The organism is Microbacterium sp. BE35, from assembly GCF_031457705.1.
Classification (GTDB): Bacteria; Actinomycetota; Actinomycetes; order Actinomycetales; family Microbacteriaceae; genus Microbacterium; species Microbacterium trichothecenolyticum.
Genome location: NZ_JAVDXD010000004.1, coordinates 1 through 114,760, shown reverse-complemented (window position 1 = coordinate 114,760; position 114,760 = coordinate 1). Strand labels below are relative to the sequence as shown.

Genomic DNA, 114,760 nt, shown 5'->3' with positions numbered 1-114,760 from the left:
GCACCCGTCGAGAAGCGCTTGACGATCGACGCCACCGACTCGACCTCGTCGATCGGCACGGGCGTGCGACCCTCGGTCTTGAGCGCGAACAGGCCGCGCAGGGTCTTCAGCTCGTTCGCCTGGTCGTCGACGAGCTTCGTGTACTCGCGGAAGATGTCGTACCGGCGCGTGCGTGTCGAGTGCTGCAGGCGGAACACCGTGTCGGGGTTGAACAGGTGGGGCGACCCGTCGCGGCGCCACTGGTACTCGCCACCCGTCCAGAGCCGCTCGTGCGCCCGGACCGCAGCATCCTGCGGGTAGGCATACGCGTGCCGGGCGGCGTTCTCGGCGGCGATGACGTCGAGCCCGACGCCGCCGAGCTTGGACTCGGTGCCGGTGAAGTACGTGTCGACGAAGTCCTGCGACAGGCCGACGGCCTCGAACACCTGGGCGCCGGCGTAAGACGACACGGTCGAGATGCCCATCTTCGACATGATCTTGAGCACGCCCTTGCCGAGGGCGTAGATCAGGTTCTTGACGGCCTTCTCGGGCGCGATGCCGGTGATGAAGCCGGCCCGCACCAGGTACTCGACGGTCTCCATCGCGAGGTACGGGTTGACAGCGGATGCCCCGTACCCGATGAGCGTCGCGATGTGGTGCACCTCGCGCACGTCGCCCGCCTCCACCACGAGACCGCACTTCATGCGGGTCTGCTTGCGGATGAGGTGGTGGTGCACGGCCGCCAGCATGAGCAGCGACGGGATGGGCGCCAGGTCCTTGTTGGAGTCGCGGTCCGACAGCACGATGAACTCGGCGCCGTCCTCGATGGCCTGGTCGACCTCCTGGCACATCTGCTCGAGGCGCTTCTTCATGCCCTTGTGGCCGGCCTCGACGCGGTACAGGCCGCGGATCGTGACCGACGTGCGGCCGGGAAGGGCCGTGTCGATGTGCTGGATCTTGGCGAGCTCGTCGTTGTCGATCACCGGGAAGTCGAGCGTCACGACGCGCGTGTGCTCGGGCCCCCACTCGAGGAGGTTGCGCTCGGGGCCGAGGCCCAGGCCCAGCGACGTGACGACCTCTTCGCGGATGGAGTCCAGCGGCGGGTTGGTGACCTGCGCGAACTGCTGCGTGAAGTAGTCGAACAGCAGGCGCGGGCGCTCGCTCAGGACCGCGACCGGCGTGTCGGAGCCCATGGCACCGAGCGGCTCGGCGCCGTTCTGACCCATCGGCGTGAGGAGGATCTTGACCTCTTCCTCGGTGTAGCCGAAGGTGCGCTGGCGCCGCGTGATCGAGGCGATGGGGTGCACGATGTGCTCGCGCTCGGGGAGATCGGCGAGGCGGACGCGGCCGGCGTCGAGCCACTCCTGCCACGGCTCCTGGTCGGCGAGCTGCGCCTTGATCTCGTCGTCCTCGATGATGCGGCGCTGGGCGGTGTCGACGAGGAACATGCGTCCGGGGCGCAGGCGGCCGCGACGCTTGATCCGCTCGGGCTCGAAGTCGAGCACACCGGTCTCGCTGCCGATCACGATGAGGCCGTCGGTCGTCTCGGTCCAGCGGCCGGGGCGCAGGCCGTTGCGGTCCAGCGTTGCGCCGACGAGCGTGCCGTCGGTGAAGATCAGTGCGGCCGGGCCGTCCCACGGCTCCATCTGCATGGAGTGGAACTCGTAGAACGCCCGCAGCTTCGGGTCGATGTCGGCCTGCTTCTCGTAGGCCTCGGGCACCATCATCATGATGGCGTGCGGGAGGCTCCGGCCCGTCAGCGTGAGGAGTTCGAGCACCTCGTCGAACGACGCCGAGTCGCTCGCGCCGGTGGTGCAGATGGGCAGCAGCGGCTGGATGTCGCCGAGCAGCTCGGACTCGAGCTGCGACTGGCGGGCGCGCATCCAGTTGCGGTTGCCGTTGACGGTGTTGATCTCGCCGTTGTGCGCGAGCATGCGCAGCGGCTGCGCGAGCGGCCACGACGGGAAGGTGTTGGTCGAGTAGCGCGAGTGCACCACCGCGAGCTCTGAGGCGAAGCGCTCGTCCTGGAGGTCGGGATAGAACGGCTCGAGCTGGAGCGTCGTGACCATGCCCTTGTAGCCGAGCGTGCGCGAGGACAGCGACACGAAGTACGCGTCGAGCTCGGTGCGTGCACGGGCGCGCAGGCGGTACGCGCGACGGTCGAGCGCGATGCCCGAAAGAGCCGCGGCGTCACCGGTCGCGGGACGTGAGATGAAGAGCTGCTCGAAGACCGGGCGCGCCTCGAAGGCCAGCTTGCCCAGGTTCTCGTCGGCGGTCGGGACGTCGCGCCAGCCGAGCACGGTCAGACCCTCGGATGCGGCGATCCGCTCGATCCCGCTCTTCTGCGTCGCGCGCGCCTCGGCGTCGCGCGGCAGGAACACCAGGCCTGCGGCGTACTCGCCGACCGGCGGCAGGTCGAACCCGGCCACCGCTCGCAGGAACGCGTCCGGCATCTGCGTCAGGATGCCCGCGCCGTCGCCGGTGCCGGCATCGGAGCCGATCGCGCCTCGGTGCTCGAGGTTGCGCAAGGCGGTCAGGGCCAGATCGATGATGTCGTGGCCGGCCTCACCGCGGAGCGTGGCCACCATGGCCAGGCCGCAGGCGTCCTTCTCGAAGGCAGGGTTGTACATCCCCTGCTTCTGCGGGAACCCGGCACGGCCGGACGCAGCGGGGAAGTTCGCCTCCGCAGAGGCGACGGAACGGGGGCTCGAAGCCATACCTACCGTCCTCACGTTGATAGTCAAGATGGGACGACGTCGGCCCTGGGCGCGCTCTTCGGGGAGAGAGCTGCGTTACTTGTTGGCAGGAGTGCTTGTGGCGCTGACCCCTTCGGCTTCGGACGTCGGGGGTTCGCTGACGTCGACGAAGTCGTCGGTCTCCGAAGATTGTACAGCCTGTCCGGCCTTCCACTCGCGGCCGGACACATAGGGCGACGGCTCCAGGCCGGGGTGGCGGCGCTTCTGCAGGAAGAAGATCACGAGCCCGATCACTACGCCGAGGATGGCTGCCCAGACGTTGGTGCGAAGGCCCAGGAAGATGTCGCTCGGGTCGATCCGGATCGACTCCCACACGATGCGGCCGGCGCTGTACCACACGAGGTACAGGCCGAAGAGGCGTCCCCACTGGAGCGTGAAGCGGCGACCCACCCATACGAGGAAGAGCACGCCGAGCGTGTTCCAGAGGACCTCGTAGAGGAAGGTCGGGTGGAAGAGCGTGCCCTCGGGCAGGCCGATCGGCCACGCCGGGTTCGGGTAGTCGATCTCGAGGCCCCACGGCAGGTCCGTGGGCAGGCCGAAGAGCTCCTGGTTGAACCAGTTGCCGAAACGGCCGATGGCCTGGGCGAGGAGGAGTCCGGGGGCGAGCGCGTCCGCGAAGGTCCAGAAGCGGATGCCGGTCCAGCGGCAGCCGAGCCAGGCACCGACGGCGCCGCCGATGAGCGCGCCGTAGATGGCGATGCCGCCCTCCCAGATGAAGAGGGCCGACCAGGGGTTCGCGCCCTCGCCGAAGTAGAAGTTCCAGTGCGTGAGCACGTGGTAGATGCGAGCCGTGATGATCGCGAGCGGGACGGCGAGCAGGGCGATGTCGATGACGACCCACGGCTCCGCGCCGCGCTTCGTGAGGCGGGCGTTGGTCCACAGCACCGCGACGATGATGCCCGCGATGATGCACAGCGCGTAGATGTGGATCCGCAGGGGGCCGATGTCGAAGTAGCTGATCGACGGGCTCGGGATGCTGGCGACGACGCTCGCGGCGGCGTTGATCATGGGAGAACCGTGTCCTTGCTGGATCCGTGCTGGGGGCGTCGGCGGTGGCCGCCGACGTCAGAAGTCTAGTTCGCGCCGCGGGCGGTGCCTGCGGCGAGGCTCTGCGCGGTCTCGGCGAGGCCCTCCAGGCCCCGCTCGCGCAGTGCGCGCACGAGCGCCGTGCCGACGATCGCGCCGTCGGCGTACTCGAGCACGCCGGCGACCTGCTCGGCGTTCGAGATGCCGATGCCGACGCACGCGTGCTCGACCCCGTGCTCGCGCAGGCGCGCGACGAGGGTGCGGGCCGCAGCATCCAACTGCGCGCGCTCCCCCGTGATGCCCATGGTCGAGACGGTGTAGACGAAGCCGGTGGAGTTCTGCGCGATGAGCTCGAGGCGCTCGTCCGTCGAGGTCGGCGCGGCGAGGAACACCCGGTCGAGGCCGGTGCGCTCGCTGGCGGCGATCCACTCCGGCGCCGCCTCTGGCGTGATGTCGGGCGTGATGAGGCCCGCTCCGCCGGCGGCGAGCAGGTCGTCGGCGTAGCGGTCGACGCCGTACTGCAGCACCGGGTTCCAGTAGGTCATGACGAGCACCGGCACGTCGACGCGGCGCGTGATCTCGCGCACCGCCGTGAACGTGTCGCGCAGGCGGAACCCGCCCGCGAGGGCGGTCTGGGTCGCCTCCTGGATGACCGTGCCGTCCATCACGGGGTCGGAGTAGGGCGGCCCGAGCTCGAGGATGTCGGCGCCGTTCTCGGCCAGTGCGACCGCGGCGTCGATGCTCGTCTGGAGGTCGGGGAAGCCGAGCGGCAGGTAGCCGACGAACGCGCCGCGCCCCTCGGCACGGGCGGCGTCGATCGCCGCGGCGACGCGTGAGGTCACAGCTTCTCCCCCTCGCCGTGTGCGGCGTCGTCGTGCGGCGCGGATGCGGCGGTCGAGGCATCCGCTGCCTCGTCGTACAGCTGGAAGTACCGCGCCGCGGTGTCCATGTCCTTGTCGCCGCGCCCGGAGAGGCACACGGCGAGGATCGCGTCGGGGCCGAGCTCGCGGCCGATGCGGAGCGCCCCCGCGAGGGCGTGGGCGGATTCGATCGCGGGGATGATGCCCTCCGTCTCGGAGAGCAGACGCAGTGCCTGCATCGCCTCGTCGTCGGTCGCCGGGATGTACTCGGCGCGGCCGATCGAGGCGAGCCACGCGTGCTCCGGGCCGACGCCCGGGTAGTCGAGACCCGCAGAGATCGAGTGCGACTCGATCGTCTGGCCGTCTTCGTCCTGCAGCACGAAGGTCTTCGCGCCGTGCAGCACACCCGGGCGGCCGCGCTCGATCGACGCGGCGTGCCGCGGCGTGTCGACGCCGTCACCGGCGGCCTCGACGCCGTAGAGCTTGACGCCCGCGTCGTCGAGGAACGCGTCGAACATGCCGATCGCGTTCGAGCCGCCGCCGACGCACGCGAGGACGGCATCGGGCAGCCGCCCCGCCTCCTCGAGGAGCTGAGCGCGCGCCTCCTCCGAGATGACCTTCTGGAAGTCGCGGACCATCGCGGGGAACGGGTGCGGCCCGGCGGCCGTGCCGAAGATGTAGTTGGTCGTCTCGACGCTCGCGACCCAGTCGCGGTAGGCGTCGTTGATCGCGTCCTTGAGGGTGCGCGAGCCGGTCTTGACGGGGATCACCTCGGCGCCGAGCAGGCGCATGCGGGCGACGTTGAGCGCCTGCCGCTCGGTGTCGACCTCGCCCATGTAGATCGTGCACTCGAAGCCGAAGAGCGCTGCGGCCGTCGCGGTCGCGACGCCGTGCTGGCCCGCGCCGGTCTCGGCGATGACGCGCGTCTTGCCGAGGCGCTTCGTGAGCAGCGCCTGGCCGAGCACGTTGTTGATCTTGTGCGAGCCGGTGTGGTTGAGGTCCTCGCGCTTGAGGAACACGCGGGCGCCGCCGGCGTGCTCGGCGAACCGGGCGACCTCGGTGATCGGCGACGGGCGGCCGGCGTACGAGTGCAGCAGCCGCACGAACTCGGCCTGGAACGCGGGATCGGCCTTCGCCGCCTCGTACTCGGCTGTCAGCTCGTCGATGGCGGCGATGAGGGACTCGGGCATGTACCGCCCGCCGAACTCGCCGAACAGCGGCCCGGGAGCCTCACGAAGACTCATGCGCCTGCCTCCAGGAATGCACGCAGGGTGGATACGGGATCGTTCGTGACGAGCGCCTCGCCCACGAGCACCACGTCTGCGCCGTCGCGGCGGTAGTGGGCGACGTCGGCAGGCGCCAGCACGGCGGACTCGGCGATCTTGATCGCCCCCGCCGGGATGCGCTCGGCGAGGCGACCGAAGAGGTCGCGGTCGAGCTGGAAGGTGGACAGGTCGCGCGCGTTGACGCCGATGAGCTGCGCCCCGAGGTCCACGGCGCGGTCGACCTCGTCGGCCGAGTGCGTCTCGACGAGCGCCGTCATTCCCAGCTCACGCGTGAATGCGTAGAGGCGAGCGAGCACGTCCTGGTCGAGCGCGGCGACGATGAGCAGGACCAGGTCGGCGCCGGATGCGCGGGCCTCCAGCACCTGGTACTCGGTCGCGATGAAGTCCTTGCGCAGGACCGGCAGCGTGACCGCGGCCTTCACCGCCTCGAGGTCGGCGAGGCTGCCCTTGAACTTCCGCCCCTCGGTGAGGACGGAGATCGCCGACGCGCCGCCCTCTTCGTAGCGACGGGCCTGGAGCGCCGGGTCCGGGATGGCGGCGAGGTCGCCGCGCGACGGGCTCGCACGCTTGACCTCGGCGATGATCTTGACGCGGTCGGAAGGGGCGAGCGCGGCGAGGACGTCGAGAGCGGGACGCTGCGCGAGGGCTGCGGACTCGACCTCTGCCAGGGGACGCACCGAGGCGCGTCCCTCCGCATCCTCCACCGCGCCGGCCGTGAGGTCGGCGAGCATGCTCAGTGCTCTTTCGCCGCGACCTTGGAGCCGCCCACGCCGTAGCCGGCGCGCTTCATGATCCAGCCCACGAGGAGTCCGATGACCAGGAGGCCGGCCGACGCCCAGACGAAGATCGGCATGTCGAGGAAGAAGAAGAAGGTGCCGATCGAGACCGCGATGAGCATGATCACGACGGCAGTCCAGGCTGCGGGCGAGTGTCCGTGGCCGGGGTCGCCGATGTTGTTGCTCATGCGTGTCTCCTCGTGGAACCTGGGCGGGATGCCGCCAGTCTAGCGGTCAGGCGGTCGGATCCTCGCCACGCGACAGGTCGTCCCAGTTGTCGATGGCGCGCGATCCGGCAGCGTCGTGGGGGCGCGGGCCGTCGCCGGCGCGCGCGGGGGAACCGGCGGCCGGGGCGGCCTTCGCGGCCTCGTCCGTGCGGTAGCGGCGACCGGTGCGCGACCAGGCGTGCGCTGTCGCGAGCACGAAGACACCGGCCGCGATCAGCACCACCCAGACGACCAGGGTCACCACCGGCCACGCGGTCGCATCGATGGACGCGACGAGCTTCGCGACGGAGGCCTCCCCCGCGATGCCGGTGGATTCGGTGACGACCGAGGCGACGGCGGAGACCGGGTGCTCGAACACGACGCGGGCAGTGAGCCAGGCGAGGACGGCGCCGATGAAGAACGCCAGTGCGCCGAAGACGTAGCGCAGCACCAGCCCGACGATCGACAGTGCGGCACCGAGGGCGAGCACAGCGAGGCTGAGAGGCGCCAGCACCGGCACCGCGGAGGCGCCGGGCACCTCGAGCGTGTGGTGGGCGGCGTCCTGGAGCTCGACCGTCAGCCATGTCTGGGTCGACGAGATCACGCCCAGCGCCCCGCACAGCACCGCCACGACGACGGAGAGCAGTCGCGCCCTGCGGTTCACGCGTCCGGCTCCGGGCCACGCACGGCGCCGAGGTCGCGGCCGTCGAAGCACGTGCGGGTGCCGGTGTGGCATGCGGCGCCGATCTGCTCGACCTCGACGAGGATCGTGTCGCCGTCGCAGTCGAGGCTCGCTCCGCGGACCAGCTGGATGTGGCCGGACGTATCGCCCTTGCGCCAGTACTCCTGGCGCGAGCGCGACCAGAAGGTGACGCGGCCCTCGGTGAGCGTGCGACGCAGGGCCTCGGCATCCATCCATCCGAGCATGAGCACCTCGCGGGTGTCCCACTGCTGGATGACCGCGGCGACCAGGCCGTCGGCGTTGAAGGTCACGCGCGCGATGCGTTCGTCGAGCGTCCCGGTCATGCGGCCACCTCCCGGACGGCGATCCCTTCGGCGCGCATGGCGGCCTTCACGTCGCCGACGGTGAGCTGGCCGGAGTGGAAGACGGATGCTGCGAGCACGGCGTCCGCGCCGGCCTCGATGGCAGGGCCGAAGTCCTCTGCGCGGCCGGCGCCACCCGACGCGATGACGGGGACGCTCGCCACCTCGCGCATCAGGGAGACGAGTTCGAGATCGAAACCCTGCTTGGTGCCGTCGGCGTCGATCGAGTTCACCAGGAGCTCCCCCGCACCGCGTTCGATCGCCTCGCGCGCCCACTCGAGCGCGTCGAGGGTCGTCTCGGTGCGGCCGCCGTGCGTGGTGACGACGAAGCCGGACGGGATGCGCTCGCTGAGCTGCGACGAAGCCCGCTTGACGTCGAGCGAGAGCACGAGCACCTGAGCGCCGAAGCGGTCGGCGATCTCGTCCAGGAGCGCCGGGCGGGCGATCGCCGCCGAGTTGACGCCGATCTTGTCGGCGCCGACCGACAGCAGGCGGGCGACGTCGTCGGCCGAGCGGACTCCCCCGCCCACGGTGAGCGGGATGAAGACCTCTTCGGCGGTGCGCCGGACGACGTCGTAGGTCGTCGAGCGCTCATCGACCGTCGCCGTGACGTCGAGGAAGGTGATCTCGTCGGCGCCCTGGCGGAAGTACTCGCGTGCCAGTTCGACCGGGTCTCCCATGTCGCGCAGGTTCTGGAAGTTCACGCCCTTGACGACGCGCCCTGCGGCGACGTCGAGGCACGGGATGACGCGGCAGACCAGGCTCATCAGAGTCTCGCGTTGTGGATCGCGGTGACCAGGATCGCGCGGGCGCCGATCGCATACAGCGCGTCCATGACCTGGTTCACGCCCTTGCGGGCCACCATCACGCGCACGGCCACCCACGCAGGGTCGCGCAGCGGCGCGATCGTCGGCGACTCGATGCCCGGGGCGATCTTGACCGCGTCGTCGACGAGGTCGGCCGGCAGGTCGTAGTCGACCATGACGTAGCGGCGGGCGACCATGACGCCCCGCAGGCGCCGCAGCAACGTGTCGGTTCCCTCCGCCTGTGTCGGCGAGGTGATCAGCACCGCCTCGGACTGCAGCAGCACCGGGCCGAAGATCTCGAGGCCGGCCTGGCGCAGCGTGGTGCCGGTCGACACGACGTCGGCGACGGCGTCCGCCACCCCGAGGCGCACGGCGGACTCGACCGCTCCGTCCAGCGGCACCAGGTCGACGGCCACGCCGTGCTCGTCGAGGAAGGCGTCGACGAGGCCGGGGTAGGCGGTCGCGACCCGCGCGCCCTGGAGGTCCTGGACGGACGTGAAGCGTCCGGGAGGACCCGCGAAGCGGAACGTCGAGTCGCCGAAGCCGAGAGCCTCGATCTCGCGGGCGCCCGGCATGCGGGCGTCGAGCAGCAGGTCGCGTCCGGTGATGCCGACGTCCAGTGCGCCGGATCCGACGTACGTGGCGATGTCTTTCGGACGGAGGTAGAAGAACTCGACCTCGTTCTGAGGGTCGATGACGTGGAGGTCCTTGGGGTCGCGGCGACCGATGTAGCCCGCCTCGTGAAGCATCTCAGAGGCGGTCTCGGCGAGCGAGCCCTTGTTCGGCACGGCGATTCGCAGCATGGCAGCGGGGCTTTCGGGTTCGAGGACGGGTGGGGACTCGCGCTCAGAGATGTCGGTAGACGTCCTCGAGGCTCAGCCCCTTCGCGAGCATCAGCACCTGCAGGTGGTACAGCAGCTGCGAGATCTCCTCGGCTGCGGCATCCGTCGATTCGTACTCGGCCGCCATCCAGACCTCGGCCGCCTCCTCCACGATCTTCTTGCCGATCGCGTGGACGCCCGCGTCCAGCTGTGCCACGGTTCCCGATCCCTCGGGGCGCTCAGCCGCTTTCGCGGCGAGCTCGGCGTACAGCGTGTCGAACGTCTTCACCATGCCAGGGTATCGAACCGAGCGGATGCCTCGGCGCCGCGTGACGCGACGGTCAGTGGATGTGGTGCTCGGCGGCGGACGCGCGAAGGCCCGCGATGGCGTTCGACGGGTCGCCCGCACCGAACACGGCCGAGCCCGCGACGAACGTGTCGGCGCCCGCCTCGGCGGCCTGCGCGATCGTCGACTCGCCGATGCCGCCGTCGACCTGGAGCCACACCGACGACCCGCGCCTGCGGGCCTCGTCGGTCAGGCGACGCAGCTTCGGCATGGTCTCGGGCATGAACGACTGGCCGCCGAAGCCCGGCTCGACCGTCATCACGAGGATCTGGTCGAAGTCGTCGAGGAGGTCGAACAGGCCCTCCACAGGGGTCGCGGGCTTGACCGCGACGCCGGCGCGTGCGCCGATGTCGCGCAGCCGTCGGGCGAGCGCGACCGGCTCGGTCGCCGCCTCGAGGTGGAATGTGACGGATGCCGCCCCGAGCTCGGCGTAGCCGGGTGCCCAGCGGTCGGGGTCGGAGATCATGAGGTGCACGTCGAGGGGCACGGGGCTCGTCGCCTGGATCCGCTCGACCATCTGCGGGCCGAACGTGAGGTTGGGCACGAAGTGGTTGTCCATGACGTCCACATGGACGAAGTCGGCCGTCGCGATGCGGGCGAGTTCGGCCTGCATGTTCACGAAGTCGGCGGCCAGGATGCTGGGATTGATGCGGATGCCCCTCTGGCGGGCGGCGTCGTCGATCGGTGGCACGCGTCCATTATGGTCGAGCCGTGGATCCGATCACGGCGCTGCTGCACGACGTCCTCGAAGACATCCGACCCCATGACGACGGCGCCCCGGCGGGCTACATCCCCGAGCTCGCCGCCGCCGATCCCGACCGGCTCGCGCTCGCGGTCGTCGGCCCGCGCGGCCGGGTCCGCGCCGTCGGCGATGTCACGCACGAGTTCACGATCCAGTCGATCTCGAAGCCGTTCGTGCTCGCGCTCGCCCTCGCCGATCGCGGCCGCGACGCGGTGCTGCGCAAGGTCGGCGCGGAGCCGAGCGGCGAGCCGTTCAACGCGATCAGCCTCGAGCCCGGCACCGGGCGGCCGGCGAATCCCATGGTCAACGCCGGGGCGATCGCGACGTCCGCCCTCATCCCCGGCGACGGCGTCGACGACCGGATGACCCGCATCGTCGAAGGACTCTCCGCGTTCGCCGGGCGGTCGCTGTGGGTCGACGAGCAGGTCTACGCCTCGGAGTCGGCGACCGGCGACCGCAACCGCGCCCTGGCGCACCTGCTGCGCTCGCACGGGATCATCGAGGGCTCGGTCGAGATCGCCGTCGAGACCTATTTCCGGCAGTGCTCGCTGCTGGTGACCGTGCGGGACCTCGCAGTGATGTCCGCGACGCTCGCGTTCGGCGGCCTCAACCCCGTCACCGGCGAGCGGGTCGTCTCCGAGGCCGTGGCCCGCGACGTGCTGTCGATCATGGCGAGCTGCGGCATGTACGACTACTCCGGCGAGTGGCTGCTGCGCGTCGGCCTGCCGGCGAAGAGCGGCGTCAGCGGAGGCCTGCTGGCCGTCGCCCCGTCGCAGTTCGGCGTCGCGGCGTTCAGCCCCCGGCTGGACGAGCACGGCAACTCGGTGCGCGCCATCGCGCTCCTCGAGACGCTCGGCGAGCGGTTCGGCATGCACCTGCTCGAGCCGCACGAGAGCGTCGCCGTCCCCGCGTTCACCGTCGAGGACACCGACCAGGGACGCGTGCTGCGCCTGTCGGGCGAGCTCGGCCTGGCCGGCACCGAGCGGGTCGTCGCCGTGCTCCGCGAGATCGCCGAAGCGCTCCCCGAGGCCGCCGAGGTGATCGTCGACGCGCGGGACCTCGCCCGCGCCCACAGCGCCGCGCTGGTCGCCCTGCGGGTCGAGTTCGAGCAGATGCCCCGCGGCATCCGCCTGCGGGAATGAACTCGCGAGCGGGGACGGATGCCGCGGCTCAGACCCGGCCCGACGGCTCAGACCCGCCGCAGCAGCGAGATCGACATCGCGTCGGTGTTGTGACGGTGCGGCCACAGCTGTGCGCGCCCGCTGCCGTCGGACTGCGGTGGCAGGCCCGGGTCGGCGTCGGACAGTGACGTGATCACGTCACGGGCGGAGATCTCCTCGAGCGCGGCGCCCCACTCGCGGCGGATGTCGGCGACGACGCCGGACGTCTCGGCGAGGTGCGGCGAGCACGTCACGTAGGCGACGACGCCGCCAGGCTTGAGCGCACCGACCGCGGTGCTGAGCAGCTCCCGCTGCAGCTCGGTCAGCGCCGGGACGTCGCTCGGCGCCTTGCGCCAGCGCGCCTCGGGACGTCGGCGCAGCGCACCCAGCCCCGTGCACGGCGCGTCGACGAGGATGCGGTCGTAGGTGTCGGGCGCGTTCGCCGCGCGGCTGCGGCCATCCTCCTCTGACACGGGCACCTCCACCGGGACGCCCGCGAGAGCCTGCCGGACGAGGCCGGCGCGCGCCGGTGAGATCTCGTTGGCCTCGAGCACGGCGCCGCCGACACGGGCCTCGGCGGCGAGGACGGCGGTCTTGCCACCGGGACCCGCGCACAGATCGAGCCAGCGCTCCCCCTCCGTGATGGGCAGGGCGCGCGTCAGCGCCAGCGCGGCGAGCTGGGAGCCCTCGTCCTGCACGCGGATGCGACCGCGCGAGGAGCGCACGAGCGAGTCGGGATCGCCGCCGCCGAGGCGGAACCCGATCGGCGAGAACGGCGTGCGCCGGGCATCGTCGGGAACACCGGCGAGGTCGGGCAGCGCCGCCATCGTGACGCGCGGCGAGGCGTTGTCGGCGGTGAGGAGCGCCTCGAGCTCTTCGGCGCGGCCCTCCGCGGCCAGCGCGCGCCGGAAGGCGCGCACGACCCACACCGGGTGCGAGAACAGCAGGCCGAGCTGCTCGTCGTCGGAGCGGGCGCTCGCGGCGACATGCGTCATCCAGTCGCCCGGCGTGTCGCGCGAGATCCGGCGCAGCACGGCGTTCGCGAACCCGGCGGCACCGCGGCCGCCCGCACCCCGGGCGAGCTCCACGGATTCGTTCACCGCGGCGTGGGAGGCGACACGGGTGGAAAGGAGCTGGTGCACGCCGAGACGCAGCGCGTCGAGCACGGCCGGGTCGATGTCGGAGACCGGGCGATCGGCGGCGATCGCGATCACCGCGTCGTACGTGCCCTGGCGCCGCAGCGTGCCGTAGGTGAGTTCGGTCGCGAGCGCGGCGTCGGCCGTCGAGAGGCCGGCGCGCGAGATCGCCGTCGGCAGCAGAAGGTTGGCGTACGCGTCCGACTCGTGGACGGCTCGCAGCGTCTCGTAGGCGACGCGGCGGGCCGCGACCGTGCGGCTCACGATCCCGCCACCGGGGTCGCTCCGTGCAGCCCTCGCCACCAGTCGGCGGCGCGCATCGCGCCCTTGCCGGCAGGCTGCACCGTCTCGAGCACGATCGGCGCGGATGCGGTCCCGGCGATCACCTGCTTGCCGTGCAGGGCGAGCGCGCCCGGTTCGAGTGGCGCAGCGTCGCCGGGAGCCGGCGCGACAGCGAGAACCTTGAACCGGGCGCCGTCGATCGTGGTGTGCGCACCGGGTTCGGGCGTCACCCCGCGGATGCGGCCGAGCACTGCGCTCGCGGGCTCGTCCCAGCGGATGCGGCCGTCGTCGTCGCCGAGCTTCGACGCGTACGTGGTGTCGCCCTCCTGCGGGCGGGCGACGGCGGCGCCGGAGGCGATCGCGTCGACCACGTCCGAGAGCAGCCCGGCTCCGTCGTCGGCCAGCGAGGCGAGGAGGTCGCCGGCGGTCGCGTTCGGCGGGACGTCGAAGGCGAGCTCGCCGAACACGTCTCCGGCGTCGAGCTCGGGCACGAGCTGGAACACGCTGGCCCCCGTGCGTGCGTCACCGGCGATGAGGGCGTGCTGCACCGGTGCGGCGCCGCGCCAGCGCGGCAGCAGCGAGAAGTGCAGGTTGATCCACCCGTGCGCCGGGGTCGACAGCAGCGGCTCGCGCACGAGCCCGCCGTAGGCCACGATCACACCGAGGTCGGGTTCGAGAGCCGCGATCTCGGCGGTGGCGGCCGCATCGAGGCGGTCGGCCCGGATCACGGGCAGCCCGAGTTCCTCGGCGGCCGTGGCGACGGGTGACGGCGTCAGGACCCGCTTGCGCCCCAGCGGGGCGTCCTGGCGGGTGATGACCGCGGCGATGTCGTGAGCGGATGCCGCGAGCCGGCGCAGCGACGGCACAGCCGGCGCCGGTGTGCCGGCGAAGACGAGACGCATGACGTTCCTGGAAGTCGAGGGTCAGAGATCGAGATCGGGTACGTCGACCCGAACCTTCAGTGTATGGGCGGCCCCGGGCGTGCGACCCTTCGCGGCGCGGCGCCCCTTCATCGCGTGGCTCACCACGGACGCGCGCAGACTCTCGGTCACGCGGGCGCCGAGGCCGTAGTCGAACCGCACCAGAGCGCGCACCGACTCATCGTGCGCGATCGGACCGAGCACGGCCTCTCCGTCGAGCTCCGGGACGGCGGCGCGCAACGCGGCGATGGCGGTGTCCACCGCGCGATGCGGTCCGTCGACGGAGGCCACCCGGACGGTCGGGGGCATTCGCAGCGGGGCACGGTCGGCGAGCTCGGAGCGGGCGTACGCGGCCTGCGTCCAGGTCGCCAGCGCGCGAGCGACCTCGCCGCCCACGCCGACCAGATGAACCGGCGACCCGGGGGCGGCCAGGGCCGCCGCGTTCGACCACCACCGCAGACACGACTCGCCGATGCGCAGATCGTCGGCCATCAGCATCCGATCCCCATCCAGCAGGATCACGGCACGATACCCGCCGGCCGCGCGCGGCTCGGCGCCGCGGGTCGCCACCACCAGAGCGGGACGGGCGTCGACCTCGGTCACGGGGTGGTCGCCGTCGGCGACGATCACACGCGTGCCCGGAAAGGCGCGACCGAGTTCGTCGGCGGTGCGCTCGCTGCCGGACGAGGCCATGCGAAGGAGCGTCGACCGGCACTCGGGGCAGGCCCACGCGTGGGCGGCGCGTCCGCACCACGTGCATGTCGGGACGGCGCCCTGCCGCGCGGCGTGGAGCGGACCGCCGCAGTGCGCGCAGCGCGCAGGATGGCGGCATTTCGCGCACACGAGAACGGGTGCATAGCCCGGACGCGCCACTTGAACGAGCACCGGGCCCTCGGTGAGCGCTTCACGCGCGGCGGCGAACGCCGACGACGGCACGCGCGCCGCGCGGGACTCCCCCTCGCGGTTCGCGCTCAGCACGACACGAGGGCTCACCCGCCGTGCCGCGGGGAGGTCGCGCACCCAGCCGACGGCGACCAGGCGCTCGACGTCGGTGGTGCGGGTGTGGCCCGCGAAGACGAGAGCTCCGCCGTGCAGCTCCTGACGCAGCAGCGCCGCGTCGCGGGCGTGGACGCCGGGGCTGAGCGGCTCCCCCAGCAGCGGGTCCCCGTCGTCCCAGAGCGCGACCAGCCCGAGCGCGGACACCGGCGCGTACACGGTGGAGCGGTTGCCGATCACGACGCACGGCGCGTCGGCGAGGGTCCGCAGGAACGCGGCGTACCGGGTGGGACCGCTCTGCTTCGCATCGTCGCGGACCAGGGCGTCGGCGGGGATGCGGGCCGCCAGCGCGGCTTCGAGCTGGGCGCGGTCACGGTGATCCGGCACGGCGATCACGGTGCTGCGCCCGGAGGCGAGGGTGTGCGTCGCTGCCGCGGCGAGCAGGATCGCCCAGGATCCGACGACCGTGCCGTCGCCGAGCGTCGACGGCACGGGCGGCGCATCCACCGCGAGGCGCTCGTCGTCGTCGAGCGCTTCGGCGAGCCCCGGGTACGCGCCCAGCACCCCGTCGGCCCACGCGCGATCCGCCTCGTCGATCACCGGTCGCGACGGCGGGTCGGCGGCGAGCCATGCCTTCTCGGCGCGCACCATGCGCTTGGGGATCGCGAGGCGGAGGATGTCGCCGGCTGATCCTGCCGCCCTGTCGGCGGCGCGTCGGGCGAGCGCGTAGAGCGCCGGCGTCAGCACCGGCACCGGCGACACGACGGCCTCGAGCTGCGACAGGGGGCGGTCCGAGGCGTCCGGCTCCCCCACCTCGACGAGGAGCGCGTCGACCACTCGCCCGGCGCTGCGCAAGGGCACGCGCACCCGGACGCCAGGCACGGCGTCCGCGACGAGCTCGGCGGGGATCTCGTAGTCGAAGAGGCGGTCGAGCTGCGGCAGCGGCGAGTCGATCAGCACACGCGCGACGCGGCGCGGGCGCCGCGGCCGATCGGCGGAGTCGGGCTCGTCGTCGTGCACCGCGGTCACGCGGCCGGCGTCAGAGCCCGGCTGCGGCGCGCAGCGCGTCCGCGCGGTCGGTGCGCTCCCACGTGAAGTCGGGCAGCTCGCGGCCGAAGTGGCCGTACGCCGCGGTCTGCGCGTAGATCGGCCGCAGCAGATCGAGCTGGTCGATGATCGCCTTCGGGCGCAGATCGAACACGTCGAGGATGGCCTGGGTGATCACGTCGTCCGCCACCCGCCCGGTGCCGAACGTCTCGACATAGAGCCCGACGGGCTTCGCCTTGCCGATGGCGTACGCGACCTGCACCTCGAGGCGGTCTGCGAGTCCGGCGGCGACGGCGTTCTTCGCGACCCAGCGCATCGCGTAGGCGGCTGAGCGGTCGACCTTCGACGGGTCCTTGCCGCTGAACGCGCCACCGCCGTGGCGGGACGCCCCGCCGTACGTGTCGATGATGATCTTGCGGCCGGTGAGGCCGGCGTCGCCCTTCGGACCGCCGATGACGAACGGCCCCGCCGGGTTGATGTAGTACTTCACGTCGGGCAGCTCGAGCCCGGTCGCCTCGAGCACCGGGTCGATGACCTCGGCCCGGACGGCGGCGCGCAGCGCCTTCTGCGAGATGTCGGGGTGGTGCTGCGTCGACAGCACGACGGACTCGACCGTCTTCGGCGTGTGGCCGTCGTAGCCGAGAGTGACCTGGGTCTTGCCGTCGGGGCGCAGGAACGGCAGCTCGCCCGACCGGCGCACCTCGGCGAGGCGCTCGGCCATGCGGTGCGCCGTCCATGCGGCCATCGGCATGAGCTGCGGCGTCTCGGTCGTCGCGTAGCCGAACATGATGCCCTGGTCGCCCGCGCCCTGCAGGTCATGGGGGTCTTGCGAGCCGTCCTCGCGGCGCTCGAACGCCTTGTCGACGCCGGCGGCGATGTCGGAGGACTGCGCCCCGATCGAGACGCTCACGCCGCACGAGTCGCCGTCGAAGCCGGTGTCGCTCGAGGTGTAGCCGATGCGGTTGACGACGCCGCGCACGATGGCCGGGATCTCGACGTATGCGGAGGTCGACACCTCACCGGCGACGTGGACGAGTCCGGTGGTGACGAGGGTCTCGACGGCGACACGCCCGTTCGGGTCGGCGTCCAGGATCGCGTCGAGGATGGAGTCCGAGATCTGGTCGCAGATCTTGTCGGGGTGGCCCTCGGTGACGGATTCGGACGTGAACAGACGCAGGTCGGTCATCGGTACTCCAGTTGTCGTGGCTCCGGTCGTCGTGGCGTCCGGGCGCGAGGGGGCGGACACCAGTATGCCCCCGGCGACGGACAGGGGCCGTCGTCGGGGGCATCGAGGATATGACGGATTACTCCGCGCGGCGCAGGCGCAGCTTGTCCTCGTGGATCTCGTGCATCGCGATGGTGAGCGGCTTGTCCTCGACGGTCGAGTCGACGAGCGGGCCCACGTTGTCGAACAGGTTGCCCTCGTGGAGGTCGGAGTAGTAGTCGTTGATCTGGCGCGCGCGCTTGGACGCGAAGATCACGAGCTGGTACTTCGAGTCCACCTTCTCGAGCAGGCTGTCGATGGGGGGCTCGATGATGCCCTGGTTCGTTCCGGCCATGGCGAAACCTCCTGGATCGGATGTCGGAATGGGAGTCGATGGAGCCTCGGGGTGCCGAGGCATCCCACCATTCTACGTGACGGGATGCTCTCAGCGCGCGAGGCGGGCGACCTCGTCGGCTGCATGGGCGACGTCGTCGTTCACGACGCGGTAGTCGAACTCGCCCTGAGAGGCCAGTTCGGTCTTGGCAGTGCGCAGGCGCCGGGCGCGTTCGGCGGCGTCCTCGGTGCCGCGGCCGACGAGGCGCTGTACGAGCTCGTCCCAGCTCGGCGGCAGCAGGAACACGAGTGTGGCCGACGGATCGGCCTCGCGCACCTGGCGGGCCCCCTGCAGGTCGATCTCGAGGAGCACGGTGCGTCCCTCGGCGAGGGCTTTCTCGATGGGGGCGCGCGGCGTGCCGTAGCGGTAGGCGTTGTGCACGGTGGCGTGCTCGAGCAGCTCGCCGTCGGCGATCATGCGGTCGAACTCCGCGTCATCGACGAAGAAGTAGTGCTCGCCGTCGACCTCGCCCGGGCGCGGTGCCCGCGTCGTCGCCGACACCGACAGCAGGATCTCGGGGTGGTGGTCCTTGATGTGCGCAGCCACGGTGCCCTTTCCCACGGCAGTGGGACCGGCGAGCACGACGAGGCGGCTGCGGCCGGCGCGGGGCTCGGCCTCGGGCCACCGGCTGTCGAGGAAGTGGCGCAGGTCCTCGCGCTGGCGCGAGCCGAGGCCGCCCAGACGCTTGACCGGCGAGATCTCCAGGTCCTGAAGGATACGGTCGCGCTTGCCTTCGCCGATCGCCGGGATCGCGGTCAGGAACTCGGGCACGCGCATCGCGCCGGCGGGAGACGTGGGCTCGGCGAGGGCTCGCCGCAGGAGCTCCTGCGGCGTGATCACCCGCATCGCGACGTCCTTCTTGAGGGCGGCGCGTTCGCGGCGGGCGGCGACGGCACGGCGCGACGCGGCGACGCGGTCGACCTCGGGAGGCCGCCCCTGCGCGCCAGGGATGCGGGGCGGGGCCTCATCAGGGGTTTCCTGATAAAGGATGCGGGAATCGGACATATCAATCACCACGGTAGAGAAGGGCGCGCTCGGATATGCGCGCGGCGAGCCGGTCGGGTCCGGCAGCCAGGATGCTGCGGCTCTCAGACGCTACCACCGCTTCCTGCAGGAAGCCGAAGCGCTCACCGAGATGACGTGGTTCGGCGCCCTGATGACCGAAGCCCGGGCCGAGGATCGGCGCGACCGGCGCGAACGGCCGGAGGCCGGCATCCGTCCAGTCCACGGTGCCGCCGATGACGAATCCCAGACTCCCCCACTCGCCGTCGGGCGCGGTGCGGGCGTTGCGTTCGGAGACCTCGCGGACGATGCCGGCCGAGACCGTGTCGCCGTCCTCATGACGCGCGCGCTGCAGTCCGAGCGCCTCGGGGTTGCTCGTCGCGGCGAGCACGAACACGCCCTTGCCGTGGTGCAGGGCGAGGTCGAACGTGCCGTCCAGTGCGCCCACGCCGAGGAACGGGCTCACGGTGAGCGCGTCGGCCTCGAGCGGCGAGCCGGGCGTGAGCCATGCCTGGGCGTACGCGTCCATCGTGGTGCCGATGTCGCCGCGCTTGGCGTCCGCGATCACGAGAAGTCCGGCGTCACGAGCCGCCGCGAGCACGTCCTCGAGCGCAGCGAAGCCCGCCGAGCCGTGGACCTCGAAGAACGAGACCTGCGGCTTGACGACCGCGACCCGGCCCGCAGCGGCCTCGACCACCCGCAGGCCGAACTCGCGCACACCGGCGGCGGAGGCATCCAATCCCCACTCCGCGAGGAGGTGGGCGTGCGGATCGATGCCGACGCACAGCTGCCCCTGCGTCGCCATCCCCGCGCGGATGCGCTCACCGAATGAGGTCATGCGCCCGCCCGATCGGCCGCGTACTCCTGCAGGCTCTTGACCTTGAAGCCCTCGCGCAGCACCGGCAGCGCGCTGACGGCGGCGCCGAGCACGGCCATCGTGGTGAACAGCGCCTTGTCGCCCGCGACGGCGGCCGCGCGGATCTCGTAGCCGTCGGCGCGGGCGGCGCCGCCGGACGGGGTGTTCACGACGATGTCGATCTCGCCGGCGTTGATCAGGTCGACGATGTTGGTCTCGCCCGAGTCCTGCGTCTCGGAGTACTTGCCCACCACGCGCACGTCGATGCCGTTGCGCGAGAGGATCTCGGCCGTGCCCTCGGTCGCGACGAGATCGAAGCCGAGCTCCTGCAGGCGATGGGCGGGAAGGATCACGGCGCGCTTGTCGGCATCGGCGACCGAGATGAACACGGTGCCCGACTGCGGCATGCCGCCGTACGCGGCCTCCTGCGACTTCGCGAACGCCGTCGGGAAGTCGCGGTCGATGCCCATGACCTCACCCGTCGAGCGCATCTCGGGGCCGAGCACCGAGTCGACGGTCTGGCCGTCGCGCGTGCGGAACCGCTTGAAGGGCAGCACGGCCTCCTTGACCGCGACGGGGGCGTCCAGCGGCACCCGCGAGCCGTCCTGCTCGGGAAGCAGCCCCTCTGCCTTCAGCTCGGCGATGGTGGCGCCGGCCATGATGCGAGACGCCGCCTTCGCGAGCGGGATGCCGAGGGCCTTGGAGACGAAGGGCACCGTGCGGCTCGCGCGGGGGTTGGCCTCGATCACGTACAGGACTCCGGCCGAGATCGCGAACTGCACGTTCAGGAGTCCGCGCACCCCGACGCCCTCGGCGATCGCGTGCGTGGCGATGCGGACGCGGTCGATGTCGGTGCGACCGAGGCTCACCGGCGGCAGCGTGCACGACGAGTCGCCGGAGTGGATGCCGGCCTCCTCGAGGTGCTCCATGACGCCGCCGATGTACAGCTCGTCGCCGTCGTACAGCGCGTCCACGTCGAGCTCGATCGCGTCGTCGAGGAAGCGGTCCACCAGCAGCGGCAGACCGGGGCCGATGATCGCCTCGCCTGCGACGCGGACGAAGTAGTCGCGCAGCGCCTCGGTCGAGTACACGATCTCCATGCCGCGGCCGCCGAGCACGAAGCTCGGGCGCACCAGCACCGGGTAGCCGATCTCCTCGGCCACCGCGACGGCGGCGTCGACGTCGATCGCCGTGCCGTTGCGCGGTGCGACGAGTCCGGCGTCATCGAGCAGGCGCGAGAAGAGCTCGCGCTCCTCGGCGAGGTCGATCGCAGCGGGCTTGGTGCCGAGGATCGTGTAGCCGGCCTCCTCGATGCCCTTGGCGAGTCCGAGCGGAGTCTGGCCGCCGAGCTGGCAGATGACGCCGAGGATCTTCCCCGACTGCGCCTCGGCGTGCAGCACCTCGAGGACGTCCTCGAGCGTGAGCGGCTCGAAGTACAGGCGGTCGGAGGTGTCGTAGTCCGTCGACACGGTCTCGGGGTTGCAGTTGACCATGACCGTCTCGTAGCCCGCGTCCGACAGGGCGAACGATGCGTGCACGCACGAGTAGTCGAATTCGACGCCCTGGCCGATGCGGTTCGGGCCCGAGCCGATGATGACGACCTTGGTCCGCTCGGACGGGGTGACCTCGGTCTCGAAGTCGTAGCTCGAGTAGTGGTAGGGCGTCAGCGCCGGGAACTCCCCCGCGCACGTGTCGACGGTCTTGTACACGGGACGGATGCCGAGGCCGTGACGGATGCCGCGCACCTGGGTCTCGCTGTCGCCGCGGAGCTGTGCGACCTGGGCGTCGCTGAAGCCGTGCTCCTTCGCGACCCGCAGGGTGGCGGCATCCAGTTCCCCCGCCTTCGCCACGAACTCGGCGACCTCGTTGATGAGGACGATCTGGTCGAGGAACCACGGGTCGATCTTGGTGGCCTCGAACGCCTGCTCGACCGTGGCTCCCTTGCGGAGGGCCTGCTGAAGGACGACGATGCGGCCGTCGGTGGGGGTCTTCGCGATCTCGAGCAGCTCGTCCGCCGAGCGCGGCTCGTCGCCCCAGTGGAAGCTGGAGCCGCGCTTCTCGAGCGAGCGCAGCGCCTTCTGCAGCGCGGTCGCGTAGTTGCGGCCGATCGCCATCGCCTCGCCCACCGACTTCATGGTCGTGGTGAGGGTCGTGTCGGCGGCCGGGAACTTCTCGAAGTTGAAGCGCGGCACCTTCACGACGATGTAGTCGAGCGTCGGCTCGAAGCTCGCCGGCGTCACCTTCGTGATGTCGTTCGGGATCTCGTCGAGGCGGTAGCCGATGGCGAGCTTCGCGGCGATCTTCGCGATGGGGAAGCCGGTGGCCTTGGACGCCAGCGCGGACGAGCGCGACACGCGCGGGTTCATCTCGATGACGATGATGCGGCCCGACTTCGGGTCGACCGCGAACTGGATGTTGCAGCCGCCGGTGTCGACGCCCACCGCGCGGATGATGTCGATGCCGATGTCGCGGAGCTTCTGGTACTCGCGGTCGGTGAGCGTCAGCGCCGGGGCGACCGTGATCGAGTCGCCGGTGTGCACGCCGACAGGGTCGACGTTCTCGATCGAGCAGACGACCACCGTGTTGTCCGCGGTGTCGCGCATCAGCTCGAGCTCGTACTCCTTCCACCCGAGGATCGACTCCTCGAGCAGCACCTCGTTCGTCGGCGAGTCGTGCAGGCCCGCACCGCCGATGCGGCGGAGATCCTCCTCGTCGTACGCGAAGCCCGAGCCGAGGCCGCCCATCGTGAAGGACGGGCGCACGACGAGCGGGTAGCCGAGCTTCTCGGCGCCGGCGAGCAGCTCGTCCATCGTGTGGCAGATCACCGAGTCTGCGACGTCGGCGCCGGCGTCGAGCACCAGCTGCTTGAAGATCTGGCGGTCCTCGCCCTTGTTGATCGCCTCGAAGTCGGCCCCGATGAGCTCGACGTCGTACTTGTCGAGGATGCCGTGCTTGTGCAGGTCGATCGCGGCGTTGAGCGCCGTCTGACCGCCGAGGGTCGGCAGGATCGCGTCAGGCTTCTCCTTCGCGATGATCGTCTCGATCACACGCCAGTTGATCGGCTCGATGTAGGTCGCGTCGGCGAAGTCCGGGTCGGTCATGATCGTCGCCGGGTTGGAGTTCACGAGGATGACGCGGACGCCTTCGTCGCGCAGCACGCGGCAGGCCTGCGTGCCGGAGTAGTCGAACTCGCACGCCTGACCGATGACGATCGGGCCGGAGCCGATGACGAGGACGGAGTTGATGTCGTCGCGCTTGGGCATTACTTCGCGGCCTTCTTCTCGAGGTTCGCGACGACGAGGTCGCGGAAGCGGTCGAACAGGTAGTTGGCGTCGTGCGGGCCGGCGGCCGCCTCGGGGTGGTACTGCACCGAGAAGGCCGGGATGTCGAGCGCCCGCAGGCCCTCGACCACCCGGTCGTTGAGGCCGACGTGGCTGACCTCGACCTTCCCGTAGCCGTTCGGGCTGTCGAAAGATCCTTCGATGGGCGCGTCGACCGCGAAGCCGTGGTTGTGCGCCGTGATCTCGACGCGGCCCGTGGCCTTGTCGAGCACAGGCTGGTTGATGCCGCGGTGGCCGAAGGGCAGCTTGTACGTGCCGAGGCCCAGCGCGCGACCGAGCAGCTGGTTGCCGAAGCAGATGCCGAAGAACGGCAGGCCGTCGTCGAGCACGCCGCGCAGCAGGTCGACATGGTCGCCCGATGCCGCAGGGTCGCCGGGGCCGTTCGAGTAGAACACCGCGACCGGGTCTATCGCGCGGATGCCGTCGATCGTGACGTCCTGCGGGAGCACGTGCACCTCGAAGCCGCGGGCGGCGAGGTTGTCGATCGTCGCCTGCTTCACGCCCAGGTCGAGCACGGCGAGGTTGCCGATGCGCTCGCCCTTCGCCGGCGTGATCTCGGCCGCGGCCACCGAGACCTGCGCCGAGAGGTTCCGGCCGGCCATCTCGGGGGCCTCGCGCACCAGGCGCAGTTGCTCGTCAGGGTCGATCGTCGAGGCCTCCCCCGAGAAGATCGCGCCGCGCATGCTGCCGGCAGAGCGGATGTGACGCGTGATCGCGCGCGTGTCGATGCCGCTGATGCCGATCACGCCGTCGTTCACGAGCGCGTCGTCGAGGGACTCGTCGGCACGCCAGTTCGACACGACGCGGGAGGGGTCGCGGACGATGTAGCCCGATACCCAGATGCGGCGCGACTCGGGGTCCTCGTCGTTCATGCCGGTGTTGCCGATGTGGGGTGCGGTCTGGAGCACGATCTGGCCCGCGTACGAGGGATCGGTGAGGGTCTCCTGGTAGCCGGTCATGCCGGTGGCGAAGACCACTTCGCCGATGGTCGTGCCGAGGGCGCCGTAGGCGCGTCCGACGTGGCGGGTCCCGTCCTCGAGCACGAGGACGGCCGGATCGGTCTGGAACAGGGAGGTCATGCGTCGGTTCCCGTCTGGGTCGTGGGAAGGATGCCGGCCACCGCGTCCGCGAGGGCGCGGGCCGAGGCATCCTGGGGTCGGAGATAGGAGTCGACGACGGTGCCGTCGTCGAGGCGCCACGCGAGGCGCACGAGGCCTTCGGGCTCGACCACGCGGTCGATCGCGACCGTCGCCTGCGCGACGAGCTCGATGCGGTCGGCCGCGACGAACACGCGGGGCTTGCCGGTGAGATCGAGGGCGACGCCGGCATCGGTGACCGTCACGTCGGAGCGGGACCGGAAGGCGAGGCCTCCGATGGCGAGGCGCTCGAGCGGCTCGTCGTGACGCGTCGTCGCGACGTAGAGGGTGGGGAACGCCGAGAGCGTCGCGGCCCCCGCGGGGATCTCGCCCACGGGCGCGACCAGCGCGGCGTCGCGCCGCGTTCGTCGGCACCAGGCCCACACCAGCACGCCGAGCAGCGCGATGGTGACCGCGACCATGACGCCGAGAGCGGCCTCGCGGGTCATGCGCGGACCCCCGGCGTGTCGAGGAGAACGCCGTCGGCGACCGTGACGGTGCCCTGGTGCACGGTCCAGCGGACGTCACCCGGGAGCTCACGGCCGAGGTACGGCGAGTTCACACTCCGGCCGCGCAGGTCTTCGGTCGTGAAGGTGCGCCGCGGCGACGGGTCGTAGAACGCCAGTGAGGCGGGCTGGCCCTCGGTGAGCGGGGTGCCGTGGCCGGTGAGCCGACCGATGCGGGCGGGCTCGCGCGACATGACGCGCGCGACGTCTCCCCACGTGATGAGGCCGGTGTCGACCATCGACTGCTGCACGACGCGCAGCGCGCTCTCGAGGCCGACCATGCCGTTCGCCGCCGCGTGCCACTCGCATGCCTTGGCCTCGGTGGGATGAGGCGCGTGGTCGGTCGCCACGATGTCGATCGTGCCGTCGGCGAGGCCCTCGCGCACGGCGAGCACGTCCTCCTCGCGGCGCAGCGGCGGGTTGACCTTGAAACGGGCGTCGTAGTCGCGCACCAGCTCGTCGGTGAGGAGCAGGTGGTGGGGGGTGACCTCGGCCGTGACGTTCACGCCGCGGCGCTTCGCCCACCGGATGATCTCGACGGAGCCCGCGGTGGAGAGGTGGCACACGTGCAGGCGTGAGCCGACGTGCTCGGCGAGGAGCACGTCGCGCGCGATGATCGACTCCTCGGCGACCGCCGGCCAGCCGGCGAGGCCGAGTTCGGCCGACACGGCGCCCTCGTTCATCTGCGCGCCCTCGGTGAGGCGGGGGTCCTGGGCGTGCTGCGCGATGACGCCGTCGAACGCCTTCACGTACTCCAGCGCTCGCCGCATGATCAGCGGGTCCCACACGCAGAAGCCGTCGTCGCTGAAGACGCGGACGCGGGCGCGCGAGTCGGCCATGGCGCCGAGCTCGGCGAGCCGCTCGCCCTTCTGGCCCACGGTGACCGCGCCGATCGGCTGCACGGTGACGAACCCGGCGGCCTCGCCCAGGGCGAGCTCCTGCTCGACGACGCCCGCCGTGTCGGCCACCGGGGAGGTGTTGGGCATGGCGAACACTGCCGTGTACCCGCCGGCCGCGGCGGCGCGCGAACCGGTGAGGATGGTCTCGGATGCCTCGTAGCCGGGTTCGCGCAGGTGCGTGTGGAGGTCGACCAGGCCGGGCAGCAGGACCAGGCCGTCGACGTCGATCTCGGTGGCGCCGGCGTGGCCGACCGCGCTGCCGATGGCGGTGATGACGCCGTCCTCGACGAGGACGTCGGCCGCGGTCGATCCTTCGACCAGCGCTCCGCGGAAGAGAAGGGTCTCGCTCATCGGGTGGTCTCCTTCTCTGTGCCGTCCGGGGCTGCGGCATCCGCCGTGGACGTGGTCTCGGCCGGGGTGCGCTCCGCGCCCGCCAGCAGCAGGTACAGCGCGGCCATGCGCACCGAGACGCCGTTGGCGACCTGCTCGAGCACGGTCGAGCGCGGCGAGTCAGCGGCTTCTGCGGAGATCTCCAGGCCCCGGTTCATGGGTCCGGGGTGCATGACAATGCTATCCGCTCCCAGTTCCTGCAGTCGGCGCGCGTCGAGGCCCCAGCGGCGTGAATACTCCCGTTCAGTGGGGAAATACGCAGCGTTCATGCGCTCCAGCTGGATGCGCAGCATCATGAGCGCGTCGGGGCCGGCCGCGATCGCCTCGTCGAGGTCGTACAGCACCTGAACCGGCCAGTTCGACATGTCCTGGGGCACGAGCGTCGGCGGCGACACCAGGGTGACGCTCGCGCCGAGCGTGTCCAGCAGCCAGACGTTCGAGCGCGCGACCCGCGAGTGCAGCACGTCGCCGACGATCGTGACCTTGACACCGGCGAGGTCTCGCCCGCGGCTGTCGTCGCCGAAGCGGCGCTTGCGGATGGTGAAAGCGTCGAGCAGGGCCTGCGTCGGGTGCTCGTGCGTCCCGTCACCGGCGTTGACGACCCCCGCGCTGATCCAGCCGCTGGTGGCGAGGGTGCGCGGCGCCCCGGACGCGCCGTGGCGGATGACGACGGCATCCGCGCCCATCGCCTGCAGCGTCTGCGCGGTGTCCTGGAGGGACTCGCCCTTCGAGACGCTCGAGCCCTTCGCGGAGAAGTTGATGACGTCGGCCGACAGCCGCTTCGCGGCCGCCTCGAACGAGATGCGCGTACGCGTGGAGTCCTCGAAGAACAGGTTGACCACGGTCTTGCCGCGCAGCGTCGGGAGCTTCTTGACCTCGCGCTGCTGCGTGTCGGCCATGTCTTCGGCGACGTCGAGGATGCGCAGTGCGTCCTGTCGGGAGAGGGTCTGGGTGTCGAGCAGGTGCCTCATGACTCGATCGTCACCTCCTCGACGCCGTCCGTCTCGGCGAGGCGCACGTTCACGCGCTCGTCGCGCGAGCTCGGCAGGTTCTTGCCGACGAAGTCCGGCCGGATGGGCAGCTCGCGGTGCCCGCGGTCGACCAGCGTCGCCAGCCGCACGGCGGCGGGGCGGCCGATGTCCTGCAGGGCGTCGAGAGCGGCACGGATGCTGCGACCCGAGAAGAGCACGTCGTCCACGAGGACGACGACCTTGCCGTCGATGCCGCCGGCAGGGATCTGCGTCGGCTGCGGCGCGCGGGTCGGATTGCGGTGCAGGTCGTCGCGGTACATCGTGACGTCGAGCGATCCGACCGGGACAGGGGCGCCGCCGAACTCGGCGACGAGCGCGCCGACGCGGTGGGCGAGGGTGACGCCCCGAGTGGGGATGCCGAGGAGCACCAGTCCCTCGGGGCCTTTGTTGGACTCGAGGATCTCGTGCGAGATCCGAGTCAGGGCCCGGGCGATGTCGGCCTCGTGCAGCACGGTGCGCGTGCTCATCCGCCGCTCCCTTCTCCGCCTCACGGGACGGTGTTAAAGGTTGCTGTGATCGCCGTCCAGTCTACGACACAGCGAAGGCCGGACCCGAACCGGGGCCGGCCTTCGCCGAGTCGCGCGCCCGGGTCAGCGGGGCGCGGGTCCGCGCAGCACGCGGGAGGCCACGACGAGCGCGGCAGCGATCAGCACGACGTTCTTGAAGATGTACTGGCCGGTGAGGGTCGGGCCGACCGGACCGAAGACCTCCGCGGGCAGCAGCACGATCGGCGACAGGATGCCCACGAACGCGAGCGCGAGCACCACGAGGCCGACGCGGGCGAAGACGCCGCCGGCGATGAGGAGCGCACCCGCGGCGACCTCGATGACCGCCGTGGCGACGAGAGCGGCCTGCCCGCTCACCAGGCCGAACGTGAGCTTCTCCCACGTGCGGCTGACGAGGGCCTCTACCGGGCTCACTCCGGGGAAGAACTTCAGGGCCCCGAAGACCAGGAACACCGCGCCGAGGGCGACGCGCAGGGCCGGGATGCTCCAGCGCTGCAGCGAGGCCTTCACTGCGGCTTCGGCGCGGGCCTCCCACGCGAGGAGGGCGCTGAGCGGGTTCGGGCGGGCGGTGGATGCGGGGACGACGCCGCCGGCGCCGTGGATGGGAACGGTGGTCATGGCGTGATTCCTTCGGGTTCTGATCGCCCGCGATCGCGGGCACGGTGATCAGGACCCGCTGGAGCCACCGGGTGATACTCGCCGGCGCAGATCAGCGCCGACCCCACACAAGACCCGTCAGCAGAACGCCGGTTCGTTGTGGAGGATCCACAACGAACCGGCGTTGCGGATTCGTCAGGCCGCGGGGGTCGTGGCCGCGCGATACAGGTCGTCCTCGACCTGGGACGCCCGGATCGGGTGCCCCTGGCTCGTCAGGCACTTCCCGCTGGTGAGGTCCCACTTCCAGTCGTGCAGTGAGCACGTGAGCACGCCGTCTTCGATCTTCCCCGTCTTCGTGAGGTCGGCGCGCAGGTGCGGGCAGCGGCGCTGCACGATCCAGTCGCCGAGCTGGGCGTCCTCGGTCTGGTCCGTCTGCTCCGCGTACCAGTTCTCGACGTACTCGATGCGGTCACGCGAGAGGCATTTGAGGAAGGTGGTGAGGAACTCGTTGAACTTGCCGCTGCGGCCCACGGAGAACTGCATCGACAGGAAGATCGAGTTGGACCAGTCGATCTCGTGGTCGGCGATGTTGGTCGAGACCAGGTCTGCGGGGATCGTGTACCAGTAGATGCACTCGTCGCCGTCGGCGTACTCGCGCACCTTGGCCTTCGGGAAGTCCACCACCATGTCGAGCTCCCCGATGCGGAAGCGCACCACACCGCCCACGCCGTTGCGGATCGTGCGGGCGCGGCGCAGCAGCGGCTCCCACCACTCCTTGATCGCGGCGAGCATCTCGTCCGGCGGGAGCACGGCGGCGCGGGTCGCCTCCTCCGCGCGAACCTCGTCCTGGCGCGCGTCGCGCTGCTCGGCGAGGTATGCCCACTTGTCATCGAAGATGCGGTCGATCTCGGCCTGCGTGTAGAGCGTCTGCGTGACCGAGATCTCGCCGTCGTTCAGCTCCACGACCGTGCCGGGCACGAACTCGTAGCCCTTCTGCTCGGGACGCAGCTGCGCCATGTGCGCGAGGAACTGGCGCTGGTCGGTGAAGATCGAGTCGTCCTCGATGCCGTAGCCGTTGTATTTGAACAGCTCCTCGCGGAGGAACATCGGCGGCCCCGCCATCGGGAAGACATGCTCGGCGTCGACCTTCTCGATGTAGTACATCGCGCGCTTGTTCTGGGCGTCGCGCTTGAGTTTGGCGAAGTTCTGCTTGGCGTCCTGAGGGAGGTCGTAGACCATCGGCCACCAGATCGCGCCCGACACCTGCGTGAAGTAGGCCTCCGGCTTCGAGAACGACATCAGCTTCTCGAGGTCGAGCGGGTGCGAGTCGTTCTGGTTCAGGATACTGGCGGTGCCGTCGTCGACCGATAGCGACGAGTCGCCGATCGGGCCGTCGCTGGGTGCCCGCAGCGGCGTCACCATGACCTTGAGGTCGCCGAACTCGAGGGGAACGCCCGCCTGCGTGTAAACGATGTTGTCGTACCCGAGCCGGCGAAGATCCTGCTCGAGGTCGTCCGTCGGATAGTCCGGCAGGAGGACCTTGATGCTCTTCGGCACGTGCTTGTGCATCAGCGCCGGGTCGAAGTGGTCGCGGTGGCGGTGCGAGATGTACAGGAAATCGGCCTTGCCGTATGTCTCCCAGTCGAGTGCCCGGTTGTCGGGGAACGGGAACCACGACCCGAAGAAGGTCGGCCCGATCACCGGGTCGCAGAGGATGCTTCCTCCCGCCGTCTCGATGAACATTCCGGCGTGGCCGAGGCCCGTGATGCGCATGGGGTTGCCCTCCTGTCGAACCAGACGATTCTAGGTGAGGCTCGCGGGGCGCACCGGATCGCCCGCCGTGCAAAACCGGATCCGGCCGTCGAGGATGCTGGGGATCAGTCTTCGAAGAGACCGCGGATGTCATCGGCGGTGAGCGCCTGCCCGAACAGCGCGTCGTCGTCCATCACCGACCGGAACAGCCGCGCCTTGCGCCGCTGCAGCGCCATCACCTTCTCCTCGATCGTGCCGTTCGCGATCAGCCGGTAGACCATCACGCTGCGGTGCTGGCCGATGCGGTGCGCTCGGTCGACGGCCTGCGCCTCGGCGGCGGGGTTCCACCACGGGTCGAGCAGGAACACGTAGTCCGCCTCGGTGAGCGTCAGGCCGAACCCGCCGGCCTTGAGGCTGATGAGGAACACGGGCGCCTCTCCCCCACGGAAGGCGGCGACGGCGGCATCGCGGTCGCGCGTCGATCCGTCGAGATACGCGTACGGGATGCCGCGTGCCTCGAGCTCCTTCGCCACCAGCCCGAGGAACGACGTGAACTGGCTGAACACGAGTGCCCGGTGCCCCTCGGCGAGGGCCTCGTCGAGCTGTTCGAAGAGCGCGGCGAGCTTGCTCGGCGCGATGCCCGCGTGCGCGGGGTCGACGAGCTCGGGAGCCAGGCTCAGCATGCGCAGGAGCGTGAGGGACCGGAAGACGATGAACCGGTTGCGGTCGAGATCGTCGAGGAGTCCGAGCACCTTCTGACGCTCGCGCTGCAGCACCGTGTCGTACAGGGCGCGATGGGCGGCGCCCAGTTCGATGCGCACCTCCTGCTCCTGCTTGGCGGGGAGGTCCGCGGCGACGAGATCCTTGGTCCGGCGCAGCACGAGCGGACGGATGCGGCGCCGCAGCCGCGCGAGGCGGCCGGCGCGATACGCTCCGCCCTCCTGATTCTCGGGAACCGTGCCCTTCTCGATGGGCCCGACGTACTCCTCGCGGAACCGCCGGCTCGAGGCGAACAGCCCCGGTGCCGTCAGCGAGAGCAGCGCCCAGAGCTCGGTGAGGCTGTTCTCGAGGGGTGTGCCCGTGACGGCGAAGACGACGTCGGCCGACAGATCTCGCGCGGCGCGATAGGCCTTGGTCCGGCTGTTCTTCACGAACTGCGCCTCGTCGAGGATGAGGCCCGCCCATGGAACCGCGGCGAACTCGCGCTCGTCGAGCCGGAGCAGGGTATACGAGGTGATGATGATGTCGGCCGAGGTCGCGGCATCCATCACCGTCGTTCCGCGCTTCGCGCGCGTCGCGTCGACGACGGCGACCCGCAGATCGGGCGTGAAGCGGGCCGCTTCGCTCTGCCACGTCGAGAGCACCGACGTCGGCGCCACGACGAGGAACGGCCGCGTCTCGCCATCCTCCCGGGCGCGGGAGATGAGCGCGAGCAGCTGGAGCGTCTTGCCGAGGCCCATGTCGTCGGCGAGGATGCCGCCGAGGCGGTGCTCCCAGAGGAAGGCGAGCCAGTCGTACCCCACGCGCTGGTAGGGTCGCAGCTCGGCGTGGAGCGCCGACGGCAGAGGGCTTGCGGGCACGCCGTCGGCGTCGCGCAGTGCTTCGACGGTCTCCCGCCACGACACCGCAGGCTGCGCCTCGTCGGCGAGGTCTTCGAAGTCCGCCCAGAGAGCGGTCTGGTAGCGGCTGATGCGAGGCCCCGTCTCCCACTCCTCGAGCTCTCCGGCTTCGTCGATCAGGTCGCGCAGGCGCTGCAGCGACGGATGCGACAGGGAGAAGTACGCGCCGTCGCTGAGCAGGATCTTCTTGCGCCCGCGCGACAGCGCCGTGAACAGCGTGCCGAACGGGATGCGGCGGCCGTCGATCGTCACCACGACACCGAGGTCGAACCAGTCCGGATCGTTCGTCTCCACGGTCGTGATGTCGATCCGTGGATCGCCGGCGAGCTCCCGGTACTGCGGCCGCTCCCCCGAGATCTCGACGGTGACGTCGGGGTCGGCTTCGAGCAGCGGCAACAGGCGCGACGCGAACTCCGCCGCGTCGAGGCCCGTCAGGGTGTCGGCCGAGGCGAAGTCGACGGGCGGGTGGCTCTCCCACAGCGACTCGATGCGGCTGCGGATCGCCGTCTCGGCAGCGGCGTCACGATCCTCTCCCGTCGAGTCGAGTCCGAGGAGGTCGCCGTCGCCGTAGCGCCACGAGAGCGTGTAGACGAGCCGGTGGTTCGGCTCGAAATGCACGCGCGCGGCGAGCTGCGGCCGCGGCGGCGGCGCGATGTCGAGGCCGGGTGCCTCGATATCGACGCGGCGCGCGATCCGCGGCAGATGGTCGCGGACGAACTCCTCGGCCTCCGGCCCCGGTACGACGACGGCCTGGCGCGCCGTGAGGAGCGCGGGTACCGGGTCGGGCAGCTCCACGGCGGCGAGGACGAGGGCGATGCGCTCGCGCTCGACAGCGAACCGGTACACCCCGGTACGCCCGACCGGGCGCAGGGCGGAGGCATCCGTGCGCTCGCCGTCGATCGTCACCGAGGGCACGATCTCGAGCCCCCGGCCGGTGCGCTGGGCCTGCACGGCCACCGTCGCCGCCGTGGCGAGGGCGACCGCCGCGGTCCGCTTGGTGGGAACGAGCGGGATGCCGCGATCCGCCGCGGCAGACAGGTGCGGCCAGAGCAGGCTCGACTCGATGTCGTCGAGGGTGAGCCACTCCGAGACGTCGGAGAACGCTCCGAACGAGCGGACGTCGCGGCCGATGCTGTGCAGCTCCGCGAACCAGCGCGCCTGCGCGGGGTCGTAGGCGGTGGTGGGCCGGCGCAGAGCGTCCCACGAGACGCCGCCCTTGATCCACGAGTCGGAACGGGCCGAGCGCTCGAGCGGGCGCAGGCCCACCAGCACGTCGGCGCCATGCTGGTGCAGGCTCCTCGGCGTCGCCGACTCGACACGTGCCGGCGCCCAGGTGGACGCTCCGCGCCGGATGCGCTGCCGGAGCTCGACCCCCAGGGCGAGCGCGGTGCGGGCGCGCTCCGCCGGTGCGGCGGGTGTGAGGACGTCGCGCCACGACCCGCCTCCGGCGGCCGCGGCCGCGGGCGCGGCGGCCGCGAGCCGGTTGCTCGCGAGAAGCGCAGCGACGGTGTGCTTGCAGTCGAACTGCACCGGGCACGTGCAGGACGTCGCCGCGATGGGGTGGTCGACCCGGTGCGGGTCGAGCCGCACCCGGCAGCGGTACGTCCGGCCGCCGCTGCCGGCCACCACCGCTTCGATGACCGACGTGAGCGGATCCCACTCGACGCGCTCGACGGCGCCGTCGGCGAAGTAGCCGACGCCGCGCTCGTACGTGCCGCTGTCGACGAACCGGCGGACGTGTCCGGGATCGACGAACGGAGGGGGGCCGACAGGCGGCGGGGTCACGGCATCCATCCTGCCCGCTCCCGCCGACACCCGGACGGGTGTGCGCTCGTCGTCAGCTCGCGCGTGCGATGCGGGCGAGGACGCCGTGCACGAAGGGGCCCGACTCGTCGGAGGAGAACTCCTTCACCAGCTCGACCGCCTCGTCGATCGCGACGGCGGTGGGAACCTCGTCGTTGTAGAGGATCTCCCAGGCGCCGATGCGCAGCACGGCACGGTCGACCGCGGGCATGCGGGCGAGCGTCCAGTCCTTCGCGAACGTCGTGATCTGCTCGTCGATGGCGTCCTGGTTGTCGATCACGCCGTCGACGATCTCGCGCGCGTAGAGCCACGAAGCCTGACGGGCCGGCTCGCCCGCCGCACGCTTCGCCTCGGCTGCGAGCACCGTCGCGGGCTCGTCGCCGCGCACGTCCGCCTGGAACAGGATGTCGAGCGCGCGCTTGCGCGCCTTCGTACGGGCACTCATCTGTCAGCGACCGCCGACGTCAGTTGACGCGGCCGAGGTAGTCGCCCGTGCGGGTGTCGACCTTGACCTTGGTGCCGGTCTCGACGAACAGCGGAACCTGGATCTCGTAGCCGGTCTCGACGGTGGCGGCCTTGGTGCCGGCCGACGAGCGGTCGCCCTGCAGACCAGGCTCGGTATACGTGATCTCCAGGACGACGGATGCCGGGAGCTCGACGTACAGCGGGTTGCCGTTGTTGAGGGCGATCTGCACCTGCTGGTTCTCGAGCAGGAAGTGGGCCGCGTCGCCGACCGTCGCCGCGCCGACGTTGATCTGGTCGTAGTCCTCCACGTCCATGAACACGAAGTTGTCGCCGTCGTTGTAGAGGTAGGTGAAGTCGCGGCGGTCGACGTTCTCGATGTCGATCTTCGCGCCCGCGTTGTAGGTGCGGTCGACGACCTTGCCCGAGACGACGTTCTTGAGCTTCGTCCGGACGAAGGCACCGCCCTTGCCCGGCTTGACGTGCTGGAACTCGATGACGTTCCAGAGCTGTCCGTCGATCGAGAGGACGACGCCGTTCTTGATGTCTGCGGTGGAAGCCATGAGGGTACGAATCCGTTTCGTTGAAGTGCGTGGAGGCGATCGCTGCCCCGTGAACGTGCTCAGGGGTCGGAAATGCCGACGTTCGATTCTACGGGATGCCTGGTCCTCGGCCGATTCGTCAGCCCTCGGCCTGCCCGGTGACGATGTCGATGAGGCGTGCGACCGCCGTCGCGTAGCCGGGCACGCCCTCTCCGATCACGTGGACCACGGCGACGTCGGCGACGTACGAGTGGTGGCGGAACTCCTCGCGCGCCATCACGTCCGAGATGTGCACCTCGGCCACCGGCAGGGCGACGCCCGAGAGGGCGTCGCGCAGCACGACGGAGGTATGGGTCAGGCCGCCCGGGTTGATGACGATGCCGGCGCAGTCCTGTCGCGCGTCGTGGATCGCGTCGAGGAGAACCCCCTCGTGGTTGCTCTGCACCGCCCGCACCTCGAAGCCGCGCCGGGCCGCGGCATCCGTCGCCAGACGCACGACGTCGGCCAGCGTCTCGGTGCCGTAGATCTGGGGCTCCCTGGTGCCCAGCAGGTTCAGGTTGGGGCCGTTGACGAGCAGGAGGCGACGAGGGGCGGTCATGCTCGCACGATATCAGCGCGCGCGGAGCCGGCCCCCTGTGCGGAGAGCCGGACGGGCGCGTTGCCGGCGCCGTATCCGTCGTAGCGGCCGCGGCGCTCGACGAACTCGCAGAACAGGTCGCCGACCGTCGCAGTGTAGAAGTGCAGGTACTCGCCCTGCGCGTCGCGATCGAAGACGAGGTCGAGCTCGCGGAGCATCGCGAGGAAGCCGTCGTCGAGGTCGAACCGCGCCGCGAGATCCTCGTAGTAGTTGCGTGGGATCGGCAGCGGCCGCAGCCCCCTGGCCCTCGCCGCGCGCGCGAGCGCCACGATGTCGTCGCAGGCGAAGGCGACGTGCTGCGGCATGGCGGCCGGGCGGCCCGACAGGATCGGCGGCGACACGTTGAGCGGGATGCGGATGGAGCCGTCCGGGGACTGGATGACGCGGCTCTGCACGAGGCCCTGCGGGCTCGCCACCTCCGTCGAGCTCGCCGTGGGGAGTTCGAGCACCGAGGAGAAGAACAGGATCGCCTCGTCGACGACCTGCCAGGGCTGACCGAGGCTCACGTGGTCGACGGCGATGATGGGGCTGTCGCGCAGGGGTTCGCCGTGTTCGAACTCTGCGGCCCACGTCGGTTCGCTCTCGGTGCCGCGCGACGACCAGAAGATCTCGGTGCCGTCCGGCGCCGTGCCGCCGTCGAGCAGCTGCTCCCCCGCATACGTGCGCCGGTAGGCGAACGGCGTGCCCAGTTCGGCGGCCCGCGCGGTGAGAGCGGCGGCATCCGGGACGTCGAACCCGACTGCCGCGATGTGCGGGTCGAGGTCGCGGGCATGCTGCTCGTTGAGGACGACGCGCGCGTCGCCTGACGTCCACAGCGTGACGGGCTTCGTCCGGTGCTTGCCGCGCGGGGTGAACCCGACCGTTTCCAGCAGCTCCTCGATGCTCGAGGTGTCCTCGGCCTTGATCTCGACGAAATCGAAGCCCACGGGCGTTCCGCCGTCGGCGAGCGTCGCGAAATCGGCGGGCGCGGCGCTCCCGAGCTCCCGCGCGACGGCGTCCTCGAGCCAGCGCAGCGACCGGCGCGCGTGCACAGCGGTCCCTCGCACGTCGACCTGCCGGAACGTGTCGTTGAAGACCTCGAGGGACACCGGGCCGTCGTAGCCGGCGCGCAGGACGTGGGTGAGGAAGCGCGTCAGATCGAAGCTCCCCTCGCCCGGGAAGAGGCGATGGTGACGGCTCCACGACAAGACGTCCATGGAGAGCGCGGGCGCATCGGCGAGCTGAAGGAAGAAGATGCGCTCGCCCGGGATGTCTTCAATCGCCTGCGGGTCGTGGCCGCGCGACAGGATGTGGAACGAGTCCAGGCAGATGCCGACCGCCGGGTGGTCCGCGAGCTGCACGATCCGCCACGCACGGCGGTAGTCGTCGACGTATCTGCCCCAGGCCAGCGCTTCGAAGGCGATGCGGACGCCGTACTCCTGCGCGAGATCGCCGAGCCGGCGAAGCTGGGATGCCGACACAGCGTCGTCGTCGACCGTCGCGGTCGACACGTTGCTGCAGCACAGCACCACCTCGATCCCCATCCGCCGCATGAGGGAGAACTTCGCCCGCGCGCGCCGCAGCACGTCCTGGAACGCCGGTTCGTCGACTCCTTCGACGTCGCGCATCGGCTGGTACAGGTCCAGCGTCAGCCCGAGGCGCTCCGCGAGAGCGCGGACCTCCTCGGGGCTCTCCGGCGCCGAGATGAGGTCGGGCTCGAAGATCTCGACGCCGCCGAAGCCCGCTGCGGCCGCGGCGTGCAGCTTCTCGACGAGCGTCCCGCTCATGCACACCGTCGCGATGGAGGTCCTCATGGCGTCACAATGTACCAGTCGGTACATTGTGACGCACCCCCTCCCTCGCGGGCGCCGCGTGCGGCGCCCACTATCCTGGCGGTCGTGCCCCCCGTTACGCGTGATGCCGAGCGGACGCGAGCAGAGCTCCTCGCGGTCGCGACCGAGGTGTTCGCCGAGGAGGGGTACTCCGGAGCCCGCGTAGACGACATCGCCGAGCGCACGCGCACGACGAAGCGGATGATCTACTACTACTTCGGCGGCAAGGAGCAGCTCTATCTGGCGGTGCTCGAGAACGCCTACCAGGGCATCCGCAAGGCCGAGCAGGCGATCGACGTGGACCACACGGATCCCGTCGCCGCGATCCGCCAGCTCGCCGAGCTCACGTTCGACCACCATGTGACGCACGACGCCTTCATCCGGCTGGTGGCCATCGAGAACATCCATCGCGGCGAGTTCATCCGGCGGATCGAGTCGCTTCGCACACTCGCCCAGCCGGCGAAGACGCTCCTCGACGAGATCCTCGAACTCGGCCGCGCGGCAGGTGTCTTCCGGGAGGATGTCGACGCGATCGACGTCCATCTCGTCATCAGCGCCTACTGCGTGTTCCAGATCGCCAACCAGTACACCTTCGGCTACCTCTTCGACGTGTCGTTCACCGACCCGGAGCGCCGGAGCCACCTGCGCTCGCTCATCGGCGACGTCGTCGTCGGCTGGCTCACGAACGCCCCGCGATAGTCCGGCGCACCCGCCGTCGCACCACTCGGCGCAGCGGCGCCTCACGTTCCCCGCCGAACTCGTGACTCCATTCGCTCTTGACATCGACGATCCGTCGTGGTTTTCTCTGAACGTACCAGTTAGTACATAGACGTGCCGGTCCGACGAAGGAGTGCCATGAGCCAGACACCGCCGTATCTCGTGGGGCTGGTCGGAACGGGCGTGACCCCCTCCCTCACGCCGGCGATGCACATGGCCGAGGCTCGCGCCCTCGGCCTCGACTACGTGTACCGCACCATCGACCTCACGACACTGGGCCTCGCCCCCGACCAGCTGCCCGACATCCTCGCGTGGGCGCGTCGCCTCGGTTTCGACGCCCTCAATGTCACCCATCCCTGCAAGCGCCTCGTGCTCGAGTACCTCGACCGCATCGACCCGCTCGCCCAGGCGCTCGGCTCGGTCAACACCGTGCTCTTCACCGACCAGGGGCTCGTCGGTCACAACACCGACACGACCGGGTTCGAGACGGCGTTCCGCACCGGCCTTCCGCGCGCGGCGGTCGTCGACGTGACGCTGCTCGGGGCGGGCGGTGCGGGCTCCGCCGTCGCGGATGCCCTGCTCCGCGTCGGGACCCGCCGGCTCACCGTCGTCGACATCGACGCCGAACGGGCCGAGGAGCTCGCGACCGACCTGGCGCGTCGTCATGTCGTCGAGGTGGCCCACGCCACGACGGACGCTCTCCCGAACCTCCTCGCGTCGGCGTCGGGGCTGGTGCACTGCACGCCGACCGGCATGAAGGAGCACCCGGGAATGCCGTTCTCCCCCGACCTGCTGCGGCCCGAGCTGTGGGTCGCCGACATCGTCTACCGGCCGCTCGACACCGCGCTCCTGCGCGCGGCCCGCGACGCCGGCTGCGCCACGCTCGACGGCGGAAGGATGGCGGTCCACCAGGCCGTCGACGCGTTCCGCCTCATCACGGGCCACCAGCCCGACTCCGATCGCATGATCCGCCACTTCCACGACCTCGTTGCGCCGCACCCCGTGCCGGCGTGACACTCACCAGAGAAGGACGACCGATGACCACCACCGCAACGACGCGGAAGACCCCCGTGAAGGCGGCTGTCGCCAGCTTCATGGGCAGCGCCGTGGAGTACTACGACTTCTTCCTGTTCGGCTCCGCCGCAGCGCTCATCTTCCCCACCGTCTTCTTCCCCTCCGACAACCAGGCCGCGCTCGTCATGTCGTTCGCGACATTCGGCTTCGCCTACATCGCGCGTCCCGTCGGCGCCGTCATCCTCGGCCACTTCGGCGACCGCATCGGCCGGCAGAAAGTGCTCATGTTCACCCTGCTGCTCATGGGCATCTCGACCTTCACGATCGGCTGTCTACCGGGCTACGAGCAGATCGGCTGGGCCGCCCCCGCGCTGCTGGTGCTGTGCCGGCTCATGCAGGGCCTGTCCGCGGCCGGCGAGCAGGCGGGCGCGTCGTCGCTCACGCTGGAGCACGCGCCCGACGACCGCCGGTCGTTCTTCACGTCGTGGACCCTCACCGGCACCCAGGGCGGCCAGATCCTCGCCGCGCTGATCTTCATCCCGGTCGTCGCGCTCCCCGACGAGATCAAGTACACGTGGGGCTGGCGCGTGCCGTTCTGGCTGAGCGCGGTCGTGGTGCTCGTCGCCTTCTTCATCCGGCGGACGCTGCACGAGACGCCCGAGTTCGAGCAGGCGAAGGCGGAGGGACGGATCGCACGGATGCCGCTCATCCCGCTCCTGCGCGACCACTGGCGCGACGTGCTCCGCGTCATCTGCTGCGCGTTCATCGCCGCCGTCTCGACGGTGTTCGGCAACCTCGCCATCGCGTACGGCGTGGAGGTCGGGCTCAACGCCGCCATCACGCTCTGGCTCGTCGTCGTCGCCAACCTCGTCGCGATCGGGACCCAGCCCCTGTTCGGCGCACTGGCCGACCGCATCGGTCGCAAGCCGGTGTTCATCTACGGCGCGCTCTCGTCCGCGGTCTTCATGCCCTTCTACATGCTGTCGATGGGGGCGGGGAACGAGTTCGTGACGTTCCTGCTCGCGGTGCTCACCTTCTCGTTCGGGTACGCCGCCGCAAACGCCGTGTGGCCCTCGTTCTACGGCGAGATGTTCAGCACGCGCGTGCGGTTCTCGGGCATGGCGATCGGCACGCAGCTCGGGTTCCTCATGGCGGGCTTCGCCCCGTCGATCGTCACGGCGCTGGGCGGCGTTCAGGAGGGCGGCTGGCTCGTCATCAGCGTCTTCACCGCGGTGATCTCCCTCATCGCGACCGTCAGCGCCCTCACGGCACGCGAGTCGAAGAGCATCCCCACGGCTGAACTCGGTCTCCGCTCCGAGCAGCGCGAGGAACTCGTGCCTGCCGTCTGAGCACCGCAGCCGTCACAGGCCCCGTCCCGCGATGCGGGGCGGGGCCTTCGAGGTCATGGCAGCGGGCGCGCCATCACGATCTCCGGACCGATGACGCTCGTGAACGTCTCGCCCGTGGGGACGAACCCCGCCCGACGATACGCGCCCTGGGCGCGGGGATTGTCCCGGTGCACGTCGAGGCTGAGCCGGGTGAGCCCGAGGGAGCTCACCCACTCCGCGGCGGCGGCGAGCAGGAGGTCGATCGCTCCCGTACCGCGATGAGCCGGGTTGACGTAGACCCCGACGACATCCGCCCGACGGTCGTCGACGAAGCGGCCCAGGTGATCGGTCTGCCCCGTCGCGCGGATGAGCACGGAAAGGCTGCCCACCCACACGTCGTCGATCACCGCCACGAACTGCGCGGCGGTCTCGCTCAGGGCGGCGAGCTCGGCGCGCTCGCGCCAGAACTGCTCCGAGCGGGCGGCGACCTGTTCCGGCGTCTCGAGGAAGGCGATGTCCGCGTCGGGATCGCTGGTCGACTCGAGCCGCAGCTCGCGCACCGCCTGCCACTCGTCGGAGCGGACGCGACGCACGGCCACGCTGCTCACCCCGCGACCTCCTGGTACGCGGCGAAGAGCAGCGACTCGTCGGGCGCCTGCAGCACGGTGGGCTTGGCGATGTCGTCGAGCACGATGAAGCGCAGCATCCCGCCGCGGCTCTTCTTGTCGCGCTGCATGGTCGACAGCAGCTGCGGCCACGCGCCGGGGCGATAGCCCGTCGGCAGGCCGAGGGACTCGAGGATGTCGCGGTGGCGCTGGGCGGCGGCATCCGGAAGCCGGCCCGCGAGGCGCGACAGCTCGGCGGCGAAGACCATGCCCACCGAGATCGCGGCGCCGTGGCGCCAGCGGTACCGCTCGGCGTGCTCGATGGCGTGGCCGAGGGTGTGCCCGTAGTTGAGGATCTCGCGAAGGCCCGCCTCGCGGAGGTCCTCCCCCACGACGCGCGCCTTCATCCCGATGGCGAGCTCGATGGTGCGGCGGAACGCCGCGCTCTGCGGGTCCACGGCGTTCTCGGGGTCCGCCTCGATGAGATCGAGGATCTCGGGCGCCCAGATGAAGCCGGCTTTGACGACCTCGGCATACCCCGCGACCCGCTCGTTGCGTGACAGCGTGCCGAGCAGGTCGAGGTCGCAGATCACGGCGCGCGGCGCCCAGAACGCACCGACGAGGTTCTTGCCCTCGGCGGTGTTGACACCCGTCTTGCCGCCGACGGCGGCGTCGACCATCCCCAGCACCGTGGTCGGCACCTGCACGACCTCGACGCCGCGCAGCCACGTCGCCGCAACGAACCCGGCCAGGTCGGTCACCGCTCCCCCGCCGAAGCCGACGACGGCGTCGGTGCGGGTGAAGTCCGCCTTGCCCATGACCTGCCAGCAGAATGCGGCCACTTCGATGCGCTTGCCCGCCTCGGCGTCGGGGATCTCCGCGAGGAGAACCTCGCGGTCAGCCATGAGCTGTGCGCGCAGGCGCTCCGCCTCGGCGGCGAGGGTCGGCGGGTGGATCACGAGCACCTTGCGCGCGGCGGGTGGCAGCGCCTCGCCGACGGATGACAGGATGCCGTGTCCCACGGTGATGTCGTAGCTCGCGTCTCCGCTCACGGTGATGGTCGTGGCATCCGTCATGCGGTCTGCTCCTTGTGCTGGTCGCCGGTGGGGGCCGACGGGTCGGTGGTGCCGCGCACCCACGCGACCAGGGCGTCGACGACGTCCTGCAGCGGACCGGTGGAGGTGTCGAGGATGATGTCGGCGAGTTCCTCGTAGACGGGGCGACGCTCTTCGAATATCGCCGTCCAGCGCTCGATCGCATCGTCGCCGCCCTGCAGCAGCGGGCGGTTCGAGTCGCGGACTCGGCCCGCCACGACGCGGGGAGAGACCGTGAGCAGGACGACGCGGTGCCCGGCGAGGTCGGCGCGCGTCTCGGGGTCCAGCACGGCTCCGCCGCCCAGCGAGACCACCCCGCCCGTCGCGAGCCCCTCGACCACGGCGGCGCGCTCGGCGGCGCGGAACTGCGCCTCACCGCGCTCGACGAACAGCTGGTCGATCGGTCCGTGGTCGCGGACGACCGCGGCGTCGGTGTCGAAGAACGGAAGGCTCAGCGCCCGCGCGACCTTCTTGCCGATGCTCGTCTTGCCGGCCCCCATGGGACCGATGAGCACGACGGTGTCAGAGTGCGAGGTCATGGTCGGCGAGGCCGGCGTCGCTCGCTGCCGCGCTGCGCAGCGCGTCGGGGATCGCCGCGAGGTAGCCCTCGATGTTGCGGCGCGTCTCGGCGACGCTGTCGCCCCCGAACTTCTCGAGCACGACGTCCGCCAGCACGACCGCGACCATCGCCTCGGCGACGACGCCCGCGGCGGGCACGGCACACACGTCCGAGCGCTGGTGGTGGGCCGAGGCGGTGTCGCCGGTGGCGACGTCGACCGTGCGCAGCGCCTTCGGGACCGTGGCGATCGGCTTCATGCCTGCGCGCACGCGCAGCACGGTGCCGGTCGACATGCCGCCCTCGGTGCCGCCTGCCTTGTCGCTCGAGCGGGTGATGCCGTCGCCGGCGGCGAACAGTTCGTCGTGCGCGGCGGAGCCGCGGCGGCGAGTGGTCTCGAAGCCGTCGCCGACCTCGACGCCCTTGATGGCCTGGATGCTCATGAGCGCCTGAGCGAGCTTCGCGTCGAGGCGGCGGTCCCAGTGCACGTGCGAGCCGAGCCCCGGAGGCAGGCCGTAGGCGAGCACCTCGACGATGCCGCCCAGTGTGTCGCCGTCCTTGCGGGCGTCGTCGACCTCGGCGACCATGGCCGCGCTCGTCGCGGCGTCGAAGCAGCGCAGCGGGTCTGCGTCGAGCGTGTCGACGTCGTCGGGAGTCGGCAGCGCCGAGCCTTCGGGGACCTGCACCGGACCGATCGAGAGGGTGTGGCTGACGAGACGGATGCCGAGCTCGGCCAGGAACGCGCGTGCGAGGGCGCCGAGGGCGACCCGGGCGGCGGTCTCGCGGGCGCTCGCGCGCTCGAGGATCGGGCGGGCCTCGTCGAAGCCGTACTTCTGCATGCCGACGAGGTCGGCGTGGCCCGGGCGGGGACGCGTGAGCGCCGCCCCTCGTCCGCGCGACTTCTCGGTGAGCTCCACGGGCTCGGCGCTCATGACCTCGACCCACTTCGGCCATTCGGTGTTGCCGATGCGCACGGCGATGGGACTGCCGAGGGTCGTGCCGTGCACGACGCCGGAGGAGATCGTGAGCTCGTCCTCCTCGAACTTCATGCGCGAGCCACGGCCGTAGCCGAGCTTGCGGCGCGCGAGATCCGCCTGGATCGCGGCGCGGGAGATGGGGACGCCCGCAGGCAGGCCCTCCATGACGGCGACGAGTTCGGGGCCGTGCGATTCGCCGGCCGTGAGCACGCGGAGCATTGGTCCAGTCTCCCACGCCCCGGGAGGCCGTTACGCCGCGGTGGGCTCCCCGAGCGCCTGGCGCATCGCCTGCAGCGCCTCCGCCTCGCGGTCGAGGGGCGTGCCGGGGTCGCCGTCCCGGAAGATCCGGATCTGCAGCAGAGCCTGATGCAGCAGCATCCCGAGTCCTGATCGGGCGGTGCCGCCCGCGCGATCCCACGCGGCCGACAGCGCCGTCGGCCAGTGCCCGTACACGACATCGAGCAGGTGGCCGCCCGAGCGGGCGAGGGCGTCGGCCGCGGCATCCGGAAGCGTTGCGTCGCCCGGCAGCGTCGCGATCGTGAGCGGCACGGCGGCGTGATCGGATGCTGCGAACGGCGTGGTCGTCACGGCGATTCCGATGCGGCGGCCGAGGTCGGCGAGCGGCGCGACCGCTTCCGGGCGGCGTGCGATCACATCCACCTCGCGCGCGCCGACCTCTCCGAGAGCGACCAGGGCGGAAGTCGCGGTCGCGCCGGCGCCGACGATGCGCGCCCGCGCCACCGTCGTGATGCCGTCGTCGGCGAGGGTGCGGACGATGCCCCCGACGTCGGTGTTGAAGCCGCGGGCACCGTCGGCGTCGAGCAGCAGCGTGTTGACCGCGCCGGTCAGTTCGGCGCGTCGGTCGAGCACCGCCGCGGCCGCGAACGCGACACCCTTGAGCGGCATCGTGAGCGAGAGGCCCCGCCACGCGTCGTCGAGCCCGGCGAGCTCGCCGGCGAAGGATGTCTCGTCGACTCTTCGGCGTCCGTAGGTCCAGTCGAGGCCGAGAACGTCGTACGCTGCGGCGTGCAGCTGCGGCGAGCGGCTGTGCGCGATCGGGTCGCCCCAGACCTCCAGACGCGACGCCTGGGGGCTCAGCACCCCTGGTCCGGGTTGTCGCGGCACCACTGCTGCCACTGCTCGACGTACTTCAGATGCTCGCTGTAGGTCGAGCTGAACTGCGTCTCGCCGGTGAGAAGGTTCACCGTCACGAAGTAGAGCCAGGGGCCGTCGGCCGGGTGCATCGCCGCGTCGATCGCAACGTCTCCCGGGTTGGCGATCGGGCCGACGGGCAATCCCGTGTGGACGTAGGTGTTCCACGGGTTGGGATCGTTGAGGGCCTCCTCAGACGAACTGACCGTTCCGTCGTGCATCTCTCCGTAGCCGTACTGCGCCGTGGAGTCCATCTGGAGCTTGCCGAATGTCTCCTGGTTGTTCGCGTCCAGCCGGTTGAGGATGACGCGCGCCACCTTCTGCATATCAGCCCCGGAGCTGGCCTCACGCTGAACGACTGAGGCGGTCGTGAGGATCTCCTGGCGCCGCTCGACAGGCACACCGGCGGCGTCGAGCGACTGGATCGTACGGTTGACGAGCGTCTGGATTGCCGACTGCGCGGTGACAGTCGGGTCGAAGGTGTAGGTCGCCGGGAAGAGCCAGCCTTCCAGCGGCTGCCCGCCTGCCGCGACGACGTCCGGGTCTGCGGGCACGCCGTACGCCGACGAGTCGGCAGCCGCCGCGGTGAGCTCTTCGAGCGGGATGCCGGTGCCCTCCGAGATCCGTGCGAGTGTCTGCTCGAGGGTGTAGCCCTCGGGGATCTGGGCGGTGAACTCCTGCTTGTTGGCGGGATCCATGATCGCGGCGAGGGCTGCTTCGCTCGTCATCTGCTTCTGGAGCTTGTAGACCCCCGGCTGAAAAGTGGGATTCTGCCCGCTCTTGATGAGGTAGTCGTAGAAGGCGTCGGGCGTCTTGGTCACGCCCGCGTCGTACAGCGACTGCGAGATCGGCGACCCGGTGTCGCCCTGGGCGATCGTGACGAACGTCTCGCCGTTGGCCAGTCCGGCCTCGTATTCCTTGGGCTCTTCCCAGCCCATGACCTCGCGGATCTTGTCCTCGTAGGTGTTCCACACGTACAGGCCGCCGGCGGCGATGCCGCCGAGGATCAGCAGCACGACGCCGAGGGCGATCCAGCCGCCGATGCGCCGGCGCTTCCTGTCCGGCGGCGGGGCGTGCCCGATGTCGTGGGTCGACGCCGATCCGCTGAAGAGGTCCTCGAGGGAGCCGGAGGGTGCGGACGGCGCGTCGGTCTCATCGCGAGCGGGCGGGGTGGCGCGAGCGGCCGACGGGGAAGCCACCCCGGCCGCGGGAGCAGCAGCAGGCGCGGCGCCCCCACGACTGTAGGGCATCGCAGGGCTCCCGCCGGCCGTGGCGAAGAGCCAGGGGTCGTCATCGACGGTCGCCTCGACGTCGATCGGCTGCGTCGTGGGACGAGGGGTGCGCAGCGGCACCGGCTGGAAGCCGCTGCCCGGCACGGGCTCGTCCACCGGGACGGCGGGGGTCGACGGCGGCGTGGGAGCGGTCCCGACGACAGGCGTGGAGCCGGTGATGAGCGATTCCCACGTGGCCGCGTGGGCGGCGGGAGCAGCCTCCGGCGCCGAGGGCGCAGGTGCGGCCGGCATCGTCGGCGTCTGCCCCGTCGTCGCCCGGCGCGCGGCGGCCTCGCGGGCGGCGCGGCGCGACGGGGGAACGGCTTCGCCGGCGGGCGATGAGTCGGGCATCAGGCGGGCTCCTGGGGGACGGGGGTTCCGGGAGGTCGTCCGGTGCTCTTCTCGACGTCGAGCGCTTGCTGGAGCAGGACGACCGCGGCGACCTGGTCCACGATGTTACGCGACGAACGCTGGGTTCTGCCCGAACTGCGCAGTGCCGCGTGTGCCGAGACGGTGGAAAGCCGTTCGTCGACGAGGCGCACGGGGAGCCCGGATGCCACCGCCAGCGCGGCGGCGAAGTCCCGGGCGTCCTGGGTCGAGGCCGTGTCCTCGCCGCGCATGTTCAGAGGCAGGCCGACGTAGAGCTCGACCGCCGAGAACTCGTCGGAGAGCGCCACGATGCGGGTCACCGATGCGTCGTCGCGCGGCACCGTCTCGACCGGAGTCGCGAGCAGGCCGTCGGGGTCGCACTTCGCTACCCCGACCCGGGCCTTGCCCACATCGATGCCGAGCCGCGTGCCGCGCCGGAAGCCGCTCACGCGCCGAGGGCGTCCTTCACCGAGACCAGTGCCGCAGGCAGGGCCGCAGCATCCGTTCCACCGCCCTGGGCGACGTCGTCGCGTCCGCCGCCGCCGCCGCCGAGCACGCCGGCGGCGCCCTTCGCGAGGACGCCCGCCTTGGCGCCCGATGCGCGGGCCGCGTCGTTGGTGGCGACGATCACGACCGGACGGTCGTTCACGACCGCGCCGAGCGCGACGACCGCGGCCTCGGAGCCGAGACGCTCGCGCACCTGCAGCGCCAGCGAGCGGACGTCGTCGGCGGATGCGGCGTTGCCGAGCGACTCCGCAACCACGACGGTGTCCCCGACCCGCGTCGCGGCGGCCGCGAGGGCCGGGAGCCGGTCGCCGAGGGCCTTGGCTTCGAATGCCGCGATCTTCTTCTCGGCGGCCTTGAGGCTCGCCTGCAGCTCGGCGATGCGAGCGGGCAGCTGCTCGCGCGGTGCCTTGAGCGAGGTCGTGAGCTGCGACACGAGGGCGCGCTCGGCCGCGAGTGAGCGGAAGGCGTCGAGACCGACGAGCGCCTCGACACGGCGGTTCGACGCGCCCACCGACGACTCGCCGACGAGGTTGATGAGCCCGATCTCGGCACTCGTCGACACGTGCGTGCCGGCGCAGAGCTCGCGCGACCACGGGCCGCCGATGTCGACCATGCGCACCGTGTCGCCGTACTTCTCGCCGAACAGCGCCATCGCGCCGAGCGAGCGCGCCTCGTCCAGCGGGAGGACGCGCGTGGTCACCTCGAGGTTGTCGCGCACCGCGTTGTTGGCGATCTCCTCGATCTCTGTCTTCGTCTCGTCCGACAGCGACTGGCCCCACGAGAAGTCGAAGCGCATGTAGCCGGCGCGGTTGAGCGATCCGGCCTGCGTCGCCGTCTTGCCGAGCGTGTCGCGGAGCGCGGCGTGCACCAGGTGCGTCGCGGAGTGCGCCTGACGGGCGGCGCGGCGGTTCGCAGCATCCACCACCGTCGTCGCCGCCTGACCGACGCCGAGCTCTCCCGTCGACACCTCGACCGTGTGGCTGATGAGTCCCGGCACCGGCTTCTGCACGTCGAGCACCTCGAGCTCGTAGCCCGGGCCGACGATGACGCCCTTGTCGGCGACCTGGCCGCCCGACTCCGCGTACAGCGCGGTCTCGGCGAGGATCACCTCGGCGATCTGGCCGGCACTCGCGCGGTCGACCGAGACGCCGTCGACGAGGATGCCGAGCACCTGCGACTCGGCCTCGAGGTCGGTGTAGCCGGTGAAGACGGTCTCACCCTGCGCCCGCAGGTCGCGGTAGACGCTGGTGTCGGCGAGCTGACGCTTGCGCGCCCGAGCGTCGGCTTTGGCTCGTGCGCGCTGCTCCTGCATCAGGCCGTCGAACGCGGCGCGGTCGACGCTGAGACCCGCCTCCTCGGCGATCTCGAGCGTCAGGTCGATCGGGAAGCCATATGTGTCGTGCAGCAGGAACGCCTCGGCGCCGGTGAGGGTCGTGCCCCCCGCAGCCTTCGTATCGGAGAGCGACTCGTCGAGGATCGACTCCCCCGCCGCCAGCGTGCGCAGGAACGTCGCCTCCTCGGCGAGGGCGTACTGGGAGATGCGCGCCCAGTCGGTCTCGACGACCGGGTAGGCGTCCTTCATGGCGTCGCGCGATGCCGAGAACAGCACCTCGAACGTCGGCCCGTCGACGCCCAGCAGGCGCATCGAGCGGATCACGCGGCGCATGAGACGGCGCAGGATGTAGCCGCGGCCGTCGTTGGACGGCGTGACGCCGTCCGACATGAGCATGAGCGACGAGCGGACGTGGTCGGCGACCACACGGAAGCGCACGTCGTCGTCGTGGTTCGCGCCGTATGTGCGGCCCGCGAGCTCGACCGCCTTGTCGAGCACCGGACGCACCTGGTCGGTCTCGTACATGTTGTCGACACCCTGCTTGATGAACGCGATGCGCTCCAGGCCCATGCCGGTGTCGATGTTCTTGTTCGGCAGCTCGCCGACGATGTCGAAGTCGTACTTCGAGCGAACGTTCGTGATCTCGTACTGCATGAACACGAGGTTCCAGATCTCGACGTAGCGGTCGTCGTCGGTCGCGGGGCCGCCGTCGATGCCGTACTCCGGGCCGCGGTCGAAGAAGATCTCCGAGCAGGGCCCGGCAGGGCCCGGAAGACCGGTGCTCCAGTAGTTCGTGTCCTTGCCGAGCCGCTGGATGCGCTCCTCCGGCAGGTCCGTGAGCTTCAGCCAGAGGTCGTGCGCCTCGTCGTCCTCTTCGTAGACGGTGACCCACAGGTCCTTCTGGTCGAAGCCGAGCCCGCCGTCGGCCTCGGGCGAGGTCAGCAGATCCCACGCGTAGCGGATCGCGCCCTCCTTGAAGTAGTCGCCGAACGACCAGTTGCCGAGCATCTGGAAGAACGTGCCGTGGCGCGGCGTCTTGCCGACCTCTTCGATGTCGTTGGTGCGGATGCACTTCTGGTTGTCGGCCGCGCGCGGGTACGGCGCGGGCACGTCACCCGAGAGATACGGGATGAAGGGCACCATTCCGGCCACCGTGAACAGCAGCGCCGGGTCGTCCGTCACCAGCGATGCCGAGGGGACGATGGTGTGGCCGTTCTTCTCGAAGTAATCGAGGAAGCGCTGTGCGATCTCGGCGGTCTTCATGCGGGTCCTTGCGTGTGCGTGCGAATGCGTGCGTGTTCGGGGAGTCTGACGAGGTTCATGCGGGGCGGCGCCGAGGCGGCGCCGGTGCGACTCAGTCGGCGATCTTGCGGGCGGCGTCGTCGACGGCGTCGGCGACATTCCCGACGGCGTCGGATGCGGCGGCCCGCGCGCTCGACGCGGCGTCGGCGGCGGCATCCCTCACGTCGTCGACGAGGCCGGCGAAGCGGGCCTCCTGTTCGCGGTACGCGTCGCCCATGCGGTCGGTGAACTCCGTGATGCGGGCGTCGACGTCGGCGAGGATCTCGTGGCCGCGCGGGTCCTTGTTGACCAGGTGGGCGAGAACGAAACCGCCGGCGATGCCGAGCAGGAACCACAGGAGGCTCTTCATGTCACCACTTCCTCGCGAGCCGCCGGGGCGCGGCATCCCCCCATCGTATGCGGAAACGATGAAGGGCGTCGGGTCTCCCCGACGCCCTTCGCGTGTTCGCAGAATTATCGAGCTGCGTAGTACTCGACGACGAGCTGGACGTCGCAGACCACGGGGACCTCGGCGCGCTTGGGGCGACGCACGAGACGGGCCTGGAGCTTGTCGAGCTCGACCTCGAGGTAGCCCGGAACGGGCGGCAGGACCTCGGCGTGACCGCCGAGCGCTGCGACCTGGAAGGGCTCGATGCCCTCGCTCTTGGCCTTGACGTGGATGAGCTGACCCGGCTTCACGCGGAAGGACGGGCGGTCGACGAGCTGGCCGTCCACGAGGATGTGGCGGTGCACGACGAGCTGGCGAGCCTGCGCGGTGGTGCGGGCGAAGCCGGCGCGCAGCACGAGGGCGTCGAGACGCATCTCGAGCTGCTCGACGAGGTTCTCACCCGTCAGGCCCTGGGTGCGGCGGGCCTCGTTGAACTGGATGCGCAGCTGCTTCTCGCGGATGCCGTACTGCTCGCGCAGACGCTGCTTCTCGCGGAGACGGACGGCGTAGTCGCTGTCCTGCTTGCGCTTGGTGCGGCCGTGCTCGCCCGGCGCGTAAGGGCGCTTCTCGAGGTACTTGGCTGCCTTGGGGGTCAGCGCGACGCCGAGGGCGCGGGAGAGACGGACCTTGCGGCGGTCCTGGGACTTCGTTGCCACGAAGTGTTCCTTTCGATGACGCGGCCGTGTCTTTCACGGCCCGCGGACGTATCGCCCCGTCTTCGCCCTGTCCGGACTGCACGCCGGGGCATGCCGGAAGGTAGGTCAGGAAGAGAGGGGATGCCCGAAAACTGCGTTTCGAGCCGCTCAAGTCTACCAGACGCGCCGTCGGGCCTTTATGAGAGGGCGACGACCAGCGTCGACGCGGCGAGCACCGCGCACACAGGCGTCATCGTGAGGCGCTCGGCGCGACTGCGGGAGCGGGCGTTCATGACGATGCCGACGGCGAAGTAGGCGAAGAGCACCCAGGTCAGGGTGCGCACGGCGATGCTGTCGCCGCCCGGCAGGATGCCGGCGCGACTGAGCAGCACCGCGGCGATTCCGCCGTAGAGGAGGACGGATGCCGCGCTGGCGATGCGCAGCCGCCGCGGCAGCACGCGATGCGCTCCGCCCCACACGAACCGTCCCCACGGTGCCCCCGCCGCGACGCAGATCTGCAGGGCGGCGAGGCTGCTCAGCAGGAGGCACGCGACGGCCACGGCGACCGTCTCCGGGATCACGGGAGTCGTCCGTTCATGCCTGCTCCCCCACGTCGTCGATCCACTCGCGCATCACGGCATGCGAGCGCAGTCCGTACTCGAGCGTCGCGCGCTGGAACGCGAAGATCCTGCGCGACGCGTCATCGAGTCCGGCAGCCTTCGCGTCCACCTCGGTCGCCAGGGCTTCCAGTGCCTCGCGGGACCCGTCGACGTGCTCACGGATGCCGCGGAGGACGTCCGCCCGATCCTCCGGGGCCTCGAGCAGGCCGAGCAGGTAGACCCTCGCGAGGACGACGGTCTCGGCATCCGTTCCTCCGGAGATCGGCGCCCGCATCCACGCGCGCCACCGCTCGCGCCCCTCGTCGGTGATCCGGTGGACCTTGCGGCCGCGCCGGCTGCCGTCAGCCTCGGCGACCACCACGGCGCCGTCGTCCACGAGGTGCTGCAGAGCGCGCTGGATGCTGCCGGAGCTGGCGCTGTAGAAGAGCGAGATGCCGGCGGCGAACCGTTTCTGGAGGTCGTAGAGCGACAGAGGCCCGCTCAGGAGCAGGCCGAGGATGACGAACTGCACGCGACACCTCCCGGCACGGGGGACGAATATCCCTCTGAGGGATATCAATCTACCTCTGAGGGATATCGCAGGTCAACGAGGCGGCGGTCAGCCGCCGTCGAGGATGCGACGGATCTTCTCGAGACGAGCCTGGACATCGCGCTCGGCGCCGAGCGCCTTCGGCTCGTAGTAGCGCCGACCGCGCAGTTCGTCGGGCAGGTACTGCTGCGCCGCGATGCCGATCTCGGCGTCGTGCGGATACACGTAGCCCTTGCCATGGCCGAGGCGCTTCGCGCCCGGGTAGTGGGCGTCGCGCAAGTGGATCGGCACACGGCCGAAGCCGCCCGAGCGCACGTCGGCGATCGCCGCGTCGATCGCGAGGTAGGCGGCGTTCGACTTCGCAGTGGTCGCGAGATACGCCGTCGCTTCGGCGAGCGGGATGCGGCCCTCGGGCATGCCGATGAACTGCACCGCGTCGGCGGCGGCCACGGCGATCGGCAGCGCCTGGGGGTCGGCGAGCCCGATGTCCTCCGCCGCCGAGATGATGAGGCGCCGGGCGATGAACCGCGGATCCTCCCCCGCCTCGATCATGCGGGCGAGGTAGTGGATCGCGGCGTCCACGTCCGATCCGCGGATCGACTTGATGAATGCGCTGATGACGTCGTAGTGCTCGTCGCCCTGGCGGTCGTAGCGCAGGAGCGCGCGATCCACCGCCTGCGCGACGTTGTCGGCCGAGATCTCGGGTGCGGCGGCCTCGTCCTGGTCGTCCTCATCGGGGACGGCGAGGGAAGCTGCGGCCTCGAGTGCTGTGAGAGCCCGCCGTGCGTCGCCGGAGGCGAGCCGCACGAGCGCGGCGCGCGCTTCGTCGCCGAGCACGACCGCACCGGACAGCCCGCGGGCATCGGCCACCGCGCGGTCGAGGAGCATGCCGAGGTCCTCGTCGGTGAGCGGCTTGAGCGTCAGCAGCAGTGACCGTGACAGGAGAGGCGAGATCACTGAGAACGACGGGTTCTCGGTCGTCGCCGCGATGAGCACCACCCAGCCGTTCTCGACGCCGGGCAGAAGGGCGTCCTGCTGCGCCTTGGTGAAGCGGTGGATCTCGTCGAGGAAGAGGATCGTGGACTGGCCGTACAGATCGCGCTGGGTCAATGCCTCCTGCATCACCTCGCGCACGTCGCGCACGCCGGCCGTCACCGCCGAGAGCTCGACGAACCGGCGTCCCGAGGAACGGGCGATCGCCTGTGCCAGCGTCGTCTTCCCCGTGCCTGGCGGGCCCCACAGGATGACCGACGTCGCCGCGCGGGCCGCGGCATCCGGGTTCGCGAGGGTCACCAGCGGGGACCCCGCCCGCAGGAGATGCGCCTGGCCCGCGACCTCTTCCAGCGAGGTCGGGCGCATACGCACCGCGAGAGGCGTCAGTCCCTGGAAGAGCGCAGTCGGTGAGCCCACGCCCACGGAGGCTCCGCGTGACCCGCCGGCGGCGCGCGGAGAAGAGGTGGGGACGGTCACCTCACCAGGCTATCCCGCGCTCACGACACGGGATCTGCCAGGTTTGGCCGCCGCGGTGCGGGCCCGTAGGATCAACCCGCCCGGGCGCTGCCTGGCACGAGGCGCATGCGCCCGACACGAACGGAACGAGGAGGTCACGTGGCGACCGGTGGCAAGGACCGTGACGCACGGGCTGCGCGGGAGCGCACGCGGCTGTACGAGGCGCGACGTCGGTTCCACGACGATCAGGCGCGCCGTCGCACGCGCGACAACCTGATCGCGGGCATCGTCGGCGGCGTGCTCGTGCTCGGCCTGATCGGCGCCCAGACGCTGTACTTCGTCGCCGGACCCGGCGCCCCCGAACCATCGCCCTCGTCGACGCCGACGCCGACCGCGACGACGCCGGAACCGACCCCGTCGGTGACGGCGACGCCGGAACCGACCGCGACGCCGACGCCCACGCCCTGACATCTCGGGTCGCGCGCCGCAACCGCACCTCAGGCCGGGCATCCGCCGTACTAGGCTGTGAGCCGTCCTACTCCCTACAGACGGCGCGAGCCGCGATGAGGTGCAACCCGTGACTGCCGCAGCAGACTTCCAGCCCGAGACCGACGCCCCCGAGACCACCGGGGCCGACGAAGACCAGACCCCGGCCGTCGATGACGATGCCGCCACCGCGACGGATGTCACGGCTGACGCGGATGCCGCGGTCACCCAGGAATCCGATTCCGTCGACGAAGCTCCGGCCGGCGACGCTCCGGACGGCGACGCTCCGGACGGCGACGCCGCCGAGACCGAGCAGCCGTCGGACGACACCCCGGCGGAAGAGTCCGCTTCTGCGGACGTCGAGATCGTCGAGGTCGACGTGGTGGAGGTCGTCGAAGACGGCGAGGTCGTCGCGGTCGAGGTGATCGAGGTGGCTGAGGTCGTCGAGGACGGCGAGGTCGTCGCCGTCGAGGTCGCGGACGTCGCCGTCGAGGCCGCGCCCTCCGCCGACGAGCCGTGGGGCCGCGTCGACGAGGACGGCACCGTCTCGGTCCGCGAGGCCGACGGCTGGCGGGTCGTCGGGCAGTACCCCGACGGGTCGGCCGAAGAGGCGCTGGCCTACTTCGAGCGCAAGTACACAGACCTCGCGAGCGAGGTGACGCTCCTGGAGGTGCGCCACCGCCGCGGCGGCGCCTCCGCCTCCGACCTGCGCTCGACCGCGCGCACGATCAACGGCAAGCTCGACGGGGCCGCCGCCGTCGGCGATCTCGCGAGCCTCGTCGCCCGCGTCGCCGCCCTGACCGAGACGCTCGCGGCCGAGTCCGCGACGGAGGCCGTCGCGGCACGCGAAGCCGTCGACGACGCCGTCAAGGCGCGCACCGAGCTGGTCGAGAAGGCCGAGGCCCTTGCCGCCCGCGACCCGCGCACTGTGCAGTGGAAGCAGGCCACGGGCGAGCTCAACTCCCTCTTCGACCAGTGGCAGTCGCAGCAGCAGAACGGCCCGCGTCTGCCGAAGTCGACGGCGCAGCAGCTCTGGAAGCGTTTCCGGGATGCGCGCGCCACGGTCGACAAGCACCGCCGTGCGTTCTACGCCGAGCTGGATGAGGCGCACAAGGGCGTCCGCGACCGAAAGACGCGCCTCGTCGAGAAGGCGGAGTCCCTCGCGCCCAAGGGCGAGGACGGGATCCCCGCCTACCGTGAGCTCCTCGACCAGTGGAAGACCGCGGGTCGCGCCGGCAAGAAGGTCGACGACGCCCTGTGGGCCCGTTTCAAGGCCGCGGGCGACGCGCTGTACGGCGCTCGCATCGAGCGCGAGGCGGCGGACGCCGAAGCCTCCCGCGAGAAGATCGACCTCAAGCGTGCCCTGCTCGACGAGGCGAAGGCGGTCGGCGACGAACGCGACATCGCGAAGGCCCGCTCGATGCTCACCGGGATCCAGCGACGGTGGGACGAGATCGGCCGCATCTTCCCGCGCGACACCGAGCGTTCGCTCGATGATGAGCTGCGTCGCGTCGAGAACGCGCTCCGCACCCGCGAGGACGCCGACTGGAAGCGCAACGACCCGGAGCAGAAGGCCCGCGCCAACGACATGACGCGCCAGCTCACCGACGCGATCCAGAAGCTCGAGGACGAGCTCGAGGCCGCCAAGAAGTCGGGCGACAAGAAGGCGATCGCCAACGCGACCGACGCGCTCGAGGCCCGTCGCACGTGGCTCAAGGCGCTCGGCGGCTGATCAGCCCCGCCTGAGCCGAATCGAACCCGGTCGTCGCGTGAGCGGCGGCCGGGTTCTCCACAATCGGCCGGCCGCGGCATCCGTGGATCATCCGCGGTGCGGCAGACTGCCTCCGTGCGATCGCCCTTCCTCTACTTCGCCGACGAGCGGCTCTCGCGCGCCGAGCTGACGGCTGCGTGCCTCGACGGCGACCTCGTCGCGCTCGGCGACGCGTACATCCCCGCCGACGCCGTCGAGACGGCGGCGCTGCGTGCGGGCTCGCTCGCCGAGACCCTGGGCGACACGCTCGCGGCCACCCACCTGTCGGCGGCCTGGGTGCACGGCGGCCTGCCGCTGCCGCCGTCGCGCCACACCCTCCAGCGTGCGGTGCCGCGCCGCCTGCACGTGCGCCCGGACCGCCGAGTGGTCTACCGCGATCTGCAGGTCCCCGGAGAGGACCTCCAACTGATCGGCGGCGTGCGCGTCACGACGCCGGAGCGCACTCTCGCCGACCTCGCGCGCGTGGGCGACGACGAGCACACCGAAGCCGCCCGACTTCTCGCGGAGATCGATACGGATGCCGCATACCAGGCGATCGCACGCCTGGAGGCGGGCGCGCTCCCCCACAAGCGCGCGGCGCTCGCGTGCCTCCGGGCGATCGTCGCCGAAGGTCAGGACGACGTGACGCGGTACACGTCGTAGACCGCGTCGATCCGGCGCACGGCGTTGAGCACGCGGTCGAGGTGGACGATGTCGCCCATCTCGAAGACGAAGCGGCTCAGAGCCAGCCGGTCGTTGGACGTCGAGACCGTCGCGGACAGGATGTTGACGTGGTGTTCGCTGAGCACGCGCGTGACGTCGCTCAGAAGCCCCGAGCGGTCGAGCGCCTCGACCTGGATCTGCACCAGGAAGACGCTCTTCGTCGTGGGGGCCCACTCGACCTCGATGAGGCGCTCCGGGTCCTCCATGAGCGACTTGACATTGGTGCAGTCGGCGCGGTGCACCGAGACGCCGCTGCCGCGCGTGACGAACCCGACGATCTGATCACCCGGCACCGGGGTGCAGCACTTCGCGAGCTTGACGAGGATGTCGGGTGCGCCGCGCACCAGGATGCCGGAATCGCCGTTGCGGGGAGCGCGGGCTCTGCCGACGACGGGCAGGTCGATCGGACCGGTGGTGGTGTCGTTCGCCGCGACGAGCGCCGTGACCTTCTCGAGGACCGACTGCGTCGAGACGTGTCCTTCGCCGACCGCGGCGTACAGCGCGGAGACGTCCTCGTAGCGCAGCTGATGGGCGACCTCGGTGAACGAGTCCTGGCTCATCAGCCGCTGCAGAGGCAGGTTCTGCCGCCGCATCGCGCGGGCGATCGACTCCTTGCCCTGCTCGATCGCCTCCTCGCGGCGTTCCTTCGTGAACCAGCCGCGGATCTTGTTGCGGGCGCGAGTGCTGCGCACGAATCCGAGCCAGTCCTGGCTGGGGCCGGCGTCGGGGTTCTTCGACGTGAACACCTCGACGACGTCGCCGCTCTTGAGCTCGGATTCGAGCGGCACGAGGCGGCCGTTGACCTTCGCCCCCATCGTGCGGTGGCCGACCTCGGTGTGCACCGCGTACGCGAAGTCGACGGGCGTCGCGCCGGAGGGCAGGCCGATGACGCGCCCCTTCGGCGTGAAGACGTAGACCTCTTTGGCGCCGATCTCGAAGCGGAGCGAATCGAGGAACTCACCGGGATCCGCGGTCTCGGCCTGCCAGTCGGAGATGTGGGCCAGCCAGGCCATATCGGTGTCGACCGACTTGGAGTCCGGCTTGCCGCCGTTCATCTGCTCTTTGTACTTCCAGTGCGCGGCCACGCCGTACTCCGCCTGCTGGTGCATCTCGTGCGTGCGGATCTGGATCTCGACGGTGCGGCCGCCGGGGCCGATCACGGTCGTATGCAGCGACTGGTAGAGGTTGAATTTCGGGGTCGCGATGTAATCCTTGAAGCGCCCGGGCAGCGGGGTCCATCTTGCGTGGATCGCACCGAGGACGGCGTAGCAGTCGCGGACGCTCCCGACCAGCACGCGGATGCCGATGAGGTCGTAGATGTCATCGAACTCGCGGCCGCGGACGACCATCTTCTGGTAGACGGAGTACAGCTGCTTGGGGCGGCCCATGACACGGCCGCGGATGCGGAGCTCCCGCAGGTCGCTGTCGACGGCGTCGATGACGTTCTGCACGTACTGCTCGCGCTGGGGAGTGCGCTGTTTCACGAGGCTTTCGATCTCGGCGTACAGCTTCGGGTGCAGAACCGCGAACGACAGGTCCTCGAGTTCGGACTTGATCGCCTGGATGCCGAGCCGGTGCGCGAGCGGCGCGTAGATCTCGAGCGTCTCGGTGGCCTTCTTGCGCGACTTCTCGGGCGGGACGAAACCCCATGTGCGTGCGTTGTGCAGTCGGTCTGCGAGCTTGATCAGCAGTACCCGGATGTCGCGGGACATCGCGACGATCATCTTGCGGACCGTCTCGGCCTGCGCGCTCTCGCCGTACTTGACCTTGTCGAGCTTCGTCACGCCGTCCACGAGCATGGCGACTTCGTCGCCGAACTCGCTCGTGAGCATCTCCAGCGAGTACTCGGTGTCCTCGACGGTGTCGTGCAGGAGCGCCGCCGCGATCGCACGCGGCCCGAGACCCAGATCCGCCAGGATCTGTGCCACTGCGAGCGGGTGCGTGATGTACGGCTCGCCGCTCTGGCGGAGCTGACCCGTGTGTGCGGTCTCGGCCACCGAGTAGGCGCGCTCGACGATCGACAGGTCGCCCTTGGGGTGGTGCGTGCGCACCGTCCGCAGGAGCTGCTCGACGTCGTCGCGGCGGGCTGACCTCGAGAAGATCCGGGGGACGAGTCGCCGCAGCGAGGAGGATTGGGCGGGGGGGACGGTCTCGGTCACTCGATCCCCTCCCCTCCGCCGGACCTCACAATCCTACGCCCGCGCGGCGGACCCTCAGGCCGGGGTGCCCGCCAGCTCGCGGGCCGCCACGACACGCGCGTCGCGGGCCTTGATGGCCGGCTCGTTCTCGCGCAGGAGCGAGTACAGCGGCGCCGCGACGAAGATCGTCGAATAGGCGGCCACGATCGTTCCCACGAAGATCGACAGCGACAGGTCGGTGAGCGTCTGCGCGCCTGCCCAGATGACGCCGATGAACAGGATGGCGCCGGTCGGGAGGATCGCCACGACGGTCGTGTTGATCGAGCGCACGAGAGTCTGATTCACCGCGAGGTTGACCGACTCGCCGAACGTGCGCCCGGACACCTCGCCGTCCTCGCTCGTGTTCTCCCTGATCTTGTCGAAGACGACGGTGGTGTCGTACAGCGCGTAGGAGAGGATCGTCAGGAATCCGATCACGGCGGCGGGCGAGATCTCGAAGCCGAACAGCGCGTAGACGCCGATCGTGATGATGAGGACGTCCACGAGGCCGATGATCGCGGAGAGCGACATCTTCCACGTCCGGAAGTACAGCGCCAGGATGATCGCTGTCAGTGCGAGGAAGATCGCGAGACCCCACAGCGACTGGCGCGTGACGTCGGCTCCCCAGCTGGGGCCGATGAAGGCGTAGCTGACTTCGCTCTCGGGCACGTTGTACGTCTCGGCGAGGGCCGCAGAGATCTCGCGGCTCTGGGCATCCGTCACCTGGTCGGTCTGCACGCGCACCGCGTCGTCGCCGATCGTGACGACCTTCGTGGTCGCGTCCGGGACGACCGAGTGGACGGCGTCGGTGGCGAGCGACTGGTCGATGGGTGCCGCGACGCCGCTCACCGTGAACTGCGATCCGCCCGTGAACTCGATCGAGAACTGGATGGGGCGCAGCAGCGGCACCAGGGCCGAGCCGAGGACCAGGATCGCCGCGATGAGGAACCACAGGCGGCGGCGGCCGACGAAGGGGAACGACGTCTTGCCGGTGTAGAGGTCGTTGCCGAACTGGCTCATGGAGCGCATCAGTCGTCTCCCTCCTTGACGTTCGAGCCGGGTTTCGCGCTGTCGGCGGCGGCCAGCTCGGCCTGTTTGCGCTCGGCGATGGTCTGGCGACGTGCGGCTTCACCGCGGGACTTGGCGTTGCGACGGCCGGCGGCGCCGGTGGCCAGCACCGGCTCGCGGAACTGCGCGCGGCCGCGATAGACGGCGCCGAGCGCGGTCGGGTCGAGTCCGGACAGCGGATGCCCCGACCCGAAGAAACGGGTGCGGGCCAGCAGCTGCAGCACCGGGTGGGTGAACAGGATGAAGATCAGGACGTCGATCGCGGTCGTGAGACCGAGGGTGAAGGCGAAGCCCTTCACCGTGGAGTCCGCGAGGATGTACAGCACCACGGCGGCGAGGATGTTGATCGACTTCGAGATGTAGATCGTGCGCTTCGCGCGGCCCCAGCCGTCCTCGACGGCACCCGTGATCGACTTGCCGTCGCGCAGCTCGTCGCGGATGCGTTCGAAGTAGACGATGAACGAGTCCGCTGTGAAGCCGATCGTCACGATCAGACCCGCGACACCGGCGAGCGAGAGGCGGAAGCCCATCCGCCACGCGAGGATGCACAGCGTGACGTAGGTGAGCACCGCCATCACCGCGAGCGAGGCGATGATGATGAAGCCCAGCGCGCGATAGACGATGAGCGAGTAGATCGCCACGAGCAGCAGACCGATCAGACCCGCGATGAGGCCGATCTGCAGCTGCTGCGAGCCGAGCGTCGCGGAGATCGAGTTCGAGCTCTCGACCGTGAAGCTGAGCGGCAGGGCGCCGTACTTCAGCTGGTCGGCCAGCACCTTCGCGGTCTCCTGCGTGAAGCTGCCCGTGATGCTCGGCTTGCCGTCGAGGATCACGCCGTTCATCGACGGAGCCGACAGGACATAGCCGTCGAGCACGAACGCGAACTGGTTCAGCGGAGCCTTTGCGCCGTAGAGGCGCTGGCTGATCTCGCCGAAGGTCTGGGTGCCCTCGGCGTCGAACGAGAGGTTGACCGCCCACAGGCCGTTGTTCTGCTGCAGGCCGAAGGTGGCGTCGTCGATCGACGAGCCGTCGAGCTCGACCGGGCCGAGGATGTACTTGACCGTGCCGTCGGCGTCACAGGTGATGAGCGGCTCGTCGGCCGGCGCATTCGCGGGATCGTTCGCGGGATCGGCGCAGTCGTATGCCTGGAACTCCGCCTGGAGGGCGGGCGTGATCCATGCCAGGTCGCTGCCGTTCGTCGGCGAGGTGGTCGGCGTCGCCTGCAGCGACGGGTCGGGCGTCGGGTAGGGCGTCTCCTTCCCGTCATCACCCACGAACGTGTTCGCCGGCGCGCCCGTGTACAGCACCGCGCGCAGCTGCAGCTGCGCCGATGCCTCGATGCGGTTGCGGGTCTCCTCGTCGGCCTGCCCGGGGATCTGCACGACGATCTGGTTGCCACCCTGGGTGGTGACATCGGCCTCGCCGACACCCGAGGCGTCGACGCGCTGGCGGATGATCGTGACCGCCTGCTGCATCTGCTCTTCGGACGGAGCAGCGCCGTCCTCGGTCTGCGCCTCGAGGACGATCTGCGTGCCGCCCTGGAGGTCGAGCGCGAGCGCGGGCGTCCAGGAGCTCTGTCCGAACACGTACACGCCGAGCGCGTTGATGCCGAACAGGAGCGCCGTGATCGCGAGGAGTCCGGTCAGTGCGCGCCATGCATGCCGGACGGGGGTGGATGTCGCCACGTCTTTGCTTTCTTGAGAGCCCGAACGGGCGAACGGAGGGGCGTCAGCCCTGCGACTTGGTGCCGGTCTCGGCGTCGGGGTCGGTCTTCTCCTTGCCCGCCGCCGAGCTCTGGTCGTCGCTGATCGAGGTGATGTCGCCGTTGGCGACGCCCTCGGCGTACTCGGCGTGGCTCTCCTCGGCGGCGAGGTACTCGTCCTCGGTGACCGCGTGCTCGCCCGGGTTGACGACCCGGAGGATCGCCTGGCTGTGCACCTTGATCTCGACACCGGGGGCGAGTTCGACGATCGCCGGCTGGTCGAGGTTGTCGGCGTCGTACGAGACGATCGTGCCGTAGAGGCCGCCCTGCAGCAGGACCTCGGAGCCGGGGACCGTCTGACGGGCCTTCTCCTCCTGCTCGGCCTTCTGCTTCTGCATGCGGCGACGGGAGCTCCAGAACATGAAGACGAGGAGCACGACCAGCAGGATGATGAGGCCGTAGTTGCTCAGGAAGGAAGCGAAGTCCATGGAGCTGGAAGCACCTTTCGGGTCAGGCAGGCGCCAGGGCGGCGCTGCCTTGCAGGGAGGAGTTGGGTGTAAACCTCCAGCGATTATAGGTCATCGAATCCGAGCACCGAGTCGGCCGCCGGCACACCCAGGTGTGCGTAGGCCTCGGGCATCGCGATGCGTCCGCGCGGGGTGCGCCCCATGAAGCCGATGCGCACGAGGTAGGGCTCGACAACCGACTCGATGGTGTCGGGCTCCTCGCCGACCGCTACGGCGAGCGTGCTGAGGCCCACCGGGCCCCCGCGGAACCGGCGCACCAGGGCATCGAGCACGGCGCGGTCGAGCCGGTCGAGTCCGATCCGGTCGACATCGTAGAGGTCGAGCGCCGCATCGACGGCCGCGATGTCGGCGCCCGTGCGCCCGTGGACGACGAGGTAGTCGCGCACGCGCCGCAGGAGGCGGTTCGCGATGCGGGGCGTGCCGCGTGAGCGTCGTGCGATCTCGGCGCGGGCGGCGGGGGGCACGGAGACCCCGAGCATGACCGCGGAGCGCTCGATGACCCGCTCGAGCTCTTCGGGCTCGTAGTACTCGAGGTGCGCGGTGAACCCGAAGCGGTCGCGCAGCGGGTTGGGCAGCAGGCCCGACCGCGTCGTCGCGCCGACGAGGGTGAACGGCGACAGGTCGAGCGGAATGCTCGTGGCGCCCGCACCCTTGCCCACCATGATGTCGATGCGGAAGTCCTCCATCGCGAGGTACAGCATCTCTTCGGCGGAGCGCGCCATGCGGTGCACCTCGTCGATGAAGAGAACCTCGCCGGGCGTGAGGCTGGACAGCAGTGCAGCGAGGTCGCCGGCGTGCTGGATCGCGGGGCCGCTGGACAGCCGCAGCGGGCGCCCGCTCTCGTACGCGACGATCATCGCGAGCGTGGTCTTGCCGAGCCCGGGGGGCCCGGAGAGCAGGATGTGATCGGCAGGTCGCTGCTGGATGCGGGCCGCATCGAGCAGCAGCTGCATCTGGCCGCGCACCTTCTGCTGGCCGACGAACTCGGCCAGCGACATCGGGCGCAGCGCGCCCTCGATCGCGAGCTCGGACTCGTCGACCGGCTCTTCGGCTTCGCGCACGTCAGCCACTCACCGTCTCCTTCCGGGCGGGACCCAGCGTCGTGAGCGTGCGGCGCAGCAGTGCCGGCACCGACGATCGATCCGACTCGGGCGCGTCGGCGGCGACGTTCTCGACGGCTTCGATGGCCACGCGCTCGGACCAGCCCAGACCGATGAGGGCCTGCACGACCTGCGCCGGGATGGCGGCGGAGCCCGCGGCATCCGTCCCTGCGGACCCCGCGGGGCGGGTCACCGCGATCTTGCCGGCCAGCTGCAGCACGATGAGCTTCGCCGTCTTCGGGCCGATGCCCGAGACGCGGCGGAACGGGGCATCGTCGTCGGCGGACACCGCGTCGGCGATCTGCGGGACCGTGAGCGTCGCCAGCACGCCCAGTGCCGACTTCGGGCCCACGCCCGTGACGCCGAGCAGCTGGCCGAAGACGACGAGCTCTTCGCGGGACTCGAAGCCGAACAGCGACAGCGCGTCTTCGCGGACGATGAGCGAGGTGTGGAGTGTGACGGTGTCACCCAGGTGCGTGGTGCGCGCGACTTGCGGGGTCACGGCGACGTGGAGGCCGACTCCTCCGACCTCGACGACGACCGCATCCGCATCGACGTGCACGGCGGTGCCGCGGAGTGAGGAGATCATGCGTCGAGCCTACGGGGCGGTTCGGACGTTTGTTCGAGCGACACGCACGGCGACGCGCAGGATCACCGTCGGGCGAGGCGCTCCGCGTCCGCCCAGGCGCGCTGTGCGGGGGTGAGCGGACCGGATGCCGCCGCCTGCGCCGGCGCGCCGCGCCAGGCGTGGCAGAGGGCGAGCGCGAGGGCATCCGCGGCGTCGGCGGGCTTGGGCAGCTCCTCCAGCCGCAGGACGCGCGCCACCATGGTCTGGACCTGGCGTTTGTCGGCGTTGCCGTAACCCGTGATGGCGGCCTTCACCTCGGACGGGGTGTGCGTGGCCGCGGCGAGGCCCCGCTCTCCTGCGACGAGCAGCGCGATGCCGCTGGCCTGGGCGGTCCCCATCACCGTCGCGCGGTTGTGCTGGGCGAACACCCGCTCCACCGCGACGACATCCGGCTCGTGCGCGTCCACGACGGCCCGCAGGCCCCGCGCGATGATCGCGAGCCGCTCCTCGATCGGAGCGTCGGGATCGGACCTCACGACGCCGACGTGGACCAGGACGGCGGAACGGTCGGGGGCGACGTCGACGACGCCGACACCGCAGCGCGTCAGGCCCGGATCGATTCCGAGCACGCGCAGTCGACCGCGGGAGGATGCCACTCCCCCACGCTAGGCGAGGAAGACGGATGTTGCGGCCAGGCGCGCCCGGCCGCAGCATCCGCTCGTTCTGCGAGGAATCAGTCCTCGTCGTTCTCGAGCTCGGCCTGCACCTCGGCGGTGAGGTCGAAGTTGCTGTAGACGTTCTGGACGTCGTCGCTGTCCTCGAGGGCGTCGATCAGGCGGAAGACCTTGCGCGCGGTGTCGGCGTCGACCTCGACCTTGAGGTTCGGCACGAACTCGACGTCGGCCGACTCGTACTCGATGCCCGCGTCCTGCAGGGCGGAACGTACGGTCACGAGGTCGGTGGCCTCGGTGATGACCTCGAAGCCCTGCGCGTGCGGCTCGACCTCTTCGGCACCGGCCTCGAGCACGGCGAGCATGACGTCGTCCTCGCTGGTGCCCTCGCCGCCCACGACGATGACCCCCTTGCGGGTGAAGTTGTACGCGACGCTGCCGGGGTCGGCCAGCGTGCCGCCGTTGCGGGTGAGTGCGGTGCGCACCTCGGCCGCGGCGCGGTTCTTGTTGTCGGTCAGACACTCGATCATGAGGGCGACGCCGTTGGGGCCGTACCCCTCATACATGATCGACGAGTACTCGACAGACTCGCCGCCGATCCCGGCGCCGCGCTTGATCGCGCGGTCGATGTTGTCCTTCGGGACCGACGTCTTCTTCGCCTTGAGCACGGCGTCGAACAGGGTCGGGTTGCCCTGAAGGTCGGGTCCGCCGAGCTTGGCCGCAACCTCGATGTTCTTGATGAGCTTCGCCCACGACTTGGCACGGCGACTGTCGATGACCGCCTTCTTGTGCTTGGTCGTGGCCCACTTGGAATGCCCGGACATGGTCCTCCTGAATTCACGCTCGTCGGGTGCGGGCGTGTGAACGCCTCGCCCGACGGACTAGTTTATCCCCGCTCTAAAGGGCGAACTCGAAGCCGAACCGCGACGACAGGAGCGCGACGAGGTCGCGCGGGACCTTCGTGAGGTACGCCGGGGCGGGGGCGAGCGTCCCGGCCGAGCCGATGAAGGGGAAGTAGACGGGGCCTTCGGTGAGCCCCTCCACCCGGTTGCGCACCGTGACGATCTCGTTGCCGACGCGGCGGAGGCTCGGCAGGGTGATCGGCGAGGCGAGACGCAGGGTGTCGCTGATGGGCATGCGCCAGTGCGGCAGGTCGTCGCCGTGGCGATCGCGGGTCTCCTCCCCCAGCGGGCCGAGCACGCGACCCATGCGGCGATGCCGGGCACCGGCAGCGTGCGGTCCCAGACGAACAGGGTGTCGCCGGGCTCGGTGAAGCCGACGAGCTCGTGCGACCACTCGAACCGGCGATCATCCGCGGCCTTCGGCGCCGAAAGGGCATCGCCGACGAGGCCGCGGGAGGGGGCGATCATCCAGTAGCGCTCCTCGGGGTGCTCGCGCCACCAGTCGTTGATCGTCATGATTGCGAATCTACTCCGACGCGTAGCGTGCGCCCCGTGATCAGGCCCGCTCGCGGACCATGTCGAGGAAGAGCGCGTGGAAGCGGTGCTCCCCCATCACCTCGGGGTGGAACGAGGTTCCGAGGAGCGAGCCCTGCCGCACCGCGACGACGCGCCCGTCGTCGAGGGCGGCGAGGCGCTCCACACGCTCGCCCGCCTGCTCGACGAGCGGCGCGCGGATGAACACGGCGTGGACGGGCGGCTCACCCAGAGCCGGAATGTCGAGGTCCACCTCGAAGGAGTCGACCTGGCTGCCGAAAGCATTGCGGCGCACCGTGACGTCGAGACCGCCGAACGTCTGCTGGCCCTCGATGCCGTCGGTGATGCGGTCGGCGAGGAGGATGAGGCCGGCGCACGTCCCGTACACCGGCATCCCCGCGGCGATCGCCTCGCGCACGGGCTCGCGCATGCCGAACGCGCGGGAGAGCTTGTCGATGACACTCGACTCGCCGCCCGGGAGCACGAGCCCGTCCACTCCGGCGAGCTCCTCGGGGCGGCGGACCTTCCTCACCTGGGCGCCGAGGTCCGTGAGCACGCGCACGTGCTCACGGACGTCGCCTTGCAGTGCGAGGACGCCGACGCGGGGCGTCGTCACCAGCCGCGCTCGGCGAGCCGGTGCGGCGCGGGAAGGTCGGCGACGTTGATGCCGACCATGGCCTCGCCGAGCCCGCGCGACACGTCCGCGATCACCTTGGGGTCGTCGTAGAACGTGGTGGCCTTCACGATGGCCGCGGCGCGCTCGGCAGGGTTGCCCGACTTGAAGATGCCCGAGCCGACGAACACGCCGTCGGCGCCCATCTGCATCATCATCGCGGCGTCGGCGGGAGTGGCGACACCCCCGGCGACGAAGAGCACGACCGGGAGCTTGCCGGTCTCCGCGATCTCGGCGACGAGGTCGTACGGGGCCTGCAGCTCCTTCGCTGCGACGTACAGCTCGTCCTTGGTCATCGAGCGCAGCACGTTGATCTCGCTCGTGATCTTGCGGATGTGCTTGGTGGCCTCCGACACGTCGCCGGTGCCCGCCTCGCCCTTGGAGCGGATCATCGCGGCGCCCTCGTTGATGCGGCGGAGCGCCTCGCCCAGGTTGGTGGCGCCGCAGACGAACGGCACGGTGAAGTTCCACTTGTCGATGTGGTTCACGTAGTCGGCGGGCGAGAGCACCTCGGACTCGTCGATGTAGTCGACGCCGAGCTCCTGCAGCACCTGCGCCTCGACGAAGTGACCGATGCGGGCCTTGGCCATCACCGGGATCGAGACGGCCTCGATGATGCCGTCGATCATGTCGGGGTCGCTCATGCGCGAGACGCCGCCCTGCGCACGGATGTCGGCGGGCACGCGCTCGAGGGCCATGACCGCCACGGCCCCGGCGTCCTCGGCGATCTTCGCCTGGTCTGGGGTGACGACGTCCATGATGACGCCGCCCTTGAGCATCTCGGCGAGGCCGCGCTTGACGCGGTCGGTTCCCGTGTCGGCAGTGGTCACGAGGTTTCCCTTCGATCGGAGCGCGGGACGCGCAACGGGTGAGGACAATGCGGGTATTGGCCTAGGCCAAAAGATAGCATGAGCTGGGCCGTACACTCGGCGGGGCGGGACGTCACCGGAAGGGCGGGTATGGATCTCGACATCAGCGGGCGATCCGCCTCCGAGATCGCCGACAGCCTGCGGGCGCGGATCGAGCGCGGCGATCTGCTTCCGGGCGACATCTTGCCGCCCGTGCGCTCACTGGCCGACGAGCTCGGGGTGAACCGCAACACAGTGGTCGCCGCGTATCGCCAGCTCACCCAGACGGGCGTGATCGTCACGCGAGGCCGCGGCGGCACGCGCGTGGCCGATCCCTCCCCCGTCGCCCAGGAGGGCTTCGCTGCGGGGAGCGTGCTGCGCGACGTCGGGACCGGCAATCCCGATCCCGAGCTGATCCCCGACCTCTCCGGCGCGCTCGCGGCGATGGCGGGACGGCCGGTCCTCTACGGCGAGCCGGTCATCGATCCCGGTCTGGAGCGCTGGGCGCTGGATTGGATGCGCGACGGTCTCGCCCCGGCCGCCGACATGCGCCTCACGATCACGAGCGGCGCCGCAGACGCCGTCGAGCGGCTGCTCGCACAGGCGCTCACGCGGGACGATGCCGTCGCACTCGAGGATCCGTGCTTCCTCACCAGCATCCACACCGTGCGGATCGGCGGATACCGCCCCGTCCCCGTGCCCGTCGACGATGAGGGCATGACGGTCGCGGGACTGCGTGCGGCGCTGGAGCAGGGGGTGCGGGCGGTCGTCCACACGCCCCGCGCGCAGAATCCGACGGGCGCCAGTCTCTCCGCACGACGCGCCGAAGCGCTGCGGGCCGTGCTCCGCGACCACCCCTATGTCCTCGTCATCGAGGACGACCACTTCTCGCTCCTCTCGCGGCAGCCGTTCCACTCGCTGATCGCGGCCGGCCACCGTCGGTGGGCGCTCGTGCGATCGGTGTCGAAGTTCCTCGGACCCGACATGTGCCTGGCGGTGACCGCCTCGGACCCCGAGACCGCCGAACGACTCGCGATGCGCCTCACCCCCGGCACGACGTGGGTGAGCCACCTGCTGCAGCGCCTCACGCTCGCATTGGTGACGGATGCCGCGACCATGGCCGCGATCGAGTCCGCGGGTGCGCACTACGCCGCGCGCAACGCCGCATTCGTCGAGCGGCTCACGACCGAGGGCGTGCCGGTGGGCGCCGCCGACGGGCTGAACCTGTGGATCCCTCTGCCCGTGCCCGCCCGTGCGGTGTCGGAGCAGCTGATGCGGCGCGGCTGGCTGGCGCGCGCCGGCGACGACTTCGCACTCGGGGAGGACGGGCCGTCCCATCGCCTCCGTCTCACCGTCCACGATCTCGACGACGCCGATGCCGAACGGCTCGCCGTCGACGTCGCCGCCGCCGTGCGCGCCGCCGGTGGCCGGCTCGTCGCACGCGAAGTGGCATGATCGAGCGGTGAAGATCCTCTCGATCCAGTCAGCCGTCGCCTACGGTCATGTCGGCAACTCGGCCGCCGTCTTCCCGCTGCAGCGCATCGGCGTCGAGGTCATGCCGGTGTACACGGTGAACTTCTCGAACCACACCGGCTACGGCGCGTGGCGAGGCCCCCTCATCAGCCCCGACGACGTGCGCGACGTCATCGCCGGCATCGAGGAGCGCGGCGTGTTCCCGCAGGTCGACGTGATCCTCTCGGGCTACCAGGGCGGCGAGGGCATCGCCGACGTCATCCTCGACACCGTCGCCCGCGTCAAGCAGGCCAACCCCGAGGCGATCTACGCGTGCGACCCGGTGATGGGCAACGCCAAGTCGGGCTGCTTCGTCGCCCCGGCGATCCCCGTGCTGCTGCGCGACCGCGTCGTGCCCGCCGCAGACATCATCACGCCGAACCAGTTCGAGCTCGGCTTCCTGACCGAGACCGACCCGGCCGACCTCGAGACCACGCTCGCCTCCGCCGACCTCGCGCGCGCGACAGGCCCGAGCACGGTCCTCGTCACGAGCGTCGAGCGCCCGGACCGGCCCGAGGGGACGATCGAGATGCTCGCGGTCACCGACGACGGCGCCTGGATCGTGCAGACCCCGCACATCCCGATGAAGGCCAACGGCTCGGGCGACGTCACTGCGGCGCTCTTCACGGCGCACTACCGCCGCACCGGCGACGCGGCCGACGCCCTCGCGCGCACGACGTCGAGCGTCTACGACCTGCTGGAGCGCACGCACGCGTCCGGCGAGCGCGAGCTGCAGCTCGTCGAGTCGCAGGAGGCATACGCGAACCCGCGCCTGCAGTTCGAGGTCACCCAGGTCCGCTGACGGCCGCAGGAGACGGATGCCGCGGTCCACGGCATCCGTCCCCTCCGTCAGGCGTTCCAGGCGTCGAAGACCACCCGGCGGACGTCGCCGAGGAGCTGCGGCAGCGCCTTCGTCTTCGCGATGATCGGGAAGAAGTTCGCGTCGGATCCCCAGCGCGGCACGATGTGCTGGTGCAGGTGCTCGTCGACTCCGGCGCCGGCCACGTGGCCCTGGTTCATGCCGATGTTGAAGCCGTCGCAGCGCGACACCTGACGAAGCACCCGCATGCCCTGCTGGGTGAGCTCGCCGATCTCGGCGACCTGCTCATCGGTCGCCTGGTCGTATGTGGCGATGTGACGATAGGGGCAGACCAGCAGGTGGCCCGAGTTGTACGGGAACAGGTTCAGCAGGGCGTACGACGTGCGCCCGCGGAAGACGATGAGCCCGTCCTCGTCGGACTTGCGCGGCGCCTCGCAGAACGGGCACTCCTTGCGCAGCACCTCGGGTCCGGCCTGGATGTACGCCATGCGGTGCGGCGTCCAGAGCCGCTGGAACTCGTCGGGGACCCCGGGAAGCGTCGCGGCGTCGACGAGCGCCGAGTCGGCGGCATCCGCATCCGGAGCGCCGCCGATCCCGGGCTCGTCGACAGGAGTCACGCGAAGTCCTCCGCCGTGTTGACCAGCGCGTGGGAGGCGATCGCCTCGCGGACCCGGCGGACGGCGTCGGCGATCGGCACGCCGTTCTCCTGCGAGCCGTCGCGGAAGCGGAACGACACGGTGCCGCCGGCCTGGTCCTGCGCACCCGCGATGAGCTGGAGCGGCACCTTCTGCGTGGTGTGCGTGCGGATCTTCTTCTGCATGCGGTCGTCGGAGTGATCGAGCTCCGCGCGGACGCCCTCCGCCTTCAGCTGGTCGATGACCTCGCCGAGGTAGTCCGCGAAGTCCTCTGCGACGGGGATGCCGACGACCTGGACGGGCGACAGCCACACCGGGAAGGCGCCGGCGTAGTGCTCGAGCAGGATCGCGAAGAACCGCTCGATCGAGCCGAAGAGCGCACGGTGGATCATGATGGGCCGCTTCTTCTGGCCGTCGCGGTCCGTGTACTCGAGTTCGAACCGCTCGGGCAGGTTCGGGTCGACCTGCACGGTCGACAGCTGCCACGTGCGGCCGATCGCGTCGCGCGTCTTGAGGTCGATCTTGGGGCCGTAGAACGCGGCCTCGCCGGGCACCTCGGTGAGCTTGAGACCGCTCGCGACCGCGACGTTGCGCAGCGCATTGGTCGAGTAGTCCCAGAACTCCTCCGAGCCGATCCACTTGTCCTTCTCGTCGTCGCGCATCGACAGCTCGAGCTCGAAGTCGTCGAGGCCGAAGTCGCGCAGCATCGAGATGACGAACTCGAGGACTCGGGTCGCCTCCTCCTCCAGCTGCTCGGGGGTGACGAACAGGTGCGAGTCGTCCTGCGTGAAGCCGCGCACGCGGGTGAGGCCGTGCAGCGCGCCCGACAGCTCGTTGCGGTACACCGTGCCGTTCTCGGCGAGACGCATCGGCAGGTCGCGGTAGCTGCGCGCGCGCTCCTTGTAGATCAGGATGTGCATCGGGCAGTTCATCGGCTTCAGGTAGTAGTCCTGGCCGTGCTTGGTGATCTCGCCGTGCTCGTCGCGCTCCTCGTCCATCACGATGGGCGGGAACATGCCCTCCTTGTACGTGACGAGGTGGTTCGAGGTGAGGAACAGGTCCTCCTTCGAGATGTGCGGGGTGTACACGTACGTGTAGCCGCCTGCGATGTGGCGACGGCGCGCGTGCTGTTCCATCTCCCCGCGGACGACCCCGCCGCGAGGGTGCCACACCGACAGGCCGGAGCCGATCTCGTCAGGGAACGAGAAGAGGTCGAGGTCCTTGCCGAGCTTGCGGTGGTCGCGCTTGGCGGCCTCCTCGAGGCGGCTCTGGTAGGCGCGCAGCTCATCCTTGGTCGGCCACGCGGTGCCGTAGATGCGCTGGAGCTGGGGGTTCTTCTCGCTGCCGCGCCAGTACGCGCCGGCGATGCGCTGCAGCGCCCAGCCGTTGCCGATCATGCGGGTGTTCGGCAGGTGCGGCCCGCGGCACAGGTCCTTCCAGACCGTCTGGCCGTCGCGGTCGACGTTGTCGTAGATCGTGAGCTCTCCGGCGCCGACCTCGACGGAGGCGCCCTCGGTCTTGTCGGCTCCCCCGCCCTTGAGGCCGATCAGCTCGAGCTTGAACGGCTCGTCCACGAGCTCGACCCGCGCCTCCTCCTCGCTGACGACACGGCGGACGAAGCGCTGACCCTCGCGGATGATGCGTGCCATCTCCTTGTCGATGGCTTTGAGGTCTTCGGGGGTGAACGGGTGCTCCACGCCGAAGTCGTAGTAGAAGCCGTCGGTGATGGGCGGGCCGATGCCGAGGTCGGCCTGCGGGTTGATGCGCTGGACGGCCTGGGCGAGGACGTGAGCGGTGGAGTGGCGCAGGATCGCGAGGCCGTCGGGGCTGTCGATGGTGACGGGCTCGACGGCATCCGTCTCCTCCACCACCGTCGCGAGGTCTTTCAGCTCGCCGTTCACGCGAAGTGCGACCACGGAGCGGTCTGGGAACAGGGCGAAGCCGTCGGCGGGATAGGGCACAGCGTCAGTCACGGAAACTCTCCTGGGAATGGCTCGGATTCAAGGCTACTCAGCTTCGGGCGCACGACGCGCCCTGCCCGCTCAGGCGCCGAGCGTTCGCTTGTCGGTCGTGTGTGCCGTTGCGGCGGTCGACCAGACGAGTTCCACGCGACGAGTCTAGCCAGTGGTTCTCGCGGGCCGGGCATCAGTGCGCATGTGGCACGTTTGGTGCGGCGACGCGAGCTGCAACCCGGCGACCTTCGCGCGCGGTTCGGGGCTCGCGGCTTCACACCGCGCCGGGCAGGTCGTGCCCATCCGGGGGAAGGGCGGACGGAACGCGTGAGCACCGACGTCAGAGGTGTTTGAGCGCCTCGCGGCGTGACAGCGGGCTCAGCGCGTGCTCGTCGACGTACCGCCGGACCCATTCGGGCGCGACGCGCCCGTACTCGCGCAGCGCCCACCCGATCGCCTTGCGGAGGAAGAACTCCGGGTCGGCGAGGTTCGGCTCGATCGTGTCGGCCAGCAGGTCCGGATCGAGACGGATGCCTCGGCCCAGCTGCGACAGGATCGCGATGCGCCGGATCCACAGGTCGTCATCGTGCGCCCAGGCACGCACCAGGACGGCGGTCGCGGCGGGGCGGGCGTCGTGCAGCTCGGCGAGACGGTGCGCGAGCTCATCCGTGAAGTCCCACCACCGTCCCGTCCGCACCATGTGCTCGACGAGCGGCACGAGCGCCAGGTCGCCACGCAGCGGGGGCAGCGCGAGCAGCGCGAGGGCGGCGTACCGCTCTTCGCGGTGGCCGGCGGCGTCCCACAGCTCGAGTGACGCCGCGCGCAGGGTCGCAGCATCCGTCCCCTTCGCCGCCCGCTTCGCGACGAGCCGCGCGTCCGGGACGCGCACGCCGAGGAAGGGCATGGGCGACTTCATGTACGCCTGCTGCCCCGGCGCGCGATCGGGGTCGGCCACCGCCCGCAGATCGGCGCGGATGCGCGCAGCGAGGTCGTCGGTCACGCCGACCACGGTAGCGCGGCCCCTGCGCGTAGCCTGAAGCCGTGCGACGACACCGTCTGGATTCCGCGGCGATAGCGTCGGCGGGTTATGACGCCGACACCGCCGTGCTCGAGCTCGAATTCACGTCGGGCGACGTGTACCGCTACTTCGCGGTGCCGCCGTCGGTGCACCGGGCGCTCCGCGACGCCGACAGCGCCGGCAGGTTCTTCCGGGAGCGGATCAGGGACGTGTACCCGTCGGAGCACCTCCACTGAACGGCGCAAACGAAAACCCCCGCCGGAGCGGGGGTTTCAGGTGGTGCGCGATACTGGGATCGAACCAGTGACCTCTTCCGTGTCAGGGAAGCGCGCTACCGCTGCGCCAATCGCGCCCGTACAGGGCTATTCAGTTCGAGTGGAGGTGGCGACGGGATTCGAACCCGTGTAAACGGCTTTGCAGGCCGGTGCCTAGCCGCTCGGCCACGCCACCGCGTGTGGTTTGACCCCACGTGCCGTGATCTCCGAGAGAGATCCCTGCACTCGAGCGGATGACGAGACTCGAACTCGCGACCCTCACCTTGGCAAGGTGATGCGCTACCAACTGCGCTACATCCGCATTTCGTTTCCGGGCTGTTCACCCGGGCACTTGAAAGACTCTAACCGATCCTGAGCGTCCTGCAAAACCGAGTGCACCCCGCGCGTGTCTCGCCGATGTGGTTCGAGGCAGGCTCCGGCATCCGGTAAGGTTGTTACTCGTCCCCCTCGGGGAACGGGCGATTGGCGCAGTTGGTAGCGCGCTTCCTTCACACGGAAGAGGTCATCAGTTCGAGTCTGGTATCGCCCACCACCACAGAAGACCCGGTCACGCAGTGATCGGGTCTTCTTGCGTCAGGTTCCGACGTCCCAGCCGTAGCGGCGGTGGAGGGCGTCGGCCACGCGCACGAACCGGTTCAGATCGAGAGCGGATGCCTCGCGCCGCATGCCGTCGTGATGCACGCTGTAGAGCTGCTCGATGTCGATCCACGACGGCCGGCCCTGAGCGTCCCATTCCCCCGTGCCCAGCGCGAGGAAGTCCCGGTCGTCGTCATGCGGCTTGCTGGTGAGCCTGACCGCGTACACGCGGTCGGCGCTCTGGCGTGCGATCACGAGCAGCGGCCGGTCCTTCCCGCGGCCGTCGTTCTCGGCGTACGGCACCCACGTCCAGATGATCTCGCCGGCATCCGGGTCGCCGTCGTGATCGGGAGCGTAGGTGATCCGCAGCGCTCCCCTGCCGGGAGGCGCGACCTCCACGGTCGCCGTCGGCCCGCTGCGGCCCTCCTCGGGCCCTGGCGCGCTCGTCGACGGCCCGGCCCCCCGGTGGGGCCGGAAGATGCCGCTCAGGATGCCTCGCAGCCCGGTTCCCTGTGTCACATCGTCACCCTAGCCAACGTGCGAGCGCGGCGAAGGGGCGCCGCGGTGGGGGGGGAACCGCGACGCCCCTTCGAGAGGTGACTTGATCCGTCAGGCGCGGGCGCCCTCGAGCACGTAGCCCTCCTCGCCGTGGACGACGGTGTCGATGCCGGCGACCTCATCCTCGTTCTTGACGCGGAAGCCGACCGTCTTCTCGATCGCGAAGCCGATGACGTAGGCGAGCACGAACGAGTACACCAGCACGGCGACGGCGGCGATCGCCTGCACCATCAGCTGCGTGCCGTTGCCGCTGTAGATGAGGCCGGTCTCGTTCGCGAAGAAGCCGAGGTAGAGCGTTCCGAGGAGGCCGCCGACGAGGTGGATGCCCACGACGTCGAGGGAGTCGTCGAAGCCCCACTTGTACTTGAGCTCGATCGCGAGGGCGCAGACGGCACCGGCGATGAGGCCGAGCACGATGGCCCAGATCGGGGTGAGCGACGCGCATGCGGGGGTGATCGCGACGAGGCCCGCCACGGCGCCCGAGGCGGCGCCGACGGAGGTGGGCTTGCCGTCCTTGATCTTCTCGACGACGAGCCATGCGAGCAGGGCCGCCGCGGGAGCCGCGATGGTGTTCACGAACGCGACCGCGGCGGTGCCGTCGGCGGCGAGCTCGGATCCGGCGTTGAAGCCGAACCAGCCGAACCACAGCAGACCCGCGCCGAGGAGCACGAACGGCGGGTTGTGCGGGACGTGGACGCCCTTCTGGAAGCCGACGCGCTTGCCGAGCACGAGCGCGAGCGCGAGGGCTGCGGCACCGGCGTTGATGTGCACCGCGGTACCACCGGCGAAGTCGATCGCGCCGACGCCGAACCACTCCTGCATGCCGTACGTGATCCAGCCGCCGTAAGCGAAGCTGCCGTCGTCGGCGAGACCGAAGTTGAACACCCAGCTGGCGACGGGGAAGTAGACGATCGTCGCCCAGATGGCGGCGAAGATCATCCACGAGCCGAACTTCGCGCGGTCGGCGATGGCGCCCGAGACGAGCGCGACGGTGATGATGGCGAACGTGGCCTGGAAGGCGACGAACGCGAGCGGCGGGTAGGCGGCGCCCTCGGGAACCTCGAGCAGGCTCTCGAGTCCGATGGCCGACCAGTCGATCGACCACGGCGCGACGAGGCCGTCAGAGCCGGGGAAGGCGATCGCGTAGCCGTAGACGACCCAGAGGACGCCGATCAGGCCCATGGCGCCGAAGCTCAGCATCATCATGCTGATGACGCTCTTGGCCTTGACCAGGCCGCCGTAGAAGAAAGCGAGTCCTGGCGTCATCAACAGGACGAGTGCTGCCGCTATCAGGATGAATGCGGTGTTGCCTTGATCCATCTCGAAGAGAACCTCTCTGCAGGGACGCAGGTGTAGCGTCGGGTTCCCTCAGTGTGTCGATGCTCCGTTTCCGGAGCGGGATGACCCGTGTTTCCCCTTCGTTACGCGAGGCGTGCGCACGTAAACATCGTGTTTCGGCGCGCCGAACGGCGGCCGTGCGTCTTCGTCGAACCGGCCGTTCAGGCCAGCGTCGACGCCACCAGGCGCGAGACGGCGCGGAGGTACTTCTTGCGGTACCCGCCGGCCAGCATCTCCTCGGGGAAGACGAGGTCGAGCGACGTGCCCGTCGCGCGGATGGGCAGCTGGGCGTCATAGACGCGGTCGATGAAAGCGACGAACCGCAGTGCCGCCGACTGATCGGTGAACGCCGCCACATCGCGCAGCCCCACGAGCGACAGGTCCTCGATGAGGCGGATGTAACGGGACGGGTGCACGTGCGCGAGGTGGGAGACAAGCGCGTCGAACGTGTCGTCCGACGCGAGGCCGGTCGCCGCGGCATCCGCGATCGCCGCCTCGTACTGCGGCGCATCGAGCACGACGGCGTGCCCGTCGACCGCGCGGTGGCGGAAGTCGGTGCCGTCGATGCGGATCGTCTGGAAGCTCGACGCCATCGCGTGGATCTCGCGGAGGAAGTCCTGCGCGGCGAAGCGCCCCTCGCCGAGGGCATTGGGAGGGGTGTTGGATGTCGCGGCCAGCCGCGTCCCCGAAGCCACGAGCTCGGCGAGCAGGCGTGTCATGACCATCGTGTCGCCCGGATCGTCGAGCTCGAACTCGTCTATGCAGAGCAGGTCGGAGCCACGGAAGAGCTCGACGGTGTTCTGGTAGCCGAGCGCGCCGACGAGCGCGGTGTACTCGATGAACGTGCCGAAGTACTTCCGGCGCGCAGGCATCGCGTGGTAGACGGACGCGAGCAGGTGGGTCTTGCCGACGCCGAAGCCGCCGTCGAGGTAGACGCCCGGCTTCAGCTCCGGGCGCTTCGCGCGCCGGAACAGCCCGCCCTTGACCGGCGCGGCGGCACCCGAGAAGGCCTGGAGCAGATCCTTCGCGCCCTGCTGCGACGGATAGGCGGGGTCGGCGCGGTACGTGTCGAACGTCGCGTCGGCGAACTGGGGCGGCGGGACCAGCGCGGCGACCATCTCGGCGCCGGCGAGCTGCGGAGCACGCTCCGCGAGGTGGACGACGCCGGTGCGGGTGGCGGAGACGGTCATGCGGATCCTGTGTCGGAGTCTTACAGAGGGGCTGTGCTGCCCCGCCCGGGAATCTAGGGTCGGAGGCGACGGTTCAACCCTAACCGTCAGCCGTGCGCGCCTGTCCCTCGCTTGACGCCGGATGACGGGTGCCCGCGCCCTCGCCCTCGCCCCCCCCGATCCAGGAGATGCCATGACCGTCGAGACCGACACCTCGTCCGAGAAGTTCGCCGAGTACTCCGAGCCCGCGCGGCTCGTGACGGGCGAGTGGCTCCAGGCGCACCTCGGCGAGCCGGGCCTCGTCGTGGTCGAGTCGGATGAGGACGTGCTGCTGTACGAGACCGGTCACATCCCCGGCGCCGTCAAGGTGGACTGGCACACCGAGCTCAACGACCCCGTCGTGCGCGACTACGTCGACGGCGAGGGCTTCGCCGAACTCCTCAGCCGCAAGGGCATCTCGCGCGACGACACCGTCGTCATCTACGGAGACAAGAACAACTGGTGGGCCGCCTACGCGCTGTGGGTCTTCTCGCTGTTCGGGCACCATGACGTGCGTCTCCTGGACGGCGGACGCGACAAGTGGATCGCCGAGGGGCGGCCGATCACGACGGATGCCTCGACCCCGGCACCGACCGACTACCCGGTCGTCGAGCGCGACGACTCCGTGCTGCGCGCCTACAAGGACGACGTGCTCGCGCACCTCGGCAACGGCCCGCTCATCGACGTCCGCTCCCCCGAGGAGTACGACGGCTCCCGCACGTCGGCGCCGGCGTACCCCGAGGAAGGTGCGCTGCGCGGCGGGCACATCCCGTCGGCGCAGAGCGTGCCGTGGGCGCGCGCGGTCGGCGAGGACGGCGGCTTCAAGCCCCGCGCCGAGCTGGATGCGATCTACCGCGGTGAGGTCGGGCTCGAGGACGGCGACGCGATCGTCGCGTACTGCCGCATCGGCGAACGGTCGAGCCACACGTGGTTCGTGCTGAAGCACCTCCTCGGCTTCGAGGACGTACGCAACTACGACGGCTCGTGGACCGAGTGGGGAAGCGCCGTGCGCGTGCCGATCGTGGCCGGTGCGGAGCCGGGCGAAGCGCCCGCACGCTGAGCCGCAGCATCCACCCCATGGGAAAATGGTGGCGATGACCGAAATCGCCCTGCCCGACCGACTCGCCGAGATCCGGGACGAGTTCCTCGAGCTGCCCGAGCCCGACCGGCTGCAGCTGCTGCTCGAGTACTCGTACGAGCTCCCGCCGGTGCCCGTGGAGTACGAGGGGCACCCCGAGCTGTACGAGCGCGTGGTCGAGTGCCAGTCCCCCGTCTTCATCGTCGTCGACGTCGATGCCGACGGGGCCGTCGCGATGCACGCGACCGCTCCCCCGGAAGCGCCGACGACCCGCGGCTTCGCGAGCATCCTGGCGCAGGGCATCACCGGCCTCACGGCCGCCGAGGTGCTCGCGGTGCCCGGCGACTTCCCCCAGACGCTGGGACTGACCCGTGTGGTGTCGCCGCTGCGCCTGTCCGGCATGACGGGGATGCTCCTGCGCGCCCAGCGTCAGGTGCGCGCCAAGTCGGGCGCCTGACCCCGACCGCTCGTCAGTCCGCGACGATCCCGTGGGCGGTGAGCCAGGTGCCGATGGATGCGCTCCAGCGCTCCTGGTCGTAGTTCCAGAGCTTCGTGTGCCGCGCCACCTCGAACACCTGCATCTCGACCAGATCCGGACGGGCGGCGACCAGGTCGTGCGACGCGTCCGACGGCACGAATCCGTCGTCGTCGCTGTGGAGGATGAGGATCGGATGCCTGAGCTCCGCCGCCCGCGCGACCACGTCGAGCTGATCGAGACGGATGGCCGCGCCGGTGCGGGTCAGCGGCGACGCCCACTCGGCCTGCAGCGCCTCGATCGCGAGGCGGCTGACCGCCCCGGGGACGCGCTCCGCCTTGGCCTGGTAGTCGAGCACGACCCGCCAGTCGACGACCGGAGACTCGAGGATGAGGCCCGCGATGGAGTCGCCGTGCGCCGAGTTGAGGGCGAGCTGCAGCGCGATCGCGCCGCCCATCGACCACCCCATGACGATGATCCGGCGCGCGCCGCGACGCCGTGCGAACCCGACAGCCGCGTCGACGTCGCGCCACTCCGTGGCACCCAGCGCATACGTGCCGTTGCGGCTGCGAGGCGCCTCGCCGTCGTTGCGGTACGACACGACCAGCGATGTGATGCCGAGGCCGTGGAACACCGGCACCGCCCGCAGGCACTCGGCGCGCGTCGTGCCGCGCCCGTGCACCTGGATGACCCACGTGTCGCCCTCGCCTGCCGGGAACAGCCATGCCGGGCACGGCCCGACCGTGGAGCCGATGAGCTCGGGGGTGAACGGCAGGTGCAGCTGCTCGGGGTGGTCGTAGTACCAGCCGCTGAACGCCGCCTCGGGGGCGAGGCGCGCGTCGGCGGAGACGTGCGTCAGCAGTTTTCGCTTGACGCTCGAGGCGTCCTCCGAGAGCACCGATCCGAGCTTGATGTAGTCGGACGTGCCGCTCGTGAAGAGGCCATAGCGCCCGGGGAGCTCGGTGTCGGCCGTGCGCGACAGTGTGATCGTCTGCGCGGCGGTGTCCAGCGCCAGGATCCGCGTGTCGGCCTGTCGGCGCGCCGGGGTCACGACCTTCCGCGCCATCACGACGGAGCCCGCCGCGAGCGCGCCCAGCACAGCGGCCAGGGCCACGCTCAGCACCGTGAGCGCGGCCTTCACACCGGCGACGAGGGCGGGCGTCCTGCGCCCGCGGCGAGGAGGGAGAGCCTTCGGCCCTCCCGGGTAACTGCGTGCGCCGTCCCATGCGGCGCGCCTGGAGGCGACCATCGAGGCATCACTCTAGTCTGTCCGGGTGACTGAGCAGCGTCCTCCGGCGGCACCGGGCTCTTTCGAGCAGGCCGCCGAGGCGGTGCGGGCGATCTCCTTCCGCGACGACCTCACCGTCCGCGAGATCGCCGCGCCGCAGGGTCTCGCTCCGAACGCGTTCGCCATCGCGGGTGACGTCCGCCCCGAACCCGACGCCACGGACTCGCCATACGGCACCGGCCGGCTGGTTCTCATGCACGACCCGGAGGAGCCCGCGCCGTGGAACGGGCCGTGGCGGATCGTGTGCTTCGCGCAGGCTCCCCTCGAGCCTGAGATCGGCGTCGATCCGCTGCTCGCAGACGTCGCGTGGACGTGGCTGACCGACGCGCTCGAGTCACGAGGTGCGGGCTTCCATTCGGCATCCGGCACAGCGACCAAGACCCTCTCCAAGGGGTTCGGCGCACTGGCCGCGGAGGGTGACGGCGCGCAGATAGAACTGCGCGCATCGTGGTCTCCGGAAGGCGCGATCGTTCCGCACGTGGAAGCATGGGCGGAGTTGGTATGCATGCTGGCCGGGCTTCCGCCCGGCTCGGAAGGGATCGCGATGCTCGGTTCGCACAGGTCGCCACGTGGCTGATTACGACGTGATCGACGAGGTCTCGCGCGTCGGAGAGGTCGCGCGACGACTGGTCGACGGGGAGGGTCCCGTCGCCGTCGACGTCGAGCGCGCGTCGGGTTTCCGCTACTCGCAGCGGGCGTACCTGGTGCAGGTGTACCGGCGCGGTGCGGGCGTGTTCCTCTTCGATCCCCCGCCGATCGGCGACTTCCGTGCCCTCCAGGACGCCATCGGCGGCGAGGAATGGGTGCTGCACGCCGCGAGTCAGGACCTGCCGTCGCTGCGCGAGATCGGCCTCGAACCGGCTTCCATCTTCGACACCGAGCTCGCCGCCCGCCTCCTCGGTCATGAGCGGGTGGGCCTCGGCGCGGTCGTGGAGGACACACTGGGCATCACACTCGCGAAGGCCCACTCCGCGTCGGACTGGTCGACGCGGCCGCTGCCCCAGTCCTGGCTCGAGTACGCGGCGCTCGACGTCGAACACCTCGTCGATGTGCGCGACAAGCTCGCCGCAGAGCTCGTGGAGCAGGGCAAGACCGAGTTCGCCGCGGAGGAGTTCCGTGCCGTGCTCGAGCGCGAGCCCAAGCCGCCGCGCGAGGAGCCGTGGCGCCGCCTCTCAGGTCTGCACACGGTGCGCGGCCGCAAGGCGCTGGCCGTGGCCCGTGAACTGTGGACCGCCCGTGAGGAGTACGCGAGGGAGGAGGATGTCGCGCCCGGCCGCCTCGTCCCCGATCGTGCACTGGTGGCCGCCGTGCTCGCCGATCCCAAGTCGAAGAGCGCCCTGGCCGCCGTCAAGGACTTCACCGGCCGAGCGAGCCGGTCGCAGCTGGACCGCTGGTGGGCGGCGATCGAGAACGGACGCGCCGTCACGCAGCTGCCGCTGGAACGCGCCGCCGGAGGCGACACGCTGCCGCCGCCGCGGGCCTGGGTGGATCGCAACCCCGAGGCCGATGCCCGTCTCAAGGCGGCTCGCCCCGTCGTGGAGCGGCGGGCGGAGGAGCTCCACATGCCGACCGAGAACCTCCTCACGCCCGAGCTGCTGCGGCGCGTCGCCTGGGCTCCCCCGCAGCCGCTGACCGCGGCATCCATCGGCGAAGCACTGGCCGCGTTGGGCGCACGACCCTGGCAGATTGCGCAGACCTCACAGGTGATCGCCGATGCCTTTGTGGATTCCGTGCAAGCAGTCGCGGAGGCGTCGGAAACGGCTTCGTAGGTTTCCCCCACCCGATTCCGACCGCTCCACGCGCCCTCCTAGGCTGGCGACATCCCTACTTTTGGAGGCAGAGTGGCCGAGATTTCGGACGTCTTCTTCGTCGATGGCATGCGGACCCCGTTCGGGCGTGCCGGCGAGAAAGGCATGTACTGGAACACCCGCGCGGACGACCTCGCCGTCAAGGCGACGATCGGGCTCATGGAGCGCAATCCGGGCGTTCCCAAGGACCGCATCGACGATGTCGCCATAGCCGCGACCAGTCAGACCGGTGACCAGGGGCTGACCCTCGGCCGCAGTGTCGCGATCCTCGCCGGGCTCCCACAGACCGTCCCGGGCTTCGCGATCGACCGTATGTGTGCGGGCGCCATGACGAGCGTCACGACGATGGCGGGCTCCATCGGCGTCGGGATGTACGACGTCGCCCTCGCCGGCGGCGTCGAGCACATGGGGCACCATCCCATCGGCGGCAACGCCGACCCCAACCCGCGCTTCGTCGCCGAGAAGATGGTCGACCCCGGCGCGCTCAACATGGGCGTCACCGCCGAGCGCATCTTCGACCGGTTCCCGCACCTCACGAAGGAGCGCTCGGACCGCTACGGCATGCTCAGCCAGCACAAGGCGCAGGCCGCCTACGACAACGGCAAGATCCAGCCCGATCTGGTGTCGATCGCGACCAAGGACGCCGACGGTTCGTGGGGCCTGGCCACCGAGGACGAGGGCCGGCGCCCGCAGACCACGATGGAAGACCTGGCGGCGCTGAAGACGCCGTTCCGCCCGCACGGCCGCGTGACGGCCGGCACGTCATCGCCCCTCACCGACGGCGCGACGATGTCGCTGCTCGCCGGCGGCGGAGCGGTGAAGGAGCTGGGCCTGAAGCCGAAGATGAAGCTCGTCTCGTTCGCGTTCGCCGGCGTGCAGCCCGAGATCATGGGCATCGGCCCGATCCCGTCGACCGAGAAGGCCCTCAAGAAGGCCGGACTCACGATCGACGACATCGGTCTGTTCGAGCTGAACGAGGCCTTCGCGATCCAGGTCATCTCGCTGCTGGACCACTTCGGCATCGCCGACGACGACCCCCGCGTCAACCAGTGGGGCGGCGCCATCGCGCTCGGCCACCCGCTCGCCGCCTCCGGCGTGCGTCTGATGATCCAGCTCGCGGCCCAGTTCGCCGAGCGTCCCGACGTCCGCTACGGCCTCACCGCGATGTGCGTGGGCCTCGGCCAGGGCGGCTCGGTCATCTGGGAGAACCCCCACTTCGACGGCAAGAAGCGGAAGTGATCGAGCAATGACGAACTACGACGACATCGACTTCTCCCCCATCCTCGCCGTCACCGAAGGCGAGGTGATCACGCACTCGCGGGTGCGCGACATCCGACTGCGCTCCGGCAAGGTGCTGGCGCTGGTCACGCTCGACAACGGTCGCGACCACACCCGCCCGAACACGCTGGGCCCCGCGACGATGTTCCAGCTCGGCGAGACGCTCGACGCCCTCAAGGCGCGGGCGGCGGCCGGCGAGATCCAGGCGGTCGGCATCACCGGCAAGCAGTACATCCTCGCGGCGGGCGCCGACCTCAGCGACATCAGCAAGGTCGGTTCGAAGGACAACGCCCGCATGGTGGCGCAGCTCGGCCACAAGGTGTTCGGTCAGCTCTCCGAGCTGGGTGTGCCCACGTTCGCCTTCGTCAACGGGCTCGCGCTCGGCGGCGGTCTCGAGATCGCGCTCAACAGCACGTACCGGACGGTGGATGCCTCGGCCGCGGCGATCGCGCTTCCCGAGGTGTTCCTCGGCATCATCCCCGGCTGGGGCGGTGCCTACCTGCTGCCCAACCTCATCGGCATCGAGAACGCGCTCGAGGTCGTGATCTCGAACCCGCTGAAGCAGAACCGCATGCTGAAGCCGCAGCAGGCATTCGACTACGGCATCGTCGACGCGATCTTCCCGGCCGCGAACTACCTCGAGGACTCGCTGGCGTGGGCCGACGGCGTCCTCGGCGGGAAGATCAAGGTCGACCGCAAGAACGAGCCGGGCAAGATCGAGCGCCTCACCAAGTGGCCGATCGCCGTCAAGGTGGCCCGCGGCATGCTCGAGTCGAAGATCGGCACGGTGCCGAAGTCGCCGTACGTGGCGCTGGATCTCCTGGACAAGGCGCGGAACGGTTCGAAGGCCGAGGGCTTCGCACGCGAGGACGAGGCTCTCGCCGAGCTCGTCACGGGCGACCAGTTCGCCGCATCCATGTATGCCTTCGATCTGGTGCAGAAGCGCGCCAAGCGTCCTGTCGGCGCTCCCGACAAGGAGCTCGCGAAGAAGGTCACGAAGGTCGGCATCATCGGCGCCGGTCTCATGGCGAGCCAGTTCGCGCTGCTGTTCGTGCGCAAGCTGCAGGTTCCGGTGCTCATCACCGACCTCGACCAGGCACGCGTCGACAAGGGCGTGGCATACATCCACGACGAGATCGGCAAGCTCGAGGCGAAGGGCCGCCTCGACGGCGACTCCGCCAACAAGCTGCGCGCGCTGGTGATGGGCACGACCGACAAGAGTCTCTACGCCGACTGCGATTTCGTGATCGAGGCCGTGTTCGAAGAGGTCGGTGTCAAGCAGCAGGTGTTCGGTGAGATCGAGCAGATCATCGCCGAGGACGCGATCCTCGCGACCAACACCTCGTCGCTGTCCGTCGAGGAGATCGGTGCGAACCTGGCTCACCCGGAGCGGCTGGTGGGCTTCCACTTCTTCAACCCGGTGGCGGTCATGCCGCTGATCGAGATCGTGAAGACCCCCCAGACCTCGGATGCCGCACTGTCGACCGCGTTCGTCGTCGCGAAGAACCTCGGCAAGAACGCGGTGCTCACCGCCGACGCGCCCGGGTTCGTCGTGAACCGGCTGCTGGCCAAGGTCATGGGCGAGGCGGCGCGCGCCGTCTACGAAGGCACGCCGGTCGCCGAGGTCGAGAAGGCGTTCGCGCCTCTCGGGCTGCCGATGGGGCCGTTCCAGCTCATCGACCTCGTCGGCTGGAAGGTGGCCGCGCACGTGCAGGACACGATGGTGCACGCCTTCCCCGACCGCTTCTACGCGAACGAGAACTTCCACGCGCTCGCGGAGCTGCCCGAGGTCGTCGAGAAGGACAAGGGCGGCCGCGTGACCGGCTGGACCAAGGCCGCCGAGAAGACGCTCAAGCCCGCGGTGGGCTCGTCGCCGGCGTCGGCCGACGTCATCCTCCGTCGCGTGCAGGACGGCCTCGCGCAGGAGATCAAGCTCATGCTCGACGAGGGCGTGGTCCCCGAGGTCGAGGACATCGACCTCTGCCTCATCCTCGGCGCGGGCTGGCCGTTCATCGACGGCGGCGCGTCGCCCTACCTCGACCGCGAGGGCGCCTCCCAGCGCGCCTTCGGCGACACCTTCCACCACCCGGTGATCAAGGGCATCGCCGGCTGACGCCGCCAACACCGAAAGGGCGCATCCTCCTCGGAGGGTGCGCCCTTTCGCCGTATGCGGATGACCGCGGGATGCGAAGCTCGCGCGGCAGGCGTTCTCCTAGCGTCGCTCCTCGCGAGACAGGGTCGGGATCACGGGGATCTCGCGGGTGTCCGCGCCACGGGCGACGGGGATGCGGGTGCCGAGCACCTGGGCGACGACATCCTGCGCGATCTTCGCAGGCGTGAGACCTGCGTCCTCGAGGATCTGCTCGCGGCTCGCGTGATCGATGAACTCGTCGGGCACGCCCAATTCGTCGACCGCGGTGTCGACGCCCGCCTCGCGGAGCACCTGGCGCACCCGCGTGCCGATGCCGCCGACGCGGATGCCGTCCTCGATCGTGATGACGAGGCGATGGGATGCGGCGAGCGAGACGATCGACGGCTGCACCGGCACGACCCATCGCGGGTCGACGACCGTGGCGCCGATGCCCTGTGCGCGCAGGCGCTCGGCGACGTCGACCGCGGTGTGCGCCATCGGGCCGATGCCGACCAGCAGCACGTCCTGGGCGTCGGAGCGCACCAGCACGTCCACGCCGTCCTCGAGCCGTTCCAGCGCCGGGAGCTCAGGGCTCACGCCGCCCTTCGGGAAACGGATCACGGTGGGCGCGTCATCGACCGCGACCGCCTCGTGCAGCTCTTCGCGGAGGCGGGCGCCGTCCCGTGGCACGGCGATGCGGATGTGCGGGACGATCTGCAGCATCGCCAGGTCCCAGATGCCGTGGTGGCTCGGGCCGTCGGGGCCGGTCACACCGGCGCGATCGAGCACGAAGGTGACGCCCGCGCGGTGGAGGGCGACATCCATCAGCACCTGGTCGAAGGCGCGGTTCATGAACGTCGCGTAGATCGCGACGACCGGATGCAGGCCGCCGAACGCCAGACCGGCCGCGGAGGCGACGGCATGCTGCTCGGCGATGCCGACGTCGTACACCCGGTCGGGGAAGCGCTGCGCGAACGGCAGGAGCCCTGTGGGCCGCAGCATGGCGGCCGTCATCGCGATCACGTCGTCGCGCTCGTCGCCCAGGTGCACTAGCTCATCGGCGAAGACGTCGGTCCAGGCGGTGCCGCCGGCCGCGCCGAGCGCTTCGCCCGTGATCGGGTCGATCTTGCCGACGGCGTGGAACTGGTCGGCTTCGTCCTCGAGGGCGGGCGCGTAGCCGCGGCCCTTCTCGGTGATCGCGTGGACGATCACGGGGGCGCCGTACTCCTTCGCGAGCTCGAGCGTCTCCATGAGAGTCGGCAGATCGTGGCCGTCGACCGGACCGAGGTACTTGATGTCGAGGTTCGAATAGAGCGCGGCGTTGTTCGTGAACCGCGACAGGAAGCCGTGCGTGCCGCCGCGCACGCCCCGGTAGACGGCGCGCGCCGCGGGGCCCAGCTTGCGGAACAGCGTGTCGGAGCCGCGGTGGAGATTGCGGTACGACTCGGCGGTGCGGACGCGGTTGAGGTAGCGTGCCATGCCGCCGATGGTCGGGGCGTACGAGCGCCCGTTGTCGTTGACGACGATGACGAGGTTGCGGTCGTTGTCGTCGGAGATGTTGTTGAGCGCCTCCCACGTCATGCCGCCGGTGAGCGCGCCGTCGCCGACGACGGCGACCACGTGCCGGTCCTTGCGGCCGGTGCGCGTCAGTGCGCGCGAGACGCCGTCGGCCCAGCTCAGCGAGCTGGAGGCGTGGGACGACTCGACCACATCGTGCGGGCTCTCGGAGCGCTGCGGGTACCCGGCGAGGCCTTCGCGCGCGCGGAGCTTCGTGAAGTCCTGGCGCCCGGTGAGCAGCTTGTGCACGTAGGACTGATGGCCCGTGTCGAAGATCATCGGATCGTTCGGCGAGTCGAACACGCGGTGCAGTGCGATCGTGAGCTCGACGACACCGAGGTTGGGGCCCAGGTGACCGCCTGTGCGTGCGACGTTCTCGACGAGGAAGCCGCGGATCTCGTCCGCGAGCTGCTCGAGCTGATCGAGGCTCAGCGCGTCGAGGTCGCGGGGTCCGGTGATGGACGACAGCAGCGACATCCCGGCTCCTTTCCGGCCCCGTGAGGGCTCTGCAAGTCTACCCGCGGCATGAAGGGGGGACCGGATGCTGGGCCACACGCCCGAGGCACCGCGTGGCGCGAAGCGACACGTGGAGGGGCGTGGGGAGCATCCGGTCCCCCGTGAATCAGCTGTCAGACCAGCGAGCGCAGCACATACTGCAGGATGCCGCCGTTGCGGTAGTAGTCGGCCTCACCGGGCGTGTCGATGCGGACGACCGCGTCGAACTCGACCGTCTGCTTGCCCTCCGGCGAGAACTCGCTGGGCTCCGCGGTGACCTTGACGGTCTTCGGCGTGACGCCCTCGTTGAGCTGCTCGAGACCCGAGATCGAGACGATCTCGGTGCCGTCCAGACCCAGCGACTTCCAGCTCTCGCCGGCCGGGAACTGCAGCGGCACGACGCCCATTCCGATGAGGTTCGAGCGGTGGATGCGCTCGAAGCTCTCGGTGATGACCGCCTTCACGCCCAGCAGGCTCGTGCCCTTGGCCGCCCAGTCGCGCGACGAGCCTGAGCCGTACTCCTTGCCGCCGAAGATGACCAGCGGCGTGCCCGCGGCCTGGTAGTTCTGGCTGGCGTCGTAGATGAAGGACTGGGGTCCGCCGGCCTGCGTGAAGTCGCGCGTGAATCCGCCCTCGACCTCGGCGCCGTCGTTGACCTCGCGGACGAGCTGGTTCTTCAGACGGATGTTCGCGAATGTGCCGCGGATCATCACCTCGTGGTTGCCACGGCGCGAGCCGTACGAGTTGAAGTCCTTGCGGTCCACACCGTGGGCGGCCAGGTACTGACCGGCCGGGCTGTCGGCCTTGATGTTGCCGGCAGGGCTGATGTGGTCGGTCGTGACCGAGTCCAGCAGCGTCGCCATGACACGCGCGCCCGAGATGTCGCTGACCGGGGTCAGCTCCATCGTCATTCCGTCGAAGTACGGGGGCTTGCGCACGTAGGTCGAGGCCTCGTCCCACTCGAACACGTCGCCGGTCGGCGTCGGGAGGGTCCGCCACCGCTCGTCGCCCTCGAAGACGCTCGCGTACTGGTGGGTGAACATGTCCTTGTTGATCGACGAGTCGATCGTGGCCTGCACCTCGGCCGAGTCCGGCCAGATGTCGCGCAGGAACACGTCGTTGCCGTCCTGGTCGGTGCCGAGGGCGTCGACCTCGAAGTCGAAGTTCATCGAACCGGCGAGCGAGTACGCGATCACGAGCGGCGGGCTCGCGAGGTAGTTCATCTTCACGTCGGGGTTGATGCGACCCTCGAAGTTGCGGTTGCCCGACAGCACGGCGGTGACGGCGAGATCGTTCTCGTTGATCGCCGCGGAGACCTCCTCTATGAGCGGCCCGGAGTTGCCGATGCAGGTGGTGCAGCCGTACCCGACGGTGAAGAAGCCCAGGTCTTCGAGGTCCTTGGTGAGACCGGCCTTCTCGTAGTAGTCGGTGACGACCTTCGAGCCGGGCGCGAGGGTGGTCTTCACCCACGGCTTGGCCTTGAGGCCCTTCCTGACCGCGTTGCGGGCGAGGAGGCCGGCGGCGAGCATTACCGACGGGTTCGAGGTGTTGGTGCACGACGTGATCGCGGCGATCGTCACTGCGCCGTGGTCGAGCACGAACTTCTCGCCGCCCTCGAGCGTCACCGGGGTCGGCTTCGACGCCGTCGCCGGCGCGTGGCTGTGGTGGTGGTGCTCGTGGAGGCTGTACTCGTCCTCGGGCGAGTTTCCGGGCGGGTCGGACGCCGGGAACGACTCCGAGCCCTCGAGATCGACCAGATCGTGATCGACCTCGGCGTAGTTGGTGAGGTCGCTCTCGAACTGCTGCTTCGCCTGCGAGAGGATGATGCGGTCCTGCGGGCGCTTGGGGCCGGCGATCGACGGGACCACCGTCGAGAGGTCGAGCTCCATGTACTCGCTGAAGACCGGCTCGCGCGAGGCGTCGTGCCAGAGCGTCTGCTCCTTGGCGTAGGCCTCGACCAGCGCGAGCTGCTGCTCGTCGCGGCCCGTGAGGCGCAGGTAGTCGATGGTCACGCTGTCGATGGGGAACATCGCGGCGGTCGAGCCGAACTCCGGGCTCATGTTGCCGATGGTCGCGCGGTTCGCGAGCGGGACCGATGCGACGCCCTCGCCGTAGAACTCGACGAACTTGCCGACCACGCCGTGCTTGCGGAGCATGTCGGTGATGGTCAGCACGACGTCGGTCGCCGTGACGCCCGTCGGGATCGCGCCCGAGAGCTTGAAGCCCACGACCTTGGGGATGAGCATCGAGACGGGCTGGCCGAGCATGGCCGCCTCTGCCTCGATGCCGCCGACGCCCCAGCCCAGCACGCCGAGGCCGTTGACCATCGTGGTGTGCGAGTCCGTGCCGACGCACGTGTCGGGGTATGCACGGAGGACGCCGCCGACGGAGCGGTCGTAGATGACCTTCGCGAGGTGCTCGATGTTGACCTGGTGGACGATGCCCGTGCCCGGGGGGACGACCTTGAAGTCGTTGAACGCGGTCTGGCCCCAGCGGAGGAACTGGTACCGCTCGCCGTTGCGCTCGTACTCGATCTCGACGTTGCGCTCGAGGGCGTTCTCGGTGCCGAAGAGGTCCGCGATGACGGAGTGGTCGATGACCATCTCGGCGGGAGAGAGCGGGTTGATCTTGGTGGCGTCGCCACCCAGGGCGGCCACCGCCTCGCGCATGGTGGCGAGGTCCACGATGCAGGGAACGCCGGTGAAGTCCTGCATCACGACGCGAGCCGGCGTGAACTGGATCTCGGTGTTCGGCTCGGCCGCGGCATCCCACGACCCGAGCGCCTCGATCTGCTCCTTGGTGACGTTCGCGCCGTCCTCGGTGCGGAGCAGGTTCTCGAGCAGCACCTTCAGGCTGAACGGGAGCTTCTCGTAACCGGGGACGGTGTCGATGCGGAAGATCTCGTAGTCGGTGCTGCCGACCGTCAGGGTGCTCTTCGCACCGAAGCTGTCAACCGTGGACACGTCTGTCTCCTTCGTCGGCGGCGGGATCGTGCCGGAGTCCGGCATCCCCATCTTCCCCCGCTCCGGAGCCCTCGGCTAGTGAGGTCGACCTAACGGTTCGGGGGAAATTTATCTTGATGTCGAGATAAATGTATCACTTGGAGGCGCGTGGATAGAGCGCGCGCACGGCGAGCCATGTGACCGCGACCAATGGCGCGAACAGCGGCAGGCCCATGATCAGCTTGATCGTGCCGAGCGCAGCGACGTCGCCCGCGAAATACAGCGGGAGTTGCACGATCAGGCGGAGCGCGAACAGTGAAGCCCACGCGATCGACAGCCAGAAGAAGACGCGCCGCTTGCGCTTGTCGGCGCGCCACGCGGTGCCCTCCCCCATGAGGAAGCCGACGGCCAGGCCGATGAGCGGCCACCCGATGAGCGCCGACACCAGGAACGCCGTGCCGTACAGCGTGTTGGTGAGGAAGCCGGGGATGAAGCTGTCCTCTCCCCTGCCGGTCCACAGGGACAGGCCCGCCGCCGCGGCTGCCGCGATCAGGCCCCCGATCGCGGCGCTCGCAGACTGCCGCTGGATCAGGCGCACGATTGTGAAGACCGCGGCGAGGCCGACCGACAGCGCGAGGCTCAGGAGGAGGTTTCCCGACTTCGCGGCGGCGTCGTACGTGGCCGTCCAGGCGACGAGGAACACGACGCCCGGAAGGACGGACTCGAGGATGCCGCGCCAGCCGCCCATCGCGGCCCACACGACGTGCCCGGTGGTCTTGCCCTCGGCCGGGTCGAGACCGGCCCGGCGCGCGGCCCCGCCCAGGGCGGCGCCGAGCACCTCGGACGCAGTGGGGGCAGCGGGGCCCGCGTCGTCCAAGGCTCCGCGAGACGCGCCAGCGGAGTGTGAAGGGGTCGTGGGGACCGTGTGTCCCGGGGGGCGGTCGGCTGCACCGTCCGCGGTGGATTCCGACGCGTCGTCGGGGCGCGAGGTGTCGCTCACGCGGAGCCCGGCGTCGCCGGCATCTTCAGCGGGATGAGGTCGCGGGGCGGCATCGGCGAGCCGCCGCGGACGACGACGATCGAACGGAACAGGTCCTCGACGGCGGCCGCGGCCTCGACGTCGGCCGTCGCTGCACCCCCGATCACGCCGCGCAGGAACCAGCGCGGGCCGTCGACGCCGACGAAGCGCGCGAGGCGCTTGCCCGCCGTGCCGTCGGCGCCGGCGATCACGGGCACCTCGGCGAGGAGCTCGGGACCCAGCGGTCCCTCGCGCTCCTCGACGCGGCCGCCCTGCTGGCGGATCTGCTGGCGGATCTGCTCGCGCGTCTCCTCCCAGAGGCCGGCCGAGCGGGGCGCGGCGAACGGCTGCACCTGAAGGGTCGAACCGGCGTAGTCCAGGCCGACGGCCACGATGCGCTTGGTCTGCTCCTCGACTTCGAGGCGGAGGTTGAGGCCCTCACGAGGGAGGATCTTGATCCCCCCGAGATCGATGTAGGGGCGGACCGGGTTGGCCTCGGACTCGTCGAACGGGCCGGTCGAGGCGCGGTCGTCGGGTGCGACCTTGCGCGGGCCTTCGACGGATGAGGGGTCGGTCATGCGAGGACTCCGTCCTTCTGGTAGCCCGTGGAGCCGAAGCCGCCCTCGCCGCGCACGCTGTCGGGCAGGGTTTCCACGGGGATGAATACGGCGCGCGGCACCGGCATCACGATGATCTGCGCGATGCGGTCGCCGACGGCGATGTCGTGCGCCTGCGCCCGATCGGTGTTCAGCAGGATCACCTTGATCTCGCCGCGGTAGCCGGCGTCGATCGTGCCGGGCGCGTTGACGACCGTGATCCCGTGCTTGGCGGCCAGGCCGCTGCGCGGGACCACGAACGCGACATACCCCTCCGGCAGCGCGATCCGCACGCCGGTGCCGACCAGAGCGCGCTCACCGGGCTCGAGGCGAACCGCCTCGGCGGCGACGAGGTCGGCTCCGGCGTCCCCAGGGTGCGCGTACACCGGGACGTCGGGGGCGATAATGGGGACGTCCACCGTTTCAGTCACCCAACGAGGGTAATGCAGAACTCAACGCCTCATGCCGGTGCCCGAACCGGCCCTGCCGACGGTTATCGCGAGCGGCTCGGCCCGTCGCTGTGGATCCTGGTCGCTGCGGGGATGGCGGCGCCGATGGCGGCGCTCGTCGTCACACCCATCGACACGACGATCGCTCTCATCGTGGGCGCCGGCATCGGCATCCTGCTGATCGCGCTGCTGATCCTGGCTGCACCCGTCGTCGAGGTCCGCGACGGCGAGCTGCGGGCCGGGCGCGCGCACATCGGTGTCGAGTTCCTCGGCGACGGCGCGGTACACGTCGGGGAGGACGCGCGCCACGCGCGCGGTGCTGGTCTGGACCCCAGGTCGTGGCATCTCATCCGGGGCGGGATCGACGGAGTCGTCGTGCTCCCAGTGACTGATGCCGATGATCCGACGACCGCGTGGGTCATCTCCTCGCGGACGCCGGACCGGCTGGCCGCCGCAGTACGGCGGGCTCAGATCACGCGGCGCACTCAGTACAGATAGGGCCGTCTGCGGTCTCGTGATCGAGCTGCGAGCGGTGCTTCACGAGGAAGCAGTTCGAACAGGTGAACTCGTCCTCCTGGGCGGGTAGAACGACGACGTCGAGCTCGAGGTCCGACAGGTCGGCACCGGGCAGCTCGAAGCCCGACGGGTTGTCGGCGTCCTCCACGTCGACCGAGCCCGAGAGCTTGTCGGGAACGCGCTCCTTGAGCGCTTCGATCGACTCGCTGTCGTCCTCGGTCTTGCGGGGGGCGTCGTAATCGGTGGCCATGCGTGAAGATCTCAACTTCCGGGTATTCGCGGTTGCGCTCGCCCTTGCGGGCGGCGATAGTTTGCACGACCATTCCCCTTTTCGCAAATGCGATCCGGCGCCATCCTGACCGTGCGTTCGCGTGAAACTCGCGGCACGCGCGGGATATTCCCGGTCGTCGCGGTGCGCTATGACACGATGGGCGCACAGGCGGGCTCTGAAGCCGTGAGTCCGCCGGGAAAGCGCAGCCAAGAGCCGGCACGAGAAGCAGGGAGCGTCCGCATGGAACAGCTCAAAGTCATCGGAACCGAGGACGACAAGCTCATCCTGGCGACGGAGTCCGGCGAGAGATTCACGCTCGACGTCGACGACGTCCTGCGCGGTGAGCTGCGCAAGGCGCGCCGCGAGCGCGAGTCCGACGCGCAGACCCCCCGCCCCAGCCCCCGCGAGATCCAGGCGCACATCCGGTCGGGGCTGTCCGCACGTGAGGTCGCAGAGCTCCTCGGCGCCCGCGTCGAGGACATCGTGCGCTTCGAGGGTCCCGTGCTCGCCGAGCGCGAGCACATCGTGGGTCAGGCACTGGCCGTCCCGGTGCTGCTCGGCGGCGATTTCGAAGGTGACGGGCAGACGACGTTCGGTTCCGCGGTGCGCGCCAAGCTCGCCGAGGCGGGCGCGATCGGCGAACGCTGGACGAGCTGGAAGGAGCCGACCGGCTGGACCGTCAAGCTCGAGTTCACCTCGAACGACATCGGCCACGACGCCCGCTGGGGCTTCGATCCGCGCCGCAGCACGCTGTCGCCGCTGAACGCGGACGCCATCCAGCTGTCCCGTCAGGGCTCGCTCCCCGAGGGGCTCATCCCCCGGCTCCGCGCCCTGGACGCCGTGCCGCCGAAGGACGACTCCCGTTTCGACAGCGGAGCGTTCGGCCCACGCCGCCTCCCTGACGCCGACATCGAGTCGCCCGAGATCCCGTCTCCGGCCGCTCCTGCCGTGCAGGAGGCCGCCATCAAACGCGCCACCGAGCCCGCCGTCGTGACCTCGGCCGAGACCGCCGACCTGCTCGAGGCGCTGCGTCGTCGCCGCGGTCAGCGCGAGCCGCTTCCGGGGGCCGAAGAGATCGCCGCTGCGCCTCGCTCGCCCGCACCGGTCGCGCTGTTCGATGCGCTCGAGCCGGGCTACGACGAGTCGGCATCCGAAGCGGAGCCGACGGCGTCCGACTACCAGGCACCGACACCGGCCGCCGTCGCCGAGGCCGGTCGTCGCAAGGGCCGCACGTCGATGCCCTCGTGGGACGAGATCGTCTTCGGCGCCCGCTCCGACGACTGAAGCCGCTCAGGCCCCGGCGAACGCGCCCAGGCGGATGAGCGGAACGATCCGCTCTTCGTCGGTGAGCGACCCGTGCTGCCCGATCATCTTCTGCGGCGCTTTGTCGGCGAGACGGTCGTCGTAGTACGCGATGCCTGCGCGCGCCGCGACGATCACGTCGCCGATGCGGGCCTCCACCTCCGCGTCGATCCGGCCCACCAGACCTGACGCCTCGAGTTCGGCGCGCGAGAACACCCACGAACGGGATGCCTCGGCCTCGAGCCATCGCGCGAGCACGGCCTCCTCCGCCCCCGGCTCCGTGTAGAGGTGGAGCATGCGAGGTTCGCCGCCGATGAGGCGGACGCCGTCGAGCAGCTCGTCGCCCTCCTCGAGAAGGAGGTGGCGGTGCCGCGGCACGTCGATCATGCCGTGGTCGGACGTCACGACCACCCCGGTGCCGCGGTCGAGCGATTTCGAGAGGGTCCGGGCGGCGGCATCCACCCGCTCCAGCACCGCGACCCATTCGTCGGACTCCCAGCCGCGCTTGTGACCGACCGCGTCGAGATCGGGGGCATAGAGATAGATGAGGGACCCCGGATGCTGCGCCGCGAGGTCGGCGGCGAGGCTCACGCGCTCGTCGAGGTCGTCGGCGCCGTGGAACGCGGCGTCACCGAGGGTCGCCGCCGTGAAACCAGTGCCGGCGTACTCGTTGCGCGAGACCGCGAAGAACGGCCGTCCTAGCGTGGCGGACAGCGGCGCGGCGCGCTGGAACTCGGGAGGCAGGCCGTCGGTGTCCCAGCCGCGGAGCAGATTGACCACGTCGTCGGTGCCAGGCACTCGCGCGCGGTACCCGACGATGCCGTGCTCCCCCGGCAGTGCCCCGGTGAGCAGACTCGTCAGCGCAGCGGCGGTGGTCGAGGGGAAGACCGTGCGCGTGACATCCTTCTTCATGCGCGCCTCGCTGAGGAAGCGGGCGTGTCCGGCGCGGGCCGAGAGGTTGTGGACGCCGAGCCCGTCGAGCACCCACACGATCGCGCTCCGTGCGGGGGCGAACCACTCCGAGCGGCCGTCGAGGGCCGCCGACATCTCGGTCACGACACGGGTGAGGCTCCGGGCGCGCGGCGGGTCCACGGGTAGGCTGAGGGTCATCGGGGCCAGTCTCGCACACGCGGCCGCGCCCCCTCGCTCCCCGCCGTCACCCGAGGCTTCATCGACACATGCCCGCTTCCCGCACCGATTCCTCCCCCGCCGACCACGGACGCATCGAGGACGTCGACGTCTCCTCCGAGATGCAGACGTCGTTCCTCGAGTACGCGTACTCGGTCATCTATTCGCGTGCGCTGCCCGACGCGCGCGACGGGCTGAAGCCGGTGCAGCGACGCATCCTGTTCCAGATGGCCGACATGGGGCTGCGGCCCGACCGTGGCCACGTCAAGAGCGCCCGCGTCGTCGGCGAGGTGATGGGAAAGCTGCACCCGCATGGCGACGCCCCCATCTACGACGCGCTCGTCCGTCTCGCCCAGCCGTTCTCCCTGCGCGTGCCTCTCGTCGACGGCCACGGCAACTTCGGCTCGCTCGACGACGGCCCTGCTGCGCCCCGGTACACGGAGGCCCGCCTCGCCCCTCCGGCGCTCGCGCTCACCGAGCACCTCGACGAAGACGTCGTGGACTTCATCCCGAACTACGACGGTCAGTTCCAGCAGCCCGAGGTGCTGCCTGCCGCCTTCCCCAATCTGCTCGTGAACGGCACCACCGGCATCGCGGTCGGCATGGCGACCAACATGGCGCCGCACAACCTCATCGAGGTCGTCGGTGCGGCGACCCATCTGCTCGAGAACCCCGAGGCGACGGTCGAAGACCTGATGGAGTTCGTGCCCGGACCCGACCTTCCCGGGGGCGGCATCATCGTCGGCCTGGACGGCATCAAGGACGCCTACACGAACGGCCGCGGCACCTTCCGCACCCGGGCGAAGGTCTCGATCGAGTCGCTCGGTCCGCGCCGCACCGGCCTCATCGTCACGGAGCTGCCCTACCTCGTCGGTCCCGAGCGCGTCATCGAGAAGATCAAGGACGCCGTCAACGCGAAGAAGCTGCAGGGCATCGCCGACGTCAACGACCTCACCGACCGTCACCACGGCCTGCGTCTGGTGATCGGCATCAAGACCGGCTTCGACCCGCAGGCCGTGCTCGACCACCTCTATAGGCTGACGCCGCTCGAGGACTCGTTCAGCATCAACAACGTCGCCCTCGTCGAGGGGCAGCCGCAGACCCTCGGCCTGCGCAAGCTGCTCCGCGTCTACCTCGACCACCGCATCAGCGTCGTCACGCGCCGCAGCAGGTACCGCCTCGAGCGGCGCAAGGAACGCCTGCACCTCGTCGAGGGCCTCCTCATCGCGATCCTCGACATCGACGAGGTCATCCAGGTCATCCGCACGTCCGACGACGGCGAGCAGGCGCGCACGCGCCTCATGAGCGTCTTCGATCTGTCCGAGGCGCAGTCCGAGTACATCCTCGAGCTGCGGCTGCGTCGCCTCACGAAGTTCTCGCGCATCGAGCTCGAGACCGAGCGCGACAACCTCAAGAAGGAGATTGCCCAGCTCGAGGAGCTGCTCGGCAGCGACGTGCTGCTGCGCGCGCAGGTGGCGCACGAATTGGATGCTGCCGCCGAGGCGTTCGGCACGCCCCGGCGCACGCTCCTGCTCAACGGCGGTCCCGTGCAGCCGCGCTCGCGCGCCGCGGCGGCGGTCGCCGACCTGCAGATCGCGGACGCGCCGTGCCGCGTCTTCCTCTCCGCCACCGGTCGCATGGTGCGCGCCGAGATCACGGCCGACGCACCGGGCGGCGGCATCGTCGCGCCCGCACGGCGCTCGAAGCACGATGCCATCCGCTCGTCGGTGGACACGACCACGCGCGGCGACATCGGTGCCGTGACGAACCTCGGCCGCCTGGTGCGATTCTCCCCCGTCGACCTGCCGTCGGTGCCCGGCAACTCGGTGCAGCTCGCGGCCGGGACGCGCGGCGACCAGTACCTGGGTCTGAGCGGCGGCGAGCACATCGTCGCGCTCGTGCCGCTCGTCGATGGGCCGCCGATCGCGATCGGCACGGCACAGGGCGTCGTGAAGCGGGTCGCCGCGAGCGAGATCGCGAACAAGCACGATATCGAGCTCATCGCCCTCAGGGACGGCGACCGCGTCGTCGGCGCCGCCCCCGCATCCGAGGGCGCCGAGCTGGTGTTCGTGGCGAGCGACGCCCAGCTGCTCCGCTTCGACGCGTCGTCGGTGCGCCCGCAGGGCCGCTCGGCCGGAGGCATGGCCGGCATCCGTCTCACCGACGGTGCTGAGGTGATCTCGTTCGATGTCGTCGGGCCCTCGGAGTTCGACGCCGTCGTGGTCACGATCGCCGGCTCCACCACTGCGCTCGCGGGTACCGACGCCGGCAGCGCCAAGGTGTCGCTGTTCAGCGAGTTCCCGGCCAAGGGCCGCGCGACCGGCGGCGTGCGCGCCCACCGGTTCCTGAAAGGCGAGGACGCGCTGACGATCGCCTGGGTCGGCACCGATCCCCGCGCGATCGGATCGGATGGTGCGACCCGCGCCCTGCCGGAGTCCGGTGCGAAGCGCGACGCGTCGGGCACCGCACTCGACGGCGTCATCGGCGCCGTGGGCACCGGCATCCGCTGAGCCCGATGCACGAGAGGCGCAACGGCTCAGCCGGTGCGCCTCTGGTCGTCGCGGGGAACGGCGATCGGATCACGCGTCGATGCGCTCGCGCACCAGCCGGTCGCTCGAATCGATGATGAACTCCTTGCGCGGCGCCACATCGTTGCCCATGAGCAGTTCGAAGACGGATGCCGCAGCCTCGGCGTCCTGCATCCGCACGCGCCGGAGCGTCCGGCCGCTGCGATCCATGGTCGTGGTCGCGAGCTGGTCGGCGTCCATCTCGCCCAGGCCCTTATAGCGCTGGACGGGCTCCTGCCAGCGCTTGCCGGCCTTGGTGAGCTTCGTCAGGAGTCCGTGCAGCTCGGCCTCGGAGTACGTGTAGATCGTCTCGTTGGGCTTGGATCCGGGGTTCATCACGACCACGCGGTGCAGCGGCGGCACGGCGGCGTAGACGCGGCCTTCGTCAATGAGCGGTCGCATATAGCGGAAGAACAGGGTCAGCAGCAGCGTGCGGATGTGCGCGCCGTCGACGTCGGCGTCGCTCATCAGGATGATCTTGCCGTAGCGGGCGGTGTCGAGATCGAACGAGCGGCCCGAGCCGGCGCCGATCACCTGGATGATCGCAGCGCACTCGGCGTTGGACAGCATGTCGCTGATCGACGCCTTCTGGACGTTGAGGATCTTGCCGCGGATCGGCAGCAGCGCCTGGAACTCGCTGTTGCGCGCGAGCTTGGCGGTGCCGAGGGCCGAGTCGCCCTCGACGATGAACAGCTCGGACTCGGCGACATCGTTCGACCGGCAGTCGGCGAGCTTCGCCGGCAGAGACGAAGACTCGAGGGCGTTCTTGCGGCGCTGCGTCTCTTTGTGGGTGCGGGCGGAGATGCGCGCCTTCATCTCGGAGACGACCTTGTCGAGCAGCAGCGAGGTCTGCGCCTTGTCGTCGCGCTTCGGCGACGTGAAGCGCGCGGTGAGTTCGCGGGTGACGACGTTCGTCACGATCTGGCGGACCGCCGGCGTGCCGAGGACCTCTTTGGTCTGACCCTCGAACTGCGGCTCCGGAACGCGCACGGTGAGCACGGCGGTGAGCCCGGCGAGGATGTCGTCCTTCTCGAGCTTGTCGCCTCCGACCTTGAGACGGCGCGCGTTCTGCGCCACCTGGTCGCGCAGCACTTTCATGAGACCCTGCTCGAACCCCTGCTGGTGCGTGCCGCCCTTGGGCGTGGCGATGATGTTGACGAACGAGCGCGACACCGTCTCGTAGCCGGTGCCCCACCTGACCGCGATGTCGACATGGCACTCGCGCTCGACCTCGGTGGGCACCATGGCGCCCGACGGCTGCAGCACCGGGACGGTCTCGGTGAACTTGCCGTCTCCGGTGAGGCGCCACGTGTCGGTGACGCCGGAGTCGGGTGCGAGGAAGTCGGCGAACTCGGAGATTCCCCCGTCGAACCGATAACTCGTCTCGACGGGCTCGCCGGCCTCGGTGCCGGGTCGCTCGTCGCGGATGACGATCTCGAGGCCCGGGACGAGGAACGCGGTCTGGCGCGCGCGCTGCTCGAGCTCCTGGAGGTTGAACGCGGCATCCTTGGTGAAGATCTGGCGATCCGCCCAATAGCGGATGCGCGTGCCGGTCACGCCCTTCGCGGCGCGGCCCGCGACGCGCAGCTCGCTGCGGTCCTCGAACGGGGTGAAGGCCGAGTCGGGGCTGCCGTTCGAGAAGATGCCGGGCTCGCCCCGGTGGAACGACATCGCCCACGTCTTGCCGCCGCGGTCGACCTCGACGTCGAGGCGCTCCGAGAGGGCGTTGACGACCGATGCCCCGACGCCGTGCAACCCGCCCGATGCAGCGTACGAGCCGCCCCCGAACTTGCCACCGGCGTGGAGCTTGGTGAAGACGACCTCCACGCCGGTCAGCCCCGTGCGCGGCTCGATGTCGACCGGGATGCCGCGGGCGCGGTCGCGCACCTCGACGCTGCCGTCGGCGTGGAGCACGATGTCTATGCGCGAGCCGTGGCCGGCGAGCGCCTCATCGACGGAGTTGTCGATGATCTCCCACAGGCAGTGCATGAGGCCGCGCGAGTCGGTCGAGCCGATGTACATGCCGGGGCGCTTGCGGACCGCTTCGAGCCCTTCGAGCACCTGAAGATGATGGGCGGAGTACTCGGCTGTCACAATCTCCCATCGTAATCGGGGCGCCCGACAGCCCCGCGCAGACACGCTTCAAGGGTCGGCAGTCGTACGCGCTCAGCGAAATGTCGTCTATTCGCGGCATTCTCGAAACATCGGCGTGGTTGTATTTCATGACCGCAAGAGAGTTCTACCAGTACGAGGAGGCACCGAGATGAACACGCTATCGACACCGACCGAGACCGGCGCCGTCCTCGAATACCGCCTCACGGCGACGGATCGCTGCGATTCGTGTGGCGCACAGGCCTACATCGCAGCCGAGGTCAACGGCAGTGAGCTCCTGTTCTGCGCACACCACGGTCGCAAGTACGAAGAGAAGCTCCGCGCGATCGCGACCTCCTGGCACGACGAGACCGCTCGCCTGGCCGAGTAGGCGCCCGTCCGGCAGACTCGCACCCGCCGCCTCAGCGGCGGGTGTATCTGCGTGGCACGAGGGGTGACACGCGCAGGGCGACCTCTTCACCGATCGTGCCGATGATCTCCGCGAGATCCGTCGCCGTGCTCTCCCCCGCGACGCCCGGTCCGTAGACCGTGACGACGTCACCGACGACCGCGCCCGGCCAGGCGGCGACAAGGGACTCCGTGGCGCCGATCGCCACGAGTGAGCGGCTGCCCGCCGGGGTGCCGACCATCGCGCGCCGCTCGAGCGATGACGGCAGGCCGTCCAGCGCACCGAGACCGATTCGGGCGAATTCCTCGGCGACCTCGACGACGTCCGCATCGAGCCGGCCGATCGGACGGAGGCCCAGGTGGTCGGCAGAGGGTCCCCCGGCGGAGCGGATGCCGTAGCAGAACGCCCCGACGCGGACCATGTCGTAGCGGAACTCGGGGCGCGCGAAGGACGCGGCGCTGGCGGCCAGGTGCCGCATGGCGGGGCGCAGGCCGGCAGCCGTGGCCTGCCGCAGCGCCCACTCGTAGACGCTCCGGGCTTCATCGTCCTCGGCGTCCGACGCCTCGGCGATGTGGCTCCAGACCCCCGCGACCTCGATGACGCCCTCCGTCTGAAGGGCTGCCGCGCGCGCCACGAAACCCGGCCACTGCTCCGGCCGCACGCCGTTGCGGTGCAGTCCGGTGTCGATCTTGAGGTGCACACGCATCGAGGCATGGGCATCGCGGGCGGCCTCCGCGAGCTCCTCCAGCAGATCGGCGTCACCGATGCCGAGGTCGATGCGCGCCGCCACGGCGGCGTCGAGGTCCCCGCGCGAAGCGGCGATCCACGCGAAGATGCGAGCGTCGTCGCCGACGGCCTCTCGCACCGCGCAGCCCGTCCGCACGTCGAAGGCGCCGAACCAGTTCACGCCCGCGGCCACCGCGGCCCGCACGACAGGCCCCAGACCGTGGCCGTAGGCGTCGTCCTTGACCACGAGCATCAGCTCAGCGGGAGACACCGTCGCGCGCACGTGCGCGATGTTCGCGACCAGGGCGTCGAGGTCGACGTGAAGTCGCGCGCTCATGCGGTCTCCTCGCGGCCGGCGCGCAGTCCGACCATGGTGACCAGCTCGCCGGCGGTGAGCCCCGCCGCGCGCACCCATTCGACGAGCGACGGCTCGTCCTGCGCAGGGTCGCCGAGGAAGAGGACCTCGTCGCCGCGCCGGACCGCGGCATCCGTGATGTCCACCACGCACACGTCCATCGCGACCCGTCCGACGACGGGATGCCTCTCCCCCGCGATCGCGACGTCCACCGCTCCGCCGAGGGCGCGCACGATTCCCTGCGCGTAGCCGCCTGTGACGAGGGCGACGCGCGTGTCTGCGGACGCGCGGTACGCGTAGCCGTACGACACGCCCTCGCCCTCGCGGAGGTCCTTCACCGAGAGCACGGTCCCCGTCAGCCGCAGTGCGGGCGCGGCGGAGGGCTCGGCACCGGGAAGCCCGAAGAGTGCTGCCGCCGAGAGCATGTCGCTCCGCGACGCGACCGGCGCCGAGTCGACCGTGTTCCCGCTGACATGGTGCGTCTGCGCCTCGAGGCCAACCGTCTCGATGACGTCGCGCACGAGCTCCACGCCGTGGCCCCAGGCGTCCGCTTCGAGGATCGACGCGTCGTAGGAACGGATGCCGCACTCCCACGCGGCGCGCGCGTTCGCGGTCAGCACGGCCCGCGAGATCCGCGCGACCGGGGCGCTGCGAGGGTGCGATCCCGGTGCGGCGTGGTCGTGCCCAGGGATCGCGGAACTCACGCCTCTAGACTATCGGGGTCCCCGAACCGAACCCGGAGCACGCATGTCTTCTCAGGGCCTCGCCCTCTCGAACCGTCTTCGCTACCTCGCCTGGCGTGTCCGTCGCATCGATGTCGGATCCGTGCTCGAGCGCGCGAGAGAGACCGCGCACGCGCATCGCAAATGGACCCCCGCGGTCGTCGTCGACATGCTGTGGTCGGCCGGGTTCAGGCAGGTCGGCTTCCAGGACTACGTCGACTACGACTTCGCGATCCTCAACCGCGCCGAGCGGGCGACGTACATGACACACCCCGTGTCGAACGAGATCTCGCAGAAGTACGACCACCCCGACTATCGGGGACTGTTCCAGGACAAGGTCGAGTTCGACCGCACGTTCAGCGAGTTCCTCCGTCGCGACTGGATGGTGGTCGAGGAGGGCAACGCCGATGCGGTGCGCGCCTTCGCCGAGAAGCACGGCACGATCGTCACCAAGGAGCCGGTGGGCCAGGCGGGCACGGGCGTGCACCGCTACCACGCGGCCGACGTCTCGGACTGGGACGAGTTCCACCGCGGTCTGCTCTCCCGGGGCGAGCTGCTCATCGAGGAGGTCATCCGCCAGCACGCCGACCTCGCGGCGGTGTGTCCCGGAACCGTGAACACGACCCGCGTCACCGCGTTCTTCGACGGCGAGAAGACCCACATCCTGGCGATGGCGCAGAAGTTCGGACGCGGCGCCGTGAGTGATCAGATGACCTTCGGCGGCTTCTACACGATGCTCGACGAGAACGGTCATGCCGTCGGAGCGGGCTACGACTCTCACAGCCACGTGCACGAGAAGCACCCCGACAGCGGTTTCGTCATCGCCGACTTCCAGCTGCCGATGATCGACCAGGTCAAGGAGTTCGTCGACCAGGTCGCCCGGGTCGTGCCGCAGATCCAGTACGTCGGCTGGGACATCGTCGTCACGCCCGACGGTCCGGTGCTGGTCGAGGGCAACTGGGGCGCCGGCGTGTACGAGAACAAGCCCAGCGTCACCGGCATCCGCACCGGTCACAAGCCGCGGTATCGCGCGGCGATCGGGTTCTGACCCGCACGCCCCGGTCACGCGGAAGGCGCGGCATCCGAAACGATGCCGCGCCTTCCGCTGAGTCCCTCAGATCGTGCGGACGATGCCGAGCGGGGTCGACTGGTGGCCCTGACCCAGCGGGTTGTCCTTGAGGATCGAGACGAGGCGCTTCTCTTCGCCCTTGTCGAGGGTGGAGCCGAGGATGTTGCCGCCGAGGTCGTTGATGTCGACCACCGCCACCTCGGGCACGCCTCCGAGCAGCGCCTTGAGGTGTGTCGCGACCTCGCGCGGGCGCTCGGGTCCGAGCACGACCGCCTTGTTGTAAGGCGGGATCGTTCCCGACGTCGGCCCGTCGATCGCGCGAGCCTTGTCGCCGGCGATGCGGTAGAAGTCGCCCTTGCGGCCGAACAGCTTGGTCACGGCCGAGACGGCGGCCGCGAACAGAATGCGGATCGTGCCGCACTCGCGGAGGGCCATCTCCATCGTCTCTGGCATGCCCAGGCCGATGCCGTACGGCGTGCGCGTGACGTACTTCGAGAGGAAGAGCGCCAGCTTGCGCGGCTTGATCTCCTCGACGAGGTACGAGCGACCCTGCGTGATCGCGACGATCTTCTCCGTCACGAACAGCACGTCGCCTTCGCGCACGGCCTCCGCCGCGTACTCGCGGACGAACTCGTCGAGGTCGTCGCCCGGCATCACGACCCGCGTGCGGATCGGGATGCGAGCGAACGACGAGCCTTCGACCTGGACGGTGAGCGCCTTGCCGGCGTTCGCCTCACTCACTCGAGGTAGTCCCGCAGCGACTGCGAACGCGACGGGTGCCGCAGCTTCGCCATCGTCTTCGACTCGATCTGGCGAATGCGCTCGCGGGTGACCCCGAACGTGTCGCCGATCTGGTCGAGCGTCTTCGGCTGCCCGTCGCCGAGGCCGAAGCGCATGCGGATCACGCCGGCCTCGCGCTCCGAGAGCGAGTCGAGGAGCGACTCGAGCTGACGCTGCAGCATCGTGAAGCCCACCGCGTCGGCGGGGACCACGGCCTCGGTGTCCTCGATGAGGTCACCGAACTCGCTGTCGCCGTCCTCGCCGAGAGGCGTGTGCAGCGAGATCGGCTCACGGCCGTACTTCTGCACTTCGATGACCTTCTCGGGGGTCATGTCGAGCTCGCGGCTGAGCTCCTCGGGCGTGGGTTCGCGACCGAGGTCCTGCAGCATCTGACGCTGGACGCGCGCGAGCTTGTTGATGACCTCGACCATGTGCACCGGGATGCGGATGGTCCGGGCCTGGTCGGCCATGGCGCGCGTGATGGCCTGACGGATCCACCACGTCGCGTACGTCGAGAACTTGAAGCCCTTGGTGTAGTCGAACTTCTCGACCGCGCGGATGAGACCGAGGTTGCCCTCCTGGATGAGATCCAGGAACTGCATGCCGCGCCCGGTGTAGCGCTTGGCGAGCGACACCACGAGGCGCAGGTTCGCGCCGAGCAGGTGGCTCTTCGCGCGCTGGCCGTCGCGGGCGACCCACTGCAGGTCCAGTCCGAGCTGCGAGGTCTTCTCGGCCGCCGACATGTGCGACAGCTTCTCCTCGGCGAACAGACCCGCCTCGATGCGCATCGCGAGCTCGACCTCTTCGGCCGCGTTCAGCAGCGGCACCTTGCCGATCTGCTTGAGGTAGTCCTTGACCGGGTCGGCCGTGGCGCCCGTGATCTGGGTCGAGTAGACCGGGACGTCGTCCTCGTCGCTCGACGAGATGACGATCGCGCCCGTGGGGAGAGGTTCGGTGAACGCCGGCTTGGTGCTCTCCTCCTCTTCCTCCTCGTCGTCGGTCGCGTTGGCGTCGTCGCCCGACGCCTTCGCGCCCTTGGCCGGCTCGCCGGCCTCCGACGCGTCGCCTTCGGTCTCGTCGCCGTCTTCCTCGAGTTCGACGTCGTCGTCGAGCTCCTCGACGTCGTCCTCGAACTCGTCGTCCGACTTCTTCGCGCGCTTGGACGCAGTCTTCGGTGCGGCCTTGGTCTTGGCGGTGCCCTTGGCGGCCGGAGCCTTCTTGGCGGCCGCCGTCTTCGTCTCGTCCGTCTCGGTGTCCTTCGCGGCCGAGCGAGCCTTGGTGTTCGTGCCTGGAGTCACGTTTCGCCTTTCACCGGTCGAGGCGCTCTGCGCCTCTCCGGTCGGTTTCGGACACTAGTAAGACCCTTGTCAAGTCCACATCTTCCAAAGGGATGCCCCACGAAGACGGTTGACAACGGGTCAGAGCGTCTAGTATCTCATACTTGCCGTGCGCCGCCAGCATCGCCCTGCCGAGACCGGCGCACCTCCATCCCTGGTCTCAACACACCGGTGCGGCGTCGAATTCCGCCGACGCGCTGCGTGTGCGCGATCACGAGCCGCGCTTGTCGTCCTCCCCCGGGCGCGTCGCAAGGAACCGCTCGAGTTCGGCCGCCAGCTCGTCGGCGCTGGGCAGATCGCCCGTGTGGATCATCGGGGTCGCCAGGGTGGATCCCGCCATGTAGGCGTCGTAGCGCTCTTCCAGGCCCTGCACCATGCGCGCGAGCTCGTCGCTGCCCTCGATCTGTTCGGTGACCTTCTCGAGGTACTCGCGGTTCTCCTCGCGCAGCTCGTCGCCCGCGAACACGAGTCCCGTCGCGACGGTGAGGCTGTCGAGTGCGGCGAGAGCCGCCGCCGGGTACTCGGTGTCGCCGAGATAGTGCGGGATCAGCAGCACGAAACCCGCGACGCGCACGCCTGCGGCAGCGAGCCGGTACTCCAGCAGGTGGCCCGCCGTCGCCGGCACCTGGGTGTGGGGCTGCCACACCGAGTGCGCCTCGGTGAGTTCCGACCGAGTCCCACTCACCGTCGTGCCGATGGGCCGCGTGTGCGGCACGGGCATCGGGATCGCGTGGACCCACGTCACCGTGGACACGCCGTACACCTCGGTGAATTCGATGACCGCCTCGGTGAAGGCATCCCACGCGAAGTCGGGCTCGTAGCCGGCGAGCAGCAGGAACGGCTGCCCGAGGGCGTCGTGGGCGAACGAGAGCTCCAGGCGCGCAGGGCGGTAGTCGGTGAGGTGGTCCTTCTCGAAGGACACGATCGGGCGGCGCGCGCGGTAGTCCAGCAGCGTGTCGTTGGAGAACACGGCGAGCGGCGAAGGCGAGAGCTCGTCGCGGAAGTAGTCGATCGCGCGGCTCACGGCGCTGCCGGCATCGGTGAACCCGGTCAGGGTGATCACCAGCGGCAGCCCGCGCGGGACGGGCGGCGCAGAAGCCGCACGCTCGAACAGCGGGCCGGGAAAAGGCATGCACCCATGCTACGAGCCGTCCGCCGAGGTCGGGTCGCGATGGTCGCGCTCAGAGCGAACAGTCGTCGTCCCTAGGATGGAGACCATGTCGTTCCCCGACCTCGAGTACCGCACTTCACCTGTCCGAGAGTCCGACGCCGACCTTCTTCTCCTTGCGCTCCCCCCGCTCGACGCCGAGGGATCCCCGGATCTCTCCGACTGGCCGGGCCTGCGCGAGGCGCTGTCGGGGGTGGGCTTCACCGGCGCCGCAGGCGCCTGGGTGCGCGCGTACGCGCCGGAAGCGACGACGGTTCCGCTGGCCGTCGTGGGGACCGGTTCGACTGCGGATGCCGCGGCCCTGCGCGATGCGGTGGGCGCGGCGATCCGCGCCATCACGGGCTTCGCCACCGTCGCCGTGGCCGCGCCGTTCGCCGATCCTTCGCTGTGGACCGCCGCCGCGGAGGGCGCCGCGCTCGGCGGCTACCGCTTCGAGGGTTACAAGAGCGAGGCGCCGAAGCCGCGCGCGCAGCGCGTGGTCGTCCACGGCACCGCCGAGCCGGACGACGCGGCGCTGAAGCTGGTCGTCGAGACCGCGGCATCCGTCGCCCTCGTCAAGGACCTCGTCAACACCCCGGCCGAATGGCTCGGACCCGCCGATGTCGCCCAGCGCGCTACCGAGTCCGTCGCAGACCTGCCGGTCACCGTCGAGGTGCTCGACGAGGAGGCGCTGCGCGAGCAGGGCTTCGGCGGCATCCTCGGCGTGGGGCAGGGTTCCGACCGTCCGCCGCGCCTCGTCCGCCTGGAGTATGCCCCCGAGGGCGCCGACAAGCACGTCGCGCTGGTGGGCAAGGGCATCACGTTCGACACCGGAGGCCTGTCGCTCAAGCCCGCCGCCTCGATGGTCGGCATGAAGTACGACATGGCGGGCGCCGCCACTGTCCTGGGCGTGCTGCGGGCCGTGGCATCCGTCGGCGCTCCCGTCAAGGTGACGGCGTGGCTCTGCGTCGCCGACAACATGCCGTCGGGCCGCGCCACACGCCCCGGCGACGTGCTGCGCCTGCTCGACGGCACGACCGTCGAGGTGCTCAACACCGACGCCGAGGGCCGCCTCGTGCTCGCCGACGGGCTGGTCGCGGCCAGTCGCGAGAACCCCGACGTGATCGTCGACGTCGCCACGCTCACCGGCGCGATCCTCATCGCCCTGGGCACGCGCCACACGGGGGTGATGGGCGACGACGCCGCCGTCGCCGCGTACCTCGCCGCGGCCGCCGAGACGGGCGAGCCCGCGTGGCAGCTGCCCCTTCCCGCCCACATGGTCGAGGAGCTCGACTCCCCCATCGCCGACCTGCAGAACGCCAAGATCGGCGACCCTGCGGGCGGCTCGCTCTTCGCAGGACTGTTCCTGCGTCATTTCGTCGGCCGCACCGCCGACGAGACGGATGCGCCCCGAATCCCCTGGGTGCATCTCGACATCGCCGGCAGCGGGACCCACAAGGGCGCGCCGTACGGCTTCACCGACAAGGGACCGACTGCCGCCACCGTGCGCAGCCTGATCCGCTTCGTCCTGGCAGACCTCGATGAGGAGGCACGATGACCGACCACTCCTTCGATCTCGTCATTCTCGGCGGTGGAAGCGGCGGCTACGCAGCCGCGATCCGCGCCGCGGAACTCGGCAAGACCGTAGCCCTCGTCGAGAAGGACAAGGTGGGTGGGACGTGCCTGCACCGCGGCTGCATCCCGACGAAGGCCCTGCTGCATGCGGCCGAGGTGGCCGAGTCGGCGCGGGATGCCTCGGCCATCGGCATCCGCGCGACCTTCGAGGGCGTCGACCCCGCGGGTGTGCGCGCCTACCGAGAGGGCATCGTCGCGAAGAAGTACAAGGGGCTCGAGGGTCTCGTCAAGGCGCGGGGCATCACCGTCGTGAACGGGGAGGGACGCCTCGAGGCGGGTCCGGCCGTCCGGGTCGGCGACGACCTGTATCGCGGCACCGACGTCGTGCTCGCCACCGGTTCGTACAGCCGGACGCTTCCCGGCCTCGAGATCGGCGGCCGCATCCTCACCAGCGAGCACGCCCTCGAGCTGGATGAGGTCCCCGGCAGCGTCGTGATCCTCGGCGGCGGCGTCATCGGCGTCGAGTTCGCGAGCGTCTGGCGCTCCTTCGGCGCCGACGTCACCATCGTCGAGGCGCTCGATCACCTCGTGCCCAACGAGGATCTGGCGCTCAGCAAAGGCCTCGAGCGCGCGTTCCGGCGCCGCGGCATCCAGTACTCGCTCGGCGTGCGGTTCCAGGGCGCGACGCAGACGCCCGACGCCGTGACCGTCACGCTCGAGGACGGCAAGACGTTCACCGCCGACTACCTGCTCGTCGCCGTCGGGCGCGGGCCGGCGACAGCGGGCCTCGGCTACGAGGAGGCGGGCGTGACGATCGACCGCGGCTTCGTCATCGCCGACGAGCGGCTGCGCACCGGCGTCGACCACATCTGGGCCGTCGGCGACATCGTCCCGGGTCCTCAGCTCGCTCACCGCGGCTTCCAGCAGGGCATCTTCGTCGCCGAGGAGATCGCCGGGCTCTCGCCCGTCGTCATCCCCGATGCGAACATCCCGAAGGTCACGTACAGCCACCCCGAGGTCGCATCGGTCGGCCTCACCGAGGCGCAGGCGGCTGACGCGCACGGCGCGGACGGCATCGTCGCGTACGAGTACAACCTCGCCGGAAACGGCAAGAGCGAGATCCTCGGAACGAGCGGCATCGTCAAGGTCGTCCGCGCGAAGGAGGGGCCGGTCCTCGGCGTCCACCTGATCGGCGATCGCGTCGGCGAGCTCATCACCGAGGGCCAGCTCGTCGTGGGCTGGGAGGCCCACCCCGAGGACATCGCGCCCTTCATCCACGCGCACCCGACCCAGTCCGAAGCGCTCGGCGAGGCATTCCTCGCTCTCGCAGGCAAGCCCCTGCACGCGCTGTGACCCTTCGGGCCGCACCCCATCACTAAGCTAGATCCGATATTTCTTCAGAAGGAGACATCCTCATGAGCACATCCGTGGTCCTCCCCGCTCTCGGCGAGAGCGTGACCGAGGGAACGGTCACCCGCTGGCTCAAGAACGTCGGCGACACGGTCCAGGCGGACGAGGGCCTGCTCGAGATCTCCACGGACAAGGTGGACACCGAGATCCCCTCGCCGATCAGCGGCGTCATCGAGGAGATCCTCGTGCAGGAGGACGAGACCGTCGAGGTCGGCGCCGTGCTGGCGAAGATCGGTGACGGCTCCGGTACCCCCGCGGCCGCCCCGGCGCCCGAGGCCGCTGCCGCCGAGGGCGCGCCGGAGACCCCGGCCGAGGCTCCGGCCGCCGAAGCTCCCGCCCCGGCCGAGGCCGCTCCGGCGCCCGCCGCCGAGCAGCCCGCCGCCCCCGCAGGCGGCGGCAAGGACGTCGTCCTCCCCGAACTCGGCGAGAGCGTCACCGAGGGAACGGTCACCCGCTGGCTCAAGCAGATCGGCGACGAGGTCGCCGTGGACGAGCCGCTCCTCGAGATCTCGACCGACAAGGTCGACACCGAGATCCCGTCGCCGTTCGCGGGCGTGCTCACCGAGATCCTCGTCCCCGAGGACGAGACGGTGACCGTCGGGTCCCCGCTCGCCCGCATCGGCGAGGCCGGCGCAGCACCCGGCGCGGCCGCGGCCGCGGCCGCACCGGCTGCCGCGCCCGCGGAGGCGCCGGCGGCCGCACCTGCACCTGCCGCTGAAGCACCGGCTCCTGCGGCTCCGGCCGCAGCGCCCGCTCCGGCTCCGGCCGCCGCCCCCGCCGCCGCACCGGCTCCGGCGGCAGCGCCCGCCGCCTCGGCAGCTCCTGCTCCGGCGCTGGTCGCCGAGGACGACGGGATCACGTACGTCACGCCGCTCGTGCGGCGCCTGGCTCAGCAGCAGGGTGTCGACCTCGGTTCGGTGAAGGGCACCGGAGTCGGCGGCCGCATCCGCAAGGAGGATGTGCTCAAGGCCGCCGAGGCAGCGTCGGCTCCTGCCGCTCCCGCCGCGGCGGCAGCGCCCGCGCCGCTCGAGGTCTCGCCGCTGCGCGGCACCACCCAGCCGATGTCGCGCCTGCGCAAGGTGCTGGCCTCGCGGGCCGTGGAGTCGATGCAGTCGACGGCGCAGCTCACGACGGTGGTCGAGGTCGACGTCACGAAGCTTTCGACGTTCCGCGACAAGGTGAAGAACGACTTCCTGGCCAAGACCGGCGACAAGCTGTCGTTCCTGCCGTTCTTCGCGCTGGCGGCCGCCGAGGCGCTCCAGGCGTACCCCGTCGTCAACTCGACGGTGGACGGCGACCAGATCGTCTACCCGGCGACGGAGAACCTGTCGATCGCCGTCGACACCGAGCGCGGTCTGCTCACCCCCGTGCTGCGTGACGCGGCGAGCAAGAACCTCGCCCAGATCGCGCACGAGATCGCAGACCTCGCCGCCCGCACCCGCGACAACAAGCTGAAGCCCGACGAGCTCGCGGGCGGCACGTTCACGCTGACCAACACCGGTTCGCGCGGCGCGCTGTTCGACACCCCCGTCGTCTTCCTGCCCCAGACCGCGATCCTCGGCACCGGCGTGGTCGTCAAGCGCCCCGGCGTGGTGACGGTCGACGGCAAGGATGCGATCTCGGTGCGCTCGTACGTCTACCTGGCGCTGTCGTACGACCACCGCGTCGTCGACGGTGCGGACGCCGCTCGTTTCCTCGGAGCCGTGAAGACGCGCCTGGAGGCCGCCGCGTTCGAGGGCCAGCTCGGCATCTGAGCGGGAGCGACATTCGCTTCTAGGGCTGCTGCGCGACGTCCGAGACGTCGCGCAGCAGCCATTTCTCGTCTCTGCGCAGGATCACGACCATCTGCGACGGGGTGGACCCGTCGATCGCATCGACGCGCAGCACCGCGAGGTCGCCGAAGTCGTCGAGGAGCGTGATCGTTCGCTCGGCAGCGGGGCGATCGATCGTCCCGCCGGCCGATGGCGCCGTGTCGACCACCACCGCGGCGAGACAGTCGGCCTCGCCGGCGCACGCGATCCGTGCGTCCAGCAGTTCGCCGGTCAGGAGAGCGAGGTCGGCGGGCTCGCCGGCCGGCGAGCCGCTTCCGGGTGCCGCGGCCGGGTTGGCATCCGCCGGAACGGATGCCGCGGGCCCGCGCGTCGCCGTGGGCGAAGCGCCCGGTCGCGCATCGGTCGCGACGCCGCTGGCAGGAGGCCAGAGCGCGCCGCCGGCCAGCACCGCGACCGCCACGGCGCCTCCGACCAGCCACGGCGCGCGTCGCGCACCGGCTCGCGGCGGGTCGCCCGTGCCTCGCAGCCGGCGCCACACCGCCGTCGTGGCCCGCGACACGGTGTCGGAGAGCTCGTCGTCCATGCCGGCGATGAGCGTCTGCCACATCGACCGCGGCGCGGGTTCGTGCGGCAGGTCCGCCTCCTTGCGTGTCCGCTCGTGCGAGCGCGCCATCCCCTCGGTCGCGCGGCGAGGGCTGAGGCTGACGGTGCTGAGCGGCTCCGCCTCGGCGAGGGCGAACAGCGCCGCCTCGGCGGCCTCGAGCTCATGGACCGAGATGCGCTCCGCGGTGACGGCTCGCAGCGCTGTCTGCCAGGTGCGCTGCGCGGGCGGATCGACGCTCACCTGCTCGAGGACGGCGGCGGATGCCTCGAGTGCGCGCCGGGCCGAGGCATCCGTCGCCAGCACCGGCCTGCCGGCGTCGTCGAGCCACCAGTCGCCGTCGGCATCGGGTGTGCTCGCCACCTGAGCGCAGCCGCGCAGCACGCTCACGCCGAGGGTCACGGCCTCGCCCAGGCTGAGGGGCATTCGTGCGGACCTCCGCCGGACGAATTCCTCGAGGCGCTCGGAGCACACCGGCAGCACCACGTCGTGGCCGTCGACGCGTCGCACGACGTCGCCCGGAGCCAGCACGTGGCCGTCGGGTGCGGCATCCCATCCCCGCCAGTGCGGGCCGAGGACGTCCGCGTCGACCAGCACGCACGAGTCGCCGCCGGCCGTGCGGACGAGGGTGCCCGGCCATGGTCCGTCCTCAGGCGCCCGGACCGCCCGGATGGCGCGGTAGGGGCTCCCGAGCGAGCCGTCGGCGGTCGTCATGGCGCCAGTGTGCGAGGCTGCGCGAGGCGACAGCCTGGACCGGCGGCAGTCTGTGGATGAGCGGGCCCGGTGCCCGACTGTGGAGGAGCCGAGCGGGAGCCCGCGAAAAGGTAGGCTGGAAGCTATGGCCGCGCGCAGTTCCGCCCCCGACAAGGGCCCGGGTTTCTTCTCTCAGATCCGCACCCTCTACACCTTCACCCAGAAGGAGTTCCGCTGGCTGCCGTTCCTGCTGGTCGGCATCCTCCTCCTCGGCATCGCCGTGGGCGTGGGCATCGGGTTCCTCATCCCGCCGGTCGCCGTCTGGAGCGTCATCCTGTGGGGCGTCACCGGGCTCATGCTCGGCGTCCTCGCGTCCATGATGACGATGACCCGGCTGTCGACGCGCGCGATGTACAAGAAGATCGACGGAATGCCCGGGGCCACGGGCCACGTCATGTCGACGTCGCTCGGCCGCAAGTGGCAGGCCAGTGAGATGCCGGTCGGCATCAACCCCAAGACGCAGGAAGCCGTCTACCGCGCCGTCGGCCGCGGCGGCGTCGTGATCGTGGGCGAGGGCGCCCGCGGCCGGCTCACCCGCCTGGTGAACGACGAGCGCTCGAAGGTCCAGCGCGTCGCCTCAGGCGTTCCCGTGACGGTGCTGTACATCGGTCACGGTGACGGAGAGACGCCGATCTCGAAGCTCGCGCCGACCATCAAGTCCCTGCCCACGAAGATCGACCGGGCCACGATGGCCGCGGTCATCAAGCGCATCGAATCGGTCTCGCAGTCGCTGACATCGCTGCCGATCCCGAAGGGCATCGACCCCACGAAGGTGCGCGCACCTCGTCCGCGCTGAACCGCTCGCGAATGAACCCGGTCCGGCGGAGACGCCGGGCCGGGTTCACGCGTGTCACGAGCGGATGAGCACAGTGCCCGCGGCCTTGTCGTGGAGGCCCCGCTGATCGGCGTCCCAGATGACGGCGGGGATCGCGAGGATCAGGAGCGCGGTACGGATGACGGGGCGCCACAGGCCCACCCATCCGCCGTCGAGACGCACAAGGCGCAGGCCGAAGATGCGATGGCCGGGGCTCCCCTGGAGCGTCGGCAGGAACACGATCTGGATGGCGGCGAAGATCGCGAGGATCGCGAGCGGGTCCCATCCGAAGAAACCCGAGATCAGGTAGGCGGCGCCGTAATCGAGGAAGAGCGCGCCGACGCGGCGGCCCAGACGGCCGATGGATCCGGTGCCATCGCGGGGCAGTCCGAGGCGTTCGCCGGGGTAGTCCTGGGTGCTCTGCGTCACTTCCCCAGCGTACCCAGGTCGCCGTAACATCCCTGAAACACAAGTGATACTGGAGGGCAATGCCCTGCGGGTACCGTGCCAGAGTGCCCGGCCCGTACGGGCGGATCCGAATGCCCTACCTCTGGAGTCTTCATGTTCAAAGATTCATCCGAGGTGCTGAAGTTCATCAAGGACGAGGACGTCAAGTTCCTCGACATCCGTTTCACGGATCTTCCTGGCGTGCAGCAGCACTTCAACATCCCGGCCTCCACCGTCGACGAAGAATTCTTCACGGTCGGCCAGCTGTTCGACGGCTCCTCCATCCGGGGCTTCGCGAACATCCACGAATCGGACATGCAGCTGATCCCGGACGTGTCGACGGCCTACCTCGACCCGTTCCGCGAGGCGAAGACCCTCATCATGGTCTTCGACATCTACAACCCGCGCAACGGCGAGATCTACTCGAAGGACCCGCGCCAGGTCGCCAAGAAGGCCGAGAAGTACCTCGCCTCGACCGGCATCGCCGACACCGCGTTCTTCGCGCCCGAGGCCGAGTTCTACATCTTCGACGACGTCCGCTACGAGGTGAAGCAGAACTCGAGCTTCTACTCTGTCGACTCCGAAGAGGGCGCCTGGAACACCGGCCGCGCCGAAGAGGGCGGGAACCTCGCGAACAAGACCCCCTTCAAGGGCGGCTACTTCCCGGTCTCCCCCGTCGACAAGACGGCCGACCTTCGCGACGACATCAGCCTCCGCCTCATCGAGTCGGGCCTGCTCCTCGAGCGCGCGCACCACGAGGTGGGCACGGGCGGCCAGCAGGAGATCAACTACCGCTTCGACACCATGGTGCACGCGGCCGACGACATCCTGAAGTTCAAGTACATCGTCAAGAACGTGGCGAACGAGTGGGGCAAGGTCGCGACCTTCATGCCGAAGCCCCTCTTCGGCGACAACGGCTCGGGCATGCACACGCACCAGTCGCTGTGGCTCGAGGGCAAGCCCCTCTTCTACGACGAGAAGGGCTATGCGCAGCTCTCCGACCTCGCGCGCTGGTACATCGGCGGCATCCTGGCGCACGCGCCGGCGCTGCTCGCGTTCACCAACCCGACGCTCAACTCGTACAAGCGCCTCGTCAAGGGCTACGAGGCGCCGGTGAACCTGGTGTACTCGGCCGGCAACCGTTCGGCGGCCATCCGCATCCCGATCACCGGCTCGAACCCCAAGGCCAAGCGCATCGAGTTCCGTGCACCCGACGCCTCGGGCAACCCGTATCTCGCGTTCGCCGCGCAGCTCATGGCCGGCCTCGACGGCATCCAGAACCGCATCGAGCCGCACGAGCCCGTCGACAAGGACCTGTACGAGCTTCCCCCCGAGGAGGCGAAGAACATCCCGCAGGTGCCCAACTCGCTGCTCGACTCGCTCGAGGCGCTCCGCGCCGACCACGAGTTCCTGCTCAAGGGCGGCGTCTTCACGCCTGAGCTGATCGAGACGTGGATCGAGTACAAGATCGAGAACGAGATCCAGCCGCTCAACGCGCGTCCGCACCCGTTCGAGTACGAGCTGTACTTCGGCGTCTGACGTTCCAGCACCAGAAGCGGGGCCCCCGGGACCGGGGGCCCCCGATTGGTTTGCGGGGGGGCGGTCGCCCCCCCCCCCGGGGCGGCCCCGGGAGATCGACCGCACCCCGCCCCGACCCACAACAGGTGGCG

Annotated in this window: 104 protein-coding genes and 4 tRNA genes (1 of these 108 cut by a window edge); 27 read left to right on the top strand and 81 right to left on the bottom strand. The window is 70.3% G+C overall.

Annotation, left to right across the window (positions count from 1 at the left end):
* The 12 genes from gltB to rpe all read right to left on the bottom strand — a co-directional run.
* Positions 1-2,696 carry the 5' portion of a glutamate synthase large subunit gene (gltB, locus tag J2Y46_RS14335; protein WP_045302452.1) on the bottom strand. It extends 1,912 nt beyond the left edge of the window, so the window shows 2,696 of its 4,608 coding nt (coding positions 1-2,696); the start codon lies at positions 2,694-2,696; the stop codon falls past the left edge of the window.
* A gap of 75 nt (positions 2,697-2,771) precedes the next feature.
* On the bottom strand, positions 2,772-3,743 hold the full coding sequence (gene lgt / locus J2Y46_RS14330) for a prolipoprotein diacylglyceryl transferase (RefSeq protein ID WP_310243234.1): 972 nt from the start codon (positions 3,741-3,743) through the stop codon (positions 2,772-2,774).
* Positions 3,744-3,808: 65 nt separating this feature from the next.
* On the bottom strand, positions 3,809-4,603 hold the full coding sequence (trpA, locus tag J2Y46_RS14325; RefSeq protein WP_045302456.1) for a tryptophan synthase subunit alpha: 795 nt from the start codon (positions 4,601-4,603) through the stop codon (positions 3,809-3,811).
* Positions 4,600-5,865: a tryptophan synthase subunit beta gene (gene trpB, locus J2Y46_RS14320; protein WP_045302458.1), complete on the bottom strand. Its 1,266-nt coding sequence runs from the start codon at positions 5,863-5,865 to the stop codon at positions 4,600-4,602. The genes trpA and trpB overlap by 4 nt, the downstream gene beginning before the upstream one ends.
* Positions 5,862-6,638: an indole-3-glycerol phosphate synthase TrpC gene (trpC, locus tag J2Y46_RS14315; RefSeq protein ID WP_045302459.1), complete on the bottom strand. Its 777-nt coding sequence runs from the start codon at positions 6,636-6,638 to the stop codon at positions 5,862-5,864. Before trpC ends, trpB begins: the two co-directional genes overlap by 4 nt.
* Before the next feature lie 2 nt (positions 6,639-6,640).
* Positions 6,641-6,871 carry a DUF6704 family protein gene (locus tag J2Y46_RS14310; RefSeq protein WP_045302461.1) on the bottom strand — a complete coding sequence of 77 codons (231 nt, stop codon included), beginning with the start codon at positions 6,869-6,871 and terminating at the stop codon, positions 6,641-6,643.
* A gap of 46 nt (positions 6,872-6,917) precedes the next feature.
* Positions 6,918-7,553 carry a Trp biosynthesis-associated membrane protein gene (locus tag J2Y46_RS14305; protein ID WP_045302463.1) on the bottom strand — a complete coding sequence of 212 codons (636 nt, stop codon included), beginning with the start codon at positions 7,551-7,553 and terminating at the stop codon, positions 6,918-6,920.
* Complete coding sequence (gene hisI, locus J2Y46_RS14300) at positions 7,550-7,915, bottom strand: phosphoribosyl-AMP cyclohydrolase (RefSeq protein WP_045302465.1); 366 nt, start codon at positions 7,913-7,915, stop codon at positions 7,550-7,552. Before hisI ends, J2Y46_RS14305 begins: the two co-directional genes overlap by 4 nt.
* Complete coding sequence (hisF, locus tag J2Y46_RS14295; protein ID WP_045302467.1) at positions 7,912-8,700, bottom strand: imidazole glycerol phosphate synthase subunit HisF; 789 nt, start codon at positions 8,698-8,700, stop codon at positions 7,912-7,914. The genes hisI and hisF overlap by 4 nt, the downstream gene beginning before the upstream one ends.
* Positions 8,700-9,542: an ATP phosphoribosyltransferase gene (hisG, locus tag J2Y46_RS14290; protein ID WP_045302469.1), complete on the bottom strand. Its 843-nt coding sequence runs from the start codon at positions 9,540-9,542 to the stop codon at positions 8,700-8,702. The genes hisF and hisG overlap by 1 nt, the downstream gene beginning before the upstream one ends.
* A gap of 43 nt (positions 9,543-9,585) precedes the next feature.
* Positions 9,586-9,849 carry a phosphoribosyl-ATP diphosphatase gene (locus tag J2Y46_RS14285; RefSeq protein WP_045302883.1) on the bottom strand — a complete coding sequence of 88 codons (264 nt, stop codon included), beginning with the start codon at positions 9,847-9,849 and terminating at the stop codon, positions 9,586-9,588.
* 52 nt (positions 9,850-9,901) lie between these two features.
* A complete protein-coding gene (rpe, locus tag J2Y46_RS14280; RefSeq protein WP_045302471.1) occupies positions 9,902-10,597 on the bottom strand; it encodes a ribulose-phosphate 3-epimerase in 696 nt (231 codons plus the stop codon).
* A 20-nt stretch (positions 10,598-10,617) separates the two neighbouring features.
* Between rpe and glsA the strand changes: the two genes are divergently transcribed.
* Positions 10,618-11,790, top strand: a complete 1,173-nt coding sequence (glsA, locus tag J2Y46_RS14275; protein ID WP_310243223.1) for a glutaminase A — start codon at positions 10,618-10,620, stop codon at positions 11,788-11,790.
* A 47-nt stretch (positions 11,791-11,837) separates the two neighbouring features.
* Here glsA and J2Y46_RS14270 read toward each other — a convergent pair whose 3' ends face one another.
* From J2Y46_RS14270 to J2Y46_RS14175, 20 genes are all read right to left on the bottom strand, one after another.
* The gene (locus J2Y46_RS14270; protein WP_052676940.1) at positions 11,838-13,208 is read right to left on the bottom strand and encodes an RsmB/NOP family class I SAM-dependent RNA methyltransferase; all 1,371 of its coding nucleotides are present in this window, start codon (positions 13,206-13,208) and stop codon (positions 11,838-11,840) included.
* Entirely contained in the window at positions 13,205-14,128 is a 924-nt protein-coding gene (gene fmt / locus J2Y46_RS14265) for a methionyl-tRNA formyltransferase (RefSeq protein WP_310243220.1), read from the bottom strand. Before fmt ends, J2Y46_RS14270 begins: the two co-directional genes overlap by 4 nt.
* Before the next feature lie 21 nt (positions 14,129-14,149).
* Complete coding sequence (locus tag J2Y46_RS14260; RefSeq protein WP_310243218.1) at positions 14,150-16,171, bottom strand: primosomal protein N'; 2,022 nt, start codon at positions 16,169-16,171, stop codon at positions 14,150-14,152.
* A 10-nt stretch (positions 16,172-16,181) separates the two neighbouring features.
* Positions 16,182-17,375: a methionine adenosyltransferase gene (metK, locus tag J2Y46_RS14255; protein WP_310243216.1), complete on the bottom strand. Its 1,194-nt coding sequence runs from the start codon at positions 17,373-17,375 to the stop codon at positions 16,182-16,184.
* Between the two features lie 118 nt (positions 17,376-17,493).
* Positions 17,494-17,748, bottom strand: coding sequence for a DNA-directed RNA polymerase subunit omega (gene rpoZ, locus J2Y46_RS14250; RefSeq protein ID WP_018170775.1), 255 nt, complete (start codon positions 17,746-17,748; stop codon positions 17,494-17,496).
* A gap of 90 nt (positions 17,749-17,838) precedes the next feature.
* Positions 17,839-18,792 carry a guanylate kinase gene (gene gmk, locus J2Y46_RS14245; RefSeq protein ID WP_245619662.1) on the bottom strand — a complete coding sequence of 318 codons (954 nt, stop codon included), beginning with the start codon at positions 18,790-18,792 and terminating at the stop codon, positions 17,839-17,841.
* 1 nt (position 18,793) lies between these two features.
* Entirely contained in the window at positions 18,794-19,627 is an 834-nt protein-coding gene (gene pyrF / locus J2Y46_RS14240) for an orotidine-5'-phosphate decarboxylase (RefSeq protein ID WP_310243211.1), read from the bottom strand.
* On the bottom strand, positions 19,624-22,908 hold the full coding sequence (gene carB, locus J2Y46_RS14235; RefSeq protein ID WP_310243209.1) for a carbamoyl-phosphate synthase large subunit: 3,285 nt from the start codon (positions 22,906-22,908) through the stop codon (positions 19,624-19,626). Before carB ends, pyrF begins: the two co-directional genes overlap by 4 nt.
* Entirely contained in the window at positions 22,908-24,065 is a 1,158-nt protein-coding gene (gene carA / locus J2Y46_RS14230) for a glutamine-hydrolyzing carbamoyl-phosphate synthase small subunit (protein ID WP_045302487.1), read from the bottom strand. The genes carB and carA overlap by 1 nt, the downstream gene beginning before the upstream one ends.
* Positions 24,062-24,571, bottom strand: a complete 510-nt coding sequence (locus J2Y46_RS14225) for a hypothetical protein (RefSeq protein WP_310243207.1) — start codon at positions 24,569-24,571, stop codon at positions 24,062-24,064. Before J2Y46_RS14225 ends, carA begins: the two co-directional genes overlap by 4 nt.
* On the bottom strand, positions 24,568-25,878 hold the full coding sequence (locus J2Y46_RS14220; protein ID WP_045302492.1) for a dihydroorotase: 1,311 nt from the start codon (positions 25,876-25,878) through the stop codon (positions 24,568-24,570). The genes J2Y46_RS14225 and J2Y46_RS14220 overlap by 4 nt, the downstream gene beginning before the upstream one ends.
* Positions 25,875-26,888 (bottom strand): aspartate carbamoyltransferase catalytic subunit, encoded by a 1,014-nt coding sequence (locus tag J2Y46_RS14215; RefSeq protein ID WP_310243205.1) that lies wholly within the window; start codon positions 26,886-26,888, stop codon positions 25,875-25,877. Before J2Y46_RS14215 ends, J2Y46_RS14220 begins: the two co-directional genes overlap by 4 nt.
* A complete protein-coding gene (pyrR, locus tag J2Y46_RS14210; protein WP_045302495.1) occupies positions 26,885-27,415 on the bottom strand; it encodes a bifunctional pyr operon transcriptional regulator/uracil phosphoribosyltransferase PyrR in 531 nt (176 codons plus the stop codon). Before pyrR ends, J2Y46_RS14215 begins: the two co-directional genes overlap by 4 nt.
* A gap of 123 nt (positions 27,416-27,538) precedes the next feature.
* Complete coding sequence (locus tag J2Y46_RS14205) at positions 27,539-28,072, bottom strand: DoxX family protein (protein ID WP_084695778.1); 534 nt, start codon at positions 28,070-28,072, stop codon at positions 27,539-27,541.
* Between the two features lie 174 nt (positions 28,073-28,246).
* On the bottom strand, positions 28,247-29,824 hold the full coding sequence (locus J2Y46_RS14200) for a Rieske 2Fe-2S domain-containing protein (protein WP_045302497.1): 1,578 nt from the start codon (positions 29,822-29,824) through the stop codon (positions 28,247-28,249).
* 104 nt (positions 29,825-29,928) lie between these two features.
* Positions 29,929-33,207, bottom strand: a complete 3,279-nt coding sequence (locus J2Y46_RS14195; protein ID WP_310243199.1) for an SNF2-related protein — start codon at positions 33,205-33,207, stop codon at positions 29,929-29,931.
* A gap of 52 nt (positions 33,208-33,259) precedes the next feature.
* Positions 33,260-33,670, bottom strand: a complete 411-nt coding sequence (gene nusB, locus J2Y46_RS14190; protein ID WP_045302501.1) for a transcription antitermination factor NusB — start codon at positions 33,668-33,670, stop codon at positions 33,260-33,262.
* A gap of 19 nt (positions 33,671-33,689) precedes the next feature.
* On the bottom strand, positions 33,690-34,250 hold the full coding sequence (gene efp / locus J2Y46_RS14185) for an elongation factor P (protein WP_045302503.1): 561 nt from the start codon (positions 34,248-34,250) through the stop codon (positions 33,690-33,692).
* 118 nt (positions 34,251-34,368) lie between these two features.
* Positions 34,369-34,827, bottom strand: coding sequence for a type II 3-dehydroquinate dehydratase (gene aroQ, locus J2Y46_RS14180; RefSeq protein ID WP_045302505.1), 459 nt, complete (start codon positions 34,825-34,827; stop codon positions 34,369-34,371).
* Entirely contained in the window at positions 34,824-36,659 is a 1,836-nt protein-coding gene (locus J2Y46_RS14175) for a sugar phosphate isomerase/epimerase and 4-hydroxyphenylpyruvate domain-containing protein (RefSeq protein ID WP_045302507.1), read from the bottom strand. Before J2Y46_RS14175 ends, aroQ begins: the two co-directional genes overlap by 4 nt.
* 84 nt (positions 36,660-36,743) lie before the next feature.
* Between J2Y46_RS14175 and J2Y46_RS14170 the strand changes: the two genes are divergently transcribed.
* The 3 genes from J2Y46_RS14170 to J2Y46_RS14160 all read left to right on the top strand — a co-directional run bounded on the left by J2Y46_RS14170 (position 36,744) and on the right by J2Y46_RS14160 (position 39,757).
* On the top strand, positions 36,744-37,376 hold the full coding sequence (locus J2Y46_RS14170; protein WP_245619664.1) for a TetR/AcrR family transcriptional regulator: 633 nt from the start codon (positions 36,744-36,746) through the stop codon (positions 37,374-37,376).
* Between the two features lie 156 nt (positions 37,377-37,532).
* On the top strand, positions 37,533-38,408 hold the full coding sequence (locus J2Y46_RS14165) for a shikimate dehydrogenase (RefSeq protein WP_045302509.1): 876 nt from the start codon (positions 37,533-37,535) through the stop codon (positions 38,406-38,408).
* A 23-nt stretch (positions 38,409-38,431) separates the two neighbouring features.
* Positions 38,432-39,757 (top strand): MFS transporter, encoded by a 1,326-nt coding sequence (locus J2Y46_RS14160; RefSeq protein WP_045302512.1) that lies wholly within the window; start codon positions 38,432-38,434, stop codon positions 39,755-39,757.
* Positions 39,758-39,810: 53 nt separating this feature from the next.
* Here the strand turns inward: J2Y46_RS14160 and J2Y46_RS14155 are convergent, their stop codons facing one another.
* The 13 genes from J2Y46_RS14155 to J2Y46_RS14095 all read right to left on the bottom strand — a co-directional run bounded on the left by J2Y46_RS14155 (position 39,811) and on the right by J2Y46_RS14095 (position 52,472).
* Positions 39,811-40,344 (bottom strand): GNAT family N-acetyltransferase, encoded by a 534-nt coding sequence (locus J2Y46_RS14155; protein ID WP_045302514.1) that lies wholly within the window; start codon positions 40,342-40,344, stop codon positions 39,811-39,813.
* The gene (aroB, locus tag J2Y46_RS14150) at positions 40,341-41,417 is read right to left on the bottom strand and encodes a 3-dehydroquinate synthase (RefSeq protein ID WP_045302515.1); all 1,077 of its coding nucleotides are present in this window, start codon (positions 41,415-41,417) and stop codon (positions 40,341-40,343) included. Before aroB ends, J2Y46_RS14155 begins: the two co-directional genes overlap by 4 nt.
* Entirely contained in the window at positions 41,414-41,974 is a 561-nt protein-coding gene (locus J2Y46_RS14145; protein WP_310243190.1) for a shikimate kinase, read from the bottom strand. Before J2Y46_RS14145 ends, aroB begins: the two co-directional genes overlap by 4 nt.
* Positions 41,958-43,187, bottom strand: coding sequence for a chorismate synthase (gene aroC / locus J2Y46_RS14140; protein WP_310243188.1), 1,230 nt, complete (start codon positions 43,185-43,187; stop codon positions 41,958-41,960). Before aroC ends, J2Y46_RS14145 begins: the two co-directional genes overlap by 17 nt.
* 30 nt (positions 43,188-43,217) lie before the next feature.
* The gene (locus J2Y46_RS14135; protein ID WP_310243187.1) at positions 43,218-44,069 is read right to left on the bottom strand and encodes a shikimate dehydrogenase; all 852 of its coding nucleotides are present in this window, start codon (positions 44,067-44,069) and stop codon (positions 43,218-43,220) included.
* Positions 44,063-45,742, bottom strand: coding sequence for an endolytic transglycosylase MltG (mltG, locus tag J2Y46_RS14130; RefSeq protein ID WP_310243184.1), 1,680 nt, complete (start codon positions 45,740-45,742; stop codon positions 44,063-44,065). The genes J2Y46_RS14135 and mltG overlap by 7 nt, the downstream gene beginning before the upstream one ends.
* On the bottom strand, positions 45,742-46,209 hold the full coding sequence (gene ruvX, locus J2Y46_RS14125) for a Holliday junction resolvase RuvX (protein WP_045302523.1): 468 nt from the start codon (positions 46,207-46,209) through the stop codon (positions 45,742-45,744). The genes mltG and ruvX overlap by 1 nt, the downstream gene beginning before the upstream one ends.
* Complete coding sequence (gene alaS, locus J2Y46_RS14120) at positions 46,206-48,863, bottom strand: alanine--tRNA ligase (RefSeq protein ID WP_310243182.1); 2,658 nt, start codon at positions 48,861-48,863, stop codon at positions 46,206-46,208. Before alaS ends, ruvX begins: the two co-directional genes overlap by 4 nt.
* 91 nt (positions 48,864-48,954) lie before the next feature.
* Positions 48,955-49,251: a hypothetical protein gene (locus J2Y46_RS14115; protein ID WP_045302525.1), complete on the bottom strand. Its 297-nt coding sequence runs from the start codon at positions 49,249-49,251 to the stop codon at positions 48,955-48,957.
* Between the two features lie 104 nt (positions 49,252-49,355).
* Positions 49,356-49,985, bottom strand: coding sequence for a 30S ribosomal protein S4 (rpsD, locus tag J2Y46_RS14110; RefSeq protein ID WP_018170803.1), 630 nt, complete (start codon positions 49,983-49,985; stop codon positions 49,356-49,358).
* Positions 49,986-50,161: 176 nt separating this feature from the next.
* Positions 50,162-50,545 carry a hypothetical protein gene (locus tag J2Y46_RS14105; RefSeq protein WP_310243174.1) on the bottom strand — a complete coding sequence of 128 codons (384 nt, stop codon included), beginning with the start codon at positions 50,543-50,545 and terminating at the stop codon, positions 50,162-50,164.
* A gap of 13 nt (positions 50,546-50,558) precedes the next feature.
* Entirely contained in the window at positions 50,559-51,095 is a 537-nt protein-coding gene (locus J2Y46_RS14100; RefSeq protein WP_045302526.1) for a PadR family transcriptional regulator, read from the bottom strand.
* 87 nt (positions 51,096-51,182) lie between these two features.
* Positions 51,183-52,472 carry a replication-associated recombination protein A gene (locus tag J2Y46_RS14095; RefSeq protein ID WP_310243560.1) on the bottom strand — a complete coding sequence of 430 codons (1,290 nt, stop codon included), beginning with the start codon at positions 52,470-52,472 and terminating at the stop codon, positions 51,183-51,185.
* 249 nt (positions 52,473-52,721) lie between these two features.
* On the opposite strand from J2Y46_RS14095, the gene J2Y46_RS14090 reads away from it, so the two are divergent.
* The 3 genes from J2Y46_RS14090 to J2Y46_RS14080 all read left to right on the top strand — a co-directional run bounded on the left by J2Y46_RS14090 (position 52,722) and on the right by J2Y46_RS14080 (position 55,461).
* On the top strand, positions 52,722-53,030 hold the full coding sequence (locus J2Y46_RS14090; RefSeq protein WP_157005686.1) for a dioxygenase: 309 nt from the start codon (positions 52,722-52,724) through the stop codon (positions 53,028-53,030).
* A 109-nt stretch (positions 53,031-53,139) separates the two neighbouring features.
* A complete protein-coding gene (locus tag J2Y46_RS14085; RefSeq protein WP_310243169.1) occupies positions 53,140-54,780 on the top strand; it encodes a DUF349 domain-containing protein in 1,641 nt (546 codons plus the stop codon).
* Positions 54,781-54,894: 114 nt separating this feature from the next.
* The gene (locus J2Y46_RS14080) at positions 54,895-55,461 is read left to right on the top strand and encodes a hypothetical protein (RefSeq protein WP_310243167.1); all 567 of its coding nucleotides are present in this window, start codon (positions 54,895-54,897) and stop codon (positions 55,459-55,461) included.
* On the opposite strand, the gene J2Y46_RS14075 is transcribed toward J2Y46_RS14080, so the two are convergent.
* The 11 genes from J2Y46_RS14075 to pdxS all read right to left on the bottom strand — a co-directional run bounded on the left by J2Y46_RS14075 (position 55,431) and on the right by pdxS (position 66,273).
* Entirely contained in the window at positions 55,431-57,680 is a 2,250-nt protein-coding gene (locus J2Y46_RS14075) for a bifunctional (p)ppGpp synthetase/guanosine-3',5'-bis(diphosphate) 3'-pyrophosphohydrolase (protein WP_045302531.1), read from the bottom strand. The two genes, J2Y46_RS14080 and J2Y46_RS14075, sit on opposite strands and share 31 nt — an antisense overlap.
* A gap of 54 nt (positions 57,681-57,734) precedes the next feature.
* A complete protein-coding gene (gene secF / locus J2Y46_RS14070) occupies positions 57,735-58,727 on the bottom strand; it encodes a protein translocase subunit SecF (RefSeq protein ID WP_045302533.1) in 993 nt (330 codons plus the stop codon).
* The gene (gene secD / locus J2Y46_RS14065) at positions 58,727-60,451 is read right to left on the bottom strand and encodes a protein translocase subunit SecD (protein ID WP_045302535.1); all 1,725 of its coding nucleotides are present in this window, start codon (positions 60,449-60,451) and stop codon (positions 58,727-58,729) included. The genes secF and secD overlap by 1 nt, the downstream gene beginning before the upstream one ends.
* Positions 60,452-60,494: 43 nt before the next feature.
* Complete coding sequence (gene yajC / locus J2Y46_RS14060; RefSeq protein WP_045302538.1) at positions 60,495-60,956, bottom strand: preprotein translocase subunit YajC; 462 nt, start codon at positions 60,954-60,956, stop codon at positions 60,495-60,497.
* Positions 60,957-61,039: 83 nt separating this feature from the next.
* Positions 61,040-62,065, bottom strand: a complete 1,026-nt coding sequence (ruvB, locus tag J2Y46_RS14055) for a Holliday junction branch migration DNA helicase RuvB (RefSeq protein WP_045302540.1) — start codon at positions 62,063-62,065, stop codon at positions 61,040-61,042.
* Positions 62,058-62,684 (bottom strand): Holliday junction branch migration protein RuvA, encoded by a 627-nt coding sequence (gene ruvA, locus J2Y46_RS14050; protein ID WP_045302542.1) that lies wholly within the window; start codon positions 62,682-62,684, stop codon positions 62,058-62,060. Before ruvA ends, ruvB begins: the two co-directional genes overlap by 8 nt.
* Positions 62,685-62,746: 62 nt before the next feature.
* Positions 62,747-63,319, bottom strand: a complete 573-nt coding sequence (gene ruvC / locus J2Y46_RS14045; protein WP_245619665.1) for a crossover junction endodeoxyribonuclease RuvC — start codon at positions 63,317-63,319, stop codon at positions 62,747-62,749.
* 77 nt (positions 63,320-63,396) lie between these two features.
* Entirely contained in the window at positions 63,397-64,158 is a 762-nt protein-coding gene (locus J2Y46_RS14040; RefSeq protein ID WP_045302545.1) for a YebC/PmpR family DNA-binding transcriptional regulator, read from the bottom strand.
* A 73-nt stretch (positions 64,159-64,231) separates the two neighbouring features.
* A complete protein-coding gene (locus J2Y46_RS14035) occupies positions 64,232-64,543 on the bottom strand; it encodes a hypothetical protein (RefSeq protein WP_310243157.1) in 312 nt (103 codons plus the stop codon).
* A 249-nt stretch (positions 64,544-64,792) separates the two neighbouring features.
* The gene (gene pdxT, locus J2Y46_RS14030; protein ID WP_310243557.1) at positions 64,793-65,389 is read right to left on the bottom strand and encodes a pyridoxal 5'-phosphate synthase glutaminase subunit PdxT; all 597 of its coding nucleotides are present in this window, start codon (positions 65,387-65,389) and stop codon (positions 64,793-64,795) included.
* Entirely contained in the window at positions 65,383-66,273 is an 891-nt protein-coding gene (gene pdxS, locus J2Y46_RS14025; protein WP_045302551.1) for a pyridoxal 5'-phosphate synthase lyase subunit PdxS, read from the bottom strand. Before pdxS ends, pdxT begins: the two co-directional genes overlap by 7 nt.
* Positions 66,274-66,402: 129 nt before the next feature.
* On the opposite strand from pdxS, the gene J2Y46_RS14020 reads away from it, so the two are divergent.
* Together J2Y46_RS14020 and pdxY are read left to right on the top strand one after the other, a co-directional pair.
* Positions 66,403-67,746: an aminotransferase class I/II-fold pyridoxal phosphate-dependent enzyme gene (locus J2Y46_RS14020; protein WP_310243153.1), complete on the top strand. Its 1,344-nt coding sequence runs from the start codon at positions 66,403-66,405 to the stop codon at positions 67,744-67,746.
* A 7-nt stretch (positions 67,747-67,753) separates the two neighbouring features.
* Positions 67,754-68,605: a pyridoxal kinase PdxY gene (pdxY, locus tag J2Y46_RS14015; RefSeq protein WP_310243149.1), complete on the top strand. Its 852-nt coding sequence runs from the start codon at positions 67,754-67,756 to the stop codon at positions 68,603-68,605.
* A gap of 47 nt (positions 68,606-68,652) precedes the next feature.
* Here the strand turns inward: pdxY and J2Y46_RS14010 are convergent, their stop codons facing one another.
* The 3 genes from J2Y46_RS14010 to J2Y46_RS14000 all read right to left on the bottom strand — a co-directional run bounded on the left by J2Y46_RS14010 (position 68,653) and on the right by J2Y46_RS14000 (position 72,210).
* Positions 68,653-69,216, bottom strand: a complete 564-nt coding sequence (locus tag J2Y46_RS14010) for an HIT domain-containing protein (RefSeq protein ID WP_310243555.1) — start codon at positions 69,214-69,216, stop codon at positions 68,653-68,655.
* 20 nt (positions 69,217-69,236) lie between these two features.
* The gene (gene thrS / locus J2Y46_RS14005) at positions 69,237-71,231 is read right to left on the bottom strand and encodes a threonine--tRNA ligase (protein WP_245619666.1); all 1,995 of its coding nucleotides are present in this window, start codon (positions 71,229-71,231) and stop codon (positions 69,237-69,239) included.
* A gap of 319 nt (positions 71,232-71,550) precedes the next feature.
* A complete protein-coding gene (locus tag J2Y46_RS14000) occupies positions 71,551-72,210 on the bottom strand; it encodes a DNA alkylation repair protein (protein WP_310243146.1) in 660 nt (219 codons plus the stop codon).
* 41 nt (positions 72,211-72,251) lie between these two features.
* On the opposite strand from J2Y46_RS14000, the gene J2Y46_RS13995 reads away from it, so the two are divergent.
* Complete coding sequence (locus J2Y46_RS13995) at positions 72,252-72,464, top strand: KTSC domain-containing protein (protein ID WP_045302560.1); 213 nt, start codon at positions 72,252-72,254, stop codon at positions 72,462-72,464.
* A 41-nt stretch (positions 72,465-72,505) separates the two neighbouring features.
* Here J2Y46_RS13995 and J2Y46_RS13990 read toward each other — a convergent pair.
* From J2Y46_RS13990 to J2Y46_RS13980, 3 genes are all read right to left on the bottom strand, one after another.
* Positions 72,506-72,580 (bottom strand) — tRNA-Val (locus tag J2Y46_RS13990).
* Positions 72,581-72,604: 24 nt separating this feature from the next.
* Positions 72,605-72,678, bottom strand: a tRNA-Cys gene (locus tag J2Y46_RS13985).
* A 53-nt stretch (positions 72,679-72,731) separates the two neighbouring features.
* Positions 72,732-72,804, bottom strand: a tRNA-Gly gene (locus J2Y46_RS13980).
* A gap of 155 nt (positions 72,805-72,959) precedes the next feature.
* Between J2Y46_RS13980 and J2Y46_RS13975 the strand changes: the two genes are divergently transcribed.
* Positions 72,960-73,035 (top strand) — tRNA-Val (locus J2Y46_RS13975).
* Between the two features lie 41 nt (positions 73,036-73,076).
* On the opposite strand, the gene J2Y46_RS13970 is transcribed toward J2Y46_RS13975, so the two are convergent.
* The 3 genes from J2Y46_RS13970 to zapE form a co-directional block, all read right to left on the bottom strand.
* Positions 73,077-73,598: a type II toxin-antitoxin system PemK/MazF family toxin gene (locus J2Y46_RS13970; protein WP_310243143.1), complete on the bottom strand. Its 522-nt coding sequence runs from the start codon at positions 73,596-73,598 to the stop codon at positions 73,077-73,079.
* 90 nt (positions 73,599-73,688) lie between these two features.
* A complete protein-coding gene (locus tag J2Y46_RS13965; protein WP_045302562.1) occupies positions 73,689-74,957 on the bottom strand; it encodes an ammonium transporter in 1,269 nt (422 codons plus the stop codon).
* Positions 74,958-75,136: 179 nt separating this feature from the next.
* Complete coding sequence (gene zapE / locus J2Y46_RS13960; RefSeq protein WP_310243139.1) at positions 75,137-76,165, bottom strand: cell division protein ZapE; 1,029 nt, start codon at positions 76,163-76,165, stop codon at positions 75,137-75,139.
* Between the two features lie 172 nt (positions 76,166-76,337).
* Between zapE and J2Y46_RS13955 the strand changes: the two genes are divergently transcribed.
* Positions 76,338-77,243: a sulfurtransferase gene (locus tag J2Y46_RS13955; protein WP_045302566.1), complete on the top strand. Its 906-nt coding sequence runs from the start codon at positions 76,338-76,340 to the stop codon at positions 77,241-77,243.
* A 34-nt stretch (positions 77,244-77,277) separates the two neighbouring features.
* Positions 77,278-77,718: a SufE family protein gene (locus tag J2Y46_RS13950; protein ID WP_045302912.1), complete on the top strand. Its 441-nt coding sequence runs from the start codon at positions 77,278-77,280 to the stop codon at positions 77,716-77,718.
* 13 nt (positions 77,719-77,731) lie between these two features.
* On the opposite strand, the gene J2Y46_RS13945 is transcribed toward J2Y46_RS13950, so the two are convergent.
* Entirely contained in the window at positions 77,732-78,985 is a 1,254-nt protein-coding gene (locus J2Y46_RS13945) for a S9 family peptidase (protein WP_045302568.1), read from the bottom strand.
* 25 nt (positions 78,986-79,010) lie between these two features.
* On the opposite strand from J2Y46_RS13945, the gene J2Y46_RS13940 reads away from it, so the two are divergent.
* From J2Y46_RS13940 to J2Y46_RS13925, 4 genes are all read left to right on the top strand, one after another.
* Positions 79,011-79,601, top strand: coding sequence for a DUF3000 domain-containing protein (locus tag J2Y46_RS13940; RefSeq protein WP_045302571.1), 591 nt, complete (start codon positions 79,011-79,013; stop codon positions 79,599-79,601).
* Positions 79,594-80,793: a ribonuclease D gene (locus tag J2Y46_RS13935; RefSeq protein WP_045302573.1), complete on the top strand. Its 1,200-nt coding sequence runs from the start codon at positions 79,594-79,596 to the stop codon at positions 80,791-80,793. Before J2Y46_RS13940 ends, J2Y46_RS13935 begins: the two co-directional genes overlap by 8 nt.
* Positions 80,794-80,865: 72 nt before the next feature.
* Positions 80,866-82,071, top strand: a complete 1,206-nt coding sequence (locus J2Y46_RS13930; protein WP_310243132.1) for a thiolase family protein — start codon at positions 80,866-80,868, stop codon at positions 82,069-82,071.
* A 7-nt stretch (positions 82,072-82,078) separates the two neighbouring features.
* Positions 82,079-84,223 carry a 3-hydroxyacyl-CoA dehydrogenase NAD-binding domain-containing protein gene (locus J2Y46_RS13925; protein WP_310243130.1) on the top strand — a complete coding sequence of 715 codons (2,145 nt, stop codon included), beginning with the start codon at positions 82,079-82,081 and terminating at the stop codon, positions 84,221-84,223.
* 99 nt (positions 84,224-84,322) lie between these two features.
* On the opposite strand, the gene dxs is transcribed toward J2Y46_RS13925, so the two are convergent.
* From dxs to dut, 5 genes are all read right to left on the bottom strand, one after another.
* Complete coding sequence (gene dxs / locus J2Y46_RS13920) at positions 84,323-86,275, bottom strand: 1-deoxy-D-xylulose-5-phosphate synthase (protein WP_045302577.1); 1,953 nt, start codon at positions 86,273-86,275, stop codon at positions 84,323-84,325.
* A gap of 152 nt (positions 86,276-86,427) precedes the next feature.
* Positions 86,428-89,256: an aconitate hydratase AcnA gene (acnA, locus tag J2Y46_RS13915; protein WP_310243127.1), complete on the bottom strand. Its 2,829-nt coding sequence runs from the start codon at positions 89,254-89,256 to the stop codon at positions 86,428-86,430.
* 133 nt (positions 89,257-89,389) lie between these two features.
* A complete protein-coding gene (locus J2Y46_RS13910) occupies positions 89,390-90,112 on the bottom strand; it encodes a DUF3159 domain-containing protein (RefSeq protein ID WP_045302580.1) in 723 nt (240 codons plus the stop codon).
* Positions 90,113-90,231: 119 nt separating this feature from the next.
* Positions 90,232-90,831 carry a DUF3710 domain-containing protein gene (locus J2Y46_RS13905; protein WP_045302582.1) on the bottom strand — a complete coding sequence of 200 codons (600 nt, stop codon included), beginning with the start codon at positions 90,829-90,831 and terminating at the stop codon, positions 90,232-90,234.
* On the bottom strand, positions 90,828-91,280 hold the full coding sequence (gene dut / locus J2Y46_RS13900) for a dUTP diphosphatase (protein WP_211255976.1): 453 nt from the start codon (positions 91,278-91,280) through the stop codon (positions 90,828-90,830). Before dut ends, J2Y46_RS13905 begins: the two co-directional genes overlap by 4 nt.
* Before the next feature lie 12 nt (positions 91,281-91,292).
* Here dut and J2Y46_RS13895 point away from each other — a divergent pair, with 12 nt between their 5' ends.
* Positions 91,293-91,796 carry a DUF3093 domain-containing protein gene (locus tag J2Y46_RS13895; RefSeq protein WP_045302584.1) on the top strand — a complete coding sequence of 168 codons (504 nt, stop codon included), beginning with the start codon at positions 91,293-91,295 and terminating at the stop codon, positions 91,794-91,796.
* Here the strand turns inward: J2Y46_RS13895 and J2Y46_RS13890 are convergent.
* The gene (locus J2Y46_RS13890; RefSeq protein ID WP_045302586.1) at positions 91,771-92,064 is read right to left on the bottom strand and encodes a DUF4193 domain-containing protein; all 294 of its coding nucleotides are present in this window, start codon (positions 92,062-92,064) and stop codon (positions 91,771-91,773) included. The genes J2Y46_RS13895 and J2Y46_RS13890 overlap by 26 nt on opposite strands.
* A gap of 261 nt (positions 92,065-92,325) precedes the next feature.
* Between J2Y46_RS13890 and sepH the strand changes: the two genes are divergently transcribed.
* Complete coding sequence (sepH, locus tag J2Y46_RS13885) at positions 92,326-93,369, top strand: septation protein SepH (RefSeq protein ID WP_045302588.1); 1,044 nt, start codon at positions 92,326-92,328, stop codon at positions 93,367-93,369.
* A gap of 6 nt (positions 93,370-93,375) precedes the next feature.
* Here the strand turns inward: sepH and J2Y46_RS13880 are convergent, their stop codons facing one another.
* Positions 93,376-94,497, bottom strand: coding sequence for an alkaline phosphatase family protein (locus J2Y46_RS13880; RefSeq protein ID WP_310243115.1), 1,122 nt, complete (start codon positions 94,495-94,497; stop codon positions 93,376-93,378).
* Between the two features lie 68 nt (positions 94,498-94,565).
* Between J2Y46_RS13880 and J2Y46_RS13875 the strand changes: the two genes are divergently transcribed.
* Complete coding sequence (locus J2Y46_RS13875) at positions 94,566-97,025, top strand: DNA topoisomerase IV subunit A (protein ID WP_310243112.1); 2,460 nt, start codon at positions 94,566-94,568, stop codon at positions 97,023-97,025.
* 69 nt (positions 97,026-97,094) lie between these two features.
* Here J2Y46_RS13875 and J2Y46_RS13870 read toward each other — a convergent pair whose 3' ends face one another.
* A complete protein-coding gene (locus J2Y46_RS13870) occupies positions 97,095-99,176 on the bottom strand; it encodes a DNA topoisomerase IV subunit B (RefSeq protein WP_045302596.1) in 2,082 nt (693 codons plus the stop codon).
* Positions 99,177-99,345: 169 nt separating this feature from the next.
* On the opposite strand from J2Y46_RS13870, the gene J2Y46_RS13865 reads away from it, so the two are divergent.
* Complete coding sequence (locus tag J2Y46_RS13865) at positions 99,346-99,564, top strand: hypothetical protein (RefSeq protein WP_045302598.1); 219 nt, start codon at positions 99,346-99,348, stop codon at positions 99,562-99,564.
* Between the two features lie 31 nt (positions 99,565-99,595).
* Here J2Y46_RS13865 and J2Y46_RS13860 read toward each other — a convergent pair whose 3' ends face one another.
* Both J2Y46_RS13860 and J2Y46_RS13855 read right to left on the bottom strand, forming a co-directional pair.
* The gene (locus tag J2Y46_RS13860) at positions 99,596-100,645 is read right to left on the bottom strand and encodes an alanine racemase (protein WP_310243108.1); all 1,050 of its coding nucleotides are present in this window, start codon (positions 100,643-100,645) and stop codon (positions 99,596-99,598) included.
* Positions 100,642-101,367 carry an alanine racemase C-terminal domain-containing protein gene (locus J2Y46_RS13855; RefSeq protein ID WP_310243105.1) on the bottom strand — a complete coding sequence of 242 codons (726 nt, stop codon included), beginning with the start codon at positions 101,365-101,367 and terminating at the stop codon, positions 100,642-100,644. Before J2Y46_RS13855 ends, J2Y46_RS13860 begins: the two co-directional genes overlap by 4 nt.
* 43 nt (positions 101,368-101,410) lie before the next feature.
* On the opposite strand from J2Y46_RS13855, the gene J2Y46_RS13850 reads away from it, so the two are divergent.
* A complete protein-coding gene (locus J2Y46_RS13850; RefSeq protein ID WP_310243103.1) occupies positions 101,411-102,433 on the top strand; it encodes a sugar-transfer associated ATP-grasp domain-containing protein in 1,023 nt (340 codons plus the stop codon).
* Between the two features lie 66 nt (positions 102,434-102,499).
* Here the strand turns inward: J2Y46_RS13850 and J2Y46_RS13845 are convergent, their stop codons facing one another.
* The 3 genes from J2Y46_RS13845 to J2Y46_RS13835 form a co-directional block, all read right to left on the bottom strand.
* Positions 102,500-103,195 (bottom strand): coenzyme F420-0:L-glutamate ligase, encoded by a 696-nt coding sequence (locus J2Y46_RS13845; RefSeq protein WP_045302605.1) that lies wholly within the window; start codon positions 103,193-103,195, stop codon positions 102,500-102,502.
* Positions 103,192-104,532 carry an RNA polymerase sigma factor gene (locus J2Y46_RS13840; RefSeq protein ID WP_310243100.1) on the bottom strand — a complete coding sequence of 447 codons (1,341 nt, stop codon included), beginning with the start codon at positions 104,530-104,532 and terminating at the stop codon, positions 103,192-103,194. The genes J2Y46_RS13845 and J2Y46_RS13840 overlap by 4 nt, the downstream gene beginning before the upstream one ends.
* Before the next feature lie 250 nt (positions 104,533-104,782).
* Entirely contained in the window at positions 104,783-105,703 is a 921-nt protein-coding gene (locus tag J2Y46_RS13835; protein ID WP_045302608.1) for a proteasome assembly chaperone family protein, read from the bottom strand.
* 85 nt (positions 105,704-105,788) lie between these two features.
* On the opposite strand from J2Y46_RS13835, the gene J2Y46_RS13830 reads away from it, so the two are divergent.
* The 3 genes from J2Y46_RS13830 (at position 105,789) to sucB (ending at position 110,457) form a co-directional block, all read left to right on the top strand.
* The gene (locus J2Y46_RS13830; RefSeq protein ID WP_045302609.1) at positions 105,789-107,276 is read left to right on the top strand and encodes a leucyl aminopeptidase; all 1,488 of its coding nucleotides are present in this window, start codon (positions 105,789-105,791) and stop codon (positions 107,274-107,276) included.
* Complete coding sequence (gene lpdA / locus J2Y46_RS13825) at positions 107,273-108,646, top strand: dihydrolipoyl dehydrogenase (RefSeq protein ID WP_310243096.1); 1,374 nt, start codon at positions 107,273-107,275, stop codon at positions 108,644-108,646. The genes J2Y46_RS13830 and lpdA overlap by 4 nt, the downstream gene beginning before the upstream one ends.
* 62 nt (positions 108,647-108,708) lie before the next feature.
* Complete coding sequence (gene sucB, locus J2Y46_RS13820; RefSeq protein WP_310243094.1) at positions 108,709-110,457, top strand: 2-oxoglutarate dehydrogenase, E2 component, dihydrolipoamide succinyltransferase; 1,749 nt, start codon at positions 108,709-108,711, stop codon at positions 110,455-110,457.
* A gap of 19 nt (positions 110,458-110,476) precedes the next feature.
* On the opposite strand, the gene J2Y46_RS13815 is transcribed toward sucB, so the two are convergent.
* On the bottom strand, positions 110,477-111,790 hold the full coding sequence (locus tag J2Y46_RS13815) for a hypothetical protein (RefSeq protein ID WP_310243092.1): 1,314 nt from the start codon (positions 111,788-111,790) through the stop codon (positions 110,477-110,479).
* Positions 111,791-111,914: 124 nt separating this feature from the next.
* Here J2Y46_RS13815 and J2Y46_RS13810 point away from each other — a divergent pair, with 124 nt between their 5' ends.
* The gene (locus tag J2Y46_RS13810) at positions 111,915-112,625 is read left to right on the top strand and encodes a DUF4191 family protein (protein WP_310243089.1); all 711 of its coding nucleotides are present in this window, start codon (positions 111,915-111,917) and stop codon (positions 112,623-112,625) included.
* A 54-nt stretch (positions 112,626-112,679) separates the two neighbouring features.
* Here J2Y46_RS13810 and J2Y46_RS13805 read toward each other — a convergent pair whose 3' ends face one another.
* Positions 112,680-113,072 carry an RDD family protein gene (locus tag J2Y46_RS13805; protein ID WP_310243086.1) on the bottom strand — a complete coding sequence of 131 codons (393 nt, stop codon included), beginning with the start codon at positions 113,070-113,072 and terminating at the stop codon, positions 112,680-112,682.
* Positions 113,073-113,204: 132 nt separating this feature from the next.
* Between J2Y46_RS13805 and glnA the strand changes: the two genes are divergently transcribed.
* A complete protein-coding gene (glnA, locus tag J2Y46_RS13800; RefSeq protein WP_045302621.1) occupies positions 113,205-114,629 on the top strand; it encodes a type I glutamate--ammonia ligase in 1,425 nt (474 codons plus the stop codon).
* Positions 114,630-114,760: the final 131 nt, after the last annotated feature.

Excerpts from the sequence above, each read along its gene's own strand:
- J2Y46_RS14215 (WP_310243205.1), bottom strand. The coding sequence starts at position 26,888 with ATGAGGCACCTGCTCGACACCCAGACCCTCTCCCGACAGGACGCACTG.
- nusB (WP_045302501.1), bottom strand. The coding sequence starts at position 33,670 with ATGAGTGCCCGTACGAAGGCGCGCAAGCGCGCGCTCGACATCCTGTTC.
- J2Y46_RS13880 (WP_310243115.1), bottom strand. The coding sequence starts at position 94,497 with ATGACCCTCAGCCTACCCGTGGACCCGCCGCGCGCCCGGAGCCTCACC.
- alaS (WP_310243182.1), bottom strand. The coding sequence starts at position 48,863 with ATGAAGACCGCCGAGATCGCACAGCGCTTCCTCGATTACTTCGAGAAG.
- J2Y46_RS13955 (WP_045302566.1), top strand. The coding sequence starts at position 76,338 with ATGACCGTCGAGACCGACACCTCGTCCGAGAAGTTCGCCGAGTACTCC.
- fmt (WP_310243220.1), bottom strand. The coding sequence starts at position 14,128 with ATGCGTCTCGTCTTCGCCGGCACACCGGCGCCGGCTGTGCCGTCGCTG.
- J2Y46_RS13965 (WP_045302562.1), bottom strand. The coding sequence starts at position 74,957 with ATGGATCAAGGCAACACCGCATTCATCCTGATAGCGGCAGCACTCGTC.
- hisI (WP_045302465.1), bottom strand. The coding sequence starts at position 7,915 with ATGACCGGGACGCTCGACGAACGCATCGCGCGCGTGACCTTCAACGCC.
- J2Y46_RS13835 (WP_045302608.1), bottom strand. The coding sequence starts at position 105,703 with ATGCCTTTTCCCGGCCCGCTGTTCGAGCGTGCGGCTTCTGCGCCGCCC.
- pyrR (WP_045302495.1), bottom strand. The coding sequence starts at position 27,415 with ATGAGCACGCGCACCGTGCTGCACGAGGCCGACATCGCCCGGGCCCTG.
- J2Y46_RS14035 (WP_310243157.1), bottom strand. The coding sequence starts at position 64,543 with ATGGGTCGCGTGCTCGGCCCGCTGGGGGAGGAGACCCGCGATCGCCAC.
- J2Y46_RS14095 (WP_310243560.1), bottom strand. The coding sequence starts at position 52,472 with ATGCGCCCGACCTCGCTGGAAGAGGTCGCGGGCCAGGCGCATCTCCTG.
- dxs (WP_045302577.1), bottom strand. The coding sequence starts at position 86,275 with ATGTCGCTGCTGTCGTCCATCACCGGACCCCGCGACCTCGACGCGCTG.
- metK (WP_310243216.1), bottom strand. The coding sequence starts at position 17,375 with ATGACCGACCTGCGTCTGTTCACGTCCGAATCCGTCACCGAGGGCCAC.
- J2Y46_RS13875 (WP_310243112.1), top strand. The coding sequence starts at position 94,566 with ATGCCCGCTTCCCGCACCGATTCCTCCCCCGCCGACCACGGACGCATC.
- aroC (WP_310243188.1), bottom strand. The coding sequence starts at position 43,187 with ATGCTCCGCGTGCTCACGGCCGGCGAATCGCACGGCCCCGAACTCGTC.
- lpdA (WP_310243096.1), top strand. The coding sequence starts at position 107,273 with ATGACCGACCACTCCTTCGATCTCGTCATTCTCGGCGGTGGAAGCGGC.
- zapE (WP_310243139.1), bottom strand. The coding sequence starts at position 76,165 with ATGACCGTCTCCGCCACCCGCACCGGCGTCGTCCACCTCGCGGAGCGT.
- J2Y46_RS13895 (WP_045302584.1), top strand. The coding sequence starts at position 91,293 with ATGCAGAACTCAACGCCTCATGCCGGTGCCCGAACCGGCCCTGCCGAC.
- J2Y46_RS13815 (WP_310243092.1), bottom strand. The coding sequence starts at position 111,790 with ATGACGACCGCCGACGGCTCGCTCGGGAGCCCCTACCGCGCCATCCGG.
- J2Y46_RS14040 (WP_045302545.1), bottom strand. The coding sequence starts at position 64,158 with ATGTCCGGGCATTCCAAGTGGGCCACGACCAAGCACAAGAAGGCGGTC.
- sucB (WP_310243094.1), top strand. The coding sequence starts at position 108,709 with ATGAGCACATCCGTGGTCCTCCCCGCTCTCGGCGAGAGCGTGACCGAG.
- J2Y46_RS14225 (WP_310243207.1), bottom strand. The coding sequence starts at position 24,571 with ATGACCCGCGAGGCCGCTCTCGGCGTCATGGTCGCGGTCACCATCGCG.
- trpB (WP_045302458.1), bottom strand. The coding sequence starts at position 5,865 with ATGAGTCTTCGTGAGGCTCCCGGGCCGCTGTTCGGCGAGTTCGGCGGG.
- J2Y46_RS14160 (WP_045302512.1), top strand. The coding sequence starts at position 38,432 with ATGACCACCACCGCAACGACGCGGAAGACCCCCGTGAAGGCGGCTGTC.
- hisG (WP_045302469.1), bottom strand. The coding sequence starts at position 9,542 with ATGCTGCGAATCGCCGTGCCGAACAAGGGCTCGCTCGCCGAGACCGCC.
- hisF (WP_045302467.1), bottom strand. The coding sequence starts at position 8,700 with ATGAGCCTGGTCTGCCGCGTCATCCCGTGCCTCGACGTCGCCGCAGGG.
- J2Y46_RS13950 (WP_045302912.1), top strand. The coding sequence starts at position 77,278 with ATGACCGAAATCGCCCTGCCCGACCGACTCGCCGAGATCCGGGACGAG.
- secF (WP_045302533.1), bottom strand. The coding sequence starts at position 58,727 with ATGCGCTCCATGAGCCAGTTCGGCAACGACCTCTACACCGGCAAGACG.
- glnA (WP_045302621.1), top strand. The coding sequence starts at position 113,205 with ATGTTCAAAGATTCATCCGAGGTGCTGAAGTTCATCAAGGACGAGGAC.
- J2Y46_RS13905 (WP_045302582.1), bottom strand. The coding sequence starts at position 90,831 with ATGACCGACCCCTCATCCGTCGAAGGCCCGCGCAAGGTCGCACCCGAC.
- carB (WP_310243209.1), bottom strand. The coding sequence starts at position 22,908 with ATGCCCAAGCGCGACGACATCAACTCCGTCCTCGTCATCGGCTCCGGC.
- aroQ (WP_045302505.1), bottom strand. The coding sequence starts at position 34,827 with ATGACCGCCCCTCGTCGCCTCCTGCTCGTCAACGGCCCCAACCTGAAC.
- mltG (WP_310243184.1), bottom strand. The coding sequence starts at position 45,742 with ATGCCCGACTCATCGCCCGCCGGCGAAGCCGTTCCCCCGTCGCGCCGC.
- sepH (WP_045302588.1), top strand. The coding sequence starts at position 92,326 with ATGGAACAGCTCAAAGTCATCGGAACCGAGGACGACAAGCTCATCCTG.
- J2Y46_RS14220 (WP_045302492.1), bottom strand. The coding sequence starts at position 25,878 with ATGAGCGAGACCCTTCTCTTCCGCGGAGCGCTGGTCGAAGGATCGACC.
- J2Y46_RS13810 (WP_310243089.1), top strand. The coding sequence starts at position 111,915 with ATGGCCGCGCGCAGTTCCGCCCCCGACAAGGGCCCGGGTTTCTTCTCT.
- aroB (WP_045302515.1), bottom strand. The coding sequence starts at position 41,417 with ATGACGGATGCCACGACCATCACCGTGAGCGGAGACGCGAGCTACGAC.
- efp (WP_045302503.1), bottom strand. The coding sequence starts at position 34,250 with ATGGCTTCCACCGCAGACATCAAGAACGGCGTCGTCCTCTCGATCGAC.
- J2Y46_RS14145 (WP_310243190.1), bottom strand. The coding sequence starts at position 41,974 with ATGACCTCGCACTCTGACACCGTCGTGCTCATCGGTCCCATGGGGGCC.
- J2Y46_RS14020 (WP_310243153.1), top strand. The coding sequence starts at position 66,403 with ATGGATCTCGACATCAGCGGGCGATCCGCCTCCGAGATCGCCGACAGC.
- J2Y46_RS13865 (WP_045302598.1), top strand. The coding sequence starts at position 99,346 with ATGAACACGCTATCGACACCGACCGAGACCGGCGCCGTCCTCGAATAC.
- J2Y46_RS14310 (WP_045302461.1), bottom strand. The coding sequence starts at position 6,871 with ATGAGCAACAACATCGGCGACCCCGGCCACGGACACTCGCCCGCAGCC.
- yajC (WP_045302538.1), bottom strand. The coding sequence starts at position 60,956 with ATGGACTTCGCTTCCTTCCTGAGCAACTACGGCCTCATCATCCTGCTG.
- trpC (WP_045302459.1), bottom strand. The coding sequence starts at position 6,638 with ATGCTCGCCGACCTCACGGCCGGCGCGGTGGAGGATGCGGAGGGACGC.
- J2Y46_RS13890 (WP_045302586.1), bottom strand. The coding sequence starts at position 92,064 with ATGGCCACCGATTACGACGCCCCCCGCAAGACCGAGGACGACAGCGAG.
- gmk (WP_245619662.1), bottom strand. The coding sequence starts at position 18,792 with ATGTCCGATTCCCGCATCCTTTATCAGGAAACCCCTGATGAGGCCCCG.
- J2Y46_RS14200 (WP_045302497.1), bottom strand. The coding sequence starts at position 29,824 with ATGCGCATCACGGGCCTCGGCCACGCCGGAATGTTCATCGAGACGGCG.
- ruvA (WP_045302542.1), bottom strand. The coding sequence starts at position 62,684 with ATGATCTCCTCACTCCGCGGCACCGCCGTGCACGTCGATGCGGATGCG.
- J2Y46_RS13860 (WP_310243108.1), bottom strand. The coding sequence starts at position 100,645 with ATGAGCGCGCGACTTCACGTCGACCTCGACGCCCTGGTCGCGAACATC.
- J2Y46_RS13830 (WP_045302609.1), top strand. The coding sequence starts at position 105,789 with ATGTCGTTCCCCGACCTCGAGTACCGCACTTCACCTGTCCGAGAGTCC.
- rpoZ (WP_018170775.1), bottom strand. The coding sequence starts at position 17,748 with ATGGCCGGAACGAACCAGGGCATCATCGAGCCCCCCATCGACAGCCTG.
- J2Y46_RS13945 (WP_045302568.1), bottom strand. The coding sequence starts at position 78,985 with ATGGTCGCCTCCAGGCGCGCCGCATGGGACGGCGCACGCAGTTACCCG.
- lgt (WP_310243234.1), bottom strand. The coding sequence starts at position 3,743 with ATGATCAACGCCGCCGCGAGCGTCGTCGCCAGCATCCCGAGCCCGTCG.
- J2Y46_RS14165 (WP_045302509.1), top strand. The coding sequence starts at position 37,533 with ATGAGCCAGACACCGCCGTATCTCGTGGGGCTGGTCGGAACGGGCGTG.
- J2Y46_RS14205 (WP_084695778.1), bottom strand. The coding sequence starts at position 28,072 with ATGACCACCGTTCCCATCCACGGCGCCGGCGGCGTCGTCCCCGCATCC.
- carA (WP_045302487.1), bottom strand. The coding sequence starts at position 24,065 with ATGACCTCCCTGTTCCAGACCGATCCGGCCGTCCTCGTGCTCGAGGAC.
- J2Y46_RS13925 (WP_310243130.1), top strand. The coding sequence starts at position 82,079 with ATGACGAACTACGACGACATCGACTTCTCCCCCATCCTCGCCGTCACC.
- J2Y46_RS14115 (WP_045302525.1), bottom strand. The coding sequence starts at position 49,251 with ATGAAGAGCCTCCTGTGGTTCCTGCTCGGCATCGCCGGCGGTTTCGTT.
- pyrF (WP_310243211.1), bottom strand. The coding sequence starts at position 19,627 with ATGACCTCATTCGGTGAGCGCATCCGCGCGGGGATGGCGACGCAGGGG.
- J2Y46_RS14175 (WP_045302507.1), bottom strand. The coding sequence starts at position 36,659 with ATGAGGACCTCCATCGCGACGGTGTGCATGAGCGGGACGCTCGTCGAG.
- J2Y46_RS13850 (WP_310243103.1), top strand. The coding sequence starts at position 101,411 with ATGTCTTCTCAGGGCCTCGCCCTCTCGAACCGTCTTCGCTACCTCGCC.